This window comes from Pseudoxanthomonas sp. z9 (genome assembly GCF_006542425.1).
Taxonomy (GTDB): Bacteria; Pseudomonadota; Gammaproteobacteria; order Xanthomonadales; family Xanthomonadaceae; genus Pseudoxanthomonas_A.
The window spans coordinates 1-113292 of sequence record NZ_VFID01000002.1 but is presented as its reverse complement, the minus strand read 5'-3'; the positions used below and the strand labels follow the sequence as shown (position 1 = coordinate 113292).

Annotated in this window: 110 protein-coding genes, 1 tRNA gene and 2 pseudogenes; 88 read left to right on the top strand and 25 right to left on the bottom strand. The window is 67.8% G+C overall.

Translation table 11 applies throughout. From position 1 onward, the window contains the following. Positions 1–50 precede the first annotated feature (50 nt). On the bottom strand, positions 51–719 hold the full coding sequence (cmk, locus tag FG323_RS01500; protein WP_141452668.1) for a (d)CMP kinase: 669 nt from the start codon (positions 717–719) through the stop codon (positions 51–53). 160 nt (positions 720–879) lie between these two features. On the opposite strand from cmk, the gene ykgO reads away from it, so the two are divergent. The 16 genes from ykgO (at position 880) to FG323_RS01420 (ending at position 15186) form a co-directional block, all read left to right on the top strand. Further along, entirely contained in the window at positions 880–1005 is a 126-nt protein-coding gene (gene ykgO / locus FG323_RS01495; RefSeq protein ID WP_010342887.1) for a type B 50S ribosomal protein L36, read from the top strand. Between the two features lie 124 nt (positions 1006–1129). Beyond that, on the top strand, positions 1130–1462 hold the full coding sequence (locus FG323_RS01490; protein ID WP_141452667.1) for a hypothetical protein: 333 nt from the start codon (positions 1130–1132) through the stop codon (positions 1460–1462). A 19-nt stretch (positions 1463–1481) separates the two neighbouring features. Next, on the top strand, positions 1482–2519 hold the full coding sequence (locus tag FG323_RS01485; RefSeq protein WP_141452666.1) for an agmatine deiminase family protein: 1038 nt from the start codon (positions 1482–1484) through the stop codon (positions 2517–2519). Between the two features lie 180 nt (positions 2520–2699). After that, a complete protein-coding gene (locus FG323_RS01480) occupies positions 2700–3671 on the top strand; it encodes an aldo/keto reductase (protein ID WP_141452665.1) in 972 nt (323 codons plus the stop codon). A 7-nt stretch (positions 3672–3678) separates the two neighbouring features. After that, positions 3679–4968, top strand: coding sequence for an MFS transporter (locus FG323_RS01475; RefSeq protein WP_141452664.1), 1290 nt, complete (start codon positions 3679–3681; stop codon positions 4966–4968). Between the two features lie 87 nt (positions 4969–5055). After that, positions 5056–5943 (top strand): carbon-nitrogen hydrolase, encoded by an 888-nt coding sequence (locus FG323_RS01470; RefSeq protein ID WP_141452663.1) that lies wholly within the window; start codon positions 5056–5058, stop codon positions 5941–5943. Between the two features lie 12 nt (positions 5944–5955). After that, positions 5956–6486, top strand: a complete 531-nt coding sequence (locus tag FG323_RS01465; protein ID WP_141452662.1) for a GNAT family N-acetyltransferase — start codon at positions 5956–5958, stop codon at positions 6484–6486. Continuing rightward, positions 6479–7735, top strand: a complete 1257-nt coding sequence (locus FG323_RS01460; RefSeq protein ID WP_141452661.1) for a TraB/GumN family protein — start codon at positions 6479–6481, stop codon at positions 7733–7735. Before FG323_RS01465 ends, FG323_RS01460 begins: the two co-directional genes overlap by 8 nt. Positions 7736–7786: 51 nt before the next feature. Beyond that, the gene (locus FG323_RS01455; protein ID WP_141452660.1) at positions 7787–8602 is read left to right on the top strand and encodes a hypothetical protein; all 816 of its coding nucleotides are present in this window, start codon (positions 7787–7789) and stop codon (positions 8600–8602) included. Between the two features lie 86 nt (positions 8603–8688). Then, complete coding sequence (locus FG323_RS01450; RefSeq protein ID WP_141452659.1) at positions 8689–9216, top strand: sigma-70 family RNA polymerase sigma factor; 528 nt, start codon at positions 8689–8691, stop codon at positions 9214–9216. A 31-nt stretch (positions 9217–9247) separates the two neighbouring features. Beyond that, positions 9248–9565 carry a DUF4880 domain-containing protein gene (locus FG323_RS01445; protein ID WP_141452658.1) on the top strand — a complete coding sequence of 106 codons (318 nt, stop codon included), beginning with the start codon at positions 9248–9250 and terminating at the stop codon, positions 9563–9565. A 96-nt stretch (positions 9566–9661) separates the two neighbouring features. Continuing rightward, positions 9662–11908, top strand: a complete 2247-nt coding sequence (locus FG323_RS01440) for a TonB-dependent siderophore receptor (RefSeq protein WP_141452657.1) — start codon at positions 9662–9664, stop codon at positions 11906–11908. A gap of 169 nt (positions 11909–12077) precedes the next feature. Further along, a complete protein-coding gene (locus FG323_RS01435; RefSeq protein ID WP_249887965.1) occupies positions 12078–12398 on the top strand; it encodes a DUF3649 domain-containing protein in 321 nt (106 codons plus the stop codon). Continuing rightward, a complete protein-coding gene (locus FG323_RS01430; RefSeq protein ID WP_141452655.1) occupies positions 12395–14020 on the top strand; it encodes a PepSY-associated TM helix domain-containing protein in 1626 nt (541 codons plus the stop codon). Before FG323_RS01435 ends, FG323_RS01430 begins: the two co-directional genes overlap by 4 nt. Beyond that, the gene (locus tag FG323_RS01425) at positions 14017–14370 is read left to right on the top strand and encodes a DUF3325 domain-containing protein (RefSeq protein ID WP_141452654.1); all 354 of its coding nucleotides are present in this window, start codon (positions 14017–14019) and stop codon (positions 14368–14370) included. The genes FG323_RS01430 and FG323_RS01425 overlap by 4 nt, the downstream gene beginning before the upstream one ends. A 39-nt stretch (positions 14371–14409) precedes the next feature. Beyond that, on the top strand, positions 14410–15186 hold the full coding sequence (locus FG323_RS01420) for a ferredoxin--NADP reductase (RefSeq protein ID WP_141452653.1): 777 nt from the start codon (positions 14410–14412) through the stop codon (positions 15184–15186). Between the two features lie 126 nt (positions 15187–15312). On the opposite strand, the gene FG323_RS01415 is transcribed toward FG323_RS01420, so the two are convergent. The 3 genes from FG323_RS01415 to FG323_RS01405 are packed head-to-tail and all read right to left on the bottom strand — an operon-like array spanning position 15313 to position 22999. Continuing rightward, the gene (locus tag FG323_RS01415) at positions 15313–18420 is read right to left on the bottom strand and encodes an efflux RND transporter permease subunit (RefSeq protein WP_141452652.1); all 3108 of its coding nucleotides are present in this window, start codon (positions 18418–18420) and stop codon (positions 15313–15315) included. Next, positions 18417–21932 (bottom strand): efflux RND transporter permease subunit, encoded by a 3516-nt coding sequence (locus tag FG323_RS01410; protein ID WP_141452651.1) that lies wholly within the window; start codon positions 21930–21932, stop codon positions 18417–18419. Before FG323_RS01410 ends, FG323_RS01415 begins: the two co-directional genes overlap by 4 nt. Then, positions 21929–22999 (bottom strand): efflux RND transporter periplasmic adaptor subunit, encoded by a 1071-nt coding sequence (locus FG323_RS01405; RefSeq protein WP_255469984.1) that lies wholly within the window; start codon positions 22997–22999, stop codon positions 21929–21931. The genes FG323_RS01410 and FG323_RS01405 overlap by 4 nt, the downstream gene beginning before the upstream one ends. 360 nt (positions 23000–23359) lie before the next feature. Here FG323_RS01405 and FG323_RS01400 point away from each other — a divergent pair, with 360 nt between their 5' ends. Both FG323_RS01400 and FG323_RS01395 read left to right on the top strand, forming a co-directional pair. Continuing rightward, a complete protein-coding gene (locus FG323_RS01400; protein ID WP_141452865.1) occupies positions 23360–23770 on the top strand; it encodes a cytochrome c in 411 nt (136 codons plus the stop codon). A gap of 5 nt (positions 23771–23775) precedes the next feature. Beyond that, the gene (locus FG323_RS01395) at positions 23776–24231 is read left to right on the top strand and encodes a cytochrome c (protein WP_141452650.1); all 456 of its coding nucleotides are present in this window, start codon (positions 23776–23778) and stop codon (positions 24229–24231) included. A gap of 240 nt (positions 24232–24471) precedes the next feature. Here the strand turns inward: FG323_RS01395 and FG323_RS01390 are convergent, their stop codons facing one another. Both FG323_RS01390 and FG323_RS01385 read right to left on the bottom strand, forming a co-directional pair. Then, the gene (locus tag FG323_RS01390) at positions 24472–26124 is read right to left on the bottom strand and encodes a hypothetical protein (protein ID WP_141452649.1); all 1653 of its coding nucleotides are present in this window, start codon (positions 26122–26124) and stop codon (positions 24472–24474) included. Between the two features lie 15 nt (positions 26125–26139). After that, a complete protein-coding gene (locus FG323_RS01385; RefSeq protein ID WP_141452648.1) occupies positions 26140–26736 on the bottom strand; it encodes an NfuA family Fe-S biogenesis protein in 597 nt (198 codons plus the stop codon). Between the two features lie 91 nt (positions 26737–26827). Between FG323_RS01385 and FG323_RS01380 the strand changes: the two genes are divergently transcribed. After that, complete coding sequence (locus FG323_RS01380) at positions 26828–27178, top strand: 4a-hydroxytetrahydrobiopterin dehydratase (RefSeq protein ID WP_141452647.1); 351 nt, start codon at positions 26828–26830, stop codon at positions 27176–27178. Between the two features lie 44 nt (positions 27179–27222). Continuing rightward, positions 27223–27591 carry an energy transducer TonB gene (locus tag FG323_RS01375; protein ID WP_255469983.1) on the top strand — a complete coding sequence of 123 codons (369 nt, stop codon included), beginning with the start codon at positions 27223–27225 and terminating at the stop codon, positions 27589–27591. Positions 27592–27660: 69 nt separating this feature from the next. On the opposite strand, the gene FG323_RS01370 is transcribed toward FG323_RS01375, so the two are convergent. After that, on the bottom strand, positions 27661–28650 hold the full coding sequence (locus FG323_RS01370) for an RluA family pseudouridine synthase (RefSeq protein WP_141452645.1): 990 nt from the start codon (positions 28648–28650) through the stop codon (positions 27661–27663). Positions 28651–29072: 422 nt separating this feature from the next. Between FG323_RS01370 and FG323_RS01365 the strand changes: the two genes are divergently transcribed. Then, complete coding sequence (locus tag FG323_RS01365) at positions 29073–32234, top strand: Rne/Rng family ribonuclease (protein WP_141452864.1); 3162 nt, start codon at positions 29073–29075, stop codon at positions 32232–32234. 105 nt (positions 32235–32339) lie between these two features. On the opposite strand, the gene FG323_RS01360 is transcribed toward FG323_RS01365, so the two are convergent. Then, on the bottom strand, positions 32340–32987 hold the full coding sequence (locus FG323_RS01360; protein ID WP_141452644.1) for a response regulator: 648 nt from the start codon (positions 32985–32987) through the stop codon (positions 32340–32342). A 173-nt stretch (positions 32988–33160) separates the two neighbouring features. Here FG323_RS01360 and FG323_RS01355 point away from each other — a divergent pair, with 173 nt between their 5' ends. From FG323_RS01355 to FG323_RS01345, 3 genes are all read left to right on the top strand, one after another. Continuing rightward, the gene (locus tag FG323_RS01355; RefSeq protein ID WP_141452643.1) at positions 33161–34033 is read left to right on the top strand and encodes a M28 family metallopeptidase; all 873 of its coding nucleotides are present in this window, start codon (positions 33161–33163) and stop codon (positions 34031–34033) included. A gap of 347 nt (positions 34034–34380) precedes the next feature. Then, entirely contained in the window at positions 34381–34602 is a 222-nt protein-coding gene (locus tag FG323_RS01350) for a hypothetical protein (protein ID WP_141452642.1), read from the top strand. A gap of 313 nt (positions 34603–34915) precedes the next feature. After that, positions 34916–35731, top strand: a complete 816-nt coding sequence (locus FG323_RS01345; RefSeq protein WP_141452641.1) for an isocitrate lyase/phosphoenolpyruvate mutase family protein — start codon at positions 34916–34918, stop codon at positions 35729–35731. 43 nt (positions 35732–35774) lie between these two features. Here FG323_RS01345 and FG323_RS01340 read toward each other — a convergent pair whose 3' ends face one another. Further along, positions 35775–36671: a LysR substrate-binding domain-containing protein gene (locus FG323_RS01340; RefSeq protein ID WP_141452640.1), complete on the bottom strand. Its 897-nt coding sequence runs from the start codon at positions 36669–36671 to the stop codon at positions 35775–35777. 119 nt (positions 36672–36790) lie between these two features. Between FG323_RS01340 and FG323_RS01335 the strand changes: the two genes are divergently transcribed. From FG323_RS01335 to FG323_RS01325, 3 genes are all read left to right on the top strand, one after another. Then, complete coding sequence (locus FG323_RS01335; RefSeq protein ID WP_141452639.1) at positions 36791–37507, top strand: glutathione S-transferase family protein; 717 nt, start codon at positions 36791–36793, stop codon at positions 37505–37507. A gap of 114 nt (positions 37508–37621) precedes the next feature. After that, positions 37622–38386: an SDR family oxidoreductase gene (locus FG323_RS01330; protein ID WP_141452638.1), complete on the top strand. Its 765-nt coding sequence runs from the start codon at positions 37622–37624 to the stop codon at positions 38384–38386. Positions 38387–38506: 120 nt separating this feature from the next. Beyond that, entirely contained in the window at positions 38507–39028 is a 522-nt protein-coding gene (locus tag FG323_RS01325) for a hypothetical protein (protein ID WP_141452637.1), read from the top strand. Here FG323_RS01325 and FG323_RS01320 read toward each other — a convergent pair. From FG323_RS01320 to FG323_RS01310, 3 genes are read right to left on the bottom strand one after another with little or no spacing between them, the layout of a single operon-like run. Then, complete coding sequence (locus FG323_RS01320; RefSeq protein WP_141452636.1) at positions 39025–39513, bottom strand: SRPBCC family protein; 489 nt, start codon at positions 39511–39513, stop codon at positions 39025–39027. The two genes, FG323_RS01325 and FG323_RS01320, sit on opposite strands and share 4 nt — an antisense overlap. A 20-nt stretch (positions 39514–39533) precedes the next feature. Further along, positions 39534–39887, bottom strand: a complete 354-nt coding sequence (locus tag FG323_RS01315) for a metalloregulator ArsR/SmtB family transcription factor (RefSeq protein ID WP_141452635.1) — start codon at positions 39885–39887, stop codon at positions 39534–39536. A 2-nt stretch (positions 39888–39889) separates the two neighbouring features. Next, positions 39890–40582, bottom strand: coding sequence for a glutathione S-transferase family protein (locus FG323_RS01310; protein WP_141452634.1), 693 nt, complete (start codon positions 40580–40582; stop codon positions 39890–39892). 210 nt (positions 40583–40792) lie between these two features. Here FG323_RS01310 and FG323_RS01305 point away from each other — a divergent pair, with 210 nt between their 5' ends. Next, on the top strand, positions 40793–41278 hold the full coding sequence (locus FG323_RS01305) for a DoxX family protein (RefSeq protein ID WP_141452633.1): 486 nt from the start codon (positions 40793–40795) through the stop codon (positions 41276–41278). 17 nt (positions 41279–41295) lie between these two features. Here FG323_RS01305 and FG323_RS01300 read toward each other — a convergent pair whose 3' ends face one another. Both FG323_RS01300 and FG323_RS01295 read right to left on the bottom strand, forming a co-directional pair. Then, positions 41296–42048 (bottom strand): LytTR family DNA-binding domain-containing protein, encoded by a 753-nt coding sequence (locus tag FG323_RS01300; RefSeq protein WP_141452632.1) that lies wholly within the window; start codon positions 42046–42048, stop codon positions 41296–41298. Next, positions 42045–43154, bottom strand: a complete 1110-nt coding sequence (locus FG323_RS01295) for a histidine kinase (protein WP_141452631.1) — start codon at positions 43152–43154, stop codon at positions 42045–42047. The genes FG323_RS01300 and FG323_RS01295 overlap by 4 nt, the downstream gene beginning before the upstream one ends. A 249-nt stretch (positions 43155–43403) precedes the next feature. On the opposite strand from FG323_RS01295, the gene FG323_RS01290 reads away from it, so the two are divergent. Beyond that, the gene (locus FG323_RS01290; RefSeq protein WP_141452630.1) at positions 43404–44228 is read left to right on the top strand and encodes a hypothetical protein; all 825 of its coding nucleotides are present in this window, start codon (positions 43404–43406) and stop codon (positions 44226–44228) included. Between the two features lie 92 nt (positions 44229–44320). Here the strand turns inward: FG323_RS01290 and FG323_RS01285 are convergent. Next, positions 44321–44410: transfer RNA gene (locus FG323_RS01285), tRNA-Ser, on the bottom strand. 79 nt (positions 44411–44489) lie between these two features. Then, positions 44490–45497: a LysR family transcriptional regulator gene (locus tag FG323_RS01280; protein WP_141452629.1), complete on the bottom strand. Its 1008-nt coding sequence runs from the start codon at positions 45495–45497 to the stop codon at positions 44490–44492. A gap of 116 nt (positions 45498–45613) precedes the next feature. Between FG323_RS01280 and FG323_RS01275 the strand changes: the two genes are divergently transcribed. Both FG323_RS01275 and FG323_RS01270 read left to right on the top strand, forming a co-directional pair. After that, positions 45614–46192 (top strand): NAD(P)H-dependent oxidoreductase, encoded by a 579-nt coding sequence (locus tag FG323_RS01275; protein WP_141452628.1) that lies wholly within the window; start codon positions 45614–45616, stop codon positions 46190–46192. A 138-nt stretch (positions 46193–46330) separates the two neighbouring features. Next, positions 46331–47071 (top strand): DNA alkylation repair protein, encoded by a 741-nt coding sequence (locus tag FG323_RS01270; protein ID WP_141452627.1) that lies wholly within the window; start codon positions 46331–46333, stop codon positions 47069–47071. 115 nt (positions 47072–47186) lie between these two features. On the opposite strand, the gene serS is transcribed toward FG323_RS01270, so the two are convergent. After that, positions 47187–48467 carry a serine--tRNA ligase gene (gene serS, locus FG323_RS01265; protein ID WP_141452626.1) on the bottom strand — a complete coding sequence of 427 codons (1281 nt, stop codon included), beginning with the start codon at positions 48465–48467 and terminating at the stop codon, positions 47187–47189. 115 nt (positions 48468–48582) lie between these two features. Here serS and FG323_RS01260 point away from each other — a divergent pair, with 115 nt between their 5' ends. Then, on the top strand, positions 48583–49242 hold the full coding sequence (locus tag FG323_RS01260; protein WP_141452625.1) for an energy transducer TonB: 660 nt from the start codon (positions 48583–48585) through the stop codon (positions 49240–49242). 154 nt (positions 49243–49396) lie between these two features. Then, on the top strand, positions 49397–49972 hold the full coding sequence (locus tag FG323_RS01255) for an energy transducer TonB (protein ID WP_249887988.1): 576 nt from the start codon (positions 49397–49399) through the stop codon (positions 49970–49972). A gap of 156 nt (positions 49973–50128) precedes the next feature. Here FG323_RS01255 and aroA read toward each other — a convergent pair whose 3' ends face one another. The 3 genes from aroA to serC form a co-directional block, all read right to left on the bottom strand. Next, a complete protein-coding gene (aroA, locus tag FG323_RS01250; RefSeq protein ID WP_141452623.1) occupies positions 50129–51430 on the bottom strand; it encodes a 3-phosphoshikimate 1-carboxyvinyltransferase in 1302 nt (433 codons plus the stop codon). 125 nt (positions 51431–51555) lie between these two features. Continuing rightward, a complete protein-coding gene (pheA, locus tag FG323_RS01245; protein ID WP_141452622.1) occupies positions 51556–52716 on the bottom strand; it encodes a prephenate dehydratase in 1161 nt (386 codons plus the stop codon). Positions 52717–52810: 94 nt separating this feature from the next. After that, entirely contained in the window at positions 52811–53896 is a 1086-nt protein-coding gene (gene serC, locus FG323_RS01240) for a phosphoserine transaminase (RefSeq protein WP_141452621.1), read from the bottom strand. A 209-nt stretch (positions 53897–54105) separates the two neighbouring features. On the opposite strand from serC, the gene msrP reads away from it, so the two are divergent. Both msrP and msrQ read left to right on the top strand, forming a co-directional pair. Next, a complete protein-coding gene (gene msrP / locus FG323_RS01235; RefSeq protein WP_141452620.1) occupies positions 54106–55074 on the top strand; it encodes a protein-methionine-sulfoxide reductase catalytic subunit MsrP in 969 nt (322 codons plus the stop codon). A gap of 86 nt (positions 55075–55160) precedes the next feature. Next, on the top strand, positions 55161–55763 hold the full coding sequence (gene msrQ / locus FG323_RS01230) for a protein-methionine-sulfoxide reductase heme-binding subunit MsrQ (protein WP_141452863.1): 603 nt from the start codon (positions 55161–55163) through the stop codon (positions 55761–55763). On the opposite strand, the gene FG323_RS01225 is transcribed toward msrQ, so the two are convergent. Next, a complete protein-coding gene (locus FG323_RS01225; protein ID WP_141452619.1) occupies positions 55732–56532 on the bottom strand; it encodes an FHA domain-containing protein in 801 nt (266 codons plus the stop codon). The two genes, msrQ and FG323_RS01225, sit on opposite strands and share 32 nt — an antisense overlap. 96 nt (positions 56533–56628) lie before the next feature. Between FG323_RS01225 and FG323_RS01220 the strand changes: the two genes are divergently transcribed. Beyond that, complete coding sequence (locus tag FG323_RS01220; RefSeq protein ID WP_141452618.1) at positions 56629–56904, top strand: polyhydroxyalkanoic acid system family protein; 276 nt, start codon at positions 56629–56631, stop codon at positions 56902–56904. A gap of 128 nt (positions 56905–57032) precedes the next feature. Here the strand turns inward: FG323_RS01220 and FG323_RS01215 are convergent, their stop codons facing one another. Beyond that, entirely contained in the window at positions 57033–57746 is a 714-nt protein-coding gene (locus FG323_RS01215; RefSeq protein ID WP_141452617.1) for a hypothetical protein, read from the bottom strand. An 87-nt stretch (positions 57747–57833) separates the two neighbouring features. Between FG323_RS01215 and FG323_RS01210 the strand changes: the two genes are divergently transcribed. From FG323_RS01210 to FG323_RS01195, 4 genes are all read left to right on the top strand, one after another. Further along, positions 57834–59075 carry a patatin-like phospholipase family protein gene (locus FG323_RS01210; protein WP_141452616.1) on the top strand — a complete coding sequence of 414 codons (1242 nt, stop codon included), beginning with the start codon at positions 57834–57836 and terminating at the stop codon, positions 59073–59075. Between the two features lie 84 nt (positions 59076–59159). Then, the gene (locus FG323_RS01205; protein ID WP_141452615.1) at positions 59160–59747 is read left to right on the top strand and encodes a phasin family protein; all 588 of its coding nucleotides are present in this window, start codon (positions 59160–59162) and stop codon (positions 59745–59747) included. Between the two features lie 291 nt (positions 59748–60038). After that, complete coding sequence (locus tag FG323_RS01200) at positions 60039–60980, top strand: restriction endonuclease (protein ID WP_141452614.1); 942 nt, start codon at positions 60039–60041, stop codon at positions 60978–60980. Beyond that, positions 60965–61378: a group II truncated hemoglobin gene (locus tag FG323_RS01195; protein ID WP_141452613.1), complete on the top strand. Its 414-nt coding sequence runs from the start codon at positions 60965–60967 to the stop codon at positions 61376–61378. The genes FG323_RS01200 and FG323_RS01195 overlap by 16 nt, the downstream gene beginning before the upstream one ends. Before the next feature lie 131 nt (positions 61379–61509). Here FG323_RS01195 and FG323_RS01190 read toward each other — a convergent pair whose 3' ends face one another. Next, a complete protein-coding gene (locus tag FG323_RS01190) occupies positions 61510–63498 on the bottom strand; it encodes an SDR family oxidoreductase (RefSeq protein ID WP_141452612.1) in 1989 nt (662 codons plus the stop codon). 145 nt (positions 63499–63643) lie between these two features. On the opposite strand from FG323_RS01190, the gene FG323_RS01185 reads away from it, so the two are divergent. Together FG323_RS01185 and FG323_RS01180 are read left to right on the top strand one after the other, a co-directional pair. After that, a complete protein-coding gene (locus FG323_RS01185) occupies positions 63644–63901 on the top strand; it encodes an acyl-CoA-binding protein (protein WP_141452611.1) in 258 nt (85 codons plus the stop codon). 4 nt (positions 63902–63905) lie between these two features. Continuing rightward, positions 63906–64532, top strand: coding sequence for a TetR/AcrR family transcriptional regulator (locus FG323_RS01180; protein WP_141452610.1), 627 nt, complete (start codon positions 63906–63908; stop codon positions 64530–64532). A gap of 99 nt (positions 64533–64631) precedes the next feature. Here the strand turns inward: FG323_RS01180 and FG323_RS01175 are convergent, their stop codons facing one another. Next, positions 64632–65018: a hypothetical protein gene (locus FG323_RS01175; RefSeq protein ID WP_141452609.1), complete on the bottom strand. Its 387-nt coding sequence runs from the start codon at positions 65016–65018 to the stop codon at positions 64632–64634. Positions 65019–65166: 148 nt separating this feature from the next. Between FG323_RS01175 and FG323_RS01170 the strand changes: the two genes are divergently transcribed. The 27 genes and pseudogenes from FG323_RS01170 to fliR all read left to right on the top strand — a co-directional run bounded on the left by FG323_RS01170 (position 65167) and on the right by fliR (position 89966). After that, on the top strand, positions 65167–66021 hold the full coding sequence (locus FG323_RS01170) for a hypothetical protein (protein WP_141452608.1): 855 nt from the start codon (positions 65167–65169) through the stop codon (positions 66019–66021). Then, on the top strand, positions 66014–66622 hold the full coding sequence (locus FG323_RS01165; RefSeq protein ID WP_141452607.1) for a hypothetical protein: 609 nt from the start codon (positions 66014–66016) through the stop codon (positions 66620–66622). The genes FG323_RS01170 and FG323_RS01165 overlap by 8 nt, the downstream gene beginning before the upstream one ends. Before the next feature lie 335 nt (positions 66623–66957). After that, the gene (locus tag FG323_RS01160) at positions 66958–68199 is read left to right on the top strand and encodes a flagellin (protein ID WP_141452606.1); all 1242 of its coding nucleotides are present in this window, start codon (positions 66958–66960) and stop codon (positions 68197–68199) included. 79 nt (positions 68200–68278) lie between these two features. Then, the gene (locus FG323_RS01155) at positions 68279–69496 is read left to right on the top strand and encodes a flagellin (RefSeq protein ID WP_141452605.1); all 1218 of its coding nucleotides are present in this window, start codon (positions 68279–68281) and stop codon (positions 69494–69496) included. Positions 69497–69589: 93 nt separating this feature from the next. After that, positions 69590–70795: a flagellin gene (locus tag FG323_RS01150; RefSeq protein ID WP_141452604.1), complete on the top strand. Its 1206-nt coding sequence runs from the start codon at positions 69590–69592 to the stop codon at positions 70793–70795. Positions 70796–71185: 390 nt separating this feature from the next. After that, on the top strand, positions 71186–72544 hold the full coding sequence (fliD, locus tag FG323_RS01145; protein WP_141452603.1) for a flagellar filament capping protein FliD: 1359 nt from the start codon (positions 71186–71188) through the stop codon (positions 72542–72544). A 44-nt stretch (positions 72545–72588) separates the two neighbouring features. Beyond that, on the top strand, positions 72589–73005 hold the full coding sequence (gene fliS / locus FG323_RS01140; protein WP_141452602.1) for a flagellar export chaperone FliS: 417 nt from the start codon (positions 72589–72591) through the stop codon (positions 73003–73005). 1 nt (position 73006) lies between these two features. Then, positions 73007–73309, top strand: coding sequence for a hypothetical protein (locus FG323_RS01135; RefSeq protein WP_141452601.1), 303 nt, complete (start codon positions 73007–73009; stop codon positions 73307–73309). A 3-nt stretch (positions 73310–73312) separates the two neighbouring features. Further along, the gene (locus FG323_RS01130; RefSeq protein ID WP_141452600.1) at positions 73313–73903 is read left to right on the top strand and encodes a PilZ domain-containing protein; all 591 of its coding nucleotides are present in this window, start codon (positions 73313–73315) and stop codon (positions 73901–73903) included. 199 nt (positions 73904–74102) lie between these two features. Next, positions 74103–74735, top strand: a complete 633-nt coding sequence (locus tag FG323_RS01125) for a response regulator transcription factor (protein ID WP_141452599.1) — start codon at positions 74103–74105, stop codon at positions 74733–74735. Between the two features lie 304 nt (positions 74736–75039). After that, the gene (gene rpoN, locus FG323_RS01120) at positions 75040–76461 is read left to right on the top strand and encodes an RNA polymerase factor sigma-54 (protein ID WP_141452598.1); all 1422 of its coding nucleotides are present in this window, start codon (positions 75040–75042) and stop codon (positions 76459–76461) included. 12 nt (positions 76462–76473) lie between these two features. Beyond that, the gene (locus FG323_RS01115) at positions 76474–76854 is read left to right on the top strand and encodes a response regulator transcription factor (protein WP_141452597.1); all 381 of its coding nucleotides are present in this window, start codon (positions 76474–76476) and stop codon (positions 76852–76854) included. Further along, a complete protein-coding gene (locus FG323_RS01110) occupies positions 76847–78310 on the top strand; it encodes a sigma-54 dependent transcriptional regulator (protein WP_141452596.1) in 1464 nt (487 codons plus the stop codon). The genes FG323_RS01115 and FG323_RS01110 overlap by 8 nt, the downstream gene beginning before the upstream one ends. 70 nt (positions 78311–78380) lie before the next feature. Beyond that, positions 78381–78728: a flagellar hook-basal body complex protein FliE gene (gene fliE / locus FG323_RS01105; RefSeq protein WP_141452595.1), complete on the top strand. Its 348-nt coding sequence runs from the start codon at positions 78381–78383 to the stop codon at positions 78726–78728. 44 nt (positions 78729–78772) lie between these two features. Continuing rightward, positions 78773–80442, top strand: a pseudogene (gene fliF, locus FG323_RS01100) (flagellar basal-body MS-ring/collar protein FliF). Positions 80443–80458: 16 nt separating this feature from the next. Beyond that, positions 80459–81445 carry a flagellar motor switch protein FliG gene (fliG, locus tag FG323_RS01095; RefSeq protein ID WP_141452862.1) on the top strand — a complete coding sequence of 329 codons (987 nt, stop codon included), beginning with the start codon at positions 80459–80461 and terminating at the stop codon, positions 81443–81445. Further along, positions 81442–82053, top strand: coding sequence for a FliH/SctL family protein (locus tag FG323_RS01090; RefSeq protein WP_141452594.1), 612 nt, complete (start codon positions 81442–81444; stop codon positions 82051–82053). The genes fliG and FG323_RS01090 overlap by 4 nt, the downstream gene beginning before the upstream one ends. Next, positions 82050–83432, top strand: coding sequence for a flagellar protein export ATPase FliI (gene fliI / locus FG323_RS01085; protein ID WP_141452593.1), 1383 nt, complete (start codon positions 82050–82052; stop codon positions 83430–83432). The genes FG323_RS01090 and fliI overlap by 4 nt, the downstream gene beginning before the upstream one ends. A gap of 3 nt (positions 83433–83435) precedes the next feature. Next, positions 83436–83897, top strand: coding sequence for a flagellar export protein FliJ (fliJ, locus tag FG323_RS01080; RefSeq protein ID WP_141452592.1), 462 nt, complete (start codon positions 83436–83438; stop codon positions 83895–83897). Then, a complete protein-coding gene (locus FG323_RS01075) occupies positions 83894–85207 on the top strand; it encodes a flagellar hook-length control protein FliK (protein ID WP_141452591.1) in 1314 nt (437 codons plus the stop codon). Before fliJ ends, FG323_RS01075 begins: the two co-directional genes overlap by 4 nt. Before the next feature lie 297 nt (positions 85208–85504). Next, on the top strand, positions 85505–86023 hold the full coding sequence (locus FG323_RS01070; RefSeq protein ID WP_141452590.1) for a flagellar basal body-associated FliL family protein: 519 nt from the start codon (positions 85505–85507) through the stop codon (positions 86021–86023). A gap of 16 nt (positions 86024–86039) precedes the next feature. Continuing rightward, entirely contained in the window at positions 86040–87086 is a 1047-nt protein-coding gene (gene fliM / locus FG323_RS01065; RefSeq protein ID WP_141452589.1) for a flagellar motor switch protein FliM, read from the top strand. Continuing rightward, positions 87083–87421: a flagellar motor switch protein FliN gene (fliN, locus tag FG323_RS01060; protein WP_141452588.1), complete on the top strand. Its 339-nt coding sequence runs from the start codon at positions 87083–87085 to the stop codon at positions 87419–87421. The genes fliM and fliN overlap by 4 nt, the downstream gene beginning before the upstream one ends. Before the next feature lie 9 nt (positions 87422–87430). Then, positions 87431–87835 carry a flagellar biosynthetic protein FliO gene (gene fliO, locus FG323_RS01055; RefSeq protein ID WP_141452587.1) on the top strand — a complete coding sequence of 135 codons (405 nt, stop codon included), beginning with the start codon at positions 87431–87433 and terminating at the stop codon, positions 87833–87835. Between the two features lie 2 nt (positions 87836–87837). Next, entirely contained in the window at positions 87838–88656 is an 819-nt protein-coding gene (gene fliP / locus FG323_RS01050) for a flagellar type III secretion system pore protein FliP (RefSeq protein ID WP_255469966.1), read from the top strand. Between the two features lie 104 nt (positions 88657–88760). Continuing rightward, on the top strand, positions 88761–89030 hold the full coding sequence (locus FG323_RS01045) for a flagellar biosynthetic protein FliQ (RefSeq protein ID WP_141452585.1): 270 nt from the start codon (positions 88761–88763) through the stop codon (positions 89028–89030). A 144-nt stretch (positions 89031–89174) separates the two neighbouring features. After that, positions 89175–89966: a flagellar biosynthetic protein FliR gene (gene fliR / locus FG323_RS01040; RefSeq protein ID WP_141452584.1), complete on the top strand. Its 792-nt coding sequence runs from the start codon at positions 89175–89177 to the stop codon at positions 89964–89966. Positions 89967–90171: 205 nt separating this feature from the next. Here the strand turns inward: fliR and FG323_RS01035 are convergent, their stop codons facing one another. Continuing rightward, on the bottom strand, positions 90172–91026 hold the full coding sequence (locus tag FG323_RS01035) for a LysR family transcriptional regulator (protein WP_181444048.1): 855 nt from the start codon (positions 91024–91026) through the stop codon (positions 90172–90174). A gap of 150 nt (positions 91027–91176) precedes the next feature. Here FG323_RS01035 and FG323_RS01030 point away from each other — a divergent pair, with 150 nt between their 5' ends. From FG323_RS01030 to FG323_RS00940, 19 genes and pseudogenes are all read left to right on the top strand, one after another. Next, on the top strand, positions 91177–91944 hold the full coding sequence (locus FG323_RS01030; RefSeq protein WP_181444047.1) for a hypothetical protein: 768 nt from the start codon (positions 91177–91179) through the stop codon (positions 91942–91944). 288 nt (positions 91945–92232) lie between these two features. Then, on the top strand, positions 92233–93213 hold the full coding sequence (locus tag FG323_RS01025) for a GGDEF domain-containing protein (RefSeq protein WP_141452581.1): 981 nt from the start codon (positions 92233–92235) through the stop codon (positions 93211–93213). 123 nt (positions 93214–93336) lie between these two features. Then, the gene (flhB, locus tag FG323_RS01020; RefSeq protein WP_141452580.1) at positions 93337–94467 is read left to right on the top strand and encodes a flagellar biosynthesis protein FlhB; all 1131 of its coding nucleotides are present in this window, start codon (positions 93337–93339) and stop codon (positions 94465–94467) included. Next, positions 94464–96545 carry a flagellar biosynthesis protein FlhA gene (gene flhA / locus FG323_RS01015; protein WP_141452579.1) on the top strand — a complete coding sequence of 694 codons (2082 nt, stop codon included), beginning with the start codon at positions 94464–94466 and terminating at the stop codon, positions 96543–96545. Before flhB ends, flhA begins: the two co-directional genes overlap by 4 nt. 165 nt (positions 96546–96710) lie before the next feature. After that, positions 96711–98228, top strand: coding sequence for a flagellar biosynthesis protein FlhF (gene flhF, locus FG323_RS01010; protein ID WP_141452578.1), 1518 nt, complete (start codon positions 96711–96713; stop codon positions 98226–98228). Positions 98229–98283: 55 nt separating this feature from the next. Continuing rightward, positions 98284–99096, top strand: a pseudogene (locus tag FG323_RS01005) (MinD/ParA family protein); the annotation flags it as partial. Further along, positions 99093–99839, top strand: coding sequence for an RNA polymerase sigma factor FliA (locus FG323_RS01000; RefSeq protein ID WP_141452576.1), 747 nt, complete (start codon positions 99093–99095; stop codon positions 99837–99839). The pseudogene FG323_RS01005 and the gene FG323_RS01000, both read left to right, overlap by 4 nt. Before the next feature lie 326 nt (positions 99840–100165). Next, positions 100166–100546, top strand: coding sequence for a chemotaxis response regulator CheY (cheY, locus tag FG323_RS00995; protein WP_141452861.1), 381 nt, complete (start codon positions 100166–100168; stop codon positions 100544–100546). Beyond that, complete coding sequence (locus FG323_RS00990) at positions 100546–101160, top strand: protein phosphatase CheZ (protein ID WP_181444046.1); 615 nt, start codon at positions 100546–100548, stop codon at positions 101158–101160. Before cheY ends, FG323_RS00990 begins: the two co-directional genes overlap by 1 nt. A 38-nt stretch (positions 101161–101198) precedes the next feature. Continuing rightward, positions 101199–103043, top strand: coding sequence for a chemotaxis protein CheA (locus tag FG323_RS00985; protein WP_141452575.1), 1845 nt, complete (start codon positions 101199–101201; stop codon positions 103041–103043). Positions 103044–103180: 137 nt separating this feature from the next. Beyond that, positions 103181–103921 (top strand): flagellar motor protein, encoded by a 741-nt coding sequence (locus FG323_RS00980; RefSeq protein WP_141452574.1) that lies wholly within the window; start codon positions 103181–103183, stop codon positions 103919–103921. A gap of 12 nt (positions 103922–103933) precedes the next feature. Beyond that, the gene (motD, locus tag FG323_RS00975) at positions 103934–104902 is read left to right on the top strand and encodes a flagellar motor protein MotD (protein ID WP_141452573.1); all 969 of its coding nucleotides are present in this window, start codon (positions 103934–103936) and stop codon (positions 104900–104902) included. Next, a complete protein-coding gene (locus tag FG323_RS00970) occupies positions 104902–105684 on the top strand; it encodes a ParA family protein (protein WP_141452572.1) in 783 nt (260 codons plus the stop codon). Before motD ends, FG323_RS00970 begins: the two co-directional genes overlap by 1 nt. Next, positions 105681–106970: a chemotaxis protein CheW gene (locus FG323_RS00965; RefSeq protein WP_255469965.1), complete on the top strand. Its 1290-nt coding sequence runs from the start codon at positions 105681–105683 to the stop codon at positions 106968–106970. The genes FG323_RS00970 and FG323_RS00965 overlap by 4 nt, the downstream gene beginning before the upstream one ends. 269 nt (positions 106971–107239) lie before the next feature. After that, positions 107240–107551, top strand: coding sequence for an STAS domain-containing protein (locus FG323_RS00960; protein WP_141452571.1), 312 nt, complete (start codon positions 107240–107242; stop codon positions 107549–107551). After that, positions 107548–107913 (top strand): response regulator, encoded by a 366-nt coding sequence (locus FG323_RS00955; RefSeq protein WP_141452570.1) that lies wholly within the window; start codon positions 107548–107550, stop codon positions 107911–107913. The genes FG323_RS00960 and FG323_RS00955 overlap by 4 nt, the downstream gene beginning before the upstream one ends. 55 nt (positions 107914–107968) lie before the next feature. After that, a complete protein-coding gene (locus tag FG323_RS00950; protein WP_141452569.1) occupies positions 107969–109942 on the top strand; it encodes a chemotaxis protein CheA in 1974 nt (657 codons plus the stop codon). Positions 109943–110034: 92 nt separating this feature from the next. After that, entirely contained in the window at positions 110035–111255 is a 1221-nt protein-coding gene (locus FG323_RS00945; RefSeq protein WP_141452568.1) for a porin, read from the top strand. 193 nt (positions 111256–111448) lie between these two features. After that, on the top strand, positions 111449–113292 hold a 1844-nt coding region (locus FG323_RS00940), incomplete at its 3' end, for a methyl-accepting chemotaxis protein (RefSeq protein ID WP_141452567.1).

The window sequence follows — 113292 nt, the reverse complement described above, 5'->3', positions numbered from 1 at the left end:
ACGGATTCCGCGGCGTGCCGTGAACCGGAAGTCGCCGCGATGAATTGCGATCAACGACTCACGATGGCCAGCACACGCCCCACGACTTCGTCGATGCCCAGGCCGGTGGTGTCGATGTGGACGGCGTCGTCGGCCGGCCGCAGGGGCGCCACCGTGCGCTGCGCGTCACGGGCATCGCGGGCGAGAATCTCGCGTAGCAGACCGTCTAAGGTAACCGAAACCCCTTTGTCTTTCAACTGCTTATAGCGCCTTTCCGCCCTTTCCTCGGCGCTGGCGGTCAGGAACACCTTGTAGGAGGCATCCGGGAAGATGACCGTACCCATGTCGCGCCCGTCGGCAACCAGCCCCGGAAGCTGCCGGAAGGCCCGCTGGCGCTCCTTCAGGGCCGAGCGGACCTCGGGAATCGCGGCGATGGCCGAGGCCAGCGCGCCGGTGGTTTCCAGTCGCAGCTCCTCGGTGGCGTCCACATCGTCGACGATGACCCGCAGGCCCTGCGGGCCGTCCTGGAAGCGGACCTGCGTATCGAAGGTGCAGCGGACCAGCGCCGCGGGGTCGGAAATGTCGAGATCCGCCCAGCTCGCCGCCACCCCGACCGCCCGGTACAGCGCGCCGGAATCCAGGTAATGCCAGCCCAGGCGGTCGGCGACGATGCGGCTGACCGTGCCCTTGCCGGCCCCGGACGGGCCATCGATGGTGAGGACGGGAATGGTCTCGGGCATGGGGAATCCTGTGGTTTTCACACTATTATGCCGCCCCGCCCGCACCGCGGGCGCCGGCGTTTCCCGCCACTTCCGGCAACCACTTGATACGGCTGGGGAAATACCTTTAGAATAGCGGGCTTCGTTTCGCCCCATATTCTTTTTACGCCGAGGTTTCATCATGAAGGTCCTGTCCTCCCTGAAGTCGGCGAAGGCCCGTCACCGCGACTGCAAGGTGGTCCGCCGCCGCGGTAAGGTCTTCGTGATCTGCAAGTCCAATCCGCGTTTCAAGGCGCGCCAGCGCTGAGTTTCCGCGCCGCGGGCGACCTTCCGGTCCCACCCGCGCGGAGCTCCCGGAAAACCGCCTTCGGGCGGTTTTTTGTTGCGGCGCATTTGCTATAAATGCCGCTTCTTTCCGGGGGAGTCTCGCCATGAACCGCCGCATCCTCGCTGTTCCGATGTCAATGCTGCTGGGCATGAGCGCCAGCGCCTTCGCCGCAGACACCCTGCTCGTCGATCGCGTGCAGGAAACCGCCGCCCAGGCCGCGCCGGTGCGCGGCTGGACCAGCACCCAGGTGCAGGCGCGCTTCGGCGAACCGCAGCAGAAGCTGGAACCGCGCGGCGGCCAGAAGCGGCAATGGCCCACGATCCATCGCTGGGTCTATCCCGCATTCACCGTGTATTTCGAGCGCGACCGCGTGATCGACGTGGTCGCCAACCAGGCCGGTCCGGACGAAATCGGACCCAAGCCGCCCATCCGTTGACCGCACACCGATTGGTACGATGACCGACGCTTTCCGTTTTCCCGCCGAGTGGGAACCCCAGTCCGCGATCCTGATTGCCTGGCCGCATGCCGACACCGACTGGGCCGAACGCCTGGGCGAGGTCGAGGAAACCTACGTGGCGCTGGTAGCGGCCATCACCCGCTTCCAGGACGTGGTGATCTGCGTCGCCGACGATGATCTGCAGATCTATGCGGAAGCCCGGCTGCGCTCGGCGCGGGTGGACATGGACCGGGTTCGCTTCGTGCCGGCCGAGTACGACGACACCTGGCTGCGTGACTCCGGTCCGATCAGCCTGCGCGACGGCGGTCGCTTCAAGCTGCTCGATTTCCGCTTCACCGGCTGGGGCGGCAAGTTCGAGGCCAGCCGCGACGATCGCCTGGTGGGCGAGCTGTCCGGCATGAACCTGTTTCATAACTATTTCGTTCAAAGCATTGATTTTGCATTGGAAGGTGGCGCCATCGAAACCGACGGCGAAGGCACGTTGCTGACCACCTGGCAATGCCTGCACGAGCGCCATCCGCAGGCCAGCCGCGAGGAGCTGACCGCCCGGCTGGGCGGCTGGCTGAAACAGGATCGGGTGCTGTGGCTGGACCACGGCTACCTGGAAGGTGACGACACCGACGCCCATATCGACACCCTCGCCCGCTTCGCGCCGGACAACGCCATCGTGTTCCAGGCCTGCGACGATCCGGCCGACTCGCACTTCGCCGAACTCCAGGCGATGGCGGCCGACATTGCCGCCCTGCGCACCCGCACCGGCGAACCCTACCGCCCGTTCCCGCTGCCCTGGGCGCAACCGGTCCTGGACGACGGTCGCCGCCTGGCCGCCTCGTACGCGAACTATCTGATCCTCAATGGCGCGGTGCTGATGCCGGCCTACGGCGACCCGGCCGACGCCAAGGCGGCGGAAGTTCTGGCGGCGGCCTATCCCGGCCGCGAAATCGTGCAGGTGCCGTGCCGGGCGCTGATCTGGCAGAACGGCAGCCTCCATTGCATCACCATGCAACTGCCGCAGGGCTTGCTCTCCGCGGTCTGAGTGGCGGACTCGGCAATTCGAAACAAACGGGGTGGATTCGCATGAATCCGCCCCGTTTCACATTTCGGGTCGAAACATCGCGACTAGGTCTTTGGTTGGGGCGGCATTGAACGCTTCGTTTACACATGAGTGATACCAATCACTGATAACGCTCTCTTGCCCCGCGCGAAGGAGTCCACGATGTACACACGTCGCCAGTTCCTTGCTTCCACCGCCGCGGCTGCCGCCGGTCTTGGCCTCGCAGCCTGCCGGGATACCGCCGAGGCCGGCATGACCCAGAGCGCGCCTGGCAAGACGCCCCCCGCGGCCGACGCCGCGCCGCCAGGACCGCTCAACACCCGGCTGATTCCGCGCACGCAGGAGCGCATTCCCGTCATCGGGATGGGCACCTCCGGTAGTTTCGAAGTGGGAAGCAGCGCGGCGGAACAGGATCCGTTGCGCGAGGTGTTGAAACGTTTCTTCGCCGCGGGCGCCAGCGTCATCGATACCGCGCCGACCTACAGCACCGCCGAGGACGTGCTCGGTCCCCTGCTGGCCGAGCAGAGCCTGCGATCCAAGGCCTGGCTGGCGACCAAGCTCTCCGGCGTCACCGGGCGCGAGGAAGGCCTGGCCCAGTTCAACGACAGCCTGCGCCGCCTGCGGACCGACAAGGTCGAACTGCTGCAGGTCCACAACCTCGGGGATCTGAAGGCGCAACTGGCGCTCGCGCGCGAACTCAAGCAGCAGGGCAAGGTGCGCTACGTCGGCGTCACCCACTACGTCGAGCGCGCGCAGGACGAACTCGCCGACATCGTCCAGGCGGAGAAACCCGACTTCCTGCAGATCAACTATTCGGTCGTTTCGCGCGGTGCGGAGAAACGGGTGCTGCCGCTGGCGCAGGACCTTGGCGTGGGCGTGATGATCAACCGCGCGTTCGAGGATGGCCGCTTGTTCGCGCAGGTGAAGGACAAGCCGCTCCCCGGCTGGGCGGCCGAGGCCGGCATCACCAGTTGGGCGCAGGCGTTCCTGAAGTTCGCCTTGAGCCATCCGGCGGTGACGGTGGTGATTCCCGCCACCGGCAAGCCGGAGCGGCAGAGCGACAACCTGCGCGCCGGCGTCGGACCGGATCTCGATGCCACCCAGCGCCAGTCGCTGATCGCCCAATTCGCCTGAGTACCCGATGAGCGACGCCTCGCCGCGCCCCAACCTGATCGCCCGCCTGTTCAACGTCGAACCCCGCGAGACCGCCGCGGTCGTCGCGGGACTGGCGCTGTTCTTCCTGCTGTTCACCGGCTACTTCATGCTGCGTCCCGTGCGCGAGACGATGGGCGTGGCCGGCGGCGTGGACAACCTGCAATGGCTGTTCACCGGCACCTTCGTGGCGACCCTGGCGGCGATGCCGCTGTTCGGCTGGGTGGCGGCGCGGGTGCGGCGGCGGCACATCCTGCCATGGACCTTCGGCTTCTTCGTGCTGAACCTGCTGGTTTTCGCCGCGCTGTTTGCCTGGCAGCCGGAGAACGTCTGGATCGCACGCACGTTCTACATCTGGCTGTCGGTGTTCAACCTGCTCACCATCTCGTTGGCCTGGAGCGTGCTAGCGGACCTGTTCGTGGTGGCGCAGGCCAAGCGGCTGTTCGCGTTGATGGCCGGCGGTGCGAGCCTCGGCGGTTTATGCGGCCCCATCCTCGGCACCCTGCTGGTCGAGCCGTTGGGGCATGCGGGGCTGGTACTGCTGTCCGCGCTGTTCCTGGCCGGCAGCATCGCCGCCGCCAACTGGCTGCAGCGCTGGCGCGACGCGCATCCGCTTCCGGTCCAGGACGCCGCCGCCCGCAGCCGCCCGCTGGGCGGGAACCCGTTCGCGGGCGCGACGGCGGTGTTCCGCTCGCCGTACCTGCTCGGCATTGCCCTGTTCGTGCTGTTGCTCGCCAGCGTCAGCACCTTCCTGTACTTCGAACAAGCGCGGCTGGTCGCCGAAACCTTCCCGGACCGTACCCGCCAGACCCAGGTGTTCGGCCTGATCGACACCATCGTGCAGAGCCTGGCGATCCTCACCCAGATCTTCATCACCGGTCAGATCGCGCGCCGGCTTGGCGTCGGCATCCTGCTGGTACTGGTGCCGCTGGTAACCGCTGCCGGTTTCCTGTGGCTGGCGCTGGCGCCGACCTTCGCGGTGTTCGCGGTGGTGATGGTGGTGCGCCGCGCCGGCGAATACGCGTTGGTGCGGCCGGGCCGCGAAATGCTCTACACCGTGGTCGGCGCCGAGGACAAGTACAAGGCGAAGAACTTCATCGACACCGTGGTCTACCGCGGCGCCGACGCCCTCAGCGGCTGGGTGAAGCGGATGCTGGACCTGGTCGCCGAGCATCCCGCGCTGGCGATGTTCATCGGCGCCGGCATCGCCTTGGTCTGGGCCGGCAATGGCGCCTGGCTGGGACGTGCCCAGCGGCGTCGCGAGCAGGCCGGCGGCTGACGCCGGCGCATCCGCCGTTCACCCGCGGTCGGCCCGGGACCGGGCCATCCGCGTTACCATGCGCGTCCGCTCAACACCGCTCCTGCCATGACCCGCAAGACCTCCCTGCCCGTCGCCCTGATCCAGGAAAAGAACCACGGCGATGCCGACGCCAACCTGTCGGTCATCGAGGAACGCGTGGCCGAGGCCGCCTGCCGCGGCGCACGCTTGGTGCTGCTGCAGGAACTGCACAACGGTCCGTACTTCTGCCAGCACGAGTCGGTCGGCGAATTCGACCTGGCCGAGCCGATTCCCGGCCCCAGCACCGAACGCCTGGGCCGCCTGGCGAAACAACACAACGTCGTGCTGGTGAGCTCGCTGTTCGAACGCCGCGCCACCGGGCTGTACCACAACACCGCGGTGGTGTTCGAGAAGGACGGCAGCATCGCGGGCAAGTACCGCAAGATGCACATCCCGGATGATCCGGGCTTCTACGAGAAGTTCTATTTCACTCCCGGCGACATCGGCTTCAAGCCGATCGACACTTCGGTCGGTCGCCTGGGCGTGCTGGTGTGCTGGGACCAGTGGTATCCGGAAGCCGCGCGCCTGATGGCGCTGGCCGGCGCCGAGCTGTTGCTGTACCCGACCGCGATTGGCTGGGATCCTGACGACGCGCAGGAAGAAAAGAATCGCCAGCGCGATGCGTGGGTGCTGAGCCATCGCGGCCATGCCGTCGCCAACGGCCTGCCGGTGCTCAGTTGCAACCGCGTCGGCCACGAACCCTCGCCGCTGGGCACGTCCGGCATCCAGTTCTGGGGCAACAGCCACGTGCTGGGTCCGCAGGGCGAGTTCCTCGCCGAGGCCGGCACCGACGCCACCCTCCTGAGCGTGGAAGTGGACATGGAACGCAGCGAGCACGTGCGCCGGATCTGGCCGTTCCTGCGTGACCGCCGCATCGACGCCTATGGCGATCTGCTCAAGCGCTACATCGACTGAGGCATCACCCGCTTGCCCCTGCACATCCGCGACGCCACCGAGGCCGACATCCCGGCCATCGCCGCCCTGTACGCCGACGAAGTCCGCGAGCGCGTGGCGACCTACGAGTACGACGTGCCCGACGAGGCCGAGATGGCGTCACGCCTGCGCGCGGTGCAGGCGGCGGGCTATCCCTATTTCGTCGCCGAGCGCGACGGCCGCTTCGCCGGCTACGCCTACGCCAGCAGCTACCGCGGCCGCATCGGCTACCGCTGGACCGTGGAGGACACGGTCTATATCGTTCCCGAGCAACAGGGCCAGGGCGTCGGCAGGGCGCTGCTGCAACGCCTGATCGACGCCTGCGAAGCCAGCGGCTTCCGGCAGATGATCGCGGTGATTGGCGAACCCGCCAACGGCGCCTCCGTCGCCCTGCACGAAAAGCTGGGCTTCCGCATCGTCGGCGTCTTCCCCGGCCTGGGCCGCAAGCATGGCCGCTGGCTCGATACCGTGCAGATGCAGCGCGCGCTCGGCGCGGGCGATGGCGCGGCCCCTTCCGATGAATGACACCATGAACGACCCCACGCCGTCCCCTCTTCCCGCCGCGCACGATCCGCTGGCCGGCCAGCCGCACCAGATCGTCGAACGCGACGGCATCCGCTACACCCTGCTTGGCACCGCGCACGTCTCGCGCAGCAGCGTGGACGCCGTGCGCGCGGCGGTCGCCAGCGGCACCTACGACAGCGTGGCGGTCGAGCTCGACGCCGGCCGGTTGCAATCGCTCACCGATCCCGATGCCCTGGCGAAGCTGGATCTGGTCAAGGTGCTGCGCGAGGGCAAGACCCACCTGTTCGCCGCCAACCTGGCCCTGGCCGCGTACCAGCGCCGACTGGCCGAGCAGTTGGACGTGGAACCGGGCGCGGAGCTCAAGGCCGGCGCGCTCGATGCGCGCGAGCGTGGCCTGCCGGTGCACCTGATCGATCGCGAGGTCGGCCTGACTTTCAAGCGTGCCCTGCACCGGTTGAGCTGGTGGGGCCGGGCCAAGATCAGCGCCGGCATCCTGGCCGGCATGTTCGCCGACGAGGAAGTCGGCGATGCGGAAATCGAGAAGCTGAAACAGGGCGACATGCTCGAATCGAGCTTCGGCGAATTCGCCCAGGACAACCCGGCGCTGTACGAGGCCGTGATCGCCGAGCGGGATCGCTACATGGCCACGCGCCTGCGCCAGGCCGGCGGCCAGCAGGCTGCGGGCGACAAGCCGCATGAAATGCTGGCGGTGGTCGGCGCCGGCCACCTGCACGGGCTGGCCCGGCACCTGCGCGAGGACAATGACGAACCGGCCGCCACGCTCGCCGAACTGGAACACATTCCGGAAAAGAGCAGCATTCCCTGGTTCACCATTGTGCTGACCACGTTCGTCCTTGGTGGCTTCGCCTGGGGTTTCTACCGGGGCGGCGTGGACGTCGGTTCGGATCTCATCGTGCAGTGGGTACTCGCGACCGGCGCTCTCGGTGCGTTGGGTTGCGCCATCGCAGGGGGACATCCCCTGAGCATCATCGCCGCGTTCATCGCATCCCCGCTCACCCCGCTGCATCCAGCACTGGCGTCCGGCACCGTGAGCGCCCTGGTCGAGGCGACCCTGCGCAAACCGACCTATGCGGATTTCATGGCGCTGCGCGACGACGTGCAGACCCTGCGTGGCTGGTGGCGAAACCGGGTGGCACGGGTGCTGCTCAACTTCTTCCTGACCAGCCTGGGCACGGCCATCGGTGTATGGACCGGCGGCCTGCGCATGCTGGGCAAACTGTTCGGCTGATCCGGCTGCCGATTGTCCGCTCCGGATCCGCTCGCTCGATTGCGGCAACAGGTGCGGCACTGGACGGCCGACGCCGTCCTGCGCGCGCCGGATCAATGGCGTCGGCGTGGTGATGTGCTGGATCGCCTGGAAGCCTCCGGTTTCCAGGCAGAGGCCGGGCTGTCCCGGCAGGCGGCCGCGCTACGCGAGGAGTTGGAAGCGATCCATCGCGATTTCTGCGCGACACTGCGTGGCGCCATCCGCCAGGGCCGGGGCGCGGAGGCGCTCATTGGATTGGCGGCGGCAGATGAAGGCGGAGCGCCCGATGACAATGGCGATGGCTATGACGCACTGGATGCGTTGCTGGCCGAGGTGCTCGCGCCGGATGCGCCCTCGGCGGACATCGGCGAGCTGCTTCCGGACATGGTGTTCTACCAGCCCACGCCTGCGCGACACTTGCTGGCGCTGCTGCGCCGGCTGGATCTGCGCGAATCCGATGTCCTGATCGATCTTGGCTCGGGGCTGGGCCATCTCCCGTTGCTGACCGCCATCCTCACCCCCGCGCGTGCCATTGGCATCGAAGTGGAAGCCGCCTACGTTGCCAACGCACGCCGCAGCGCCGACACGCTCGCGCTGGATCGGATCCGGTTTCTCGCCGGCGATGTCCGTACCGCCGATCTGTCTACCGGCACGGTGTTCTACCTGTACTCGCCTTTCGGCGGCGCGATGCTCGGCGAGGTCTTGGCCCTCCTTGAGCAGATGGCGCGTGCAAGACCGTTGCGGCTGGCCACGCTGGGCCCCTGCACCCGGGATATGGCGGCCGTTGGCTGGCTGCACACCCGCGATGCCGTGCGTGGCGACGTCCCCGTCCTGTTCCACAGCCGCTGACTCCGCCACACACGTCATTCCGGCAATCTTGTCGACACAAATGATAATGACTATCATTTACATGTTTTGTCACAAAAGCAGACGGCATGGATGGGTTTACCCGCGTTTTCGTCCGCGAGCGCCAGCGCATCGTTCACCTCGCCCGACGGATCGTCGGCTGCGACAGCACGGCCGAGGACATCGTGCAGGACACCTACCTGCGGCTGAAGGATCGCCATCTGGGTGAAGCGGATCTCAGCCTGGTGTTCCGCACCGCGCAGAACCTGGCGCTGGATCATCTGCGATCCCGGCGCGTGCGCCACGAGCATGCACGCCAAGCCAGCCACGATACCGACGTTTCCTCCGCATCCCCGGAACAGATGGCGGACAGCCGCGCGCGTCTGGAAGGACTGCTGCAAACCCTGCGCGAACTGCCGCCGCGCACGCGCCGGGTGTTCCTCATGCAACGCATCGATGGCTGGACCTACCCGCAAATCGGCCAGGCGCTCGGCGTATCGACCAGCACGGTCGAAAAGGAGATGATGCTGGCCATGCATCGCTGCCGCGATTTCCTGCGCCGGCAGGCACAGGCCGAGTCAACCGCGGTCGCCGGTGAACGTTACACGTTGACCTGATCCACATACTGGCCACCGCTCCCAGGCACCCATGTCGGCACCCCACGAGAGCCCAACTCCTTCCCCCTCCGACCAGGCCATTGCCTGGCACGTGCGCCTGCATTCGGGTGTGCCGATGGAGGAGGCCGAGCAGGAACGATTCCTGGCATGGCTGGGTGAACCCGCACACCAGACCGCGTGGGAAGAGACGCTGCAGTTGTCCGAGCAACTGGAACAACCCGCGCGCATGCTCGCGAGCGAGTTTAGTCATATTACTTCCACGCCCCCGTCCCGCGCCGGGCAACCCACGTGGATGGCGGTCGCGGCGTTGTTGCTGTGTTGCGTGGTGATCTACTGCCTGTTGCGTTGAGACGGCGTTCTGCCCGTTGAGTGATTCCCATTGCTGGCGCGTTGTACGTGCGCACCCCACCCGGGGCGAACACCACGCCATTTCAGGAATCACATCATGTCCCCCACCCCCGTTCCCACGCTTCCTTTCCGCCATCCCCTGGCCCAGGCCATCGCCCTGGCGTGCGCGCTGCTGCCTGGACTCGCCCGCGCGCAGGCCGCCTCGGACGGACCGACGACGCTGGATGCGATCGAAGTCCACGGTGAAAAGGAAAACAAGAACTCCTATACGATCCGCGAAACCGGCAGCGCGACCAAGTTGAATCTGTCCCTGCGCGAAACCCCGCAGTCGGTCACCGTCATCACCCGCCAGCGCCTGGACGACATGGGATTGTTCAGCCTGTCCGGCGTGATGCAGCAGGTCACCGGCGTGTTCGTCCAGTACACCGACAGCGAACGCGTCAACTACAACTCGCGCGGCTACGCCATCAGCAATATCCAGGTCGACGGCATGCTCAACACCGGCGGCTATGTGAAGGCCGACGGTGATTCGGCGGTGTACGAACGCATCGAAGTGGTCCGCGGCGCCACCGGCCTGACCACCGGCGCCGGTGACCCCTCCGGCACGATCAACCTCATCCGCAAGCGACCGACCTCCGAGTTCGCGATGACCACCGGCCTCACCGTGGGTCGCTGGAGCAACCACCGCTTCGAAACCGACATCAGCGGGCCGCTGGGATGGAACGGACGGTTGCGCGGCCGGCTGGTGGCCGCCAAACAGCAGAGCGATTCGTGGCGTGACTTCTACACGCTCGACAAGAATGTGCTGTACGGCGTGATCGAAGCCGACCTGACGGCACGCACGTTGTTGACCGCCGGCTACGACTACCAGTCGCCGGAAACCCAGGGCGCCACCTGGGGCACGGTGCCCTACTGGAACGCCGACGGCAGCCTGGCGCGGTTGCCACGCCGCACCAACCTGTCGGCCCGGTGGAGTTCCTGGCCCCGCGAAGATCGCCAGGCCTTCGCCCGCCTGGAACAGTCCTTCGCCAATGGCTGGCTGGCCAGGCTCGCCTACACCCGCGCGGACAGCGGAACCGACGGCTACATGTTCTACGGCGGCAACGGTTTCCCGCGTGCCGACGGCAGCGGCATCACCGTCTGGAACTCCTATTTCCTCGGCAGCACGCGCAGCGACGCGCTGGAGTTCAACGCCAGCGGTCCGCTGCGTCTGTTCGGCCGCGAGCACACACTGCTGTTCGGTTACAGCACGCTGACCCAGCGCGAATACACGCCCTACACCGAGAACGTGCTGCCCGCCGGCTACGCCAGTTGGGACGATTACCTGCGCATTCCCGACTGGCGGACCTGGGACGGTAACGTGCCCCGCTTCGACAGCATCCGCTACGGCCACGACAGCTACCGCTCCCGGGTCAAGCAGACCGCAGGCTTCTTCGCCGCGCGCCTGAACTTCACCGACGCCCTCAAGGCCGTGGTCGGCGCACGCTACAGCAGTTGGGAAACCGCCAGCGAGGAACGCTACAACCCCGCCGGGATCCTGGAAGCGCGCAATGGCTACAAGGTCGATGACGTGCTGACGCCCTACGCCGGCATGCTGTACGACATCAACGACACCCTCACCGTGTACGGCAGCTACACCAACATCTTCAAGCCGCAGGAATACCGCGACAGGAACAACCGCTACCTGGATCCGAACGAGGGCGACAGCTACGAGCTGGGCCTGAAGGGCGAGTTCTTCAATGGCGGCCTGAACGCCAGCGCCGCGGTATTCCGCAGCGAGCAGGACAACCTGGCCGAGATCGACGACTCGGTGCCGCCGCGGATCATCAACGGTTCGCCGACCTATGCCTACAAGTCCACCGGCAAGGGCAACAAGGTGGAAGGCTGGGAACTGGAGGTGCAGGGCCAGATCAATGAAGACTGGAACATCGCCGGCGGTTTCACCCACGCCAAGGCGGAGAACGCGGCCGGCGTGCGTATCAACACCATGCAGCCGGTGGATCTGTTCCGGCTTAACACCTACTACCGCCTGCCCGGTCGCTGGAACCGGCTGAGCGTGGGCGGCGGCGTCACCTGGCAGGGCAAGCTCACCGGCACCGGCAATCGCCCGACGGGTGCATACAATCCGGACGGCACCCCAATCACCCAGCGTGCGCCGCTGGAGCAACCGTCCTTCCACCTGCTCAACCTGTCGGCCAGCTATCGCTTCAGCGACAACATCACCGCCAGCCTCAACGTCAACAACCTGCTGGACAAGGCGTATTACAGCCGGATGGGTTTCTACAACGGCGTGCATTGGGGCGAGCCGCGCAACATCACCCTGAACCTGCGCATCCACCTCTGAACCCGGCATCGACCGCCCCCCCCTGGCAATCCTTGAGGGATGCGGTGGCCTGGCCCGTTGTAGAGGGATGGACACCGGCGCCCGATGGCGTCGGCCGCCGCCAGGGAAGGCGGCTCCCGGGCAGGTGGCGAAGCCGCCTGCCTTTCCTGCTTCAAGCCTGGATGCGTTCGTGAAACCTCTTTTCTCCCCTCGTCCCCGACGCCTTGCCGGCGTGTTCAGGCACCCGCGCGTCGGCATCGCCTCGCGCAGCCTCGCGGCCATCCTTGGTGGCTACGCGCTGGCCGCCACCACCTCGTCCTGCCTCGCCCTGGCGTTGCCGATGGATCGCGCCCAGGCCGTGCTGACAGGCATGCTGGTCGCGATCGTCGTCTGCGCCTGCGCCGCGCTGTGGGCGTTCGCGGTACGCACCGCCCTGCGCGCCTGGATCGGCATCGCCCTGCCCGCGCTGCTGATGGGCGTGGGCACGACCTGGCTGGGACCTGCGGCATGAAGCAGGGTTTCCGCCAGTCGATGGCCTGGCTGCATACCTGGACAGGCTTGCTGGTCGGCTGGCTGCTGCTGCTGATTTTCATGGCCGGTACCGCCAGCTATTACCGCGAGGAAATCAGCCGCTGGATGCGTCCGGAGGTGCCCAGCACCCTCGCGCGGGGGCCGGAAGCGGCCGAGCGTGCGCTTCAATACCTGCAACGGCACGCGGCGCGGGCCGAAAGCTGGACCGTCACCCTGCCAGATGAACGCACCGGCACCTTGCGGATGTTCTGGCGCAATCCCGAGTCCGCCACGCCCACGGACGACGGCAAACGGCGGGGCCGCCGCGGTGGCCGCTTCGGCGACGCCACGGTCAACCCCGACACCGGCGAAGCAATCGCCGCGCGCGAAACCCGTGGCGGCGATTTCTTCTACCGCCTGCATTTCGACCTGCACTACATCCCGGTGGTGTGGGCGCGTTACCTGGTCGGTTTCTGCGCGATGTTCATGCTGGTAGCGATCATCACCGGCGTGATCACCCACAAGAAGATCTTCAAGGACTTCTTCACTTTCCGGCCCGGCAAGGGCCAGCGTTCCTGGCTGGATTTCCACAATGTCAGCGCGGTGATGGCGCTGCCGTACCACGCGATGATTACCTACACCGGCATCGTCACCCTGATGTTCATGTACCTGCCCTGGGGCGTGAAGGCGGCCTACCCGGCCGACGAGGATGCGTTCTTCAGCGCCGCGTTCGCCCAGTTCGGCGAACCGCGCACGGCGGCGGGAACGCCCACGGCCGGCGCGGACATCGCGCACCTTCTCGAGGCTTCCCGCCTGCATTGGCAGGGCGACGAGCCGGGCGGGTTCACCATCCACCATCCTGGCGACGCCCATGCGATCGTCGAAGTGTTCCAGCGCACCGGCAAACGCCTGTCAATCGACACGCCGTCGGTGCGTTTCGATGGCGTCACCGGACAGCTGCTGGACGCCACGCCCGCGCCGGGCGGCGCCACCCGGACCCGCGGCGTGATGTACGGCCTGCACTTGGCCCGCTTTGCCGACCCGCTGTTGCGCCTGCTGTTCTTCCTGTCCGGACTCGCTGGCTGCCTGATGGTCGCCAGCGGCGTGATCCTGTGGGCCATCAAGGAGCGTCCCAAACACCTGAAGGCGGGGCGCATCGGTTTCGGCCTGCGCCTGGTGGATGCGCTCAACATCGGCACGGTCGCGGGCCTACCGATCGCGTTCGCGGCTTACTTCTGGGGCAATCGGCTGCTGCCGCTGGCGATCGCCGAGCGTGCGTCCGCCGAGGCGAACGTGTTTTTCGCGGTCTGGGCAGTGGCGCTGCTGGCCGCGTTCGCCTGGCCGAAACGCGCCATGTGGGCCTGGCAGCTCTATGCCGGCGCACTGCTGTTCCTGCTTCTGCCGGTGCTCAACGCGCTGACCACCTCGACGCACCTGGGTGTCTCGCTCGCGCAGCGCGACTGGGTGATGGCCGGTTTTGATCTCGCCATGTTCGCACTCGGCGCCGGTCTGGCCTGTGCCGGCCGGCGGATGCAGCGCTGGCAACCGCCTGCAAGCGCGGCGGCGCGGCGGCGGCAGAGCGCCAACGTCGTGGACACCGGGCCGGCCGGAGCAGGCGCATGAGCACGCTCCTGTTCCTACTGCTGACGGCCCTCGCCTACGCCGGTTTCGCGGCGCTGTGCCTGTCGATGGAAAAGCATCAGATGGATCTGCATGGCACCGCACGGGCCGGTGCCGGCCGGATGCGCCAGTGGCGCTGGCTAGGCTGGGGCCTGCTGGCGCTGGCCCTGCTGGTGGCCGGCCAGGCCGAAGACTGGGCGCGCGGCCCGGTGATCTGGCTGGGTGCGATGACTGCCGCCGGTTTGTCGCTGACGCTGGGTGTCCTGCCCTATCGGCCACGCTGGCTGGCTGGCGTTGCCGGGTCCCTGGCCGGTCTCGTCGTGCTGATGGCGATCCACAGATGGCTGGCGTGATCGCCGGTCCCTCCCCTTACCCCTCGTCGGAGCCGATTGATGAGCCTGCACGCGATTGAGCGCGTCACCCACGTCCACCACTGGAACGACAGCCTGTTCTCGTTCCGCACCACCCGCGATCCGGGCCTGCGCTTCGAGAGCGGACACTTCGTCATGATCGGCCTCGAGGTCGAAGGTCGCCCCCTGATGCGGGCCTACAGCATTGCCAGCCCGCATTGGGAAGAACATCTCGAATTCTTCAGCATCAAGGTCCAGGACGGCCAGTTGACGTCCCGGCTGCAGCATCTTCAGGTAGGCGATCCGGTACTAGTCAGCCGCAAGCCGACGGGTACGCTGGTTCTGCATGACCTGCATCCGGGGCGCCATCTCTACCTGCTCGGCACGGGTACGGGCCTGGCGCCCTTCATGAGCATCATCCAGGATCCGGAAACCTACGAACGCTACGAGAAAGTCATCGTGGCACATGGCGTCCGCCACATCAGCGACCTGGCCTACTCGGATTTCATCGAGCGGGACCTGCCGGCGCATCCATTCCTGGGCGATCAGATCCGGCGGAAACTGATCTACCACCCGACGGTAACCCGCGAAGCTTTCCGCAACCATGGCCGGCTTACCGCTCAGATCGCCGATGGTCGCCTCGCGGAAACATCCGGATTGCACGCGCTGCATCCGGCCCGCGATCGCTTCATGATCTGCGGCAGCCCGTCGATGCTCGCGGAAATCCGCGCCCTGCTGGATCAGCGCGGGTTCCAGTGCTCGCCCCGCACCGGTCATCCCGGCGATTACGTGTTCGAACGCGCCTTCGTGGAGAAGTAGACGCGCGCCGCGTGGGTGCCTGCCCCTGCGGAAAGATGCCGGGAAGACTCGCCTTCGCCAACTGCTTCATTCTTCAAACAGAAAAGCCGGCTTGCGCCGGCTTTTCCGTCAACCACGCTGTCCGCGCTATTCCGTATGCAACGCGGTCAGGCTGGCGGCCGCCGGCGCATCGCCCTTGCCACGCGCACGCCGGAGCGCCCGGACCGTACCGCTGCGCAGATCGTCGAGAAGCGCGTAGATGGTCGGCAGGAACAACAGGCTGGCCACTGTGGAGAACGCCAGGCCGCCAGCGATGGCACGCGCCATCGGGAAGTAAGGCGGACCGTCGCCGGCCAGTTGGGTGTTGCTGATCGCAATCGGCACCATCGCCAGGATCGCCGTGCCCATCGTCATCATGATCGGGCGCAGCCGCTCACGGCTGCCTTCTACCAGCGCATCGGTGCGGGACATGCCGCGCCGTCGCAGGTTGTTGATGTGCTCGATCATCACGATGCCGTTGTTAACCACCACGCCCATCAGCACCAGGATGCCGATGAAGGCCATGATGTTGAACTCGGTGCCGGTCAGCCAGAACAGCCAGAACACGCCCAGCACCGAGAACAGCACGCCGCTCATGATCGCGGAGGGGAACAGCAGCGACTCGAACACCGCCGCCATCACCACGTAGATCATGATCAGGGCGAGCAGCACGTTGAACATCATCTGCTGCATGGCTTCCTGATCCTCCTGGAAGCCGCCACCATCGAAGCTGTAGGCGTAACCCGGCGGATAGGCCAACGGCTTGAGGGTATCCTCCATCGCCTTGCGCGCTTCCGGCATCGAGACCTTGTCGGCCAGGTTGGCCTGGATGGTCAGCGTGGTCTGGCGATTGGAACGCTGTACCTCGTTCGCCGAAGGCTTGATGACCACGTCGACCATTGCCAGCAACGGCACGCTGCGACCGTCGGGGGCGCGCACGGTGAACGATTCGAGGTCCTCGGAGCCGTAGTGCTCGGCGCCGGAGAAACGCACCCACACCGGCACCTCGTTCTCGCCGCGGCGGAACTCGCGCAGCGGCGCGCCGCGCAGGGCCAGTTCCACAAAACGCCCCACTTCCTGCGCACTGAAACCAAACGCCAGCGCACGCTCGCGATCCACCCGCACGGCCAGTTCACTGTTGCGATCGCCGCTGTTCACGCGTACGTCGGTCAGCTCCTTGCGCTTGGCCAGGATCGGCACGACCTCGTTGGCCAGTTCGGTCAGGGTCTGGGTGGAGTCGCCCACCAGTTGCACCGACACGCTCTGCGCCTGCTGGCCGCCACCGCCGCCCGGCCCGCCCTGGTCGCCGATGCCGACGTTGGCCCGCGCCGACTTCGGCAGATCCTTGCGGATGGCATCGATCAGCTGCTTGCTCTCGGTGATGTCCTTGGTGTCGAGCTTGATGTTGGTGCCGCCCCAGCCCTGCTCGCTGAAGAACGAGTAGATCTGGGTGATTTTGAAGCGCTTGCGGTTGGCTTCCAGATAGGCCTCGATCTTGCCGACTTCCTGCGACATCTGCTCCTTGGTGTAGGCGCCCTTCCACTGGTAGAAGATGCGGGTCTCGCCGGCATCCTCGCCACCGAACATGTTGGTCTTCATCTGGGTCATCGGCACTACGCTGGCCGCGATGATCAGCAGGATGCCCAGCACGCTCCAGCCGCGATGGACCAGGGTCCAGCGCAGCAGGCCGGCATAGCGGCGCTGCATGCGCGGGATCAGGCCGTCTGGCTTGCTGACCGCCGGTGGCGTCTTGAGCCGCGCGGAAATCATGGGAATCAGGCTCACCGCCACCAGCCACGACGCCAGCAGCGACACCGAGATGGTGATCGCGATCTGGGTCAGGAAGATGCTCAGCATGTTGCGGTCGCCGAACATCGTCGGCAAAAACACGATGCAGTGGCAGAGCGTGCCCGCCGACAGCGCGATGGCGACGTGGCGGGTGCCAATGATCGAGGCCAGTACCGGTTGTCCCGGTATCCGCTCGCGTTCCTGGTAGATGCTCTCCACCACGACCACCGCGTTGTCCACCAGCATGCCCACCGCCAGCAGCAGGCCCATCATGCTGAGGATATTCAGGGTGACCCCGGCGAAGTACATGAAACCCAGGGTCATCACGAAACAGATCGGAATCGCCAGGGTCACCATCAGCGTCGACGGCCAATGACGCAGGAAGAAGAACAGCACCGCGATAGACAGCACCAGGCCGATACCGCCGGCCTCGGCCAGGCTCAGCAGTGAGGAGGTGACGTTGTCACCCTGGTTGTCCATTACCAGCACCTGCACGTCGTTCAGTGCCGGGCTTTCGCGAATCGCCTCCACTTCCTTCAGCGCCGCGCTGGAGACTTCCACCAGATTGGCGTTGCGCTCCTTGAAGATGTCCAGGCCCACCGCCGCGCGCCCATCCAGGCGCCGGCCATAGTCCATGCGCGCCGGCTTGAGCCGGACCTCGGCGATGTCGCCCAGGCGCAGGCCGTTGTTGTTCAGCACCAACGCGCGCAGCTGCTCGAGATCGGCCAGCTCGCCGACCGGCTGCACGCGCAGGCGACGGCCACCGTCGGTGATCTGCCCGGCCGACACCGAGAAGTTGACCGCCTGCAGGCGAGTGGTCAGCTCGTTGAGGCTGAGATTATGCGCGGTCAGGCGATCCGGCTCGATCGCGATTTCCACTTCGTTGGCCGGCGCGCCGGAGACTTCCACCCGCGCCACGCCGGGAATGCGTTCCAGCCGACGCTTGAACTCGCGATCGATCATGTCGTACGCGCCGGTCAGGTCGGTGGCGCTGGCCAGGCGTACCCGCAGGATTGGCTCGTCGGTGGTGGAGAACTTGAAGACGAAGTAGCGCTGGAGGTCATCCGGCAGATCGTCGCGGATGGCGTCGATGCGCTCGCGCGCCTCCGAGGCGGCGATGGCCACGTCGCGATCCCAGTCTGAGAACTGGATGAAGATGTTGGCCCCGTCCGAGCGCGCGGAGCTGTCCATCCGCTTGATGCCGGTCATGGTCGAGAGGGTTTCCTCGACCGGCCGCAACACCGTGCGCTCGACCTCTTCCGGGGTCGAGCCGGTGTACGGCAACTGCACCATGATGAACGGCGGCGACACGTCCGGGAACGCTTCCAGCGGCAGCCGGATCGCCGCGATCATGCCGATCACGAACAAGGACACGAAGAACATGACCGTCGTGACCGGCCGCTTGATGCTGAACTCGGCGACGCTCATGCATGCTCCGCGGCGGCTTGGCCACCTTCACCATCGATGCCTTCGGCCGAGGCGCGGTTGCGACGGCCGCGCTCCAGGTAGTAGTCATCGGCGCGGCGGTCCAGCAGGTTGTAGACCACCGGGATGACCAGCAGGGTCAGCAGGGTCGACACCAGCAGGCCACCGATCACGGTGATGGCCATCGGCGAACGTACCTCGGCGCCCGGGCTGCCGAACAGCGGCGCCACCGCGAGCGGCAGGAAGCCGAACAAGGTGCACAGCGTGGTCATCACGATCGGCCGCAGGCGGGAACGCGCACCTTCGATCAGCGCCTCGCGCTTGGCCACGCCGGCCTCGCGCAACTGGTTCACCTTGTCGATCAGGATGATCGCGTTCTTCACCACCAGGCCAACCAACAGGATCAGACCGATGAAGACCACCACCGACACCGGCGAGCGCGTCATCAGCAGCGCCAGCACCGCGCCGACCAGGGCCAGCGGGATGGTGAACAGGATGACGAACGGATGCAGCAGCGACTCGAACTGCGAGGCCATCACCAGGTAGACCAGGAACACCGCCAGGGCGAACGCGAACAGCAGCGAGCGCACCGACTCGGCGAGTTCCTCGCCCTGTCCGCCGATGTGCATGCCGATGGCCGCGCCCAGCGGTTCCTTGGCGACCATGTCGCGCACCTCGGCGACGGCGCCGCCCAGGTCGATGTCGCGCAGGTTGGCCGACACGATCGCCACCCGGATCTGGTCGGTGCGATGAATCTCGCTGGGACCGGTGGTGGACACCACGTCGGCGACCGCGTCCAGGGTTACCGGCCGGCTGCTGCCGGGATTGACGATCAGGCGGCGGATGCTCTCCACGCTGGCGCGGTCGGTTTCCTGCGCGCGCACCAGCACGTCGATCTTGCGATCGCGGAAGCTGTAGCGCGTGGCCACTTCACCGCGGACCTTCTTCACCACCACGTCGGCAATCTGGCGGGTAGTCAGGCCCAGCGCACCGGCGCGCTCCTGATCGAAGCGGATCTGGATCTCCGGGAAGCCCTCCTCCACCGTCGACTTGACGTCGGCGTAATGCGGATTGTTGCGCAGCATCGCCGCCAGCTTGCGGCCGGCCTGCTCGATCGACACCAGATCCTGGCCGCGCAGTTCCACTTCCAGCGGGGTGGAGAAACTGAACAGTTCGGGACGGGCGAAGTCCACCTGCACGCCGGCGTGTGACTGCATGGTCGCGCGCAGGCGCTCGGTCTCGGCGGCCTCGATCTTCTCGCTGCCACCACCGGCCATCACCACCGTCAGCTTGCCGATGTTCTCGCCGCTCTCGGTCGGGCTGGCATCCAGGCGGGTACCGCTGCCACTGACGCCGTATAGGGCCTGTACGCCGTCATCCTTGGCGTGCCTTTCCTGCAACTCGCGGACCAGCGCATCGGTTTCCTTCAGCGGCGTGCCCGGCGGCAGCTTGACCGTCATCTCGAAGCGATCCTGGGCCAACTGCGGAATCAGATCCGCACCCAGCATCGGTACCGTCAGCAGGGTCAGGCCAAATGCCGTGGCGGCGAAGCCCAGCACCAGCCAGGGCCGCGCCAGCGAGGCCGGCAACAGGCGCAGGTAGGCACGCTCGGCGCCGTTGTACGGCATCATCACCAGGTCGCTGAGCTTGCGCATGATCGGACCGACCACCGCGACCACGCCGCGCCACGCCTTGACCACGAACCAGGCGATGCCGAAGAACACCGAGCGGAACACCAGCCCGATCAGGTGGCTGACGAAGGCGAACGGACGCTGCCAGGCCGACTTCGGCTGCCAGCGCGGATGCGGCGCTTCCTCCGGGAACGCCAGCGGCGGGCGCCCCTTGAGCGAGCTCAGCATCGGGATCAGGGTCATCGCCACCACCAGCGAAATCGCGATGGCGATCGCCACGGTCAGCGCCTGATCGCGGAACAACTGGCCGGCGATGCCTTCCACGAACACCAGCGGCAGGAACACCGCCACCGTGGTCAGGGTCGACGCCACCACCGCCATGCTCACCTCGCGGGTGCCGGCGATCGCCGCCTGCAATATGCCCAGCCCACGCTCGCGCGCCTTGGCGATGCTCTCCAGCACCACGATCGAATCGTCCACCACCAGGCCGGTCGCCAGCGCCAGGCCACCAAGCGACATGACGTTGAGGCTCAGGTCCAACTGGTCCATGAAGAAGAACGTGGTGACGATCGACACCGGCAGCGACAGGCTGATGACGAACGTGCTCCAGCCGTCTCGCAGGAACATGAAGATGATCAGGATCGCCAGGATGCCGCCGATGACCGCGTCCTTCTTGACGTCGGCAATCGCGTGTTCGATGAACAGCGACTGGTCCTCGATGGTGGTCAGCTCGACGTCCGGCGGAATCTGGCTCTTGAGTTCCTCCAGCTTCTTCTTGACCGCGTCGGCGGTGGACACGGTGTTGGCATCACCTTCCTTGTAGATGGCCAGTTCCACCGCTTCCTTGCCTGCCAGGCGGATGATCGCCTCGCGCTCCTTGTAGCCCTGGCGGACATCCGCGACGTCCTTCAGCCGCACCGCCATGCCGCCGGCGATGGCGCTGGTGTCGCTCGAAGACGCGCTCTGCACCGAAGCCGCCGCGGCCATCGCCGCCGCCGAACCCGTGGACGCGGCGATCGCCGCCATCTGCGCGGCCGCCGATTGCGCGGCGCTGCTGCCACCGTTGGTCTGCGCGGTGATCAGCATTTCGCGGATTTCGTTGACCGTGGCGAACTGGTTGACCGTGCGCACCAGGTATCGCTGCGAACCCTCTTCCAGGCGGCCGCCGGAGATGTTGATGTTCTCCTGCTGCAGGCGCTGGATGACGTTGTCGATCGGCAGGTTGAGCTGGGCCAGCTTCTGCTGATCGATGTCGACCTGGATCTCGTCTTCCAGGCCGCCGCCGACCTTGACCGCGGCCACACCCTCGACGGGCTCGAGCTTCTTCTTCAGATCGTCGTCGGCGTAGCGGCGCAGCTCGGTGAGCAGGCGCACTGCGTCGGCGTCATTGGCCGGGGCGTTCTTGTTGGACAGCGCCAGGCGGACGATCGGCTCGGTCGACGGGTTGAAGCGCAGCAGCACCGGGGCCTTGGCCTCCAGCGGCAATTGCAGCACTTCCATCTTGTCGCGGACTTCCAGGCTGGCCTGGTCCATGTCCGTGCCCCAGGCGAATTCCAGCACCACGTCGCTCTGGCCGGTGCGCGAGACCGACTTGAGCTTGCGCAGGTTCTTGACCACGCCCAGCGCTTCCTCGACCGGCTCGGAAATCAGGGTCTCGATTTCCGACGGCGCCGCACCGGTGTACTCGGTGCGCACGGTCAGGGTGGGATAGCTCAGATCCGGCAGCAGGTTGACCTTCAGGCTGCCGAGGGCGATGACGCCGAACAGCAGCATGGTGACCGTGATCATTGCGATGGTCACCCGGCGGCGGGTGGAGAATTCCACCAGGCCGCCGCCCAGCCGCCCCTGCGGCTGGGTCTCATGGGGATCCGGATGGCCGCTCATTGCTTGCTACCAGCCTCGACGGCCTGATCCTTCGCAGCCACCGCCTTCGGGGCGGGATCACCGATCACCTGCACGGCGCTGCCATCGCGCAGGGCAACCTTGCCGGCGGTAACCACGCGATCGCCCGCCTTCAGGCCTTCCCGGACTTCCAGCCATTCGCCATCGGCATAGCCCAGCTTCACCGGTACCCGCGCGGCCTTGCCGTCGCGGACCACGAACACCGCCGGATCGCCATCGTCCAGCAGCGCGATGCGCGGCACCACCAGCGCATCGGCACGCTGGTCGTAGTCGATGCGGATGCGGCTGAACATGCCCGGCTGCAGGGTCTTGTCGGCGAACGCGCAGACCACCCGGAAGGTGCCGCTGCCGGCATCCACCACGCTGGCGACGCGATCGACCACGCCTTCGAAGGTCTTGCCGGGCAACGCGTCGGCCTGCAACAGGACCGGCAGGCCGGCTTTCAGGGTCGCCAGTTCGCGTTCGGGCACGTTGAGCGTGGCTTCCAGCTTCGAGTTGTCGACGATGCGGAAGATCGGCGTGTTGATCTGGACGAAGTTGCCGGTCTTGATCGAGCGCGACGCGATCGTGCCGGAAATCGGGGCTACCACCGTCGTGTAGGACAGTTCCAGCTTGGTCAGGTTGTACTGCGCGCGCGCGTTCTCCAGGTCGAACTTGATCTGGTCCACGTCGTTGGCGCTGATCATCTGCTGATCGACCAGTTGGCGGGCGCGGTGGTAGTTGTTCTCCAGCTTGCGCATCTGCGCCTCGGCCTGGGCCACGGCCAGGCGCGCGCGATCCGGATCCAGCCGCACCAGCGCCTGCCCGGCACTGATCTGCTGGCCTTCCTCGACCATCACCGCCAGCGCCACGCCGGAGGTCTTGGCGACCACCTGCGACTCGGCACGCGGTTCCAGGGTGGTGGTGCCGGTGTAGCTGGCGGCCACGGCGCGGCGGCTGGCCGTCACCGCTTCCACCGGCACCGCGTCGGCGGCCTTGGCCTCGGCCCCGTTCTTGGCCTGGGCTTCGGGCGCGGGGCCGCCGCCCTTGCAGGCTGACAACACGAGCATGCCGCAGAGGACAGGCAGCATGGCCAGGCGCAGGTGGGAGCGGCCGGATTGGGGGTGGGCTCGGGACATGGGGTGGACCGTGGTGGTGTTGTTTAGGTGTTGTATGAAGGTATATCACCCATTCAGCCGGAATCATGCGCCGAAGGTCATGGTGACCAGCTTCCGTAATGGCCGCTTTTGCGGCGACGATGTGCGCGGCGTGACCGGATCCGGTTGCCGCCAAGGGTGCATCGACCGTGCGGCACCGGCGTGACCGTCCGGCGGATGGCGGCATTCGTGACGTTAACGTTATACTTCGCGAAGCCAAGCGCTGCGGTTGGACGCGGCGCGCGCAAATGAGAGTCCCGGATTAACGACATGATGCGACCGCTTCCGCTCGCCGCTTGCCTTGCCTTGGCCGCCGCCCTGCCGATGGCCGCCCTGACCGCCCAGACCCCCACCAGCGACGCCGCGCCCGCGCCGACGCCTGCTGCTGCGGCTCCGGCGGCTGCTCCCGCCGCCCCCGCCGCCGCGCCGATCACCGGCAACGCCGACAAGGGCCGGACCCTGACCTACACCTGTCAGGGCTGCCACGGCATCACCGGCTACAAGAACGCCTACCCGAACTACCACGTGCCGCGCATCGGCGGCCAGTCGGCCGAATATCTGGTCAATGCGCTGACCGAATACAAGAAGGGGGCCCGCAAGCACCCGACCATGCAGGCGCAGTCCGAAAGCTTCTCGGATCAGGACATCGCCGACATCGCCGCCTTCCTTTCCACGGTCAAGTAATCGCCATGCCCAACGCCAAGCACGCCCAGCGTCTAGCCATCGCCCTGCTCGCCGCCTTCGCCCTGGCGGCATGCTCCAAGGTGGAAACCAACGAGACCGCCGCCGCCGATCCCGGCCACGCCAGCGGCGAGCACGGTTCCAGTTCCTCCGCCGGCCTCCCGGCGGGTCGTATCGCCGCCGGCGAGCAGTTGGCCAATGCCAAGGGCAAGGCCACCGGTCAGAGCTGCATCGACTGCCACGGTGCGGACGGCAATGCGCCCATCGACGGCACCTACCCGAAGCTGGGTGGCCAGTACGCCGACTACATCGCGCATGCGCTGCAGGCGTACCGCGCCGGCGATCGCCAGCACGCGCTGATGTCGCCGCAGGCCGCCGGCCTGAGCGACCAGGACATCTCGGATCTGGCCGCCTACTTCGGTTCGCGCGAGTCCAAGCTGCGCGACCTGCACGGCGTGCACTGAAGCGCGACAGCAGGAAAACATCCTCGTTGGAGACGGAGCCGCAAGGCTCCGTTTCTTTTTGCGTCGGCGATATCCGCAACGCCCGGCCCCCCTCATCGGGCCTGGATTCGGGCCGGGTGCCGCATGCCATGCGGTCTTGCATCATTGTGATGCCATCGCTGGATGGTTGGTCCGAAAACGCCAGATGTTTCTCCAAGTCGTATACCGCGCCACGAACGGCTACACCCGTGGCGCCCGGCATCAGGAATCGGTGGGAATCGGCGTCCGCTTGGTGGGGATTTCCGGTGGCGGTCGCGCCGAAGCCGGTTGTTCGTTGAGGTTGGGATCGAACAGCCCGCAGCCGCCGCCCAGTTGCAGCACGGACACCACGCAGCGGATTTTCTTGCGGGTGCCGGGAATTGGAATCACCGCTTCGCGGATGTTGCGCCGGACCCATTCGGCCAGCAGCGATTCGTTCGGGACCCAGTATTTGTCGAAGCTGGTCGGTTCGTAGTCGTAGGGTGGACGCTGGAGCCAGGTGCCGGAGCTGTCGATCTTCTCGCGCGTCCACTGGTCGTTTCCGCCGCCAGGCGCGCCGCGCTCGCTGGCGGTTGCCGGCCCCTCACCGGCACCGGCGCCGGTCGGCACCCGCACGCTGCCATCGGCGTTGAACAGGCCCGGCTTCTGCCCGGCATTGGCGCCGCTGTCGCCAGCGACATTGCGCCGCGAAGCCCCCCAATCATCGCCGCGCTGCGGTGTGGCCCAGCCGCCGCTGCGATCGGCCTGCGCCGGTCCCGATCGTGTCGCCCCGGGCTGCAGGCCTTTCGACGCCGAAGGCGTGGCCGCCTGCGAACCTGTGCCGGTATCGCGGGCGGTGGCCGGGGCCGGCGTGCTCGCCGCACTGGCATTGCCCTGCGTCGTGGCCGGGCGCGGCGCCGGAATCTCGCGTTCGCGCACGCCCGGGGCCGGCTGTTGCAGATCGCGCACCGGCGCCACCCGCGTCGGCACCTGCGCCGTGCGCACCTGTGGCAACGGCGCGGCGACCTCGCGCTCCTGCACCTGCGGCACCGGTCGGTTGATTTGCGGTGCGGAGATCCCGCGCTGCGTCTCCACGCGCGGTACCGCCGGGGTTTCCAGCACGGTGACCTCGCGCTGCGGCACGCTCAGTTCGCGCGGGGTGATCGTCGGCGCGGTGACCGCGTCGCGACGCAGGTTGGGCGGCGGCAACACGTACTCGGTGGTTGGCGCCGGCACTTCGGTCACCTGCACCGGCTGCGGCGCCTGCGGTGCCGGCTCGGCAACCTCGCGTTCGCGCACCTGCGGTGTTTCGGTCGCCAGCGTCGGCGACGGCGGCACGAACTCGGGCATCCGCCGGGGCGTGGCCACCGTACTGGCATCCTGGCTCGCGGCCTCGCCACCGGAAGCGGCCGGCGCCGGCGAAGCGGTTGCCTGCGGCGCGCCGCCACCGGTTTCCTCCGGCGTGCCGCGACCGACGAATTCGACCTGCACGCGGCTGCTGTCGCCGGCTTCCGCCGGCGAGGGCGGCAGGCGCACCACCGCGACCCAGACCAGCAGCAGCACGAACAACAGGTGCATCAGCAGACTGGTGAAACCGGCCAGCCAGCGGATGCCGCGTTCCTCGCGCGGCGGTGGATCCCAGTCCTGGTAGAACAGCGAACGCAGACCGCCCCAGAACCCCAGCGCCGGCGCAATCGCGCCGGGTGGCGGCGGCGGTCGCAGCATCAGATCCGTGACGATGGCTTCGGACCTTTCGCGGGTGATGATGCCGAGCCGTTCCGGCAGCGCGCGCAGCCAGAGTCCCCAGCCATACGGCAGGCCGGTGTGACGCTCGAGTATGGGAGCCGCCTTGCGCGGCAACAGCGCCTGGATGATGAGTTCGGCGGCTCGCGTCACCGGCGCGGGGCTGCGTCAGGCCGCGTTGCCGCGGGGAATGTAGGGAGCCGCGCCGGTATCGTGATCGGTCGCATCGCGCACCGCCGTCACGCCGGGCACGCGCGCGAGCAGGGTCTTCTCGATGCCCTGCTTCAGGGTCACGTCGGCCATGCCGCAACCATGGCAACCGCCGCCGAAGCGCAGGTACACCACGCCTTCGCCGGTCACCTGCTCCACCGCCACCTTGCCCTTGTGCTGGGCCAGCTGCGGATTGATCTCGTTCTCCACCACCCAGCGCACGCGCTCGACCAGCGAGGCGGACTCGGCGGGCACCTCGCCCTTGATCTTGGGTGCCTTGATGGTCAGCTGGGTGCTGGCGCCCTGGTAGACGTAGTCGATCTCGGCCCCATCCAGCCAGGCCACGCTGTCGGCCTGCACGTACAGGGTGAATCCGTCGCAGTCCACCGCCCACTCGTCGCCGGCCAGATCGCGCGGTTCGGCGAACTCCAGACGCGCATCGGCGCGCGGAGTGCCCGCATGCACCGCGCTGAGCCGCACACCGAGACCGGGCAGCGACTCGCGCTCGATCAGTTTGCGGAAATGGGCCTGTGCGCTGTCGGAAATCTGGATCATGCGGGGTATTCTAGCGTTCCGGTCGGGGCTTGCCCGTCCGGACCATCGTAACGTGTGCCGGCGTTCAGCGGACCGGCCTTTCGGAGGACCCATGACCGACCTGATCCCCCTCGCCCAGGCCCATTGCGTGCCCCTGCGCGGCGGCGAGCACAAGCTGGGCCAGGCCCGCATCGCCGAACTGATGCCGGAACTGCCCGGCTGGGAGCTGGTCGAGGACGGCCATGCGCTGTGCAAGACCTTCGCGTTCGCCAACTACCACGAGACCATGGCGTTCGTGAACGCGCTGGCCTACGTCGCCCACCGCGAGGACCATCACCCGGATTTGGGCGTACATTACAACCGCGCGGTGGTCCGCTATTCGACCCACGATGTTGGCGGACTCAGCGAAAACGACTTCATCTGCGCGGCCAAGGCCGAGGCACTGGTCACCGGAGCTCCCTGATGAGAATTCTTCCCCAGTTGGCGACTTGCACCGTGCTGGCGGCAATGCTGTCCGCCTGCGGAGGTTCCGGTACCCCGACCGCGCCGGTGGCGGCACCGACCGAGCTTGCGGCGGTCGATACTCCCCCGCCCGAGTATCCGATTGAACTGGCCTGTGCCGGCATCGGCGGCGTATCGACCCTGAAGGTCGTTGTCGGCATCGAAGGCATCCCGACCGAAGTCGGCGTGTTCAAGAGCAGCGGCCAACCGGCGCTGGACGAGGCGGCGCAGAAGGCGGTGCATGGCTGGCAGTTCAAGGCCGCAACCCGCAATGGCCAGGCGGTCAGCCAGACGATCCAGGTGCCGGTGACCTTCACCCCGCCCGCGGAACGGCCGAACCAGTGCTTCGCGCTGGATTCGCAACGCCAGGGGTGAACCCGCGCCGCCGGGATGGTTGCTGGCATGGACGCCGGCGCGAGCCCAGCCCGCTCATTGGCCGGCGGCTCACCCCAGCCGGTTCAGCACTTCCGCCAATTCCGGTGCCAGCGGCGCGTTGAGCAGATAGGGCGTCTTGCCGCCGTCGAGCGCGAATTCCAGCGAGGCGGCGTGCAGGAACAGCCGCTTCAGACCGGCTTGATCGCGCAGGCGCTTGTTGACCGCCGGATCGCCGTACTTGTCGTCCCCGGCCACCGGGTGCCCGAGGTGTTGCGCATGCACGCGGATCTGGTGGGTGCGGCCGGTCTCGATGACGACCTCGCAATAGGAGTGCCCGCCGCGCCGCTCCAGTACACGGAAATGGCTCAGCGACGCCTTGCCGGCGGGATTGACCTGCACATGCCGCTCGCCGCCCTGGCGCAGGCCGACATGCAAGGGCGCGTCCACGCTCATCACGCCGTCCGGCATCCGCCCCACCAACAGGGTCAGATAGCGCTTCTCGATGCCGCGCCCCTCGTCGCTGTCGTTCTCGCGCATCAGCGCCTGCAGTTCGGACAGCGCGGAACGCTTCTTGGCCATGATCAGCAGGCCGGAGGTATCCCGGTCCAGGCGGTGGACCAGCTCCAGTGTCTGTCCCGGGCGCAGGGCGCGCATGGTCTCGATGGCGCCATGGCTGATCCCGCTGCCACCGTGACTGGCCACTCCGGACGGCTTGTTGATGACCAGCAGGCGGGCGTCCTCGAACACGATTGCCGCCTCCATCCGTTGCAGGAACCCGGTCGGCGGCGGTGCCTTGTCTCCAACTTCGGTGAGATTGACGGGGGGAATCCGGACCTCATCGCCCGCCTCCAGTTTCCGTTCCGCCTTGGCCCGGCCACCGTTGACCCGGACCTGCCCGCTTCGGACCAGCTTGTAGACCAGGCTGCGCGGCGCCCCCTTCAGCTGGCCCAGCAGGAAGTTGTCCAGCCGCTGGCCGCCGCGATCCTCGGGCACCCTGACCAGGCGGACGGCGGCTTTGGTTCCGGCGGGGGGCGATGAGGCGGGGGGCGGAGCGGTCATGGTCACTATTATTCTGTTACACTCGGCGGGCGAGATAAGGGTTTGATTTCGCAGGGAGTTGTCGGCTTGGAAGCAAGCCGTGGGCCAGAAGCCCGGCTTCCCGCGATTCCGGCAGGCGCGCGGCCACCGCCCCAGGGGCGGCCATGTTAGCGGCTTGCCGGCGAACCCGGATACCGCCGGACGCGTGACGGCGCCCGTAGCTGAACATGTCCCGCGCGGCGCCACCACTGGTTGGGAAGCTGCCGCCGGCCCGTAACACACTTTGAAAAAAAAGCGCTCCCGCGGCCTGCCGTGGTGTCGTAGCGCTGGAAACCCAACCCGCCCCGCTGCGCCTGCGCAAGGGGCGGAGCACCGTTCCAGAGGCGAAACGCCATGGCGTTCCGCGCGGTAGTAGCGCGCGAGGAACGCAAACAATGAAACGCATGCTGATCAATGCGACGCAGGCTGAAGAACTGCGCGTCGCCATCGTGGACGGCCAGACCCTTTACGACATCGATATCGAACAGCCGTCGAAAGAGCAGAAGAAGTCCAATATCTACAAGGGCCGCATCACCCGGCTCGAACCCTCCCTCGAAGCCGCCTTCGTCGACTACGGTGCCGACCGGCATGGCTTCCTGCCGCTGAAGGAAATCTCCCGCGATTACTTCCAGGCCGGGGTCGACCACAACAAGGCCGGCCTGCGCGAACTGCTGCGCGAAGGCCAGGAAGTCGTCGTCCAGGTGGACAAGGACGAGCGTGGCAATAAGGGCGCCGCCCTGACCACGTTCATCTCCCTGGCCGGCCGCTACATGGTGCTGATGCCCAACTCGCCCACCGCCGGTGGCGTGTCGCGCCGCATCGAGGGCGATGACCGTGCCGAGCTGAAGCGGGCCATGGACTCGCTGGCCATCCCCGACGACATGGGCGTCATCATCCGCACCGCCGGCGTCGGCCGCGATGCCGAGGAACTGCAGTGGGACCTGGATTACCTGCTGCAGGTCTGGAAGGCGATTGCCGAGGCCGCGCTGACCAAGCCGGCACCGTTCCTGATCTACCAGGAGTCGCGCCTGATCGTGCGCGCCCTGCGCGACTACCTGCGCGCGGACATCGGCGAAATCCTCGTCGACACCGAGGAACTGCACGAGACCGCGCGCGAGTTCATGCAGCAGGTCATGCCGCAGAGCCTGCGCAAGCTCAAGCACTACAAGGACGACATCCCGCTGTTCAACCGCTTCCAGATCGAATCCCAGATCGAAGGCGCGTATGAACGCAATGTCCGCCTGCCCTCCGGCGGCTCCATCGTGGTCGACCAGACCGAGGCGCTGACCGCCATCGACGTCAACTCGGCGCGCGCCACCAAGGGCGGCGACATCGAGGAGACCGCGTTCCACACCAACCTGGAGGCGGCCGAGGAAGTGGCCCGCCAGCTGCGCCTGCGCGATCTGGGCGGCCTGGTGGTGATCGACTTCATCGACATGTCGAGCAACAAGCACCAGCGCGAGGTCGAGAACCGCCTGCAAAACGCGCTGAAGTACGATCGCGCCCGCGTGCAGCTGGGCCGCATCTCGCGCTTCGGCCTGATGGAAATGAGCCGCCAGCGCCTGCGTCCGTCGCTGGGCGAATCCAGCCAGATCGTCTGCCCGCGCTGCGACGGCCACGGCCGCATGCGCAGCGTGGAGTCGCTGTCGCTGTCCATCATCCGCGTCGCCGAGGAGCACGCGATGAAGGAAAACACCGGACAGGTCCTGGTCCAGGCGCCGGTGGAAATCGCCAATTTCCTGCTCAACGAGAAGCGCAGCGCGCTGCGCGAAATCGAGACCCGCCACGACGCGCCGATCATCATCGTTGCCGACGAGGCGCTGCACACCCCGCACTACGAAGTCACGCGCGTCCGCGAGAACGAACTGGGCGAGGAAACCACCAAGCCCAGCTACCAGCGCGGCACCCCGCGCAAGTTGCCGGTGCATGCGCTGACCAAGGCACAGCTGAACATCCCGGCCGCCCCGGCGGTGACCCATGTGAAGCACTCTCAGCCCGCGCCGGTGCGCGAGGAACGCGAAACCCCGGCGCCCGCTCCGGTCGCACCCACGCCTGCCCCGGCGCCGGTCGCCGCGCCGGCTTCCGGCGGCCTGTTCGGCTGGCTCAAGCGACTGGTCGGCGCCGAAAGTGCGCCGGCACCCGCGCCGCAGCCGCGTCAGCAGGACAACCGCCAGCCGCGCAACGAGCGCAATGATCGCGGCCAGCGCCGCGACGGCCGCCAGCAGCAGGGCCAGGGGCGCGGCGGCAATGGCCAGCAGCGCCGCGAGGAAGGCCGCGGCAAGGGCCAGCAGAACAACGCCGGCGGCCAGAACCCGCAGAACGCGCAGCAGAAGCCGCGCAACGAACAGCAGCCCAAGCAGCAGGGACAGCAGCAGCCCAAGCAGAGGCAGCAATCGCAGCCGCAGGCGCCCCGCCAGCAGGGCCAGGGTCAACAAGGCCAGACCCAGCAGCAGGCACCGAAGCCGCCGCGCGGCGAACAGGCCCAGCCGGCGCAAAAACCGCAGGCCGCCCCGGCCTCGAAGCCTGAAACCGCTTCGCCGGTTGCGGTTGCTCCCGCCGAAGCCGAGGTGAGCAAGGTCGCAGCCGTGACCGCGGTCGCCCCGGCGGAAGTCCCGCGTCCGCAGCCGCATGTTCCGTCCGAGACCATCGCCGAACCCGCGGTGGACGCAAGCAATCAGGACGGTGTGACGACCGCGTCCGATGAAGGCGCCGCCGGTGATGCCGCGCAGGGCGAAGGTGGCGGACGTCGTCGCCGTGGCCGCCGCGGTGGCCGTCGTCGTCGTCGTGGCAATGCCGAGGGCGCGACGCTGGCCGACGATCAAGCCGGCGACGATCTTTCGGATCTGGGGCCGGACGAACAGGATGCGGTCGCCAGCCGTTCGCAACCGGAGTTCGATTTCGACGACGAGGAACCGACGGCCGCGCCGTCCCGTCCCGCCGCTGTCGCGCCGGTGACGCCCGCTTCGGCCGCGCCGAACCAGGACAAGCCCGCGACGGCTGCCGTGACGCAGACCACTCCCACGGTCGTCCCGACGGCACCGGTCGAAGTCGTTGCCGAAGCGCGTGCCGAAGTCGCCGCGGTCGCGGACAACGGCGATGTGCGTGCCGTCATCGCCGAAACCGTGGAGGTCGAAGCGCAGGCCGGCAACGAGATCGTCCAGGCGGTCCAGCAGGACATCGCGACGGAGTCTCCTCCGGTTGCGTCCACGGCCCCCGCGCCCGAAGCCCCGGCCGCCACGCCCGCTCCGATCGAGGTGGCCTCCACTCCGGTGGCGACCAGCACTGAAGTCGTGGCCGAGCCGGCCAGCGAGCAGGCACGCGCCGAACGAGCGGAGCCGGCTCCGGCCGCCCAGCCGGCGACGCCTTCCGCGCCACCGCGCGGCACCACCGGCTCGCTGTTCTTCGCGCTGGATGCGGACACTCCACCGTCGGTGACGCGCGGCCTGTTCGAACCCGTCGCCACGCCCAAGCCGACCGCGCCGGAGACCTCGACCGGCATCGCCCATAACGACGATGAAGAGCAGCCGGTGGATCCGGATCATCCGGAGAACGAGCGCAGCGCCTGACATCTCCAGATGCATCGGCACGACGAAAACCGGCTGGCGACAGCCGGTTTTCTTTTGTCCGCAGGAAAGACCCGATGCGCACCCGGCACCGGATAAAACGCCTCGCTAGAGCGATTTTGCCGGGTCCAGCAATCCGTACTGGGCGGCCAGCCTCGCCAAGGCGATGTTATCGGTGACGCCCGCCTTCTCGAATAGGCGCGTCTTGTGCGTGTTGACGGTCTTGGCGCTCAGGCTCAGGCGCTTGGCGATTTCTTCCTGGCGCAAACCCTGGATCAGCAGCATGGCGACTTCCAGCTCACGGGGCGAGAGTGCGTCGAAAGGAGAACCATCCCCGGCCACGTTGAGCAACGCCAGGTTCTGGGCCACGCTGCTGCCCAGGTAACGTTTGCCGCGCGCGACGTCGCGCACCGCGCGGATCAGCTCCTGGGCGTCGCCGCCCTTGCCCAGATAGCCGGAGGCGCCAGCTTCCAGCAGGCGCTTGGGCAACGGCCCGTCTTCCAGCACCGACACGATGATCACCCGCGTTTCCTGATCGCCGCGCACGATGCGCTCGGTCACTTCCAGCCCGCTGTAACCGGGCAGGTGCAGATCGCACAGCACCACGTCGGGCTTCAGCTTGCGGATGACCGGCAGGGCCTCCTCGCCGCTCTCGGCTTCGCCCACCACCTCGAAATCGGTTTCCTGCGCAAGGATCATCCGCATGCCGGTTCGCACCAGCGCGTGATCATCAATCAGGAACACTCGAATCGTCATGCCACATCCCCTTCCGAGCCTCGGCTCAACACCGAGCGTATTCCCGGAATGCGGCCATCGCAACTCACATTCTAGCCGTCCATGCGCGACGCGATGACCTCCCACTGGTCATGCATCGTCCTGGTTCCCGGCTCATGCATACTCGCCGTTCACGCCTTCGGAAGGAGCCTTGAATGACATCGAAAACATCGGCACGCCCGTTCTGGGCCGGCCTGTTGCTGCTGGTTGCCCTGCCCGTCTGCGCCGCCGACGGCGGCGATGCGGCGGAATGGAAAGGCCAGGTCGCCCGCATCAGCGCGGGCGCCGATACCGCCGCCCGCGGACAGGCCATCACCAATCGCCTGGACGCCATGGGCGTGACCTGGCGCGAAGAGGCCTTCGAACAGAAGAACAAGCACGGTCGCAATCTGCTCGCCGACCTGGGCGGAAAAGCCGATGCACCGCTGCTGCTGATCGGCGCGCACTACGATCGCGTCGCGGTCGGCCACGGCGCGACCGACAACGCATCCGGTTCCGCCGCGGTGCTGGAACTGGCCGCGCGCCTGAAGGCACGGCCACTGGCCAACCATCGCGTGCAGATCGCGTTCTGGGATCTGGAGGAAGCCGGCCTGCTCGGTTCGCACGCCTACGTCACCACGCCGGGACGCGAGAAACCCGCGCTGTATGTCAACTTCGACGTGTTCGGCTGGGGCGATACCCTGTGGATGATGTCACCGCAGGCCGATTCCCCGCTGATCGCCGCGCTGCGCGGGGCGAGCACGGGGCGCAAGCTGGGATTCCAGCCGGGTGAACACTACCCGCCCACCGACCATCTCGCCTTCCTCAAGCAGGAATGGCCGGCGGTTTCCTTCTCACTGGTGGGACGCGACGAAATCGACCCCATCCTGGCGGTCTTCGGCGGCAAGCAACCTGCCACCGCGCCGAAGGTCATGCAGGTCATTCACAGCCCGCGTGACACCGTCGCCGAACTCGACGACGGACGCGTGGACGATGCCCTGGATGTCATCGAGCAGGGATTGCGCGAATGGGACGCCGCCGCGCGCTAGGACACACCGGGAAAGGAGAACCTTGCCGGGGCGGCTTGCGAGAACCGCCCCGGCTTTCCGGACGGCGACGGTGTCGGGCTCGCGACTGACCGCCGGGCATCCGCGCCTGTGCGCGGACGTTGGGCTCTCTGGCGGCTCCCGGGTCATCGGCCGGTCCGGGAAGTGGGCCGGGGTGATCGGCACCTGCCACTTCCGGGATTTATACGTGCTCCGGCGCGAAGAACCCGTGTAGAGAAAACGTATCCCGCACACGTGCGGGTCATACCAAAGGCGCAGGCGTTCTTTGCACGGAGATGACATCCCTGTCGCTAGCCTGTCGGCAACCGATGCTGCCTTGCCGCGCCATGATGACGCTCGATCTCCCCCATTCGCCCGGCCACGATGGCAGCTTCCTGCTGTCGATCAACGAATCCGAACCCCTGCATTTTCCGTCGCGCATTTCAGCGCTCGCCTACGCCAGCAAGCTTGCCTGGCAACGCGAACAGCAAGGCCTCGACTACGCGATCAATGTAGAGGGAGGCGACGGCAAATGGCGCCTGTTCCGTGGCGTGCGCCGGCTGCGTGCCTGACCTGGGTCCCGGGACATCGGATTTTTCCTACAGCAGGTCGGGCATTGCACCGACTGACTGGTCGCGTGCGCCGCGGCATTCTGGACGCGTTCCCGGAAGCACGCCCTGCGACGGTCAGGATGACCGCTCTGCAATGGAAAACGGGCGCCGCCTTTGAGCAAGCGGAAGCGGCCCGGGAACCTCCCCCTTCAAGGTCCGGCCTGGATGGTGCCGGACCTTTCTTTTTTTGCGATGGCCCGATGACGGCCGAAAACGGTGAGTCCATGCATGCCGGCTGTGGCAGCATCGCGGCATTCCCCTCAGGACCACCAGCATGCCAACCACCGCCGAACACACCGCCCTCTTTCGCCAGTTGCACGCCGATGGGCTGCTGCTGCTCGCCAACGCCTGGGACGCGGGCAGCGCGCGCCTGATTGAATCGCTGGGCGCACGCGCCAGCGCCACCACCAGCGCGGGCCTGGCATGGTCGCAGGGCTATCCGGACGGCGACCATCTGCCGGTCGCGCGGCTGCTGGACAGCGTCGACAGCATCGTCCGTGTCCTGTCGACGCCGTTGACCGTCGATATCGAAGGCGGCTACTCGGATGATCCCGACACCGTCGCCGACACCGTGCTGCTACTGGTCCGGCGGGGCGTGTCGGGCATCAACCTCGAGGACGGCGAAGACGATCCCGCCGTGCTGTGCGCCAAGATCGCGCGCATCCGCGAGCGTTGCCGGGACGCGGGCAGCGACGTGTTCGTCAACGTGCGCACCGACGTCTATCTGCGCCGGCTCGCTCCGGTGGGTGCGGCCAGCGTGCAGGAAACCCTGGCGCGCGCAGCGCTCTACCGCGAGGCTGGCGCCGATGGGCTGTTCGTGCCGGGCGTGGTCGAGGAACCCGAGATCACCGCCATCGCCCAGGGTGCGGGCCTGCCCTTGAATGTCCTGTGGCGCACGGCCTTGCCGGATCCCGAACGACTTCGCCAGTGCGGCGTGCGTCGCCTCAGCGCCGGCTCGGATCTCGCCGAATCGGTCGCCGGTCATCTGCAACGGCGTGCGCAGTCGTTCCTCACCGGGGGAGCCGGTATGCCGGCGGATCCGCAGGCGATGGGCTATGGCCAGCTCAATGCGCTGTTCGCGCCCGCCTGATCGGCTTGTCCATCGCGCGCCGCGCCGTTCCCGGTGTGGCGCCTCAGTCGCGGCCCAATGATTCGACCAGGAAATCCACGACCGCGCGCACGCCGGGCAGTTGCCCGCGCCGGTGCGGCATCACCAGCGTGGTGCTCACCCGCCCAGCATGCCACCCCGGTAAAACACGGGACAACGCGCCTCCATCCAGATCCGGCCGGCACAAGGATTCCGGCAGGCAGGCGATACCCAAGCCGGCGCCGGCAGCCGCCCGCAGCACCTGCGATTCATTGGCAATCATGCGCGGCCGTGGCGTCACCTGCACCGTTCGCGCGTCCGCATCCTCCCGCATGAGCGTCCAGCGCATCGCGCCGGCACCACTCAACAGGCCATCGTGCCCCTCGAGTGCTCCCGGCTCCGCCGGCATTCCGTGGGCGTCCAGATAGCCGGGCGAAGCCACCAGTACGATGCTTTCCTGGACGATCCGTCGCTGCACCAGTCCCGAATCGGGCAACGGTGCGAAATGGCTGCGCACGGCGATGTCATAACCTTCCTGGACCACGTCCACGAAGCGATCGGTCACGTCCAGTTGCAGACGCAGGCGCGGGAACCGTTGCGCCAGCCGCGGCAGGTGCGCCGCCAGTTGTCCCTGCGCCACCGGCACGGACGCGGTCATGCGCACGGTGCCGCTGGGCTCGGCCACCCGCTGGCGCACGATGTCCTGCGCGGCCTCGGCCTCGATGATCGAGGCACGGGCATGCTCGTAGAAGTCCCGCCCGATGTCGGTCAGGGTGAAGCTGCGCGAGGTGCGATGGATCAAGCGCACTTGCAGCGCTTCTTCCAGTTCGGCCACGCGCTTGCTCAGGGTCGACTTGGGCAGACCCAGCCGGCGCGATGCCGGCGCGAAACCGCCGTGTTCGACGGCGGCGACGAAGAACAGCAGGTCATTGAGGTTCAGCACCGGAAGTCCATGGATGTGGACGATAAGTCGCCATTTTGCGTACTACACGGGCAAAGTCCACGACTTTATCGTTTCTTCACCGGCCGGGACTTCCCTCTCCACTCCAAGGATCTTCTTCCATGACCACCACCACTACCACCCTGCTGTATGGCGTGCCCTCGGGCTGCTCCTTCGGTTCCATCGTCGCGCTGGAATGGCTTGGCCTGCCCTATCGGCTCAGTCGGATTGCCATGCCCGAGGAAGTCACCGGCGATGACTACCGGCGTCTGAATCCGGCCGGTGAAACCCCCACCCTGATCACCAAGGACGGCGAGATCGTCAGCGAAAGCATGGCCATCCTCAGCCATCTCGGCGCACGCGGCCTGGACACCGGGCTGGCATTCGCCCAAGGCACTCCGGGCTTCGATCGGCTCAACCAGATGCTGGCGTTCCTCAACACCACGTTCTTCAACGCCTTCAGCCCGCTGTGGCATGCGCTGGAGCACGGCAGCGAAGGCGCGGAGAAACAGGTACTGCGCGAGTATGGTCGCGGCAAGGTCGTACGCGCGCATGCCTTGCTGGAACAGCTGCTGGGCGACCGTCCCTGGTTGCTCGGTGATCGGCGCACGTTGGCCGATGCCTACTTCGTCGGCATCGCCCGCTGGACGAAGTACCACGACCTGATCGACCGTCGCGACTACCCGAACCTGCAGCGCCTGTTCGACAAGCTGGAATCCGATCCGGCGGTGATCTTCGCGCATGCGATCGAAGCCGGGCGCCCGGCGGTGTCCGCGGGTGGATTCCAGGGACATGTGCCGCTGCATGGCGTGCTCGGAGAGTTCCGCCGGGCGGCCTGATCCCCGGGCAATGAATGGCCTCCGGCGGCATCCCGTCGCCGGAGGCGCAAGAACCGGAGAGTCGCCGGAAGGCATCGCCGACACACTGGCGCCTCTTCTCCACGAGGATTCTCCATGAAGGTTCTGCAAGGCAAGGTCGCCATCGTCACCGGCGCGAGTTCCGGCATCGGCGAAGCCAGTGCCCGGTTGTTCGCGCGCGAAGGCGCCCGCATCGTCGCGGTCGCACGCGGCGAGGAGGGCCTGCGCCGGCTGGTCTCCGCCATCGTCGACGAGGGCGGTGAAGCGTTCGCGGTCGCCGGCGACGTGCGTGACGAAAGCTGCACCCAGGCCGCGGTACGCGCGGCGACCGAACATTTCGGCGGACTCGACATCGCGTTCAACAACGCCGGCACGCTTGGCGAGATGGGACCGACGCTGGACGTCTCCGTACAGGGCTGGCGCGACACCCTGGACATCAACCTGACGAGCGCGTTCCTGGCCGCGAAACACCAATTGCCGGCGATGCAGGCACGCGGTGGCGGCTCGCTGATTTTCACGTCGACCTTCGTCGGCCACACGGTCGGCCTGCCCGGCGCGGCCGCCTACGCGGCGAGCAAGGCCGGCCTGCTCGGCCTGACCCGCGCCCTGGCGGCGGAGTTCGGCGCCGAAGGCATCCGTGTCAACGCGCTGCTGCCTGGTGGCACCGACACGCCGATGGCACGGGCGATGAACGGCACCGCGGAATCCTGGGCCTTCGTCGAGAACCTGCACGCGCTCAAGCGCACCGCCACGCCGGAGGAACAGGCGCGCTCGGCGTTGTATCTGGCGTCCGACGCCTCCTCCTTCACCACCGGCACCGCGCTGCTGGTCGATGGCGGCGTTTCGATCACCCGCATGTAGAGGCGGCGCGCCCGGAACTTTCCCGCTTTCCCTCCTCGCCTGTCCCCGCGCGCCACGCTAGAGTGGCGGCGGGGAATCGGCTCAACGGCGGTCCACAGCGGCCGCCATGGGGGAACATCGATGAAGACGAACACCATGGGATGGGTCGGCGCGGCGCTGTGCCTGGCAACGGCTACCGCATCGGCGCAGGAAGCGCCGTTGTCGGAGGAACAGCAGATCCTGCTGCGCGCGGCGCAGAACGTCACCACCCGCACCGAAACGGTCAGCAGGATTCTCGACTATTGCACCCGCCAGGACGCCGGCTTCGCCGCCACCGGGCTGGACAGCATCCGCGCCTGGCGGCAACGCAACCAGGCCTACGTGGATCTGGGCCCTGCCCTGCGCGAGGAGACCTACGCGATGGGCGTGCGCCAGTTCGGCGTCACCCGCGAAGAAGCCGAAGCCGCGCTCATGGCTGCGGTCGAAGAGGTCGCCGGCACCTTCGCCGAGGAGATGGAACAGGTCGATGAACCCGCCCGCCGGCGCCACGCCTGCGACGCCTATGCGCGCAAGATCAGCGACGGCGAACTGGACATCGGCTTCGAACGTCCCGAGGTGAAAGCGATGCTCGACGCCCGCCTCGATGGAACGCGCAAACGCTAGCCGGCGATGGCGTCGGAGTTCCCGGCGAGCCAGGCCGCCAGTTTCTCCAGTCCGACTTCGGTCCCCTCGCGGCGTTCGCCATGATCGGTATAGCCGTCCAGGAACACGACCTGTTCGGTGAACGACATCAGCGTGCCGCCGGCATCGGGCCGCAGCGACACCGTCACCAGCGATACCGAGATGCGCCGCTCGCCCAGCAGCAGGTCGTAGGCGTAGATGATGCGCCGCTCGGGCACGATGTCGAGGAAATGCGCACGGAACACGTGCGCGAGTCCATCGCTGTCATGGACCTGGTTGTATTCGCTGCCGCCGATGCGGAAATCCAGCGCGTAGCCGGCGTTGTTCCAGTCGTCGTGGCAGGAGAACCACGCCTGCTTGGCCTCGGCCTGCGACCACGCCGCGAACACCCGCGCCGGCGTTGCCGGCAGCTTGCGATCGATGCGGAAGTGGGTGTGTGCCTCGGACAGTTCAGAAAGGGGCGGCATGCGATGCTCCTTGGGCAGTTTCAGCGGGAGGAATCCGCGTCATCGGATCCGGTGCGGGCGAGGAAGGCTTCCAGCCGGTCGAAGCGACGCCGCCAGCTACGCTCGCGTTGAGCCGCCCACGCTTCGACCTGGGCCAGCGCGCCCGGTATCAACCGGAACGTGCGCACGCGCCCCTGCTTCTCCGAGGCCACCAGTCCGCCCCGCTCCAATACGGCCAGGTGCTTGACCACCGACGGCATCGCCAGGTCCAGTGGGCGCGCCAGCTCCGATACCGAAGCCGGTCCCTGGCTGAGTTGATCGACCATCCGCCGCCGGCTGTCGTCGGCCAGCGCATGGAACAGCGCGTCCAGGCGTTCGGAAGCCTGCGCCGCCATGGTCAGTCCGTCTCCAGCGGTTGCAGGAAGCGTGCGGGTATCCGCTCGCGATAGGGAAAAAGATCGAAGTAAGGCCGCGCCTCGTCATAGGTGCGGCGCACCGAGGGCCGCGCCATCAGGCGTTCGAAATAGGCCGCCAGCGCGCCGAGTCCGGGCGGAAACGGGTGCACGATGCCGGCATAGAACAGCGCCGGCGACGCGGAGCAGTCGGCCAGGCTGAAAGTGTCGCCGGTGATCCATTCGCGTCCGGCCAGTTGCTTTTCCAGCATGGCATAGGCGCTATCGAGCGTGGCCAGCGCTTCGGCCACGCCGCGTGCGTCGTGCTCACCGTCGCCGCGGAGGCGGTCGATGACGACTTTCTGTACCGGCTGATGGACGTAGTGGTCGAAGAACCGATCCCATAGCCGCACCTGCAATGCGGCTTCCGGCTCCGTCGGCAACATGGGGCGCAGCCCGGGATAGTGCTGGTCCAGGTACTCCACCACGATGCTGGATTCCGGAATCACCGCGTCGCGGCGCACATCGCGCAGCACCGGCATCTTACCCACCGGCCAGACCTCCAGGAACGCATCCAGCGAATCGGCGTTGTCGTGCCGGACGATGACGCCCTCGAAGGGCGTGCCGTGCTCGTACAGCGCGATGAGCACCTTGTGGCAGAACGAGGCGAGCGGATGGTAGTAGAGCACCAGGTCCATCGATGTCCTCCGGGGGAGGCGTGCCGGGATGGCGCGCCAAATAGTTTCCATGTTGGCTAAGTATTAGCCCGGCAAGGGACCGGGCGCAAGTGCCCGCGCCGGCTTCCGCTTGGTCACCCCGGCCGTGCCCTTTGTCCCAGCCGCGTTGTCCCGCGACGCGCGGATGTTCATCGTGGCCGCTCCCCGCGCCCGCCATCCGGAACATCGCCCATGCATTCCCTGTTCAACGGCTATCCCTGGATCCGTGCCGGAACCAGCCTGCAGCTCCTGCGCATCGTCACCGCGGTCCTGTTCATGGCCCATGCTGCGGTCCGCATCTTCAACGGCACGATTCCCCGTTTCGCCGAATTCATGGAGGCGCAGGGATTCCCGCACGGCTCGGCCTGGGTCTGGGCAATCACTTTGTACGAACTCACCGCCGGCACGCTGCTCGTACTCAACCTCGGCGTGCGCTGGGCGGCGTCGGGCCTGGCGGTGATTGCCGGCGTCGGCATCCTGCTCATCCACTGGAAGAACGGTTGGTTCGTCGGCGAGCACGGCGTCGGCGGCAGCGAGTACAGCATCGCGCTGCTCGCCATGCTGCTGGTGATCGCCGCGCATGACGCCAATCGACACGCGCAGGCCGTCGCCGCCCTCACGCCGCAGGTGAAGGACAAGGCGCCACCACCGCTGGTGCGGTTGACCGGAACGGATTGATGCGGTCGCTGGGAGCGCTACGCCGGTGACGGCACCGGAATGCCACGGCGGATCAAGCCGTGGATCTGATCGCGGTAGTTGCGGCCACTGACCAACCGGCGTCCGGTATGCAGGTCGATCCGGTAGCGGCCCGACCCCATCGGCATGATTTCCCGGATCGCGCCCGCGCGGACAATGGTCGAGCGGTGCACGCGCAGGAACGCCAGCGCGTCCAGTTCCGCCTCGAACGACGCCAGCGTGCGACGCAGGGTGTAGCGTCCCTGCTGGCAGTCGATGTCCAGGTAGTTGCCCTGCGCCTCGACGACGTTGATCTGGCTCTCCGGCACCAGTTGCACGCGCTGCCCGACTTGCAGCGGAATCCGGCGCACACCGTCGTCGACCGTCGCCACCTGCAGGCCCTGCAATGCCAGGCGCTCGCGCAGGCGCTCCACCGTCTGTTGCAGGCGCTCGGCCGACAGCGGCTTCAACAGATAGTCCACCGCGCGGGCATCGAAGGCGCGCGCGCCGTGTTCGTGATAGGCGGTGACGAACACCACCAGCGGCTGCGGTCCACGCCATTGCGTGAGCGCGGAAAATCCATCGCCGCCGGGCATCTCGATGTCCAGGAACAGCACGTCGATGGCGGTCCTGCGGGCCGCCTCCAGCAGTTCCTCCACGTCCACGCACTCGGCCACCACCGCGATGCTGCCGCCGGCGACCTTTTCCAGCAGCCGGCGCAGGCGCGCGCGCGACAGCGGTTCGTCATCGACGATGGCGGCTTTCAGGCTCATGCCACCCGCTCCAGCGGACGGGTGCCCAGCGTCGTCGCGTCGGCCGCAGGCAACGGGATTTCCAACTCGACCAGATACCGGTCGGGGGAGGTATCCGGCCTCGACAGGCGCGCCCGATCGCCATACAGCAGTTGCAGGCGTCCGGCGACGCCGCGCAGGCCCACGCCGTTGCCGGCGACGGTAGCGGTGCCGGGTTCGGCGCTGTTCTCCACGGCAAGATGAAGGGCGCGATGGATCACCCTCGCCCGGATCAGCAACCCGCCGGGAGACTTGCGCCGTGCGATGCCGTGGACGATGGCGTTCTCGACCAGCGGCTGCAGTATCAGTACCGGCACCGGCACGTCCAGGCAGTCGGCATCGATTTCCCGGCGCACCTGCAAACGGCTGGTCAAGCGGATCTTTTCGATCATCAGGTAGTGATCCACCACCGCCAGTTCGTCGCGCAGCGGCCGCTCCTGCATTTCGTCCTGCTTGAGCCCGTCGCGCAGCAGCGCCGACAGCGAAACCAGCATGCGATCGGCCAGATCCCGATCCACATGCACCATCTCCGCCACCGAATTCAACGCATTGAACAGGAAGTGCGGGTTGACCTGCGCGCGCAGTGCTTCGAGCCGGGTGGAAACCAGGCTTTTCTCGATGTCGGCGATGCGCTTTTCGCGCTCGCGCGAACGCTCGTAGTACACGAACGCGTGCGCCACGCCAATTACCGTCCATGCCGTCATCAGGTTGTTGCGGATGCTGGTGACCACCACTTCGCCAAAATGCGGCAGGACGTCGTACCACTGGAAGATCGGGTCGGTCACGTAGACGTAGGCGGCCTTCAGCACGATGATGGCCGCCACGCCCAGCGACTGGACACCCAGCGCCCGCATGACCGACCCGCGCTCGATGGGAAAGCGCCTGACCAGCCAGAGGATGCCCAGGCTGAAGGGCACCCAGGTCATCCAGCCACCGAAGCTGAAATGCAGCGCGCGCGACCAGGCGATCGGCTTGCCATCGGTGTCGCCCATTGCCACCACCTGGCTGGCGAACATCAACGAGTAGGCGGTCCACCACAGCAGGACCATCCAGACGATCAGGGGAATCTTGAAGGGGCGCTTGTCCACGGGCGTCACCCTACCGCTCCGCCGCGGCGCCGTACAGGCGTCCGGCGGGCCTTTTTTCGGGGCGGTCGGCACGCATGGCGTTCGTCACGCGTCCGGTGCCGTTCGTCACAGCCCGATGGCGGCCCTGTCCCCTCGACGCGAAAGATGCTCCCACTCCCGCCGGGCGGACAACGCCAGGAAGCCACGGCTTCCGCGCAAGGACGACGGCTTCCACCACGAGAGGATCCCATGGCACACCGACTTCTTTTCTTGCTTCCCCTGGCCCTGGCGGGCGCGACCCCGGTCGCGTGGGCCGGCGAATGCGAGGACAATTTCAGCAAATCCGGCAGCGTGTTTTCCGGCGCCGACTTCTCCAGCAAGGTGACGGTGTCGGATCTGTCCGTGGCCGACGCGATGGGCCAGATCCGCGGCATCATGATCGCCGAGAAGATGGACGTGATCACCGAGGACGCGGGCACCGGCACGATGCTGGTGGAACAGCGCTCGACCAATTTCACCCGCGCCGTCCCCACGCTGATCAATGTCAGCCAGGAGGGCAACGCGGCGGTGGTGGAGATGACGGTCAAGACCGAGAAGGGCCAGTTCGCCAAGGCCGATTCGATGCGTCCGTACATGTGCCAGCTGATGGCGAAGATCAAGGGCGGCAAGGAAGGCAGGACCGCCGGCGCGCAGGGCGCGCGCACCCAGAATGTGGCGGACACCACGTTCAAGGATGTGTACGTGTTCTCCCGCGAGATCGCGCGCGAGGCCAAGGGCAACGCGCTGGTGGTCAACGCCCGCCACAAGGGACGCAAGTACAGCCTGAAGGGACGCGTGGACTACATCCAGGAGGATGGCGCCGAGTACAACGTCTCCTTCGACATTCCCGACGAGAGCGAGGTACTGATCAAGGTGCCCGGCGACGACCAGCCCCGCGTGGGCGTGGCCTGCCTGTTCAACGCCAACCAGCTCGCCAACGTGCTGACTTTCCGCAAGGGTGACTATGCGACCTTCACCGGCAGCTTCCACCGCTACGACGATTTCAAGCGGATGCTGTGGCTGGAGAACTGCGTGCAGACGAAGAAGAAAAAGTGACGCTGTGCAGGCGCCGTGGGTTACAGGCGACTGCCACGTCAATCCATGGACGGGTATGAAAACGCCCCCGCAGGGGGCGTTCTGCAAGGGTTTGGCGGAGAGAGTGGGATTCGAACCCACGGAAGGTTTGACCCTTCGCCGGTTTTCAAGACCGGTGCCTTAAACCGCTCGGCCATCTCTCCGTTGTAGTTTCAACGCCGCGCTAAAACATGGGCGCCGGTTTCGCTGGCGCGCATTTTCGCATGAAGCCGGCACGCATGCTTACGAGGCCTTCTTGACCTTGCCGGCCCGGGCGTTGTCCAGGGCCAGTTCCAGCGCCTTTTCCGCGGCCTCTGAACACTTGCCACCGCAGTCCAGGCGCGAGGCCTCGATCTGCTGGGGTAGGTGTTCGGCCAGGAAGTCGATGAACACCCGCACCGCCGGCAGCAGGCCGCGGCGGGAGGCGAACACGGCATGGCAGATGCCCTGCGGCAGCGACCATTCCGGCAGCACCACTTCCAGTTCGCCCTTGCGCACGGCCTCGGCGCAGACGGTTTCCGGCAACAGGGTGATGCCGTAGCCGTCCTTCGCCATCGCCTGCAGCAGCGGGAAGTCGAAACCGGCCAGGCGTGGCTGCAGTTCAACCCGGCGCACCTCGCCATCCGGACCGTGCAGTTCCCAGCGCTGGCGCGCCTCGTCCTCGCTGATGCTCAGGGTGACGTGGCTGGTCAGATCTTCCGGCGCCTGAGGGCGTCCGGCGCGATTGAGGTACTTCGGGCTGGCCACCAGCAGTTCCTGGATCTGGCCGAAGCTGCGCATCACCAGGCTGCCATCGTCGTCGAGCTTGGCGCGCACGCGCAGCGCCACGTCGTAGCCTTCGTTGATGATGTCCACGCGTCGGTTGTTGACGTGCAGCTGCAGCCGCACCTTCGGATACTTGTCGAGGAACTTGGGCAGGATCTTCGGCAATTGCATCTGCGCCACCGCCACCGGCACGCTGACCCGCACCACGCCGCGCGGCTCGGCGCTGAGCCGATCGACCACCTCGCGCGCGGCCTGGGCTTCGGCCAGCATCGTCTGCGCGTGCCGGTGCACGCTCATGCCCACGTCGGTCACCGCGAAGCGGCGGGTGGAACGCTGCAGCAGGCGCACGCCCAGATCGGTCTCCAGCTGGCTGATACGCCGGCTCAACCGCGACTTGGGAATGCCCAGAGCGCGCTCGGCCGCGGCGAAGCCGCCGTGGTCAACCACCATGGCGAAGTAATAAAGGTCGTTGAGGTCGTGCTGCATGACTATAGTTCCATTATCAGAACAATCAGTGATATTAGACCAGCTTTATCCTGTTTTCGCAACAACCCAAGATGGCGTCCAACGCGGCGCGGCCGCATCCACCCGACAAAGCCATCATGAAACTATTGCACATCGACAGCAGCGCGCTGGCCGGCAACTCGGTCACCCGCCAACTCACCGCCGCCATCGTAGCCCGTTGGCAGGACCAGGTGCCTGGTCTGAAGGTCACCTACCGCGATCTGGACGCCGATCCCCTGCCCCACCTGACCGGTCCGGTGCTGGCCAAGGTCGATCCGGCGGTGGCCGCCGCCAGCGAGGAGACGCTCAAGCAGTTCCTGGACGCCGACGTCGTGGTCATCGGGGCGCCGATGTACAACTTCGGCATTCCCTCGACCCTGAAAGCCTGGATTGACCGCGTCGCCGTGGCTGGGCGCACCTTCCGCTACACCGAGAAGGGGCCGGAAGGGCTGGCTGGCAACAAGAAGGTGATCATCGCCAGCGGTCGTGGCGGCATCCACAGCGGCGCCGCCAGCGACTTCCAGGAGCCCTACCTGAAGTTCGTACTGGGTTTCATGGGCATCACCGACGTGGAATTCGTCCGCGCAGAGGGCGTGAACTATTCGCCGCAACATCGCGTCGACGCGCTTGCCAGCGCGCTGGCTTCGATTCCGCTGCCGCAGCGCCTGGCTGCCTGATCGCCCGGCATCCCCGTTCTGCAGTTCCTCTCTCCGGGCCCGCGCAAGCGGGCCCTTTCTTTTGTCCGCGTTCTCGGGCCGGGCACGAACGCCAACACATGACTATGCTGGCGCGCATCGGATAGCCATATCTTCCCCATGCCCGCCACCACGAAGCCCGCACGCGCCGCTTACCGCAAGGCCGCCGTCCTGGAGCCGGTGGGCGCCGATCAGGCGCTGGCGATGCTGAAGCAACAAGCGAGTGCATCCCATCGCGATGGACTCGCCCGTTTCGGCATTCCCGACGAGCACGCCCTGGGCGTGCCGATGGCGAAGATCCAGGCCATTGGCAAGCGCATCGGCCGCCAGCCCGCGCTTGCGCCGGCCCTGTGGGACACCGGCGTGTACGAGGCGCGCCTGCTGGTCGCCTTCGTGGTCGACCCCGCGCGATTGAGCGCCGCGCAGATGGACCGCTGGTGCCGCGATTTCGACAATTGGGCGGTCTGCGACACCCTCTGCTTCCATCTGTTCGATCGCAGCCCGCATGCCTGGCGCAAGGTGGCGCAATGGAGTGGCCGGCGCGGCGAGTTCGAGAAACGCGCCGCGTTCGCCCTGCTCGCCGGCCTGGCAGTGCACGACAAGGCGACGGCCGATGACGGATTCGCCGAAGGACTGCGGTTGATCGAGGCCGCTGCCGCCGATCCGCGCAACTTCGTCAGGAAAGCGGTCAGCTGGGCCTTGCGGGCCATCGGCCAGCGTCGCGCCGGGTTGCACGCGACCGCCATTGCGCTGGCGCGCCGGCTGGCGGCGTCGGAGGACGCCGCCGAGCGCTGGATCGGCAAGGATGCGCTTCGCGATCTCACCCGCCCGCAGATCGCGCAGCGGCTGGCGCGGCGGTAAATGGTGGATGCGGGTTGCCAGCGAACAGTAAATCCCCCTCGGTCCCCCTTCTCCGAAGGGGGAGGCGTGGAGCCGGTGGCGGAGCAAGCTCCGCTCTATGGGGTTCGCGTGCGGATCAGGCGATGCGGTCGGCGCCGCCCATGTAGGGGCGCAGCACTTCGGGCACGGTAATCGAGCCGTCGGCGTTCTGGTAGTTCTCCATCACCGCGATCAGCGCACGCCCCACCGCGGTGCCGGACCCGTTGAGGGTATGCACCGGCTCGGGCTTGCCCGTGGCCGGGTTGCGCCAGCGCGCCTGCATGCGGCGGGCCTGGAAATCCTCGCAGTTGGAGCACGAGGAAATTTCGCGGTAGGTCTGCTGCGACGGCAGCCAGACTTCCAGATCGTAGGTCTTGGTGGCGGAAAAACCCATGTCGCCCGAGCACAGCAGCATGCGGCGGTATGGCAGGCCCAGTTTCTCCAGCACCACTTCGGCGCTGCGGGTCATGCGCTCGTGCTCGTCGTAGCTTTCCGCGGGGCGCGCGATCGAGACCAGTTCCACCTTCTCGAACTGATGCTGGCGGATGAAGCCGCGCACGTCGCGGCCGCTGCTGCCGGCCTCGGAACGGAAGCACAGCGAATGCGCGGTCATGCGCAGCGGCAGGCGCGCGTCGTCGACGATTTCGTCGCGGACAATGTTGGTCAGCGAGATCTCGGAGGTGGAGATCAGATAGCGCTTGTGCTCGCCCAGCTGGGTGCTGAACATGTCTTCTTCGAACTTGGGCAACTGGCCGGTGCCGTACAGGCTCTCGGCGTTGACGATCAGCGGCACGTTGGTTTCCTCGTAGCCGTGTTCGCCGGTATGCAGGTCCAGCATGAACTGCGCCAGCGCGCGGTGCAGGCGGGCCAGTTGGCCGCGCAGCACGGTGAAGCGCGCGCCGGAGATCTTGGCGGCGGTGTCACCGTCCAGCCAGCCGTGGCGGGCGCCGAGCTCGACGTGGTCCTTGACCGGGAAGTCGAACACCGGCGGAGTGCCCCAGCGATGCTGTTCGACGTTCTGGCTCTCGTCGCTGCCGTTCGGGACGCTGGCGTGCGGAAGGTTGGGAATGCCCAGCGCGATCGCCTCGATCTCGCCGCGGATTTCGTCCAGCTTCACTTCCGAGGCCTTGAGCTCGTCGCCGAAACCGGCCACCTCGGCCATCAGTGCGGCCACGTCCTCACCCTTGGCCTTGGCCTGGCCAATCGCCTTGGAACGGGTGTTGCGCAGGTTCTGCAATTCCTCGGTGCGCTTCTGGATCTGCTTGCGCGCCGACTCCAGTTCGGCCAGCCGGGACACGTCCAGGTCGAAACCCCGGCTGTCCTTCAGGCGTTGGGCGAGTTCGGCGGTCTGGGTGCGAAGCAGGGCGGGATCGAGCATGGGATTCGGAGCGAATATGCGGCAGGACGCCGATTATCGCCTTTTATGCGCCGTCATGCCTCGCAGCGTTCACCCCGGGCGTGTCAGAATCGGCGCAGTCACCACGGTGCCTTCCATGTCCGCTTCCCGCGAATCCCCGGATTCCGAACTCGTGTTCCGCCTGCCCCGCCGCACCCTGCGCATCGCCGGCATCGCCTTCGGCGCCGGGCTGCTGCTGTTCGTGATTGTCTGGCTGGTCGGCCGCGGCGACGACGGCTTCTACCAGCCCGAGGCCACGGTCGAGGGCACCAAGCCGGTGGTCGAGGCCCTGCCCGAGCCACTGCCCGCGCGCGGTGGCGCCAGCGGCCTGGAGGAACCCCGCCAGGAAGGCAACGAGCGTCCGCAACTGGTCGAACAGGCGCCGATGCCGGCACCGATCGAGGAAGCTCCCGCACCGGCCGCGCCCGCGGTACCGGATGCGCCCGCGGCGCCGGCCGCCGGCGTGGTGCTGGCGCCAGGCGATCAGCCGGTGCCGATGGCGGGCCAGACGCCTCCGCCCGCCTACCCCTCCGCCGCGCTGCGGCGGGGCGATGCCGGCACGGTGATGGTGCGGGTGGAAGTCGGCGCCGACGGCGTGCCCACCGACGTCTCGGTCGAGGCCCGCAGCGGCTCGCGCGATCTGGATCGCGCCGCGCTCGACGCGGTCCGTCGCTGGCGCTTCAATCCGGCCCAGCGCGACGGCCAGCCGGTGGCATCCAGCGTGGTCGTTCCGATCGACTTCAACTTGCAGCAATGAGCCGGGAACTGGCGCGCAGCTGAACCGTCGGCGCGCCAGCTGAATCGCGACTTTCCCGATCCGGGCGACTTTACCGGCCGCTCACGCGATGCCAACAAACCTCCATGCAAGACTCGATGCCAACGCAGCAACGCGTGGACGAGGAGGTTTTTCCATGGCCCATACGCATCCCCAGCCCGAATGGAGTCCTTCCGAAACGGCTGATACGACGCCGCCACGGGAGAAGAACGCATCCCTGGTGTTGTTGTGGGTGATTGCCCTGCTTGCCGTCGTGGCAGCTGGACTGGCGTGGTACAAGCAGCGCCAGCCGGCATCATTGCCGCTGGAAAGCGCGACGCCCCCGGTAACCGCGCCGGCGATTACGCCTGACGGCGAAGCAGCGGCCGCGGCCGCGCGCACCGACAAGCCGCGCACCGAAGCACGCCGCAGCGTCGCTTCCGCCGAACGTACCGCGCGTTCGCAGGGACCGCGGTTGATGACCGGCAATCCTTCGCCGCAATACCCCGCCGCCGCGCTTCGCGCCGGCATCGGAGGCACGGTGATGGTACGGGCCGAACTGGACGCCAGTGGCCAGCCGGTCGATGTCGATGTGGTTCGCCGCAGCGGCAATCGTGATCTGGATCGCGCCGCCGTGCAGGCCGTGCGCAAGTGGCGCTTCGAGCCGGCCCTGCGCAACGGCAAGGCGGTCGCCAGTACGGTGCAGGTTCCGGTGGATTTCAAGCCGATTTGAAGCCTGGCCTGAAACGCAAAATTGAAAAAGGGAAGCCGGCGACGGCTTCCCTTTTTCTTTGGTGCTTGTCTGTAGGAGCGACGTAAGTCGCGACCTGCCAAGCAAGAAGAGGACATCGGGTCGCGACTTACGTCGCTCCTACAGGGATTGTGGGACTCACGCAGGCCGCAAGGCGAAGCCGGCGCCGGTGGCCAGGGTGTCGAAGCCGGGGAACGAGGTCGCCACATTGGCGATGTCACCGACCCGCACTTCGCCGCCGCTGCGCTGACCGGCCACCGCGAACGACATGGCGATGCGGTGGTCGCCGTGGCTGTCGATGTGGCCGCCCTGCAGGGCGCCCGGATGGATGGTGCCACCGTCCGGGGTTTCGTCCACCTGCAGGCCCAGCGTGCGCAGGCCGGCGGCCATCGTCGCCAGCCGATCGGATTCCTTGACCCGCAACTCGGCCGCGCCACGCACCACGGTCGGGCCTTCGGCGCAAGCCGCGGCGACGAACAGCGCGGGGAATTCGTCGATCATGTCCGGCACCAGCGTCTCGGGCACTTCGATGCCGCGCAACGGCGCGTGCCGCACGACCAGATCGGCGACCGGTTCTCCACCCTGCTCCGCCCGGTTTTCCTCGCGGATGTCCGCGCCCATCAGACGCAGCGCGGTCAGCAGGCCGGTCCGGCGCGGATTGAGGCCGACCGCGCGCAGGCGCAGTTCCGAACCGGGCACGATGCTGGCGGCGACCAGGAAGAACGCCGAAGAGGAAAAGTCGGCCGGCACCACGACATCGGTCGCGCGCAGGCGCTGGCCGCCGCGCAGGCGCGCGTGACCGGGCGAGAATTCGATGTCGGCGCCGAACGCGGCCAGCATGCGCTCGGTGTAGTCGCGGGTGGGATGCGGTTCGTGGACGATGGTCTCGCCCTGCGCATACAGGCCCGCCAGCAGCACCGCCGATTTCACCTGCGCGCTGGCGACTTCCAGGGTGTAGTCGATGCCGTGCAGCGGCTGGCCTCCGTGGATGCGCAGCGGCGGCAGGCCGCCCTCTTCCGTGTCGATGCGCGCGCCCATCCGTGCCAGCGGCGCGGTGATGCGGCGCATCGGTCGGCGCGACAGCGACTCGTCGCCGACCAGTACGCTGTCGAACGGCTGCGCCGCCAGCAGACCGGCCAACAGGCGCATGCCGGTGCCGGCATTGCCGCAGTCAAGCTCACTGCCCGCCGCCTTCAAGCCATCCACGCCGACGCCATGCACGATGCGGCGCGACGGCGACGGGGTTTCGATGCGCACGCCGAGCTTCTGGAAAATCGCTGCGGTCGCGCGGGTGTCCTCGCCCTCCAGGAAGCCGTCGATCTGCGAGACGCCATCGGCCAGCGCGGCGAACATCACCGCGCGATGCGACACCGACTTGTCGCCGGGAATGGTCAGTTCGCCGCGCAGCGGCTGTCCGGGAGAAGCAATCCAGTCGTTCATTTGCAGGGAATCGGGAATGGGAAATGGAGAATCGAAACAGTGGCGTCACGTGGAACGGGGAACATCCGGTAAAGGTGAATCTGCCTGCCTGGACGATTCCCTATTCCCGATTCCCCATTCCCGTATCAGGGCACCGCCACCGGGTAGGAACCGAGGACCTTGATCTGGGCGGAGTGCGCCTCGAGTTCGGCCAGGGCCTGCTTCATGCCTTCGTCGTCGACGTGGCCGGCCAGATCGATGAAGAAGCCGTATTCCCACTTCGCGTGGTGCGACGGCCGCGATTCGATCCGGTTCATGCTGATGCCGTGGCGTGCGAACGGGCTGAGCACGTCGAACAACGCGCCGGGCTTGTCGTGGATGAAGACCAGCACCGAGGTGCGATCGTGGCCCGACGGCGGGAAGATGCTGCGGCCGATGACCAGGAAGCGGGTGGTGTTGTCCTTGTCGTCCTGGATGGGGCTCATCACCACCTTCTTCAGGCCGTAGACGTGGCCGGCGCTTTCACCGGCGATGCAGGCGGCATCATCGGAATTGCGCGCGCGGCGTGCGCCCTCGGCGTTGCTGGACACCGGAATCTTCTCGACCTTGGGCAGGTTGGCGCGCAGCCAGCCGGCGGTCTGGGCGAAGGATTGCGGATGGCCGTAGATGCGTTCGATGTCGTCGATGCGGCCGGTGCGCGAGAGCAGGAACTGGTGCACGCGCAGCTCGACTTCGCCGCAGATCTTCAGGTTGGAGGTGAGGAACATGTCCAGGGTGACCTGGATGGTGCCCTGCCCCGAGTTCTCCACCGGCACCACGCCGAAATCGGCGTTGCCGCTCTCCACTTCCTGGAACACTTCCTCGATGCTCGCCAGCGGCAGGCCATGCGCCGAACGGCCGAAGTGCTTGAGCACGGCCTGCTGGCTGAAGGTGCCTTCCGGTCCGAGGAAGCCGATCTTCAGCGGCTCCTGCTGGGCCAGGCAGGCCGACATGATTTCGCGGAACACGTGCACCAGCACTTCATCGCTGAGCGGGCCCTCGTTGCGGTCCACCACCATTCGCAGCACCTGCGCCTCGCGCTCGGGGCGGTAGTAGTCCACCGCCGCGGCCAGCTTGCCCTTGGCCTTGCCGACCTGGTGGGCGAAGCGCGCGCGCTCGGCGATCAGTGCCTGGATCTCGCGATCGATGCCGTCAATCTTGGCGCGCACGTCGGCCAGCACCGGTGCGGCGACGGCGGGTGCGGCGGCCTTGCCGCGGGCGGGCGGCTTGGCGTTCTTGCCGGTGGTTTTCCTGGGCTTTGCGGCCATGTGTCTGTTCTCTGATGCTTCTTGTGGGAGCGACGTCAGTCGCGACCGGAAACCTTGCAGTCGCGACTGACGCCGCTCCTACATTGGATGTCGTTCAACCATTGCGCTGCTGGAAGTCGCGCATGAAATCCGCCAGCGCCTGCGCGCCGGCCAGCGGCATGGCGTTGTACAGCGAGGCGCGGATGCCGCCGACCGCCTTGTGGCCCTTCAGTGCCAGCAGGCCGGCCTGCTTCGACTCGCTGACGAAGCGCGCGGTCAGATCCTCGTCCGGCAGGAAGAACGGGATGTTCATCCGCGAACGCACCGCCTTGGCCACCTCGTTGCGGTAGAAGCCCCCGGAGCCATCGATGGCCTGGTAGACCAGCGCCGACTTGGCCGCGTTGCGGCGGGCGAACTCGGCGACGCCGCCTTCGTCCAGCATCCATTTCACGGTCAGGCCCAGCAGGTACCAGTTCCAGGTCGGCGGCGTGTTGAGCATCGAATCGCGCGCGGCGTGCGAGCGGTAGTCGAAGATGTCGGCGCGTGGCTGGCCGGCGCGTTCCAGCAGGTCGCGGCGGACGATGACCACCGAGATGCCGACCGGGCCGAGGTTCTTCTGCGCACCGGCGTAGATCAGCCCGAACTTCGAAACGTCCAATGGTTCGGAGGCGATGTTCGAGCTGAAGTCGGCGAACAGCGGTGCCGCGCCCACGTCCGGCACGTCGCGGAACTCGAGGCCGTGGATGGTTTCGTTGGCGGTGATATGCACGTAGGCCGCGTCGTCGCTCAACCGCCAGTCGGCGCGCGCGGGAATGTCGTGGAAACCGCCCGGTTCGCCGTCGGCGGCCACGTTGACGGCCACGTACGGCTTGGCCTGCTTGACCGCGGTCTTGCCCCAGTGGCCGCTGACCACGTAGTCGACAGCCTGCCCCGGAGCGGCGAAGTTCAGCGGCAGCAGCGCCTGCTGGGTGGTGGCGCCACCGGACAGGAACAGCACCGCGTAGTCGTCGGGGATGGCGAGCAGGCTCCGCAGATCCGCTTCGGCCTGGGCGGCCACCGCGATGAAATCCGCGCTGCGATGGCTGATTTCGACGATGGAGGCGCCGACGCCGTTCCATTCCAGCATTTCGGCCTGCGCCTGCCGCAGTACCGGTTCGGGAAGGGTGGCGGGACCGGCACTGAAGTTGTACGCGCGCGTCATAAGGCACCTGAACGGGGACACCGTAGTATGCCGCAGTGCATCAGTTGCAGGGGCAACCTTTGCCGTCGGGTCCGTTTTTTTCGCGCGCTGCAGGCTGTCCGGCGTATAAACGGAATACGGCCGGAGCGAAGCGGCGCGGTTTCCGGCGAAACCTTCCGGGTGATTGGTGCCTCTGTTTTCCTGTCCACGACCGTCGTTTGGAGTCTCCCATGTCCCTCCGGGATGCCCTCAGGATTCCCGCTTCCGAAATCACCGATGAAGCGGTCTACCGCCAGCGCCGCGATTTGCTGCGGGCGATGGCGTTCGCCCCCGTCCTGGCCCTGGCCGGCTGCGCCGACGCCGAGCCGCCGGCGCCGCCCCGGGCCGCCATCACCCCCGAGCAGGCCCGGTCCGGTTTCCGCACCGACGAGGCGCTGACCCGCTACGAGGACGTCACCAGCTACAACAACTTCTACGAATTCGGCACCGGCAAGGCCGACCCGTCCACCGCCCGCAAGACCCTGCGCACCTCGCCGTGGTCGGTGGTGGTCGGCGGCGAGTGCGAGCATCCGGGCAAACTGGCGCTGGAGGATCTGATCAAGGGCCTGACCCCGGAAGAGCGGGTCTACCGGCTGCGCTGCGTGGAAGGCTGGTCGATGGTGATTCCCTGGCTGGGCGTGCCGCTGGGCGCGGTGCTGAAGAAGTTCGCACCCACCTCCAAGGCCCGCTACGTTGCCTTCACCACCCTGGCCGATCCGGTGCAGATGCCGGGCATCCGCTACCGCTCGATCGAATGGCCGTACAAGGAGGGCCTGCGCATCGACGAGGCGATGCACCCGCTGACCCTGCTCGCCACCGGCCTGTACGGCAAGCCGCTGCCGCAGCAGAACGGCGCGCCGCTGCGGCTGGTGGTGCCGTGGAAATACGGCTTCAAGAGCATCAAGTCGATCGTGGCGATCACGTTCGTGGAGAAGATGCCGGAGACCGCCTGGCACGAGCTGCAACCGTCGGAGTACGGCTTCTTCTCCAACGTCAATCCGGCTGTCGATCATCCGCGCTGGAGCCAGAAGACCGAACGCCGCATCGCCGGCACCACCAACCGGGTGTTCGCCGAGCGCATTCCGACCCGCCTGTTCAACGGTTATGGCCCGCAGGTCGCCTCGATGTACGCGGGGCTGGATCTGAAGAAGTGGTATTGAAGTGATATGCAGCTGACCAGGGACGCCAGCCGGACTGGCGAGGGCTCCGCGGCGTGAACCGGGCCAGGCCATCTTCCCGTCCATGGCTGGCCAAGACGCTGGTGCACGCGCTGGCGCTGACGCCGCTGGCGATCCTGGCCTGGCAGTTCTGGTCGGTGCTGAATACCGGCAGCGACGCGCTCGGCGCGGATCCGGTCGCCGAGGTCGAACATCGCACCGGACTGTGGGCGCTGCGGATGCTGATGATCGCCCTGGCCATCACGCCGCTGCGGCAGCTGACCGGCCAGGCGGTGCTGATCCGGTTCCGTCGCATGCTGGGCCTGTACGCCTTCTTCTACGCCACCTTGCACCTGACCAGCTACCTGGTACTGGACCTGCAGGGCTACTGGACGCAGATCTTCGAGGAAATCGCCAAGCGGCCGTACATCACGGTGGGCTTCACCGCCTGGCTGCTGCTGGTTCCGCTCGCGATCACCTCCACCCAGGGCTGGATCCGGCGCCTGGGCCGACGTTGGGGCCAGTTGCACAAGGCGGTCTATGCGGTCGGCGTGCTGGCCGTCCTGCATTTCTGGTGGCTGGTGAAATCGGATATCCGCGAACCCCTGCTCTACGCCGGCATCCTGGCGGTGCTGCTGGGCTGGCGGCTGGGCAAGCGCCTCAGCCGGAGCCGAACAACAGCAGCGCGCTGAGCGCGGCGGCCAACAGCAGTGCCGCCAACAGCAGCCAGGGCCAGCGACGCACCGTACCGGCGCGCCTGGGGGGCGGCGCTTCGGTTTCCGCCGCCCCGATCGGCTCGCGTTCGCCTTCGCCCAAGGGAGCATCCGTGCGGGTCCAGGGCACTTCCACCACGAATCGGTGCTGGGGATCGAACACCAGTTGGTCGCCGGCGACCAGCAGCGCCTCGCGTGTCCCCACCCCGTTCACCAGGCTGCCGTCAGCGGATCCCAGATCCCGCAGCAGCACCCGGTCACCCTGCACTTCCAGTTGCGCGTGGCGCTCGGCGAATACCGGATCGTCCACCCGGATAACCGCCTCGCGGGCACGGCCGACCAGCACCGGTCGCAGCAGCGGGATGCTGCGGCCGTGGTACTTGCCGCCCACGCCACGCAGGATGATGCGGGGATCCGGCGCGGCGGGTGTCGGCTCGGACACGGGCTCCGGCGGCAGGTGCGATGCCTGCACCAGCAGTTCGACGCCGTCCACGTAGATGGTGTCGCCGGCACGCAGCAGCGCCATCCGCTGGACCGGACGTCCGTTCACGTGCACCCCGCGCATGCCGGTGGGGACCTGCAGCCACAGGCCGCGGCGATCCACGCAGATGCGCACCAGCAAGGCGCCCTGGAGATGATCACCGACACCGACGTGACCGGAGGCTTCGCGCACGATCCGGTGCACGCCCATCGACAGCGGGCGATCCGGTTGCGCGCGGTTGGAGAAATGAAGTCGCAGTTGTTCCACCGGCGGCAGCCTAGCGCACGCGGGGGCACCACATCCAGCCTGCTTGCGAATGTGAACGGCTTGCGGACAATAGGCGGCCAATCCGGAGAGAACGCCATGGCCACCATCGACATCGTCCACGAGCACAGCAAGACCCCGGCGCAGGCGAGGAAGGCGGTGGAAGACGTGGCGCGCAAACTCGCCGAACGCTTCGACATGGATTACGGCTGGGACGGCGATACCCTGAACTTCCGCCGCTCCGGCGTCGACGGCCGCATCGCACTGCTGCCGAGCCAGTTGCGGGTCACCGCCGACCTGGGCTTCCTGCTCTCGGCGATGAAAGGCCCGATCGAATCGGAGATCCGGCGCGTGCTGGGCGAGAAGTTCGTCTGAGGCGGGCAAACCCTGCTCCTGTGGGAGCGACGTGAGTCGCGAGCTTTTGCCGTTTCGCGCGGTAATGAATCGCGCTTTCGCGACTTACGTCGCTCCCACATCTGTCGCTCCCGCAATTGAAGAGGGCGTCACCCGAACGGCGCCGGATCGCCGGCGAACAGCCGCCGCGAGGCTTCGCGTTCGGCCTGTTCGATGTCGCGGACGAACGCCTTGCCGTCGCCCAATGCCGAAAACGCGGCGAAGCCGCGTTCCAGGAACCCCTGCAGTTCGCCCAGACCGGTTGCCTTGGCCGGGCCGCGCGAGAGCTTGAGCAGGGTCAGCACCCCGCGCATCTTCACGGCCTTCGCCAGCCCCACCCCCAAGCGCGCGATCAGGTCGATCTGGTGGGCGCGCAGGCGCGGTCGCCCGACCCGACGATAGGCCTGCGCGTACAGCGCCTCGTCCAGCCGCTTGCGGCGCGGTGCCAACGTTTCCAGCGCCTCGGCCATGCGCAGGTCCAGGGCATGGGTCAGCGCGCCCAGTTCAATCGCGTCGGCGACCGTTTCCAATACCGCCGCCGGCAACAGCCGCTGCATCATCGGCACGACCTTGGCGACGCTGGCGTCGCGGCGACTGAAGTCCTGGTCACCGTAGACATCGGTGAGGAAGAACATCGCCGCGCCCCGACGCTGCGGATCGGCGAGGAAATGGCGGAAACTGCGCTCCAGCCGCTCGGCTTGCCAACGCCGGAGCTCGGGCAGCCAGGCCAGCCGGTTGCGCGGCTCGCGTCGGGGATCGTGCAGGGCCTGGTGGCAGGCCAGGCGGCGGCCGAGCCGCTCGCCGACGGAAGAAGGACGGGCCATGAACCGGATGATCCGGCCCCGCCGCGCCGGCCGCAAGCCGCCCCGCCGGTCGGCTACACTCGCCGCATCCTCCTGTGCGGGAACCGCATGCTCTCCATCCACAGTGCCCGCAAGCGTGGCGACGGCGGCCGGATCGGCCTGGCCATCGCCGGTGGCGGTCCCATCGGCGGCATGTACGAGCTGGGCGCCCTGCGCGCGATGGACGAGGCCCTGGACGGACTGGACCTGACCCGGCTGGATTGCTACGTGGGCGTCAGTTCCGGCGCGTTCCTGGCCGCCGGGCTGGCCAACCGGATAAGCACGGCGGAGATCTGCCGGATCTTCATCACCGGCACCAGCGACGACGCCGAGTTCCGGCCCGAGACCTTCCTGCGTCCCAACGTCAACGAATACCTGCGCCGGCTGGCCAGCCTGCCTGGCCTGTACGCGCAGTGGGCGCAGCGGCTGCTGCGCAATCCGGGCAAGGCGGTGCGCTGGTCGGATCTGATTCTGCGCTTCGGTGGACTGGTGCCCACCGGCCTGTTCGACAACGCAGGCGTGGAGGATTTCCTCCGTGACGTGTTCAGCCGGCGCGGCCGCAGCAATGATTTCCGCACCCTGGGCGCGGATCTGTTCGTGGTGGCGGTGGATCTGGATACCGGCGAGGCGGTCCGGTTCGGCGAACGCGGCTGGGACGACGTGCCGATCTCGCAGGCCGTGCAGGCCAGCGCGGCCCTGCCGGGGCTGTATCCGCCGGTGGAAATCCGCGGCCGCCATTTCCTGGACGGCGCGCTGCGCCGGACCATGCATGCCTCCACCGTGCTGGATCGCGACATCGACCTGATGATTGGCATCAACCCGCTGGTGCCGTTCGACGCCACCCGCGCGGCGCCACAGGCGGACGAGGCCGAACAGGTCGGTCTGGCCAGCGGCGGACTGCCGGCGGTGCTCTCGCAGACGCTGCGCACGCTGCTGCAGTCGCGCATGCAGATCGGCCTGGAAAAATATCCGCTGCGCTATCCCGACATCGATCAGCTGGTGTTCGAACCCAACGCCGGCGACAGCGAACTGTTCTTCACCAACCTGTTCAGTTTTTCCTCGCGCCATCGCGTCTGCCAGTTGGCCTACCGCAACACCCTGGCCGACCTGCGCCGGCGCGCGCCGGTGCTGGAACCGATGCTGGCCGCGCATGGCATCCGCCTGCGCCGTGACATCATCGACGACCCGCAGCGCTCGATCCTGGACGGCCTGGACATCACTCCGCGCATGACCGACGCCACTGCACGGCTGCGTCGCGCCCTGGACGACGTGGACCAATGGATCGCCACGCATCGCGCCGCGCGCATCTGAACCCTGCCGCCGTGCTGGTGTGAAAACTCTAGACGTGGCCGCGATTCTGGACCACGTTCCCTACACCTCCATCGACGGAATCCCATGGCCACCCTGAAGAAATCCGCCCGCAAGAAGTCCGCCTCGTCCGCCCAGCAGGACAACCTGCAGGCGCAAGCGCAGCGCCTTTCCAAGAACCTCAGCGAATCGGCGCAGCAGGTCTGGCTGGCCGGGGTCGGCGCGTTCGGCCGTGCCCAGGCCGAAGGCAGCAAGCTGTTCGAAACCCTGGTCAAGGAAGGGCTGTCGCTGGAGCAGACCACCCGCAAGCTGGCGGGCGGACGGGTCGATGCGGTTCGCGATGCGGTCGAAAGCACGGTCGGCCAGGCCCGCGAGCGCGCCTCCGACACCTGGGATCGGCTGGAAAAGGTGTTCGAGGATCGCGTGCAGCGCGCACTGCGCCGGCTGGAAGTACCCAGCCGCGAGGATCTCGGTGCCCTGCTCGATCGCGTCGATGCGCTCAATGCTGAACTGCGTCGCCTGGGTGGCGCTCCATCGGCGCGAAAGCCGGCCCGCAAGGCCGCGCCCGCCGTGAAGAAGGCTGCCGCGACGAAGAAGGCGACGGCCGCCAAGCGCGCCCCCGCCGGCGCAAAACGCACCAGCACGAAGCGTGCCGCCAAGAAAAACGCGGGCTGAACGCACCCTGCCGGTGCAACCTGGAATCGGTCGAATTTCTTGTTGCAAGGCAACATGGATCGCGCAACAATCAATCCGGGCCCGCCAGTCCACACGAAGTACGTATGCTCCCCTCCCCTTACGACTTCGGACTGGCGGGCCTTCTTGTTTCCGGCGTTCGCCCGGCTCCCTGAGTTCCGCCGCTGCCCACGCGTTCCGCGCGGTCCTGGCCGTGTACTGGTTTTCCTGACAGCGGTTTGCCCACCGCTTGGTTAGAATCCGCCGACTCTTCAAACAACCCCCGCGGTATTCATGCTCTTCTGGCTGTCTGGACTGGCCGTTGCCCTGCTGACCGGTGTGGCCGTCAGCGTTTATCTGTGGTGGGTACGCCGCCGCAAGGATGAAATCGCGGCGGGCCTGCATGCGCTCTCCGGCCTGCGCTGGCGCGAATTCTCCCGCTTGGTGCTGACCGCGCTGGAACGGCGCGGCATGGCCGTGGTCGCCGCCGGCCCGGACGAGACCCGCGACCCGCGCGGGATCTTTCCGCTCACCTTGCGCGGACAGCGCTGGCTGCTGTCGTGCAAGCACGGCTCGGCCTATCGCATCGGCGCCGCCTCGGTGGAGGAACTGGCCTCCAGCGTCCGCCTGGGCAATGCCGCCGGCGGCATCCTGGCCACCGAGGGACAACTCGAGCAGGAAGGCCGCGTCGCCGCCCAGAGCCACAACATCGAAGTGCTGGACGGCCCGCGCCTGTGGGACGAACTCGCGCCGCTGGTCGAAGTCGACCTGCGCCAGCAGATCGTCGGCCAGGCCGCCGCCCGCGCGAAGCGCCACATCGCCATCGGCTGGCTGGGCAGCGTGGCGGTGGGCGCGCTGGTGGCCACGACGCTGGCAAATTCGGGGCTGGACGTCGAAGGCGCCGCCGTGCCCAAGACACCGATCCCCGCCCCCGCGTCCACGGCGGCGCCCGCCACAAACGCGATGACGGTCTATCGTGAACCGACCGAAGCGGAACTCGAAGACCAGCGGATGGCGGTGTCTCGCGCCTTGTCGGGCACGCCCGGCGTGGTTCGCGGTGTATGGCAGACCCGGCTGACACTGGTGGTGGATTACCAGGGCGACGAAACCGGGATCTGGCCCAAGATCTGCCAGCAGGTGGAGCTCTACCCGGCGCTGCGCACGGTCCGTGTCCAGCTCAATCCCCCCGCCGGCAGCAAGGAGCCGGTACGCTGGCGCCAATGCAAGACGATCTGACGCCTTACCAGCGCATCGGCGGCGAAGCCGGTGTGCGCGAGCTGACCCGGCGGATGTACGCCCTGATGGACACGTTGCCCGAGGCGGCCGCGGTCCGTGCGATCCATCCGCCGGATCTGGCGGACAGCGAGCAGAAGCTGTTCGAGTTCCTGAGCGGCTGGCTGGGCGGCCCGCCGCTGTTCACCGAGCGCCGGGGCGCGCCGATGCTGCGCGCCCGCCATCTGCCGTTCGCGATCGGGATGGACGAGGCCAGCGGCTGGCTGGCGTGCTTCCACCAGGCCATGCAGGAAACGGTGGCCGACGCGGCGCTGCGCGAATTCCTGTGGAGCCGAATCGAACCCCTGGCGCTGCACATGCGCAACCAGCAGGCGCTGCCTACGGGATGGACGGGCGCCTGACCACGGCGCTTAGAGCGGAGCTTGCTCCGCTATCCTGGCTTTTTCTCCGCGCCCATTCCCGCGTGATGCACGGGCGGCCCTGATCCGCCGGGATCCCAAGAGAGTCCCGGCGCGGCGGAGCAAGCTCCCCGCTACCAGTGCACGCCCCGCATCAGCGCCGCAAACGCGATCTGCTCCTGGCTCGGCGCGGCCTCCTTGAGCGCCTGCCGATCCCCCTTGGCCGCCGCCGAATCCGGGAACAGCTCGAACGCCGTGCTCATGATCACCTCATAGGCCTTCGGCGCCACCGCATTGACCAGCGCGGCGAAAATGCCCAGTCGGGTCGCGATGCGGCTGGGCTTCTCGATGATGCCCTTCACCACCAGATCCGCCGCCTCGTCCGGGGTCAGCGTCGGCACGCTGTCGTACATCTTGGTCGGGGCGATCATCGGGGTCTTCACCAGCGGCATGTTGATGGTGGTGAAGCTGATGCCCTTGCCCGACAGTTCGCCCTGCGCGCAGCGGCTGAATGCATCCAGCGCCGCCTTCGACGCCACGTAGGCGGAGAAACGCGGCGAGTTGGCCAGCACGCCGATCGAGCTGATGTTGATGATGTGGCCCTTGCGGCGGTGGGTCATGCTTGGCAGGAAGCCCATGATCAGGCGCAGGCTGCCGAAATAGTTCAGCTGCATGGTGCGCTCGAAATCGTGGAAACGGTCATAGCTGAGCTCGATCGAGCGACGGATGGAGCGGCCGGCGTTGTTGATCAGCACGTCGACGTGGCCGTGCTCATCCAGCACTTGCCGGATCAGGCGATCGCAATCGGCCATGTCCGCCAGATCCGCGGTATAGGCGAACACCTTGCCGCCCTTGGCTTTCATCTCGTCGCGGGCCTTGAACAGTTCCTCCTCGCCACGCGCCACGATCACCGTGACCGCGCCGGCCTCGGCCACGCGCTGGGCGGTGGACAGGCCGATGCCGGAGGAACCGCCGGTGATGACCACGACCTTGTTGCGCACCTTGCCCTTGAGCGAACGGTCCACAAAAAGATCCGGATCCAGGTGCCGCTCCCAGTAGTCCCACAGGCGCCAGGCGTACCCGTCCAGGCGTGGCACCGCGATGTTCGTGCCCTTGAGCGCGCGCTCGGTCTCGCGGCTGTCGAAACGGGTTGGATAGGTGATGAACTTGAGCACTTCCTTCGGGATCTTGAAGTCGCGCAGCAGCATGCCGATGAAGCGGCGCACCGGCGGCAGGTTGCCGACCGCCGCGCGGATGCCGCTGGGCACGAAGGCGAACATGCGCGCGTCCAGCCGCATGGTCATTTCCGGCGCGTGGCCGGCGCGGCAGAAGGTGTTGAGCACCTCGCCCACCCGCATCGGCTCCGGGTCGGTCAGGTGGAAGGTGTGGCCATCCAGCTTGGGCTTGTGGGCGATGTGGTCCATCGCGTCGGCCACGAAATCCACCGGCACGATGTTGATGCGGCCGCCCTCTATGCCGAGCACCGGCACCCATTGCGGCAGCAGCTCGCGCAGCTTCTTGATCAGGGTGAAGAAGTAGTACGGGCCGTCGATCTTGTCGATTTCGCCGGTCTTCGAGTGCCCGACCACCATGCCGGGGCGATATATGCGCCACTTGAAACGGGTTTCCCGGCGTACCATCGCCTCGGAATCGTGCTTGGTGCGCAGGTAGGGATCATCCAGGCCTTCGGCCTCCTCGAACATGTCCTCGCGGAAGATGCCCGGATACAGGCCGGCGGCGGCGATCGAACTGGTGTGATGGAACAGCGGCACCTTCAGCGCGGCCGCCAGGTCCAGCGCGTGGCGGGTGCCGTCGATGTTGGCGGCCTGCTGAGACTCCACGCTGGCGGTCAGATCGTAGACTGCGGCCAAATGGAAGAAATGCTTGACCTTGCCGGTCAGGTTGCGCAGTTGTGCGGGGGTCAACCCGCAACGGGGCTTGGTCATGTCACCCGCCACCGCGACTACCCGTTTCGGGTCCCAGCCGGATTTCCTGGCGATGGCGTCGAACTTCTTCTGCGAATCCTTGCGTACCAGCACGTACACCGTGCCGCTTCGCTTGAGCAGGTTGGAGACCAGGTAGCGGCCGATGAATCCGGTGGCGCCGGTGACGAAGTAGCTCATGGATACCGTCCCGAGTAGACGGGCAGGCCCTCCGCCTGCCCTGCGCGGTTAACTTGCCAGAGCCGTTTGGGTTCCACAATCCCGCCCCGATTGACCGGTCATGCCCCGCGTGGTGTGATGCCGGCACTATTGGGAGGTAGTCCTCATGTCTGATCTGAATTCCGCTTTCGAACAGGCTTCCCGTGACATCCAGGGCCTGGCCGAACGCCCCGACAACGAAACCCTGCTGCGCCTGTACGCGCTGTACAAGCAGGGTTCGGAGGGTGATGTGAAGGGCGACAAGCCCGGTTTCTTCGATTTCGTGGGCACCGCCAAGTACGAGGCCTGGGCCAAGCTCAAGGGCACCGCTCCCGGGGACGCGCAGAAGAAGTACGTGGACCTGGTGAAGAAGCTGACCGCCTGAGGCCGTGGCGCGCGATACCCGCCAGCGCATCCTCGATGCCTCGCTCGCGATGTTCAATGCGCAGGGCGAGCCACACGTCACCACCAACCACATCGCCGACGAGCTGGAGATCAGCCCCGGCAACCTGTACTACCACTTCCGCAACAAGGACGACATCATCGAACAGCTGTTCGCCCGCTACGAGGAGCGGATGGACGTCGCCCTCACCGCGCCGGTGGACCGCTTGCCGGGGCTCGAGGACATCTGGCTGCAACTGCACCTGGTGTTCGAGTGCATCTGGGACTATCGCTTCCTGTACCGGGATCTGGTGGAGATCCTCAGCCGCAACCGTCGCCTGCGGATCCGATTCGCCCGCCTGCTCAAGCGCGCCGACGACAGCGCGCATGCGGTGATGCGCGGACTGGGCCAGGCCGGGGTGATGCGCGCCTCGGCCGCGGAGCTGGCCGCGACCGCGACCAACATCCTGGTGGTGGCCACGTTCTGGCTGAACTACGCGGCCGCGCGTGGGGACAAGGACGAGCAGATCGCCATTCGCCATGGCATCGTGCAGGTGATGATGCTGGTGGCGCCGTTCCTGCGCGATGCGGAACGGGTGCATTTGAATACCTTGACGACGGCCTACGTCGATTGAACATGGAGAGCGGAGCCGTTCCCGGGCACGGCGCGCGTCAGCGCCAAAAGGCGCAGAGGCAAAGACCGCAAGCGGCGTAGCAACGTCCGCTCCGCCCAATCAAGCGCGCTTGCGCCCCGTACCCTTGCGCGCGGCGGCCGCCCGCTTGCGCGGCGCCGGTCGAGCGGACTTCGCGGCCGCTGGCTTGCGACGTCCCTTCGGCGCCGGCTTCGACGAGCCCAGGCCCAGTTTCTCCAGCACCGGTGCCAACCGCGTCTCCACGTCCGCGCTGAACCGGCCCACCGATGCCTCGCCCTGCATCCGCACCTGCCGCAGCGTGGCCTGTGCCTGCCGCGCGATGCGTTTAATGTCCTGCTTCGCCGACGTCAGGCGCCGGGCGCCGCGGCGGCGCGCGATCGCGACCGCGCCGAGGCCGGCAAGCCAGACATGGCGGAGGTTGGGTTCCGGGGCCTTGGCCCGCGGGGTGGTCTTGTTCCTGGCAGTCATGGGGGACTCCTCGACACCGGCCACGGTGGCAGGCTTCCGGATTCGATGCTGAAGCCGCGGCATCGAGCAAACACACTAGCGGCGCGGGGCTTGTCAGCGGCAAGGGCTGCGGCCATGCTCATTCGAACCATCAAGGGAGGGAGTCGGCATGGCGGGCAAGCAGGCGAAATGGGCACCGTTTCCATTGGATGCCAAGGCGTTCAGCTACGCGGGCGACGCCCTGAAGAAGGCCTGGCCGGCGCTGCATGCGGGCGATGCCGAGCCCTACCCCGACGCCAAGCGTGCGCAGGCCCTGATCGACGCCGCCGGCAAGGCCGCCAAGGGCCAGGATGCCGCCGGCGTGGCGAGTGCGTTGCAGGAGGCCTGGCGAGCCTTCCATCGCGGCGACTTCCAGACTGCCTTCGAGGCCGGCCAGGCGCTCGGCCCGCTCGGCGCCTCGGTCGCGGTCAAGGCGCTGGGCATCCATGCGACCTATCTGGTCGATGACGAGGACGAAAAACTCAAGCGCTTCGAGCAGGCCGCCAAGCTGGCCGAGGCCGCGGTCAAGGCATTGCCGGAGGAAGCCAACAGCCACTATCGCCATGCATTCGCGCTGGGGCGATACAGCCAGGGGCTGAGCATCGTCAAGGCGCTCAAGCAGGGCATCGCGGGCAAGGTGCGCGAAGCGCTGGACGCCACCCTTGAACGGGCACCCAAGCATGCCGAGGCGCATACCGCGCTGGCGCTGTACCACGCGGAGATCATCGACAAGATCGGCGCCATGATCGGCGGCCTGACCTACGGTGCGAAAGCCGCCGAGGCCGAATCGCACATCAAGGCCGCGCTGAAGCTGACGCCCGACTCGCCCATCGCCCACGTCGAGCATGCCAACGTGCTGCTGCTGTTGTACGGCGACAAGAAGGAAGATGCGGCGGCGGCAGCTTTCGAGAAAGCCGGCAAGCTGAAGCCGCGCGACGCCATGGAGGCCCTCGATGCCCGGCATGCGAACGAGCAGCTTGAATAAACGCTGCGCGGTGGCGTTGCTGCTGGCGTGCATTGGAACCGCGCAGGCGCAGCAGCGCCCGGTCCCGCCCCCGCCGATAGCGCCTTCGTCGGTGCCGGCCGCTCCGGCATCGGCGAACGCGCCCGTGCCCGTGCCCGCGCAGGATTCCGTCGAGGGAACCGGCGACCCGCTGTTCGATGCCCTCACCTGTCGCAGCGGTCCGGACATCGGCCGCCTGCTGCCGCGCCTGCGCCGGGAACGCCCCGATGATTTCGTGCAGGCCGAGCGGCAGTATTCGGATCCACCGATGGACCTGTACCGGCTGGAGACGCCGGTACAGGCCTGGGGCCATGAAAGCGATGCGGTGGTCATCACCGCCAACCGGGTACTGATGGTGGTGGGCGGCAGCGCCGACGACGTCGCCCGCGTCCTTGAAGCCAGTCTCGCCGACAGCCAGGCGCCGTTGTCCGGTGCGCTCGACGACCTGCATGCACTGGTCCTGTATACGGAGGATCGCCCGGGCCTGCGGCAGCGCGTGCTGATCGGTTGCGAGTATCGCTTCCCGGATCTTGCGCTGCTGGACGACCCGGACGACGCCTGGCGCAAGACGCCAACGCCCTGAGTCCACGCAGCGGGGCAATCTCCGCTCCTCGCCTTTGTCTTGCAGGGCCAGACTTGCCCTGCTGCGGGAGTCCGATGTCGCGAAAAAGCGACGAAGCGGGCTCCGTCCCACCGGTTCTCCCCGGCCCTAAAGTTCCGCCGCGCCCTGCCGAATAAGGCGCGCGCGGCGTACCGCACCTGCGCGTCTTCCGCACGAAATTCTCATCCCGGGCCTAAAGGTTTTCCGGGCAACGCCGTTATCCCTTTCGCAAGCAGAGGGCGACTAGCCAACAAACCAACAAACCGGCAGCACCCTCTTTCCATCAACGCCGGGACCCAAATAAGAGGAGACGACCCATGGCACAGGTAATCAACACCAATACGATGTCGTTGAACGCTCAGCGCAACCTGAGCACCAGCGGCACTTCACTGGCCACCACCATCCAGCGCCTGTCCTCCGGACTGCGCATCAACAGCGCCAAGGACGATGCCGCCGGATTGGCCATCTCCGAGCGCTTCAGCACCCAGATCCGGGGCCTGGACGTGGCCGTGCGCAATGCCAACGACGGCATCTCGCTGGCCCAGGTCGCCGAAGGTTCGCTGAGCGAAATCGGCAACAACCTGCAGCGCATCCGCGAACTGGCCGTGCAGTCGGCCAACGCCTCCAACTCCTCGACCGACCGCGCCGCACTGAACGCGGAAGTCAAGCAGCTGAGCGCGGAAATCGATCGCGTCGCCAAGCAGGCCGACTTCAATGGCACCAAGCTGCTGGACGGCACCTTCACCAGCCAGCTGTTCCAGGTCGGCGCCAACGCCGGCCAGGCCATCGCCATCGACAAGGTGGTCGACGCCCGCTCGCAGACCCTGGGCGGCGTGCAGTTCGCCAACGTCTACGTGGGCACCGCGCTGGACAACGCCGGCACCGCGGGAGTCAACGAGGATCTGGCCACCGTCGACACCGTGTTCTCGCAGTTGCAGTTGACGGTGACCCCGCCGGGCGGCGGCGCCGCCAGCACGGTCAACATCGGCGCGTTCGAAGTGAAGGCCGGCCAGTCCATCTCCCAGGCGACGGCCGCGGCCGTCAACGCCAAGCTGGGCGAGACCGGCGTCTACGCCGAGGTGAAGTCCGGCGTGCTGAACCTGACCTCGGTCGAGGCCGGCCAGACCTTCGCGCTGGCCTTCGCCGGCCCGACGGTGACCGGCGCCACGCCGGCGACCCTGGCCAACATCGGCCTGACCCAGACCAGCACCAACGGCGGCGCCCTGACCGGCGTCACCGGCAGCTTCGTCAAGGATCTGGACATCACTTCCTTCGCCGGCGCCCAGCAGGCGCTGGAAATCGTCGACAAGGCACTGACCGCGGTGAACGGCGCGCGCGCCGACCTGGGTGCCATCCAGAACCGCTTCACCTCGGTGGTCGCCAACCTGCAGACCAGCTCGGAAAACCTGGCCGCCTCGCGCAGCCGCATCCGCGACACCGACTTCGCCAAGGAAACCGCCGAACTGACCCGCACCCAGATCCTGCAGCAGGCCGGCACGGCCATGCTCGCCCAGGCCAACCAGGTGCCGCAGAACGTCCTGAGCCTGTTGCAACGTTAACCCTCGCGTCCCCGATGGCACGGCGGGGAATCGTTGAAAACTCGTTCCCCGTGCAGAGAACGCCCAAGGAGTCGAACTCATGGCACAAGTGATCAACACCAACACGATTTCGCTGAACGCCCAGCGCAACCTGGGCACCAGCGGATCCTCGTTGGCCACCACCATCCAGCGGCTGTCTTCCGGCCTGCGCATCAACAGCGCCAAGGACGACGCCGCCGGCCTGGCCATCTCGGAACGCTTCAGCACCCAGATCCGGGGCCTGGACGTGGCCGTGCGCAATGCCAACGACGGCATCTCGCTGGCCCAGGTCGCGGAAGGCTCGCTGACCGAAATCGGCAACAACCTGCAGCGCATCCGCGAGCTGGCCGTGCAGTCCGCCAACGCGACCAACTCGTCGTCGGATCGCGCCGCGCTGAACGCCGAAGTCAAGCAGCTGACCTCGGAAATCGACCGCGTCGCCAAGCAGGCTGATTTCAACGGCAGCAAGCTGCTGGACGGTTCGTTCTCCAGCCAGCTGTTCCAGGTCGGCGCCAATGCCGGCCAGGCCATCGCCATCGACAAGGTCGTCAACGCCAAGGCCGAAGCACTGGGTGGTTCGATGTTCGCCCAAGCCAGCTTCACCGCCAACGCCAGCACCACCGCCGGCGCCGGCCCGTACAGCTATGACGCCGGCACCATCGCCGCGTTCACGGTCACCAACGGTGGCACCACCACCAGCTTCGCGGCCATCGACATCGCCGCGTCCGGCGCCACCTACGCGACCGCGGCCGAAGCGGCCACGGCCAGCCAGGTCGCCAAGGGCACGGCGATCGCCGCGGCCGTGAACGCCAAGACCGGCGATACCGGCATCACCGCGGAAGTGAACACCACCACCGGTGCGGTCTCGTTCTCGTCCTGGAAGGAAGGCAAGGTCGGCGACCAGATCACCAGCACGCTGGCCGGCGGCACCCTGACCAACACCGCCATCGCCGCCACCGACGCCAAGTTCGTGGACGACCTGGACATCTCCACCTTCTCCGGCGCGCAGAAGGCGCTGCAGATCGTCGACAAGGCGCTGACCTCGGTCAACAGCGCGCGCGCCGACCTGGGTGCCATCCAGAACCGCTTCACCTCGGTGGTCGCCAACCTGCAGACCAGCTCGGAAAACCTGGCCGCCTCGCGCAGCCGCATCCGCGACACCGACTTCGCCAAGGAAACCGCCGAACTGACCCGCACCCAGATCCTGCAGCAGGCCGGCACGGCCATGCTGGCCCAGGCCAACCAGGTGCCGCAGAACGTCCTCAGCCTGCTCCGCTAATCACGGAGAACAAAGCCGGGGCGGACTCTTTCCCCGTCCGCCCCGGCCAGGCACCACTTTCGCCCTTCGCATCAACGCCAAAGGAAACCTCTCATGGCACAAGTCATCAACACCAATACGATCTCGTTGAACGCCCAGCGCAACCTGGGCACCAGCGGGTCCTCGCTGGCCACCACCATCCAGCGGCTGTCTTCCGGCCTGCGCATCAACAGCGCCCGCGACGACGCCGCCGGCCTGGCCATCTCCGAGCGCTTCAGCACCCAGATCCGCGGCCTGGACGTGGCCGTGCGCAACGCCAACGACGGCATCTCGCTGGCCCAGGTCGCGGAAGGTTCGCTGACCGAAATCGGCAACAACCTGCAGCGCATCCGCGAACTGGCCGTGCAGTCGGCCAACGCGTCGAACTCCGGTTCCGACCGCGCCGCGCTGAACGCCGAAGTCAAGCAGCTGGCCGCGGAAATCGATCGCGTCGCCAAGCAGGCCGACTTCAACGGCACCAAGCTGCTGGACGGCTCGTTCTCCAGCCAGTTGTTCCAGGTCGGCGCCAATGCCGGCCAGGCCATCGCCATCGACAAGGTCGTCAACGCCAAGGCCGACGCGCTGGGCGGCGCCAAGTTCGACTCCAACGCCCTGACCCTGGCCGACCTGACCACCAACGCGGCGGTCAAGGTCACCGGCCTGAAGGTCAACGGCGTGAGCATCGACGAGGTCAACGTGGCCCAGGGCGCCACCGGCGCGGAAACCGCCGCCGCCGCGCGCAGCGCGCTGGTCACCGCGATCAACGCCAAGATGGGCGAGACCGGCGTCTACGCCGAGGTCAACGGCACCACCGGCGTCACCCTGACCTCGGTCAAGGACAGCACCAACACCGACGGTTCGTTCAAGGCGATCACCGCCACGGTCGGCACCTGGACCGGCGTGAACGCGGCCGACTCCGGCCAGACCTACACGGCCAAGACCGCCGCCACCACCACCGCCACCAACACCTTCGTGTCGGCCCTGGACATCTCGGGCTTCAAGGGTGCGCAGCAGGCGCTGGAAATCGTCGACAAGGCGCTGACCTCGGTCAACAGCGCGCGCGCCGACCTGGGTGCCATCCAGAACCGCTTCACCTCGGTGGTCGCCAACCTGCAGACCAGCTCGGAAAATCTGGCCGCCTCGCGCAGCCGCATCCGCGACACCGACTTCGCCAAGGAAACCGCCGAACTGACCCGCACCCAGATCCTGCAGCAGGCCGGTACGGCCATGCTGGCCCAGGCCAACCAGGTGCCGCAGAACGTGCTCAGCCTGCTGCGCTGATCGGTTCCCACCGCTCCACTGTTTCAGCTTCCTGTCGCATACGGACGGATTCGTCTCCCTCCGTCTTGGCAGTACCCAAACCCCTTCCGGAAACGGGAGGGGTTTCTTTTTTTGGGGATTCGAGATAGGGGATTCGGGATTGGCAAAAGCACTGATCGCCAATCCCGAATCACGAATCCCGGCTCCACTGGCACAAATCCTGCATCAGACCGGTCGTCCCGCATTTCTCGCCGACCGGGGCTCAAGCGCCGGCGGCGGGAGACGGAGAAATGCGGGCTAAAGATCGGCCTCCGGAGGCCGCTACCACTACACGGGCGACACCGCCATCCATCAGGGATGCCAGGGTCGCCCCGACGCCCGTTCCGGAACGGGCACGACAGGAGATCCTCGATGGCAGACTACTCGCTCGGTTATGGTGGTGTCGGCTCCGGCCTGGACATCACCGGCATGGTGGAGAAGCTGGTGGCAGCGGACCGCAAGCCCGCCGACGCCCGCCTCAACCGCATCGAGTCGAGCGCCAAGTTCAAGGTCTCCGCGCTGGGCACGGTCAGCTCGGCCTTCAGCACGCTGGAAACCGCGCTGAAGGCGCTCAAGGCGGCTGATGCCTTCGACAGCCGCACCAGCAAGGTCGGCACCGAAACCGTGCTGGGCGCGATCGCCGGCAAGGGCACGCCCAGCGGCGAGTACCGGATCGAAGTGCTGGACCTGGCCACCGCCAACAAGTGGACCGCCGACCAGCCCGTTTCGGCCGAACAGACCTTCGGTGCCGGCAAACTGACGCTGACGGTGGGCGGCGAGACGCTCGACATCGACATCGCCGAAGGTGCCCGCCTGGTCGACGTGCGCAGCGCGATCAACGACGCCGCGCGCAGCAAGGGCGTGCAGGCCAGCGTGATCACCTCCAACGACGGCCTGTTCCTGTCGGTGGCCTCGGACAAGCCCGGCGTCGCCAACGGCATCTCGCTGGCCTTCGGCGAAGGCGGCGCGGACCTGCAGAACCTGGTCAACAGCATGGTCGAACGAACTCCCGCCGCGGATGCGCGGGTCTCCATCGACGGCCTGACCGTGACCGCCAGCAGCAACAAGATCACCGATGCCGTGCCCGGACTGACCCTGGATCTGAAGACCAAGGGCACCAGCACCGTCTCCATCTCCAGCGACGTGGCCGCCAGCCGCAAGCTGGTGCAGGACTTCGTGACCGCGTACAACGCCGCGATCACCGCCATCAACAGCTCGACCAAGTACGACGCCGGCACGGACACGCCGTCGGCGCTGACCGGCGACGCGCAGATGCGCGGCATCGCCGGCCAACTGCGCGGCGTACTGGGTGATCTGCTGGGCAACCTCGCCCAGCAGGGCCTGGATGCCAAGACCCTGGGCCTGCAGACCAAGGGCTATCCGGCTTCGGACGGCACCTTGACCCTGGATGCGACCAAGTTCGACGCGCTGATGACATCGAATCCGGAAAAGGTGCGCGCCGCCTTCACCGGCGACAACGGGTTCGCCGGCAAGCTGCAGGCGACCGTGGCCACCTACATCGGCAAGGAAGGCTCGCTCACCCGCCGCACCGATGGCCTGAACGCCCAGATCAAGGACATCGGCAACCAGCGCAAGGCGCTGGATGCGCGCATGGAATCGGTCGGCAATCGCTACAAGGCGCAGTTCGTGGCGCTGGACAACATGATGTCGCGCATGAACAGCACCAGTTCGTACCTTTCGCAGCAGCTTGCCGCACTGGCCTCGCAGTAAGGCCACATCCGCGGGGGTTCCGCGGGAGACAGGAGAGAGAAGGAATGTCAGCCCATTCTTACGCCGCGCAGTACCGCAACACGGGCATCAGCAGCGCCGTGATGGAAGCCGATCCGCACCGCCTGGTCGCCTTGTTGCTGGCCGGTGCCTGCGATCGCATCCGGCTGGCGGAGGCCTGCGTGGAGCACGGCGACCTGGCTCGCAAGGGCAAGGCCATCGGCGAGGTCTGCGCGATCATCGGCCATCTCAATGGTTCGCTGGATCACGAGGCCGGCGGCGAAATCGCCGGCAGCCTGTCGGCGCTGTACGACTACCTGCAGGGCCGCCTGATCGAGGCCAACCTGCACAACGACGCGGCCGCATTGCGCGAATCGCTGGAACTGCTCGGCGAAATCGAGTCGGCCTGGAACGCCATTCCCGCCGAGCAGCGGCAGCGCCCGGCCGTGGTCCAGGGGGCCTGAGATGACCGCGGTGTCGATGGACGCCCTGTTCGCGCAATTGCAGGCCATGCACGACGGCCTGCAGAACGGCGACCTGGACACCGTGCAGGGCCTGCTGGACCAGCATGACCGCGATGTCCGCGATTTCATGCAGGCCGCGCAGGGCCGCGATACCGGCACCGACGCGCTGTCCAACCTGCTGTATGCGCAGTTGCAGTTGCAGGACCGCCTGCGCGACGCCCGCGACGCGGCCGCGCGCAAGCTGCGCGAGTCGCAGCAGGCCGAGCGCGCCGCGCGTGCCTACCTGTCGACACCGGGAGCCTGAGCCATGCCCACGCGCGTGCCCCTGCTGAGCCATCCGGCGGAAACCGAACTGTTTGGCGACGCCCTGACCTGCGAAGCCTGGCTGCCGGCGGGATTCCGCGCCGGCGAGGCGCGCCAGCCGCCGGCCGCGGCCGAATCGCTGCTGCACGCACTGGCGATCGCCGAGGACGCGCGCGGAGACGACACCGACGATCGCAAGGGCGAGCCGTCGATCTCGTTCCAGCGCCTGGAAGCCAAGGTCGACCTGCTGATGAACCTGGTCGGCAAGCTGGCGCGCCAGCGCGACGACGCCCTGCCCCTGCGCGGGCTGCGCTGGTCGCACCTGGGCTTGCGCCTGGACGCCGCCGAGCCTTTCGCGATCGGCCAGGGCGAAGCTGCGACGGCGCTGATCGAACCGGCCAGTTGGCTGAGCGATTACATCGAACTGCCGGCACGGGTGCTGGCGACATCCACCACCGCCGACGGCCAGCATCACCTGTGGCTGCGCTTCGCACCGCTCGGCGCCGGCCTGGCCGACGCCCTGGAGCGGCACCTGTTCCGGCTGCACCGCCGCCAGATCGCCGAAGCGCGGCTGATGGCGCGCCAGGCCGACTGAGGTTCATCACCCTCGCTCTCGTCTGCGAACGACTGCCGGCCGCACGGACAACGGGCGCGCTGACGGAAACCCGTCGCGCGGGGACAAGCTTGTGTGACGAACTTCAAGCTTTGACGGCTTCGACACTTAAGTAACATTGGCGGGATCCCGACGTGCCGCTATCGTGGCCCGACTTCCCCTCCGAGCCCTGCCCCCTCCTGTGCGTGTCCTGATCGTTGATGACCATACCCTGGTGCGTGCCGGCATCGGCCGCCTGCTCCAGTCGATCGCGGACGTGGACGTGGTGGCGGAGGCTTCGGACGCGCAGCAGGCGCTGGACATGGCCGCGATCCACCGGCCCGATGTCATCCTGCTGGACCTGTCGCTGCCCGATCGCAGCGGACTGGATCTGCTCAAGCCGCTGAAGGAATCGCTGCCGCAGACCAAGGTCGTGATCATGTCGATGCACAACGATCCCGGCCAGGTGCGCAGCGCGCTGGATCGCGGCTGCGCCGGCTTCGTGGTCAAGGAGGCCGCGCCGATGGAACTGGAACTGGCCCTGCGCGCGGCCGCCGCCGGCCAGGTGTTCCTAAGTCCGCAGGTGTCGTCGAAGATGCTGGCGCCGATGCTCGGCCAGGCGCGGCCGACCGGCATCGACGCGCTGTCGCCGCGCCAGCGCCAGATCCTGCGCAAGCTGGGCGGCGGCATGAGCAGCAAGGAAATCGCCGCGCACCTGGGCATCAGCGTCAAGACCGTGGAAACCCACCGTGCGCGGATGATGGAGTCGCTGGGCTGCCGGCGCGCCAACGATCTGCTGCTGCTGGCCGCGCGCCACCAGAACGATCTGGCCTGAGGTTTCTGGCCCGGGCCTTGCAAGACAAGGGGGCGTCCGCCGTTCCCGCGGCGGCGCACCGTCGCCAGGTCTTCCCAAGGCCCCCGACGGCGCTCTCCCCGCCATTCACCCGACACCCCATCGCGTCCAAAGTCCGGCGATGTCAGGAAATCCCTGACAGCGCCCTCGGGCATACCCCCACCATAACCAGAAACGCCCTGATTCTTTTTCCGCCGCGCGCGGCGCAAAGTTCCCCCACGACGTGAAATCCACGTGAACGTCGAATCGGGGCAACGATGCAAACGCGGCGAATGGGGATTAGGGGATGAAGACGGGACTCACCACGCAGCTCGGCCAGCAACTGCACCTCACGCCGCAGCTGCTGCAATCGATCCGGCTGCTGCAACTGGACGGCCTGCAACTGGAAATGGAAGTCCGCCGCGCGCTGGACGCCAATCCGCTGCTGGAACTGGAAGAGGAGCCCGTCGCCGTCGGCGAGCAGGGCGATGCCGCCAGCGCCCCGCTGGAAACCGCCGCCTTCGACGAACTGCCCGAAACCTCGATGTGGGACGTGCACGGCGGCGGCTGGCAGGACGGCGACGAGGACCGCCTGCAAGGCCTGGAAGACGGTGGCAGCACCGACCCGCAAGTGCGCGCGCTGCAGTCGCTGGCGCTGGAACTGGATGCGCCCGCGCTGGCCGTGGCCGCGTTCTGGCTCGAACACACCGACGAGGCCGGCTACCTGGATGCCGACGCAGACGCGCTGGCCGCCCAGGCCGCCGAACGCTTCGCCATCACCGCCGCCGCGGCCGAAGTCGTCCGCCAGCGCATCCTGCACGGCGAATGCGCCGGCCTGGCCGCGCGCGACTTGCGCGAATGCCTGCGGGTGCAGTTGGCCACCCTGCCCGGCCGCGTGCCGGCCCGCCACATCGCCGCCCGCATTCTCGACGAAGCACTGGACCTGCTGGCCGCGCACGATGAAAACGCACTCGCCGCCCGCCTGCACCTGGATCCGGAACAGATCCGCGAAGGCATCCGCCTGATCCTGTCGCTGCAGCCGCGTCCGGCCGAAACCCTGCTGCCCGCCGTTACCGGCCACGTCGTGCCGGACGTGGTCGCCTGGCATGCCGACTGCGCCTGGCGGGTCGCGCTGAACCCGGCCACCACCCCGCGCCTGTCGGTGTCGCCGCTGCACGAGCGCGCGCTGGACCAGTTGGATCCGAAGGCCGAACAGGGCGACGGCGCACGCCGCCTGCGCGAGTTGCTGCAGGAAGCGCGCTGGCTGACCCGCGGCCTGTCGATGCGCTACGAGACCTTGCTGCGCACCGCCCGCGCCATCGTCGAACGCCAGGCCGGCTTCCTCGCCCATGGCGACGAGGCGATGGCGCCGCTGACCCTGAAGGAAATCGCCGACGAAATCGGCATGCACGAATCCACCGTCTCGCGCATCACCACCGGCAAGTACATGCAGACCCCGCGCGGCACCTTCGAGCTGAAGCATTTCTTCGCCGTCCGCCTGGAGGGCGCGAGCGTGTCCGGCCCGGCGGTGCGCGCGATGGTTCGCCGCCTGATCGAGAACGAACCCGCGCACAAACCGCTGGCCGACGAGGCCATTGCCGGCCTGCTGGCCCGCCAGGGCATCCACATCGCCCGCCGCACGGTCGCCAAGTATCGGGAACAGCTGGACATCGCCTCCGCACGCGACCGCCGGCGCGGTAACGTGTCGGCCTTGGCCAGGGCCGGATAAGGAAGCACGCGCATGAACAAGATCACCGTACTGCTGGTGGACGACCACGAGGGTTTCATCAACGCGGCCATCCGCCACCTGCGCAAGCTGGACTGGCTGGACATCGTCGGCCGCGCCAGCAACGGCCTGGAGGCGATCGAGCGTTCCGAATCGCTGCGCCCGGACGTGGTGCTGATGGACCTGGCCATGCCCGAAATGGGCGGCCTGCAGGCCACCCGCCTGATCAAGACCCAGGACCAGCCGCCGTTCGTGGTCATCGCCAGCCACTTCGACGACGCCGAACACCGCGAGCACGCCAGCCGCGCCGGCGCCGACGAATTCGTCAGCAAGCTTTCCTACATCCAGGAAGTCCTGCCCATCCTGGAAAAGTTCCGAGACAACCGCCATGAGTGAATCCCGAATCCTTGTCCTCGACGCCGATGCCGCCCGCGCGGTGCGGGTGACCGACCTGCTGGAGTTCATGGACCTGACCCCGCGCTGGGCCGCGGAGGCCGGCGACGTGGACATCCGCCGGCACCGCCCGCACGACTTCATGGCGGTGATCGTCGGCCGGATCGAGGATGGCCCGTCCACCCGCGCGCTGTTCGCCTGGCTGGGCGACGCGCCATTGCCGCCGCCGGTGCTGCTGCTGGAGGGCGAACCGGCTGCGTTCGCCACCGCCCACGGCCTGCACGAGGCCGGAGTGTGGCCGCTGGACACGCCGATCCGCCACAGCCAGCTGGAAAGCTGCCTGCGCCGGGCCAGCCTCAAGCGCCTGGACACCGAGCACCAGGCGCAGACCGCGCAGGGCAACGGCCCGACCGGCAACAGCCCGGCGGTGGTGCGCCTGCGCCGGCTGATCGACCAGGTCGCCGCGTTCGACACCACCGTGCTGGTGCTGGGCGAATCCGGCACCGGCAAGGAAGTGGTGGCGCGTGCCATCCACGAGCATTCGCCGCGCCGCGACGGTCCGTTCGTGGCCATCAACTGCGGCGCGATTCCGCCGGACCTGCTGGAAAGCGAGCTGTTCGGCCACGAGAAAGGCGCCTTCACCGGCGCGCTGAGCGCGCGCAAGGGCCGCTTCGAGATGGCCGAGGGCGGCACCCTGCTGCTGGACGAAATCGGCGACATGAGCCTGCCGATGCAGGTCAAGCTGCTGCGCGTGCTGCAGGAGCGCAGCTTCGAGCGCGTGGGCGGCAACCAGACCATCCGCTGCAACGTGCGGGTGATCGCCGCGACCCACCGCAACCTGGAGGATCGCATCGCCGAAGGCCACTTCCGCGAGGATCTGTTCTACCGCCTCAACGTGTTCCCGATCGAGATGCCCGCGCTGCGCGAGCGCCTCGACGATCTGCCGGCACTGGTCACCACCCTGGCGATGCAACTGGCCCGCACCGGCCGCGGCGAAGTGCGGTTCGCCGACGAGACCCTGCAGGCACTGCGCTTCTATCCCTGGCCGGGCAACGTGCGCGAGCTGACCAACCTGGTCGAGCGCATGGCGGTGCTGCATCCCGGCGGCCTGGTGCGGGTGCAGGATCTGCCGCGCCGCTACCTGCCAGAAGACAGCCTGCTGCCTGCGCCGGTGGCCGAGGTGCCGCCCGCGCCTGCGCCCCGCGCCGCCGGCCTCGACGCGGCCTCCGTGGAGGTACAGGTCGCCGCCGCCGCGTCCGATCGCCTGCCCGAGGATGGCATCGACCTGCGCGAGCACATCGCCCGCATCGAACTCAACCTGATTCGCGACGCCCTGGATCGCGCCGGCGGCGTGGTCGCCCACGCGGCCCAGCTGCTCGGCCTGCGTCGCACCACCCTGGTGGAAAAGCTGCGCAAGTACGGCGTGGAACGCGAGGACGCGCTGGCGACGGAAAACTGACAGGCCCGGCGCGGCGGTTGCGGCACGCATCTTGCACCGTTAACCCCAGACACTCCGCCGAACCGCGCCCATGTCCGATTCCGTCGCTTCCATCCTGTCGCAGATCCGCAGCTACCAGCACCAGCTGGGCACGCGCGCGCTGGAACCGGTGCAGAACCCGAACGCGGTCCAGTTCGGCCAGCCCGCGGTCAAGGCGCCCAGCTTCGGCGAAACCCTGCAGAACGCACTGCAAGGCGTCAACGACGCACAGAAGACCGCCGGTGCGCTGTCGCAGGCGTTCGAACTGGGCGACCCGCGCGCCGACCTGGCGCGGGTGATGGTCGCCGCCCAGCAGTCGCAGGTCGCGTTCCGCGCCACCGTCGAAGTCCGCAACCGTCTCGTCCAGGCCTACCAGGACGTGATGAACATGCCCCTGTAAACCATCGCCTCGCCTGAGCCCGAACGCACCGGAACCGCACGCCCATGGCCCTGACCCTGTCCAAGGAATCGTTGAAGGAATCGCTGAACGCCGAGAAGGCGGGCGCGGCGCTGTCGAAAATCCAGGACTTCCCGGTGTTCCGCCAGCTCGGCACGCTGCTGATGATCGCCGGCGCGGTCGCGGTCGGCCTGATGGTGTTCTTCTGGTCGCAGAAGCCCGACTTCACCCCGCTCTACACCGGGCTGGATGCCAAGGCCACCGCCGAAGCCGCCGACCTGCTGCGCGCCGCGCAGATTCCGTTCAAGCTCGACCAGGCCAGCGGCGCCATCTCGGTGCCGGCGGAAAACCTGCACGACGCCCGCCTGAAGCTGGCGAGTTCCGGCCTTGCCGAGAACGGCCGGCTGGGCTTTGAACTGATGGAACGCGATCCCGGTTTCGGCGTCAGCCAGTTCGTCGAGAACGCCCGCTACCAGCACGCGCTGGAAACCGAGCTGGTGCGCACCATCACCACCCTGCGCCCGGTCCGTGACGCGCGGGTGCACCTGGCCATTCCCAAGCCCAGCGCGTTCACCCGCCAGCGCGAGGTCGCCAGCGCCTCGGTAGTGCTGGAACTGCGTTCGGGCGCGATGCTGGAACGCAATCAGGTCGATGCCATCGTGCACCTGGTGTCCTCGAGCATTCCGGACCTGGCGCCGGAACGCGTCACCGTGGTCGACCAGAGCGGCCGCATGCTGACCATCAGCGATCCCAACAGCGAGGCCGCGCTCAACGCCGCCCAGTTCGAGCGCGTGCGCAAGCTGGAAACCTCGCTCAACCAGCGCGTCAAGGAACTGCTGGAACCGCTGACCGGCCCGGGCCGGGTCAACGCCGAAGTCGCGGTGGACATGGACTTCTCGGTGGTCGAGGAAGCGCGCGAGACCTTCGCCAACGATCCGGCCAAGGTACGCAGCGAACAGGTCAGCCAGAACACGGTCGCCAAGCCGGGACCGGAGGGCGTGCCCGGCGCGACCAGTAACACGCCGCCCGGTCCCAACGCGGCCGCCGCGCCCAATCCCGAGGCGCCGGTGGAAACCGCCAGCAGCGCGACCCGCAATTTCGAGATGGATCGCACCCTGCAGCACCCCGCCAGCCCGCCGGACGGGTGCGCCGGGTCACCGCCGCGGTGCTGGTCGATCACGTGCCGCGCGCCGGCGCCAACGGCAAGACCACGATGGTGCCGCTGGACGCGGCCACCCTCGCCCGGGTCGAGGCGCTGGTGAAGGAAGCGGTCGGATTCGATGCCGCGCGCGGCGACTCCGTGTCGGTGATGAACGCGCCGTTCGTGCGCGAGCCGGCGCCGGCGGAGGAGGTGTCGTTCTGGGAAAGCCCGTGGCTGCAGAATCCGATGGTGCGGGACGTCGCCCGCTACGGCCTGGGCGCGATCGTGGTGCTGGCGCTGCTGTTCGGCGTGTTGCGCCCGGCGATGCGCCAGATCATCCAGCCACGGGCGAAAAGGGCCGCCCCCGACGCGGTGGACGTGAGCCTGGTCGACGAAGGCGACGAGGATGCCCGCATCGTCGCCGCGCTGCGCCAGGACCGTGCCGAGATCAGCGTGCCGCGCGCGCTGGCCTCCGATGCCTACGAGGACCGGCTGCGCCACGCCCGCGAGGCGGTCAAGAACGATTCCAAGCAGGTCGCGCAGGTGGTGAAGGACTGGGTGGCCAGCGATGATTAATCCCAACGACACCGAGCTGACCGGCGTGCAGCGCGCCGCCGTCCTGCTGCTCTCGCTGGGTGAGCAGGATGCCGCCGAAGTGCTCAAGCACATGAACGCCAAGGAGGTGCAGAAGCTCGGCATCGCCATGGCCACCATCAGCGGCATCAGCCGCGAGCAGGTGCTGCAGGTGATGGACAGCTTCAACCACTCGCTGGACAAGCAGACCTCGCTGGGCATGGGCGCCGACGACTACGTGCGCAAGGTGCTGGTGCAGGCGCTGGGCGAGGACAAGGCCGGCAGCCTGATCGACCGCATCCTGCTGGGCCGCAACACCACCGGCCTGGACACCCTGAAGTGGATGGACCCGCGCGCGATCGCCGATCTGGTGCGCAACGAGCACCCGCAGATCATCGCCATCGTGCTGTCCCACCTGGACGGTGATCAGGCCGCCGAGACCCTCAAGATGCTGCCCGAGCGCGCGCGTTCGGACGTGCTGCTGCGCATCGCCACCCTCGACGGCATCCCGCCCAACGCGCTCAACGAACTCAACGAGATCATGGAACGCCAGTTCTCCGGCAACCAGAACCTGAAGTCGTCCAGCATCGGCGGCATCAAGGTGGCGGCGAACATCCTCAATTTCATGGACAGCGGCCAGGACCAGACCATCCTGGGCGCCATCAACCACATCGACGCCGATCTGGGCGCGCGCATCCAGGACCTGATGTTCGTGTTCGACAACCTCATCGATCTGGACGACCGCGAACTGCAGGCGATGCTGCGCGAAGTGCCCAACGACCGCCTGGGCCTGGCCCTGCGCGGCGCCGACGCCAGGGTGCGCGAGAAGATCACCCGCAACATGTCCCAGCGCGCCGCGCAGATCCTGATGGAGGACATGGAGGCGCGCGGCCCGGTGCGGCTGTCCGACGTGGAAGGCGCGCAGAAGGAAATCCTCGCCATCGTCCGCCGCCTGGCCGACCAGGGCGTCATCTCGCTCAACGCCAGCAGTGAGGAGATGGTATGAACGATCCGGTGCGCTGGATGGCCCCGCCGCTGGATTTTATGGCCCGCCGCGACGCCGCGGCCGAAGTGCCGATGCTGCGTCCGCCCAGCCTGGAGGAAATCCAGGCCATCGAGGAAGCGGCCTACCGCGAAGGCCTGGAGCGTGGTCGCGCCGAAGGGCATGCCGAGGGCTTCGCCCAGGGCCAGAACGAGGTGCGCCGGCTGACCGCGCAGATCGAGGGCATCCTGGACAACTTCTCGCGCCCGCTGGATCGACTGGAAAACGAAGTGATGGGCGCGCTGTCGGAGCTGGCGGTGCGGATCGCCGGCAGCCTGGTCGGACGCGCCTACCAGGCCGATCCAATGCTGCTGTCGGAATTGGCCAGCGCCGCGCTCGACGCGGTCGGCGGCACCAGCCGCGAGGTCGAACTGCGCCTGCATCCGGACGATATCGCCGCGTTGACGCCGGTGCTGTCGATGATGCCGACCACCCGCCTGACCGCGGACACCTCGCTCAGCCGTGGCGACCTGCGCGTGCACGCCGAGAGCGTGCGCATCGACGGTACCCTGGAAGCGCGCCTGCGCGGCGCGCTGGAGAACGTATTGCAACGCGGAGGCGCCCTCGGATGAGCGCGCAACCGCTGGAATGGCTGAACGCGCGCGACCTGAGGCTGGCCGCGCGGCTGTCGCAGATCCGTCCCAACCTGGGTAGCCACGGCCTGATCCGCGAAGGCATCCTGCGTCGCGCGGTCGGCCTGACCCTGGAGGCGATCGGCTGCGAGGCGCCGCTGGGCGCCACCTGCAAGGTCGAAGTGGTCGATGGCGGCTGGGTCGACGCGGAAGTGGTCGGCTTCGCCGGCGAACGCACCTACCTGATGCCCAGCGCCGAACTGCACGGCCTGCTGCCGAACGCGCGGGTGGTGCCGCTGCGCCGCCGTGGCGGCGTGGAAGTCGGCGAAGGCCTGCTGGGCCGGGTCATCGACTCGGACGGCGTGCCGCTGGACGGGCGCGGCCCGATCCGCGCCGAGTCCACGGTGAGCCTGTCGGGCGTGGCGATCAATCCGCTCTCGCGCGAACCCATCACCCAGCCGCTGGACGTGGGCGTGCGCGCGATCAACGCGCTGCTGCCGATCGGCCGCGGCCAGCGCGTGGGCCTGTTCGCCGGCTCGGGCGTCGGCAAGTCGACCCTGCTGGGCATGATGACCCGCTACACCGCCGCCGACGTGATCGTGGTCGGCCTGATCGGCGAACGCGGCCGCGAAGTGCGCGATTTCGTCGAGAGCACGCTCGGCCCGGCGGGACTGGCGCGCGCGGTGGTGGTCGCCAGTCCGGCCGATCGCCCGCCGCTGGCGCGCCTGCAGGGCGCCTATCGCGCCACCGCGATCGCCGAGTGGTTCCGCGACCAGGGCCTGAATGTCCTGTTGCTGATGGATTCGCTGACCCGTTTCGCCCAGGCCCAGCGCGAAATCGGCCTGTCGGTGGGCGAACCGCCGACCACCCGTGGTTACCCGCCGTCGGTGTTCGCGCGCCTGCCCGCGCTGGTCGAACGCGCCGGCAACGGCTCGGCCGGGCGCGGTTCCATCACCGCCTTCTACACCGTGCTGACCGAAGGCGACGATCCCCAGGATCCAATCGCCGACGCCGCCCGCGCCATCCTCGACGGCCACATCCTGCTCTCGCGCCGGGTCGCCGACAGCGGCCTGTATCCAGCCATCGACGTCGAATCCTCGGTCAGCCGCGTGGTTACCGAGATTGCCGACGAGACCTGGCGCGATCGCATCCGCAAGCTCAAGCGGCTGCTGTCGGCCTACACCAGCAACCGCGACCTGATCGCCATCGGCGCCTACCAGCGCGGCAGCGACCCGACCGTGGACGAAGCGCTGGAACGCTGGCCGGAGATCGTCGAATTCCTCGGCCAGGACGTGGCCCGCTCGGCGGATCTGCGCAACAGCCGCGACGCGCTGGAACAACTGGTCGAACGCAACGCGCAAGCCCGCAAGGAATCCTAAGCCATGATGCAATCCCGTCGAATCGACCCGCTGCTGCGCCGCGCCCAGGAGAAGGAAGACGCGGTCGCCCGCGATCTGGCCGAGCGCCAGCGCACGCTGGCGATGCACGAATCGCGGCTGGAGGAACTGCGTCGCTACGCCGACGAATACGCCGGCAGCCAGATGGCCGCGACCAGCCCGGCCCAGCTGGCCAACCGGCGGGCCTTCCTGGATCGCCTGGACAGCGCGGTGCAGCAGCAGGCGCAGACCGTGGACCGCAGCCGCGCCAGCGTGGACATCGAGCGCGACCGGCTGCTGCTGGCCAGTCGCGACAAGCAGGTGCTGGAACAACTGGCCGCCAGCTACCGGGTGCAGGAGCACCAGGTGGTCGAGCGCCGCAACCAGCGCGAGATGGATGACCTGGGCGCGCGCCGCGCGCGCCTGGCGGCGACCGCCGCCGCCGAGGAAACCGAGGAAAGCAAGTGAAGGCCGATGCTTCCGGCTGGCTCGGCGGCATGGGCGCGAACGCCGGTACCGGCATCGCCGGCGCGAACGGTCCGCGCACGGCCGAACCCTCGGCGAAGAAACCCGCCTTCGAGCAGTTGCTGCGCCGCGATGCGCCCGGCGCCCGTTCCGAATCCACCGTGCCGGCCGGCAAGCGCCAGCGCGATGCCACTCCGGCGCGCGAATCCGCGCGGGATGCGCGCACGGACGAACCCGCCCGCGCGCAGGCGGATGAGGCGAACGCTTCCGCCGACGACGCCGCATCCGCGTCAGCCGCCACCGCGCAGGCGGAACGCGACACGCGAAAGGACCGCCACGAAAGCGCCAACGAGGACGCCGCCTGGCCCCCCGCCGGACTGATCCTGGCGGTGTTCCCGCCTCCCCTGGACAGCCTTGCCGGCACGCCGGAAAGCGTCCCGCCGGGAACCCCGGGGCACGGCACATCCGCGTTGTCGACCGGTTTCCCGGCCGGACTGCGCCTGGCCGCGAACGCGATGCCGATGGCAAGCACCATGCTCGCCGAAGGTGGACTGGCCACGCCAACCACCAGCACGGAGGCCGCGCCAGCGGATCCGCTCGCCTTTACCAGCGCGATGGCGAACGCCGCCCGGCCCTCCGACGCTCCTCCGGTATCCGCATCCACCGGCACCGCTCCGGCCGCGATTCCGCTCGCCGACCTCGCCGCCGGCGAATCCGTGCCCCTGCCCGCCACGCTCGCCGCCGGACTGGCCGCGCTCAAGGACATGGCCGGCGATGCCGGCGGCGCCGACGCGGACGCGCCCGTGCCGATCGCCGCTCCCCTGGCCGGCATGCCCGCGCCCGCCTCCGATTACGGTCTTGCCCGCACCGCCACCGTCAATCCGCTGGCGTCGATGACGCCGGACCTGCGCGGTGACCGTTTCGGCGACACCCTCGGCACCCAGATGACCTGGATGGCCGAACAGAAAATCGGCCATGCCCACATTCGGGTCAGCCCCGGCGATCTGGGCGCGATCGAAGTCAGCCTGCGCCTGGACGGCGATCGCGTGCACGCCGATTTCAGCAGCGCGCAGCCGGAAGTCCGGCAGGCGTTGCAGGACAGCCTGCCGCGCCTGCGCGAGATGCTGGGCCAGCAGGGTTTCCAGCTGGCGCAGGCCGACGTCGGCCACCGCCAGCAGCCGCAATCCTCGCCGGCCCAGACCAACACCTCACGTGGAGGCGGCGACGGCACGACCTCGACGACGGACACCGACACCGCCCCCCGCGGCGCGCCGGTTCGCATCGCCCGCGGATTGCTGGACGCCTACGCCTGATCCGCGACGCCACGTGGAGCGGAGCTTGCTCCGCTGCTTGGGCATTTGCTCTGGCCTGAATGGTTCGTTCGTCATCGGTATCGCGCGCCAGCACCCGGTAACCCTTCCTGATGAAGGCCGGACGGAATGGCAAAGCCGGAGTAGCGGAGCAAGCTCCGCTCTACGTCGGTGTCCCGGCCGGGCTGTCGGCGGCTCCGCACGACGGCGTGTGCCCCCGCCGGATTTCCGGCACCGCCTCGCCAGTTCCACGGCACGCCACTTGCATCTTCTCCCGCGTCCACCCAGGAGAACGCCCGCGTGCCCCCCGCCGAGAAACCCGACCCCAAGCTGCTCAAACCGACGCCCAAGGCGGGCAAGCCCTGGCTGATCATCGGCCTGGTCGCGCTGGTCGCCGCCGGTGCGGCCGGCGGCGGCGCGTGGTTCTTCGCGTCGCGCAACGCCGCGCCCGCCAAGCCCGAAGCCAAGGCCGCGCCTGACGCCGGCAAGGTACCCGCCCCGGCGCAGTACTTCGCCCTAGAGCCGCCCTTCGTGGTCAACCTGATCGGCTCGGCCGGCGGCGCGCGCTACCTGCAGGTCGAAGTGCAACTGATGACCCGCGACCCGGAATCGCTCAAGGCCATCGAACTGCATGCCCCGGCGCTGCGCGCCAAGCTGCTGATGCTGTTCGCCCAGCAGAACGCCGAGGAGCTGATCACCCGTGCCGGCAAGGAAAAGCTGCAGGCACAGGCACTGGCCGAAGTGCGCAAGCTGATGAAGGCGGAAACCGGCAAGCCGGGGGCCGAGCAACTGCTGTTCACCAGTTTCGTGATGCAGTAAGGGGAAGCCCGCGATGATGAGCGACCTGCTTTCGCAAGACGAAATCGACGCCCTGCTCCATGGCGTCGATTCCGGTGCGATCGAGACCGACGAGCCGCCGCAGGACCCCGGCGTCGCACGCCTGTACGACTTCGCCAGCCAGGACCGCATCGTCCGCGGCCGCCTGCCCACGCTGGAGATGATCAACGAGCGCTTCACCCGCACCTGGCGCATCGGCCTGTTCAACCTGCTGCGCCGCTCGGCCGATTTGTCGGTGCGTGGCATCGAGATGATCAAGTTCGGCGAATACCTGCATTCGCTGTACGTGCCGACCAACCTCAACCTGATCCGGCTCAAGCCACTGCGCGGGGTCGGCCTGATGGTGTTCGAGCCCAAGCTCGTCTACACGGTGGTGGACAACTTCTTCGGCGGCGACGGGCGCTATCCGGCCAAGATCGAGGGCCGCGAGTTCACCGCCACCGAGATGCGGGTGATCCACCTGCTGCTCAAGCAGACCTTCACCGATCTGGTCGACGCCTGGGCGCCGGTGATGCCGGTGGAATTCGAGTACATCAACTCGGAAGTCAATCCGCACTTCGCCAACATCGTCAGCCCGCGCGAGTACGTGGTGGTCAGCCGCTTCCACGTCGAACTGGACGGCGGCGGCGGCGATCTGCACATCACCTTGCCCTATTCCATGCTGGAGCCGATCCGCGAACTGCTCGACGCCGGCATCCAGTCCGACCGCGTGCACGACGATGACAGCTTCCGCGACAGCGTCAACGAACTGCTGCGCGGCGCCGAGGTCACCCTGTCCAGCGTGCTCGCCGAGAAGCGCATCAGCCTGCGCGATCTCACCCGCCTCAAGGTGGGCGACATCCTGCCCATCGACCTGCCGCGCACGGTGCCGGTGTGCGTCGAACAGGTACCGGTGTTCACCGGCGAGTTCGGCACCTCCAACGGCAACAACGCGGTGAAGATCCTCGCCCACCGTCCGCCCGGCGCGCTGGTCACGCCGCCACCCGCGGCGCCCTCGCTCGCATCGACCGCTTCCGACATCGCCACCCAGGATTCCCTGCCATGAACCAACCCCTCACCGAAGAAGCCGCCGCCGCGCAATTCGAGGCCCTGCAGGCCGACGCCGGACGCAGCCTCAGCGACATGAGCCTGGACGTCATCCTGGACGTGCCGGTGGTGCTGTCGCTGGAAGTCGGCCGCACCCGCATCCCGATCCGCAACCTGCTGCAGCTCAACCAGGGCTCGGTGGTGGAACTGGAGCGCGGCGCGGGCGAGCCGCTGGACGTGTTCGTCAACGGCACCCTGATCGCGCATGGCGAAGTGGTGGTCGTCAACGAACGCTTCGGCGTGCGCCTGACCGACGTGGTCAGCCCCAGCGAACGCATCCGCCGCCTGCGCTGAGCCGTCCTCATGTCGTTTCCGCTTCCCCTGATCGCCGCCGCGGCCACGGCCGCCACGCCCGCGCAGAAGATTGGCCACGCCGCGCCGGCCACGCCCGGCATCGGCGGCGCGCTGGTCGGCCTGGTCCTGGTGCTGGGCCTGATCCTCGGCCTGGCCTGGCTGCTCAAGCGCCTGCCCGGCGCCGGCCTGGGCCTGCGCCCGAACGATCAGCTGCGGATCGTCACCAGCCTGTCGGTCGGCACCAAGGAGCGCCTGCTGGTGGTCGAGATCGGCGGCGAACAACTTCTGCTGGGCGTGAGCCCGGGCGGCATCGCCCACCTGCATCGCCTGCCCGAACCGCTGCCGCCGGTGCCGGTGCAGCCCCTGCCCAACTTCGCCGAACTGCTGGCCAAGCGCCTGCGCAAAGAGAAATGACGATGCGTCGCCTGTTGCCCTTCCTGTTGTGCCTGTGGCTGCTGGCCGCGCCGGTGCTGGCCTTCGCGCAGAACGCGCAGGCCGCGGCGGCACCCGCGACGCCCGTCGCCGCGAATACCGCCGCGCCCACGCCGCCGGGCAAGCCGACCCTGCCCACGCTGCCAGACGTCAACGTCGGCCAGATTGGCGATCGCAACGTCAGCCTGCCGCTGCAGACGCTGCTGCTGATGACGGCGATCACCCTGATCCCGTCGATCCTGTTGGCGATGACCGCGTTCACCCGCATCATCATCGTGCTCGGCCTGCTGCGGCAGGCGCTGGGCACCGGCCAGACCCCGTCCAACCAGGTGCTGGTGGGCCTGGCCCTGTTCCTGACCATGCTGGTGATGATGCCGGTGGGCGAGAAGGCCTGGGCGCAGGGCATGGCGCCCTATCTGGACGGCCAGATCGACTTCGGCACCGCCTGGACCCTGACCACCGGCCCGCTGCGCGACTTCATGCTCGCGCAGGTGCGTGAAACCGACCTGATGACCTTCGCCGGCATGGCCGGCCACGCCAGCTACGCGAGTCCGGCCGATGTGCCGTTCCCGATCGTGGTCGCCTCCTTCATGACCAGCGAACTGAAGACCGCGTTCGAAATCGGCTTCCTGATCTTCATCCCCTTCGTGATCATCGACCTGGTCGTGGCCAGCGTGCTGATGTCGATGGGCATGATGATGCTCTCGCCGATGCTCGTCTCGGCGCCCTTCAAGATCCTGCTGTTCGTGCTGGTCGACGGCTGGGTCCTGATCGTCGGCTCGCTGGCGGCGAGCTTCAACTAGCCGGAAATGGGGAATCGGGAATGGAGAATCGCAAGAGCGACTTCCCGACAGCCTGATTTCTCGCACACCGATTCCCTATTCCCCATTCCCGATTCCCGTAGACAATGACTCCCGAAACCGCATTGACCGAACTGCGTGGTGGCCTTGAAATCGCGCTGTGGGTGGGTGGGCCGCTGCTGCTGGTGGTGCTGATCGTCGGCGTGGTGATTGGCGTGATCCAGGCGGCGACGCAGTTGAACGAGCCGACCATCGCGTTCGTCGCCAAGGCCATCGCGCTGACCGCGGCGCTGTTCGCCACCGGCAGCTATCTGATGGGGACGCTGGTGGAGTACACCACGGCGCTGTTCCAGCGCTTGCCGCATCTGATTGGGTGAGGCGGTGGTGACGGTGGGCCAGGCATCGCGGGGGAATCCCCCCCTGCCCCCCCTTTTTCAAAGGGGGGAATGTCCGGGTGCCGTTCTGGTTTTTCCACGGTGGCGGCCTGCCGAATGTGTTGACAACCCGGCGGGGATGCGCGGATGAATGCCGCCACCCAGATGGTCATCGATGGGCAGCAGGCGTTCGGCCTGATCACCACGCTGCTGTGGGTGATGCTGCGCACCGGCGCGATGCTGATGGCGATGCCGCTGGTCGGTACCCGCGCGGTGCCGGTACGGGTGCGGGTGATCCTCGCCGGCGCGCTGTCGCTGGCGCTGGCGCCGATGCTGCCGTCGCCGCCCACCCAGATCGCCTTCGATTCGGCCAACGTGTTGACGGCCGCGCGCGAGCTGGCGGTTGGCGCCTGCATCGGCTTCCTGCTGCGGCTGGCGTTCGAAGCCGGTGCGCTGGCCGGTGAATTGATCTCGCAGGGCACCGGCCTGGCCTTCGCGCAGATGTCGGACCCGCTGCGCGGTGTCAATTCCGGCGTGGTCGGCCAGTGGTTCTACCTGGCCTTCGGGTTGGTGTTCTTCACCCTCAACGGGCACCTCGCACTGGTGGCGCTGCTGGTCGACAGCTATCACTCGCTGCCGATCGGCACCGCGTTGCCGGATCCCCAGGCGGTGCTGCAGGTCGCACCGGCGTTCTTCATGCAGATCCTGCGCGCGGCCCTGAGCCTGGCGTTGCCGGTGATGGTGGCGATGCTGGCGGTGAATCTGGCATTCGGCGTGCTGGGCCGCGCGGCACCGGCGCTCAATCCGATCCAGTTGGGCCTGCCGACCGCGTTGCTGTTGGGACTATTCCTGCTGGCGCTGTTGTCGGGGGAACTGGGACCGCCGGTACAGCGCATCTTCGACCAGACCTTCGATGCGGCGCGGCAGCTGACGCCGTAGAGCGGAGCTCGCTCCGCTGCCCTGGCCTTTGCTTTTGCCTTCTTTCAAGCGTCATCGATATCGGGTGCCGCCGCGCGTGATTGCCAGGGGCGCTTCACCTTGGCGCGCTTGCGTCGGGGTTCGGGAACCCAAGCAAAAAACAGAGCAGGAGCCGCGGAGGAACGCCGTCGATGTCCAACGGGCAACACGATGGCGAAAGCCCCGTCTACGCCGCCGCCCTGCGCAGCAAGGCGGCGTCCTCGCTGCGCAAATCCCGCTCCCGTCCGATCAGGTGCACCTCGTTCAAGCACGGCTTCGAGAGCCGATGCACGCGCACCCGCGAGCGATAGGCAGTGCCGAGCGCCGAATCCAGCGGGACGATCGACCATCCGCGGCCCTGTGCCACGCTCTCCAGTGCTTCCTCCAGTTCGTCGAAATGATCGCTGCGGTGCCAGCGTGCCGGCAGCGGCAACTGCTGGCTTTCGAACCAGCGGAAGAACACGTAGTCGAACTCCTCGTAGGTCACGAACGGCAACGAGGCGATCTGCGCAGCACCGGGCGTGGCGCGTCGCGCCTTGGGGCCGACCAGCGCCAATTCCTCCTCGCCCAACGGCACCGAGGCGATGCCGGCGGTCACCAGCGGGCGATAGCTCACGCCCAGCGCCACCCGTCCGGTTTCCAGCAAGGCCAGCACCTGGCTGGCGGTGCGGAACAGCACTTCCAGCGGGCGCTCGGGCGGCAGCAGCGACAGCAGGCGCGGCACCAGCCGGTACCGGCCGAAGCCGGACACGCAGGCCACCCGCAGTGGTTCGGCGGCGACATCCTCGCGCACGTTCTGCCAGGCCTGGCCCAGATCCAGATAGGCGCGCTCGATCGAGGCGGCCAGCACCCGCCCGCGCGGGGTCAGCACCAACCGGCTGCCGCTGCGCCGGAACAGCGGCGTGCCGAGTTGGCGCTCGAGCTGCTGCAGATCGTAGGTCACGGCCGAGGGCGACTTGTGCAGACTGCGCGCGGCGGCGTTGACGCCGCCCTCGGCGACCACGGTGCGGAACACGGCGAGACGACGGAAATCGGGAAGCATCGGCCGGAGGAAAGCGGAAGGAACGCCGATGGTAAGCCGGGCGCGATCATTCCATGTCATTGAATGGCGACGCCGGGATTTGAAATGGCCGGGGGCGCGCGTCCGGCCTAGGCTGTCGCCCTTCCCCTTCCCCTTCGCCGGATGCCCGCCATGCGATTGCTGTCCGCCTGCCTGCTGCTGGCTGCGCTGTTGCCCACCGCCCACGCCGCTTCCGCCGCCAGTCCGGCGGTGTCCACCCGCGACAGTGGCGATGCTGCCCATCTGTTCGGTTACTGGCCCAAGGCCGGCCAGCGTGAAGCCTTCGACGAGGGTTATCGCCGCCATCTGGCGTGGCACCGGCAGGCGGGAGATCCGCTGGTGTGGTACGGCTGGTATGTCAGCGACGGCAAGCGCGCCGGGATGTTCGTCGACGGCAGCTTCGGCGCCCCGTTCGCGGCGTTCGACCGGCGCGTCGATCCGGCCGGCGACGGCGCCGACGCCGCGCGCAACGTCACCCCGTTCGTGGAACCGGCGCTGCGCGCCAGCTACCGGTTGCGGCGGGATCTGAGCAGCGGCTTCCCGCTGGAACGCTGGCAGCCTTCGCCCCGTCTGCTGGTCACCCGCTACGCGGTCCGGCCCGGTGCGCGCGCGGGGTTCGAACAAGCGGTCCGGATCGCCCGCGCGGCGCTGCCAGCCGATGCGCCGGCACACAGCTGGTACGAGCCCGTCAGTGGCGATGCGCCCGGTTATCTGCATCTGGTCGCGCTGCGCGACTGGCAGGACCATGACCGAGGCGACGGCAGCCTGGACGCCCTGCTCGCCGGGTCCCGCGATCCACGGGCAGCGGACGCGGCCGCCGCGCTGGCCACCGCGGTGCTGTCGGCGGAAACCGAGACCTGGGACTACCGCGCCGACCTGAGCCTGATTCCTGCCCGCTGAACCGCCCCCTCTCTTGAGGTGTGGGAGCGACGTCAGTCGCGATTCGGGATGCCGGCCGCCCTTCGCGACTGACGTCGCTCCCACAAGGGCGGCGCATCCTGGGGTGGCGGTTCCGTGATGCCGGGGTTCCGGTCGCGACTGACGTCGCTCCTACGAGGGCTATCCGGCGGGCCGGCAACGATTCCTTGACGGGCTTCACCCGAAGTCGGAATTCCGGCACTAGACTTGCTTCGGGAAAGACGACGAAATCACGATGCGGGCGCCACCGGGCGCCAGACCCTGACCGGGATGACCTCAAAGAACCGCGACATCCGCCTGGAACTGATCACCCTGCTGGGCGTGACCACGACCGTGGTGATCGCCGCCTTCGCGATCTACCGCTGGCTGCACGGCAATTTCCTGGCGCTGGCGGTGGACGGGGTGATCGCGGCGGCCATTTTCAGCGTGGTGGTCTATGCCCGGAACAGCGGCAACAGCGCCCGCGCCGGCAATCTGCTGTGCCTGCTCAACTCCAGCGCCTGCCTGCTGGCGGTCTGGCTGATCGGCCCGATCGCCATCACCTGGCTCTACCTGGTCCTGCTGACCAACTTCTTCCTCGCCGACCGCCGGCTGGCGCTGGGCGCCGGCCTGGTGATGCTGGTGGTGCTGTGCCTGCTGCCGGGGGTGTTCCCGGACGTGTTCCATGCGGTGTCCACCCTGGTGACCGCGGCCTTGACCGCGCTGTTCTCCTACATCTTCGCCACCCGCAGCCAGGACGACCGGGTCGAGCTGCAGGAACTGGCCTCGCTGGACGCGCTGACCAACGTGCCCAACCGGCGGATGATGGAGCGCGCGCTCACCCACGCCCTGGAGCAGCAGACGCTGGGCCGCGGGCGGTACGGACTGATCGTGCTGGACCTGGATCACTTCAAGGAGGTCAACGACCTCTATGGCCACGCCGCCGGCGACGAGGCCATCGCCGACCTGGCCTCGATCCTGCGTTTCGAGATGCGCAAGGACGACCAAGTCTACCGGTTCGGCGGCGAGGAATTCGTGGTGCTGCTGAAGGTCTCCAGCCGCGATGAACTGGAGTCGGCCACCGAACGCCTGCGCAAGGCGGTGCGCGCGTCCCTGCGCGGGCCGGGCGGACGCATCACCATCTCGCTGGGCGGTGCCCTGCTTGGCCACGAACGCGACTGGCACGACTGGTTCTCGCGCGCCGACGCCGCCCTGTACCGGGCCAAGTCCAACGGCCGCGACAGCTACGTGATCGCCGAAGACCTGTTCTGATCCTCGCCCAGGCCGCTCCCCCGATCTTCGGAAGTGGCACGGTGACCGGGGCGAGGTCCGTTTCCCGTCGCCGGACTGGAACGGGACTTGCAGCGTGGTGGTCGGTTTTCCCGACGCAGCGCCATGGCCGAACAGGACGAAAGCGGCGAACGCACAGAACAGCCCAGTGAAAAACGCCTGCGCGAGGCCCGCGAACAGGGCAACATCCCGCGTTCGCGCGAGCTGGCGACGGCGGCGGTGTTCGGCGCCGGCGTGATCGCGCTGCTGACCATGGCCATGCCGCTGGCGCGCGGCTCGCTGGGCTGGATGAAGATCGCGCTCAGCCCGGATCCCCAGCTGTTCAAGCATCCGGACCAGTTGTTCGGCCACGTCGGCAGCCTGCTGCTGCAACTGCTGTGGGTGATGCTGCCGATGATCGGGCTGTGCCTGCTGGCCGGCTTCCTCGGCCCGGTGCTGATGGGTGGATTGCAGTTCTCCGGCAAGGCGTTGACACCGGATCTGAAGCGGCTCAGCCCGATGGCCGGGCTCAAGCGCCTGTATGGCGCCGAGAGCGTGGCCGAACTGCTGAAGTCGCTGCTGCGCGTGGTCTTCATCGGCCTGGCCGCTGGCCTGAGCCTGAAGCTGGGCCTGAATTCCCTGCGCGAGCTGCTGACCATGCCGCTGGAGCAGGCCGTGCGCACCGGCATGGGATTCGCCGGCGGCCTGCTGCTGGCCTGCGCCGGCGCGTTGGCGCTGCTGGCCGCCATCGACGCCCCGTACCAGAAATGGAACTGGATGCGGAAGCTGAAGATGACCCGCCAGGAATTGCGCGAGGAACTGAAGGAAAGCGAGGGACGGCCGGAAGTGAAGGGCCGGATCCGGCAGATGCAGCACCAGCTGTCGCAGCGCCGGATGATCGAGGAAGTGCCGACCGCCGACGTCATCGTGGTCAACCCGACCCACTACGCGGTGGCGCTGAAGTACGAGGCCGGCCAAATGGGCGCGCCGCGGATGGTCGCCAAGGGCGTGGACGAAATCGCCCTGCGCATCCGCGAAGTCGCCGAGGCGCACCGGGTCGCCATCGTGTCGGCGCCGCCACTGGCACGCGCCTTGTATCGCGAAGGGCAACTCGGCCGGGAGATCCCCGTGAGACTGTATACCGCCGTCGCCCAGATCCTGTCCTACGTCTACCAGTTGCGCGCCTGGCGCGACGGTACCCTGGCCGAGCATCCGGACCTGCCGGCGGTGGACGTGGATGAGGGCAAGCCCGCATGAGCGCGGTGCCCAGCCCCACCTCCCGGATGATGGACATGCTGCGCCACGGCCTGGGCGCGCCGCTGGTCGTGCTGGCGATGCTGGCGATGGTGATCGTCCCGCTGGCGCCGCCGGTGCTGGACGCGCTCTTCAGTTTCAACATCGCCATCTCGCTGGTGGTGCTGCTGGCGGTGGTCTACGTGCGCCGGCCGCTCGACTTCACCATCTTCCCGATCGTGCTGCTGATGACCACGATGCTGCGGCTGGCACTCAACGTGGCTTCCACCCGGGTGGTGTTGCTGCACGGCCAGGACGGCCACGGTGCCGCCGGCAAGGTCATCGAGGCGTTCGGCGAGTTCGTGGTCGGCGGCAACTTCGCGGTCGGCCTGGTGGTGTTCGCGATCCTGACCATCATCAACTTCGTGGTCATCACCAAGGGTGCCGGGCGCATCTCGGAAGTGTCGGCGCGCTTCATCCTGGACGCGATGCCCGGCAAGCAGATGGCGATCGACGCCGACCTCAACGCCGGCCTGCTGACCCGCGAGGAAGCCAAGGCCCGGCGCGAGGAAGTGCGCGAGGAAGCCGACTTCTACGGCGCGATGGACGGCGCCAGCAAGTTCATCCGCGGCGACGCCATCGCCGGCATCCTGATCCTCTTCATCAACCTGGTCGGCGGCCTGGCGATTGGCGTGCTCCAGCACGGCCTGCCGGTCGGCGAGGCGGCCAAGATCTATACCCTGCTGTCGATCGGCGACGGCCTGGTGGCGCAGTTGCCGGCGCTGCTGGTGTCCTCGGCGGTGGCGATGCTGGTCACCCGCGCCTCGCGCGCGCAGGACATGGGCAACGCGATGGTGGGCCAGGTGTTCGGCCAGCACAAGGCGCTGGCGGTGGCCGCCAGCCTGATCGGCGTGGTCGGGCTGGTCCCGGGCATGCCCAATGTCGTGTTTTTGACGCTGGCCGCGGTGCTGGGCTACATCGCCTGGAAACTGTGGAAGAAGCAACAACCCGGCGCCGGCGGCGAAAGCGCCGCGGGCGCCGATCCCGCGCTGCCCGCGCCGTCCAACCCGCAGGCCGAACTGACCTGGGATGAAGTGCGTCCGGTGGACCCGCTGGGCCTGGAGGTCGGCTACCGGCTGATTCCGCTGGTGGACAAGGCCCAGGGCGGCGAACTGATGTCGCGGATCAAGGCGGTGCGCCGCAAGCTCACCCAGGATCTGGGTTTCCTGATTCCACCGGTGCACATCCGCGACAACCTGGAACTGCCTTCCAATGGTTATCGCCTGCTGGTGCACGGCGTGCCGGTGGCCACCGCCGAGATTCATCCGGATCGCGAACTGGCGCTGGACCCCGGCGGCGCGTTCGGCACCCTCGACGGCATCCCCGGGCGGGATCCCGCGTTCGGCCTGGACGCCACCTGGATCACCCCGGGCCAGCACGCGATGGCCGAATCACTGGGCTACACCGTGGTCGATGCCTCGACCGTGGTCGCCACCCACCTGTCACACCTGGTCCGCGAGCACGCGCCGGAACTGCTGGGCCACGAGGAGGTGCAGCAACTGCTCGCCAACCTCGGCAAGACCGCGCCCAAGCTGGTCGAGGATCTGACACCCAAGACGCTCACCCTGTCGACGGTGGTGCGGGTGCTGCAGAACCTGCTGATCGAGCGCGTGCCGATCCGCCAGTTGCGCCGGATCGTCGAGGCGCTGGTCGAATTCGGCCCGCAGAACCCGGATCCGGCCGCGCTCACCGCCGCCGTGCGCACGTCGCTGGGCCGTTTCATCGTCCAGGAAATCTCCGGCATGGCCCCGGAGCTTCCCGTCTACACCCTGGCGCCGCAACTGGAACGTGTCTTGCAGGACAGCGTGCAGGGCACCGGCGCCGCGCTGGAACCCGGCCTGGCCGAACGGCTCCACCAGAGCCTGGCCGACTGCGTCGCCCAGCAGGACGCGCGCAGCGAGCCGGCGGTGGTGCTGGTCCCCGGCGGCGTCCGCGCCGCGCTGGCCCGGCTGGTTCGCCACAGCGTCCCCACGCTGTCGGTCCTGTCCTACAGCGAAGTGCCGGAGGACAAGCGGTTGAAGCTGGTGGGGACGATTAGTTGATTGGATCGGGAATGGGGAATCGGGAATGGGGAATCGCAAAAGCGGACTCCCGTTGCGGAGACAGACGATGAAACGAATACGACACAACGATGAGAAACCCGGCCGCGTCAGCGCCATGAATTCTTCGATTCCCCATTCCCGATTCCCGATTCCCGGCCTCATCCCATGAAAATCAAACGTTTCGTCGCTCCCGACATGCGCTCCGCCTTCGCGCTGGTCCGGCAGGAACAGGGGCCGGATGCGGTGATCCTTTCCAATCGCATGACCGACGACGGCGTCGAGATCGTGGCGGCCTCCAACTACGACGAGACGCTGGTGCAGCGCACGCTGGAAGCAATGCGTCCGGCCGAACCGGCGCCTTCGTTCGCGCGCGCCGCGCCGTCCGTGTCCGCCGAATCACGCGCCGCCGCCAACCGCCAGGCGACGGAGATGTCGCCGGCCGAAGCGGCTGCGGCCTACTTCAACCGGGTCGCCGCCGCGGCGCCCATCGAATCGCGCGTGGCCGAGGAGTCGCGCGCCCCGGTCGAGCCGCCGTCGGCGTTCATCGCGCCGGTGCCCTCGTTCGCGCGGGAAATCCCGGCCGAGCCGTCCGCGCCCGCCGCCTTCGCGCTGGATCCGATGTCGTTCGCCGCGCGCCTGGCCGCGAGCCTGCCGGCGGTGCCGGCGGAACTGTCCACGATGGCGTCGGCCCCCGCCACGCCCGTCGCCGCGTCGCAGCCGGAAGCCGTCGCACCGGTGCTGAGCGTGGTCGCCGACAACGGCGCGCGTGCGCGCGCCGAGGACGAGCAGTTGGTGCAGATGCGCGCCGAACTGGCGGCGATGCGCGAAATGATCGAGGGCGAGATGCACCGCCTTACCGACGAGCGCCTGCGCGGTTCGCCGGTGCGCGCGCAGGCGATGGAACTGATGGACGATTACGGCTTCGACGCCGGCATCACCCGCGACGTCGCCCTGCAGATTCCCGCCGACACCGAACTGCATCGCGGACGCGGCCTGATGCTGGGCCTGCTCTCGCGCAGGCTGCCAATCCTGCCGGTGGACCCGCTGGAACAGGGCGGCGTGATCGCCCTGGTCGGCCCGACCGGCGCCGGCAAGACCACCACCATCGCCAAGCTGGCCGCGGCCTACGCCGATCGCCACAACCCGCGCGACGTGGCCCTGGTCACCACCGACACCGTGCGCGTGGGCGGCCGCGAACAGTTGCACAGCTACGGCCGCCAGCTCGGCATCGCCGTGCACGAGGCCGACAGCGACGTGCGCCTGGCCCAGACCCTGGAACGCCTGCGCGACTACAAGCTGGTGCTGATCGACACTGCCGGCATGGGCCAGCGCGACCGCAACCTGGTCGGCCAGCTCAACTGGCTGCGTGCCGCCGGGCAGGTGCACACGCTGCTGGTGCTGCCGGCCAACTCGCATTTCGGCGATCTGGACGAGGTGGTCCGCCGCTTCAGCGGCGCCCAGCCGCACGGCGTGGTGCTGACCAAGGTCGACGAGACCGGCCGGCTCGGCAGCGCGCTGTCGGTGATCGTCGATCACCAGTTGCCGATGGCCTGGATCACCGACGGCCAGCGCGTGCCGGAAGACCTGCATCGCGCCAGCGCGCCCAACCTGGTGCTGCGCCTGGACCAGTTGCGCCGCGAAGCCGACGAACCCAGCCACGCGGAGGCCATCCATGTCGCATGAACACCTGCTGCAGACCAATCCGCGCAGCACGCCGCCGCTGACCGGCGCCTTCCATCCGGTCCGCGTGATCGCGGTGACCGGCGGCAAGGGCGGCGTCGGCAAGACCAACGTGTCGGTCAACTTGGCCGCATCGCTGGCCGAGATGGGCAAGCGCACCCTGCTGATGGACGCCGACCTGGGCCTGGCCAACGTCGACGTGCTGCTTGGCCTGGCGCCGAAATACACCCTGGCGGATCTGGTCGCGGAGCGTTGCCAGTTGGAGGACGTGCTGCTGGAAGGGCCGGACGGCCTGCTGATCGTGCCGGCCTCGTCGGGTTTCCGGCACATGGCCGAACTCTCGCCGGCCGAACACGTCGGCCTGGTCAACGTGTTCTCGGAACTGCAACGCGCCCTGGACGTGATGGTGGTGGACACCGCCGCCGGCATCACCGACAGCGTGCTGACCTTCTGCCAGGCCGCGCAGGACACGGTGGTGGTGGTGTGTGACGAGCCGGCCTCGATCACCGACGCCTACGCCCTGATCAAGGTGCTCTCGCGCGAACGCGGCGTGGACCGCGTGCACGTCATCGCCAACATGGTCCGCGACCCCAACGAGGGCCGCAAGCTGTACGAGAAACTGGCCCGCGTGTGCGAGCGCTTCCTCGGCGACGTCGCCCTGCACTACCTGGGCGCGGTGCCGCAGGACGACTGGCTGCGCCGCGCGGTGCAGCGCCAGCAGGCGGTGGTGAAGGCGTATCCGGGCAGCCCGTCGGCGCGCGCCATCAACGAAATCGCCCGGGTCACCGCACGCTGGCAGCCGCCGTCCGGCGCCCGCGGCAATGTCGAGTTCTTCGTCGAACGCATGATCAACCGGAGCGTGCCAGCATGAACACCGGCGCCGCCCAATACCGTGCCGTCCAGAAAGCGGCGGCCACCGACTTCGTCACGATGCACGCGGACCTGGTCCGCCGCATCGCCCACCATCTGGCCGCGCGCCTGCCCGCCAGCGTGGAGATCGACGACCTGATCCAGGCCGGCATGATTGGCCTGCTGGAAGCCTCGCGCAGCTACGACGCCGAACAGGGCGCCTCGTTCGAGACCTTCGCCTCGATCCGCATCCGCGGCTCGATGATCGACGAAATCCGCCGCGGCGACTGGGTACCGCGCTCGGTACACCGGCGCGCCCGCCAGGCCGCCGCCACCGTGCGCGAGATCGAGCAGCGCACGGGTCGCGCCGCCATCGCCACCGAAGTCGCCTCGGCGATGGAAATGCCGCTGCCCGAATACCTGCGCCTGCTCGAAGATGCCGCCCGCGGCCAGGTGCTGAGCCTGGAATCGCACATCGAGGACCACGGCGAACCGCAGACCGCGGTCACCGGCGGCCCCAACCCGCAGCAACAGCTCGAGCGCGGCGAGTTCCGCCAGTCGCTGATCAAGGCCATTGGCCAGTTGCCCGAGCGCGAACAGTTGGTCCTGTCCATGTATTACGAGCAGGAACTCAACCTCAAGGAAATCGGCGCCGTCCTCGGCGTCAGCGAGTCCCGCGTCTGCCAGATCCACGGCCAGGCCATGCTGCGCCTGCGTGGTCGGCTGAACGTGTTCGAGAGCGTGGACGCCGGGTTGGAGGATTGAGCGGGGATTGGGGAGTCGGGATTGGGGATTGGGGATTCGCAAGAGCCTTTGCTTTTGCCTCCCCCTTTGAAAAAGGGGGATTGAGGGGATTTGCTTTGGGCGCCAACAGCAAGCGCTTCTCAACAGCCGAATGGCTGGTCAATCCCCCGTCGCCCGCTCCGCGGGCGCCCGCCCCCTTTTTCAAGGGAGGCTCTTTGAATCCCCAATCCCCAATCCCTGCCCCAGCCCAATCCCGGCCCAAAAGTTTCCCCGCCACCTGCCGATAAGGCTCTCGAGCCCCCTCTACCCTGCTGCACCCGGAGCCCTTCGTGACAGCCAACAAGAACATGCGGATCCTGATCGTGGACGACTTCTCGACGATGCGTCGCATCATCAAGAACCTCCTCAACGATCTGGGCTATACGAATACCGCCGAGGCCGACGACGGCTCCAGCGCGCTGACCGCGCTGGCCCAGGGCAGTTTCGACTTCGTGGTGACCGACTGGAACATGCCGGGCATGACCGGTATCGAACTGCTCAAGGCGATCCGCGCCGACGACCGCTTCAAGACCCTGCCGGTGCTGATGGTCACCGCCGAGGCCAAGCGCGAGCAGATCATCGAAGCGGCGCAGAACGGCGTGAACGGCTACATCATCAAGCCGTTCACCGCGCAGACGCTGGAAGAGAAACTCGGCAAGATCTTCGAGCGGCTCGGGGCCGCCGCCTGATGGCTGCGGTCATGGAAGCCGGCAGCGCCCGCGCCGCGCTGGTCGAACGCCTGCAACACGCGCTGGATGCGCTGGAACAGGGCGACGAGGCCGGCTGGCGGCGCGAGCTGGACACCATCGCGGCCTGGCGTACGCAACCGATGATGCAGGGCTTGGGCCGGTTGGCCCGCGAACTGGCGCAGACGCTGGGCGAGCTGCCGCCGACCCACGGCGCCGGCGATCTCGACGACGCCTGCGCGCGCCTGGATCACGTGGTGGCGATGACCGAACAGGCCAGCCACAAGACCCTGGACCTGGCCGAACAATGCCGCGGCCTGGCCGACCAGCTCAAGACGACGGCGCTCAGCGGCGAACAGACCCAGGTGGTGGACCAGATCCGCGCCGGCCTGTCGGAAATGGCATTGGCGCAGAGCTACCAGGACCTGACCGGCCAGATCATCCGTCGCGTCGCCGGCATCGTCCGCCGCGTGCACGAAGGCTTCGGCGAACTGGGCCTGCCGCCGCCGGAAAGGAAGAAGGACGACGGCCTGGCCGGTCCCGCGGTGGCGGGCCTGGACAAGGCGGCGTTCTCGCAGGACGACGCCGACGATCTGCTGTCGGGGCTCGGGCTCTAACCGTCCGCCCACGCATCCCGCCGAACCCGAGCCGAACCATGTCCGCCGTCACGCCCGAAATCGCCGCCGACTTTCTCATCGAGGCCCAGGAAATCCTGGATCGCCTCGGCGAGCAGTTGGTGACGCTGGAACAGGATCCCGGCGACAGCGAACAGCTCAACGCCGTGTTCCGCGGTTTCCATACGCTCAAGGGCGGCGCCGGTTTCCTCGGCATCCAGGCGATGGTGAACCTGTGCCATGCCGCCGAGGAAGCGCTGGGCATGGTCCGCGCCGGCAAGGCGACCCTGGAAGCGGATCATTTCGACGCCGCCCAGCAATCGCTGGACTGGCTGCAACGCATGCTCGACGCGGTCGCCGCCGGCGAGGAGCCGCCACATGCGCCGGCCGCGCTGATCGCCCAGTTCAACGTCGATGCCTCGCCCGCGCCGGCCCGCGCGCCGGTGGCCGCGCCCGCCGCCGGCGGGAGTGATCTGATCAGCGACGACGAGTTCGAGGCCCTGCTCGATCAACTGCATGGCGGCGCCGCACCCGCCGCCACGACCGTCGCGCCGATGGGCGGGGATCTGATCGGCGAGGACGAATTCGAGGCCCTGCTGGATCAACTGCACGGCGGCGCCGCGCCCGGCGCGGCGACGGCGCGTCCGGCGGCCGCATCCCCACCCCAACCCGCTCCGGCTCGCCCGGCGGCGCCCGCCCCCGCCGCGCCGGCCCGTCCGTCCCGCGCGAGCGAGGCCGAGCAGACCATCCGCGTGGACACCAAGCGGCTCGACGCGATCGTCAATCTGGTCGGCGAGCTGGTGCTGTCGCGCAACCGCCTGAAGACCCTGCGTGCGCGCCTGCGCGACGAGGAACTGGATCGCGCGGTCAGTGGCCTGGACATCGCCACCGCACGCCTGCAGAACGCGGTCATGCGTACCCGCATGCAACCGGTGGGCAAGGTGTTCTCGCGCTTTCCCAAGGTCGCGCGCGACGTGGCCCGTTCGCTGAAGAAGGAAGTGGATCTGGAGCTGGTCGGCGCCGACACCGAACTGGATCGCAACCTCGTCGAGGCGCTGTCCGACCCGCTGGTGCATCTGGTCCGCAACGCCATCGACCACGGCATCGAGCTGCCGGATCTGCGCGAGGCCACCGGCAAGCCGCGCAGCGGCCAGGTCCGACTGGCGGCCCAGCAGGAAGGCGACTACGTCACCATCGAAATCCGCGACGACGGCGCCGGCATCGATCCGGAGCGCCTGCGCGACAAGGCGCTGGAAAAGGGCCTGATCGAACCGGAGGCCGCCGCCCGCCTGTCGCACGACGAATGCCTGCAGCTGATCTTCCTGCCGGGCTTTTCGACCAAGACCGAGATCACCGACATCTCCGGCCGCGGCGTCGGCATGGACGTGGTGCAATCGCGCATCCGCGAACTCAGCGGACAGATCCAGATCCATTCGCAGCTGGGCCGCGGCAGCCGCTTCCTGATCCGGGTACCACTGACCCTGGCGATCCTGCCGACCCTGCTGGTGCAGGCCGGCGATCCGGTCTACGCGCTCCCGTTGGCGCGGGTGATGGAAGTGCTGCACGCGCCAGCCTCCAGCCTGCGCTGGTTCGACGGCCAGGCCGTGCTGGATCGGCAGTCCACGACCCTGCCGCTGGTGGATCTGCGTCGCTGGCTGGGCGTGGAGGCGGTCAAGGCACCGCTGCTGACCATCGTCGTGCTGCAGATGGGCGACCAGCGCTTCGGCCTGGTCGTGGACCAGGTGCGCGGGCGCGAGGAGGTGGTGATCAAGCCGCTGCCGCGCGCGGTGCGCGGCCTGCGCGGCTACGCCGGCGCGACCCTGATCGGCGACGGCCGCATGGCGTTGATCCTGGACGTCGACGGCCTGCGCGAAGCGGCCGCGTGATTCGCCATCGGCGGCGCCGCGGACACCATCCACGCACCACGATGACCGTTGCATGACCCTGTGACGACGGTCGCGGCCCCCACCTCCGGCACACCCGCCAACTCAAGTCCAGACCGCCAGCGCCGATACCACTGCATATGGACATCTTCAGCCTCATCGGTCTCATCCTCGCCCTGGTCGCCCTGGTCGGCGGCAGCATCCTCAAGGGTGCGGGCGTGTCGTCGCTGTGGTCCTCGGCGGCCTTCGTCATCGTCATCCTCGGCACCGTCGCCGCCATCCTCGTGCATACGCCGCCAGCGGTGTTCAAGCGCGCGGTGTCGATCGCGCGGTGGGTGATCCGCCCGCCGGGCGCCGATCACGACGGGCTGGTCGCGCAGATCGTCGAGTGGAGCAACATCGCCCGCAAGCAGGGCCTGCTGGGGCTGGAACCGCTGGTCAACGAACAGAGCGATCCCTTCCTGAAAAAGGGCCTGCAGATGCTGGTTGATGGCCTGGAGCCGGAAGCCATCCGGCACATGCTGGAAATCGATCTCAACAGCCAGGAGCACCAGGACCTGGCCGCGGCCAAGGTGTTCGAGGCGATGGGCATCTACGCGCCCACGCTCGGCATCATCGGCGCGGTGTTCGGCCTGATCGCGGTGATGAAGAACCTGGCCGATCCGAGCAAGCTGGGCCACGGCATCGCCGCCGCGTTCACCGCCACCATCTACGGCATCGCCTCGGCCAACCTGTTCTTCCTGCCGGTCGCCAGCAAGCTCAAGAGCGTGATCGGCGGACAGAGCCGCGAGCGCGAGATGATCATCGAGGGCCTGATCGCAATCGCCCAGGGCGAGAACCCGCGCAACATCGAATCCAAGCTGGCCGGCTTCCTGCACTGATCGGGCACCCGCATGGCACGCCGGAAATCCCACGAGGAACATGTCAACCACGAGGCCTGGGCCATTCCCTATGCCGACCTGATGACGCTGCTGCTGGCCTTCTTCGTGGTCATGTATGCCATCTCCACCCTCAACGAGGGCAAGTACCGGGTGATGGCCGATGCGCTCACCGCCGCGTTCGGCGGCGCGCCGCGCACGATCAATCCGGTCCAGGTCGGCAACCATCAGCTGCAGGGCGCCGATTTCGATCGGCCCTCGCCGATCAAGTCCGGCGCCAAGCAGGGGCCGTCCGCGCCCTCGCCCGCGCCCAACGTCACCCTGCTGGCGGCAATGGCCTCGCAGATGAACATGAGCGTGGATGCCAAGGGCATGCAGAACGCCCACCAGCAACTGGACACCATCGCCGACAACATCGAGAAGGCGCTGGCGCCACTGGTCGACCAGAAGCTGGTGGTGGTGCGCCGCGCCGAACTCTGGCTGGAAGTGCAGATCAACAGCGACATCCTGTTCGCCACCGGTTCGGCCGCGCTGGAACCGGCCGCGCAGAGCACCGTCTCCAGCCTCGCCGACGTGCTGGCCGGCGTGCCCAATGGCGTGCGCGTGGAAGGCTATACCGACGACCGCCCGATCCGGACCTACCAGTTCCCGTCCAACTGGGAACTGTCCGCGGCGCGCGCGGCCAGCGTGGTGCACCTGTTCGTGCGCGACGGCATTCCGCCGGAACGACTGGCGATGATCGGCTACGGCGAGTTCCGTCCGATCGGCGACAACGCCACCGTGGAAGGCCGCAACAGCAACCGCCGGGTACTGCTGGTGATCCTGGCCAGCGAGGGCGAACACGCACCGGGCGGATCGCTGCCGGCGATTGCCGCCGCGCCCGCGCTGCCGGCGGTCGCGCCGGCGCAGGCCGAAACACTGACGCCCGCGACGGCCGCCGACGCCGACGCGATGGCGCCCACCCTTGAAGGAGGATCCAACTGATGCGCGTGTGGGCAATCGCCAACCAGAAGGGCGGCGTGGGCAAGACCACCACCACCCTGGCGCTGGGCCGCGGCCTGGCGATGCGCGGCCAGCGCGTCCTGCTGATGGATCTGGATCCGCACTCCTCGCTGACCCGCGCCTTCGGCCTGCTCGCCGAACCGGCCCCGGCCGGCGTGCTGGATCTGTTCGACCAGCCGACCGCGGAGCTGGGCCCGCTGGTGCGCGAGACGGGCATCGACAACCTGTCCTTCGTCGCCGCGCAGACCGCACTGGCCACGCTGGAACGCCGCAGCGCCACCCAGCCCGGGCTGGGCATGGCGCTGGCCAACGCGCTGGCGCGCGGCGGCCAGGACTACGACTACGTGCTGTTCGACTGCCCGCCCACGCTAGGCCTGCTGATGGTCAACGCGCTGGCGGCGGCCGATCGCGTGATCATCCCGACCCAGACCGAACCGCTGGCGCTGCATGGCCTCAACGGCATGTGCCGGACCGTGGACATGATCGAACGCTCGCGTCGGCGCCCGCTGCCGGCCTCGGTCCTGCCGACCCTGCACGACAAGCGCACCCGCACCGGCAACGACACCCTGCGGCAGATGCAGGAAACCCACGGCGATCGCGTGTGGGACGACGCCATTCCCAACGACACCCGCATCTGCAGCGTCGACGAACTGGTCAAGCCGCTGTCGGCCGGCCAGTACCCCGGCCGCGGCCTGTCCGCGTATCGCCGCGCGCTCGATTGGCTGCTGGCCAGCGACCGCGTGCAGATGGAGCAGGCCGCGTGAACGCGCAGCCGGCGCTGGACGATTACCTGCGGGACCTGCTGGGCGGCGATGTCGCGCCCGCGATCACCCCGGCCGTCGCCACGCCGCCATCGCCGCCACCTTTGCTGGCGGTGGTGAATCCGGTCGCCCCGCCGCAGGCGGACGCCCCAGCGCCGGAAATACCCGCGGTCCTGGCCCTGGCCGCCGGAACGGAATCTTCCCTGTCGCACGCGCACGACGGCGCCGAGCCATTCGATCCGTTGCACGAGGAAGTCCTGGAACGCCTGCTCGCCACCACGCGCGGCATCGCGGTGGCCGACGATCCCGATGCCGTCCTCGCGCTCCAGCAGGTCGAGGCCGCGCCAACGGCCGTCGCGCAGGCGCCCGCCATCGGCATCGCGCCCGTGGCCGTCGAAGTCGTGGTCGTGGAAACCAGTGCCGCCGAATCCGTGTCCGTGGAATCCATGTCCCCCGAATCCGTATCCATCGAACAAGGACCGCTCGAAATCCCGCCGGCCGAGCGCGCGCCGGCGGCAGCGCCCGCGATGGCGCCGATGGCCGCGGCGGATCTGATCACCGACGACGAATTCGAGGCGCTGCTGGACCAGTTGCACGGCGGCGCGGCGCCCGGCGCACAGGCGCCCGCCGTTGCCGCGACGGCGCAGGCCGAGCCGACTCCGCCCGCGCCAATGTCCGTCGCCGCGGCACCCGCGCCGGCCACCGTTCCGTCCCGACCGGCGCCACCGCCCCCCGCGCGTCCCGCATCCTCGTCGCCCGCCATTCCCGCCTACGCCAAGCCGGTGTTCGACATGCTGCAGAGACAACGCGACGACGAGGACGACGCCCCGGCCAGCTCACCGCACGGCGAGCGCCGGCGCGCCAGCGACCGCACCACCCGCTGGCTGCGGATGCGCTGCGACGACCAGCACTACGCACTGGAACTGCTGAAGGTGCAGGAAGTCGTCCTGCCGGCCACCCTGCTGCCGCTGCGCGGCGCGGCCACGCACATGCTGGGTGTGATGAACCTGCGCGGCCAGGTGGTGCCGGTGATCGACCTGGGCCTGTACCTGGGCCGCGCCGAAATCGCCCCTGACAGCCAGGTGCGCATCGTGGTGCTGGAGGAAAACGGCGAAATCCTCGGCCTGCGCGTCTCCGCGGTGGAGGACGTCACCCGCCTCACCGAGCAGCAGATCGAACCGCCGGACAATACCCGCATGTGCCGCATCACCCATCCATTGTTTCGCGGCGTCGCCCGGCTTTCCGGGCGGACGGTGATTTTGCTGGATGCTTCGGAGTTGTTGGGCTGAGAGCGGGGATTGGGGATTCGGGATTCGGGAAAGCCGAGCTTTTCCTCCCCCTTTGAAAAAGGGGGACCGAGGGGGATTTGCTCTTGGCGCCAAGCAAATCCCCCGTCGACCGCTACGCGCTCGCCCGCCCCCTTTTGCAAAGGGGGCTATCCATGTTCGTTCCCACGGCACATCCCAAGTCGCGACGCACTTCCCACTTTTTCATGCACCCGCTCAAGACCGGCCCGGTCCGGCCGATACCACGCAGGAACCGACCCATCGGAGCGATGATGAGCGCAGTACCCCTGGGCGCGGACCTCGGCATCGAGGCCGCCAGCGATCTCAAGCAGCAACTGGTGCCGCACCTGGCCCAGCCGCAGCCCCTGCTGCTGGATGCCGGGACCGTGCAGCGCGTGCACACCGCCAGCCTGCAGGTGTTGTGCACCTTCTTCCGCGAACGCGAGCAGGCCGGCCGCGCCACCGCCTTCGCCGGCAGCAGCCCCGCCTTCCGCGACGCCGCCCGCCTGCTGGGCCTGGCCGACCGGCTGGGTCTTTCCTCTTCCGACAACAACGATTCGAAAACTGTGGAGAACGCCGCATGAGCGCACGTATTTTGGTGGTGGACGATTCGGCCTCGATGCGCCAGATGGTCGCCTTCGCCCTGAGCTCCGCCGGATACGCCGTGGACGAGGCCGAGGACGGCCAGGTCGCCCTGGGACGCGCGCAGGGACAGCGCTTCAACGCGGTGGTCACCGACGTCAACATGCCGAACATGGACGGCATCGCGCTGATCCGCGCCCTGCGCGGGCTGCCCGACTACAAGTTCACCCCGCTGCTGATGCTCACCACCGAATCGGCCGCCGACAAGAAGGCCGAGGGCAAGGCGGCAGGCGCGACCGGCTGGCTGGTCAAGCCGTTCAATCCGGAACAACTGGTCGCCACCATCCAGAAAGTCCTGGGCTGATCCGCCCGCTTCCACGACTTCCGCACTTTCCTGACGCCGCCCGGGTTCCGCACCGATGAACATGGACATGCAACGCTTCCACGCCACCTTCTTCGAGGAAAGCCGCGAAGGGCTGGAGGCAATGGAAGCGGGCCTGCTGCAACTGGAGCAGGGCAACCGCGACGGCGAGCTGATCAATTCGATCTTCCGCGCCGCGCATTCCATCAAGGGTGGCGCGGCCACCTTCGGCTTCGATGCGGTCGCCGGCCTGACCCACGTGCTGGAAACGCTGTTGGACGAGCTGCGCGCCGGCAAGCGCGAGGTCGCCACCCCGGCGATTGACGCGATGCTGGCGTCGGTGGACGTGCTGCGCAGCCTGCTGGCCGAGGCCGAGCACGGCCATCCCGCCGATCCCGCCGCGGTGAAGGACGTGCACGCGCGCCTGACCGCGGTGCTGTCCGGCGACGGCGCGTCCGCCACCAGCGCCGCCCCGGTGGCCAAGGACGCCGCGCCGGAAGGTTGGCGCATCGGCTTCACCCCGGCACCCTCGCTGTTCATGACCGGCAACGATCCGCTGCGGATCCTGCGCGAACTGGAGCACCTGGCGCCGCTGGAAGTCGCCTGCCGGATCGATCGCCTGCCCGGCTTCGAGCAGATGGATCCGCTGGAAGCCTATCTGGCCTGGGATCTCGGCCTGCTCGGTCCGGTGCCGCGCACCGCCGTCGAGGAAGCCTTCGCCTGGGTCGTCGATGACTGCGAACTGGACATCCAGCCGATCCCCGCCGCGATCGCCGCGCCGCCCGCTCCGATCGAGGCCATCGCCCTCGCCGCCTCCGGAAACGCCGGTGCCGCCACGCCCGCGGCCGCCGGCAACGACGCCGCCGAGAGTTCGATCCGCGTCAGCGTCGACAAGATCGATGGCCTGATCAACCTGGTCGGCGAACTGGTGATCACCCAGGCGATGCTCAAGCAGGTGTCCGGCCTGCTGGATCCTGCGCAGTGCGAACGCCTGTTCGCCGGCCTGGATCTGCTGGAACGCAATACCCGCGATCTGCAGGAAGCGGTGATTGGCGTACGCATGCTGCCCGTGGACGCGGTGTTCCGCCGCTTCCCGCGCCTCGTCCGCGACCTGTCCTCGCGCCTGGGCAAGCAGGTCCGCCTGCGCACGATTGGCGAGGGCACCGAACTGGACAAGGGCCTGATCGAGCGCATCGCCGATCCGCTGGTGCACCTGGTCCGCAACGCGATCGATCACGGCCTGGAAATGCCCGACACCCGCCGCGACGCGGGCAAGGACGAAACCGGCACCATCACCCTGGCCGCTTCGCACCAGGGCGGCCACATCGTCATCGAGGTCAGCGATGATGGCCGCGGCCTCAACCGCGAGCGGATCCTGGCCAAGGCCGCCGAGCGTGGCCTGCATGTGCCGGAGAATCCTTCCGACACGCAGGTCTGGGATCTGATCTTCCAACCCGGCTTCTCCACCGCCGACGCGGTCACTGATCTGTCCGGCCGCGGCGTCGGCATGGACGTGGTGCGCCGGAACATCCAGGCGCTGGGCGGCGAAGTGCAACTGGAAAGCAGCGCCGGCCACGGCACCCGGGTGGTGATCCGGCTGCCGCTGACCCTGGCCATCCTCGACGGCATGACCGTCGCGGTGGGCGAGGAAACCCTGATCCTGCCGCTGGGCTACGTGCTGGAAGCGCTGCAGCCACAGGCCGAGGACGTGCGCACGCTGGCCGGCGAAGGCCGCGTGCTGCGCGTGCGCGGCGAATACCTGCCGCTGCTGTCGCTCAACGAGTTCTATCGCTACGGCCACGCCCGCACCGCGCAGCCGCTGGTGGTGGTGGTCGAGGGCGATGGCCAGAAGCTGGCGCTGGAAGTGGACGAACTGCTCGGCCAGCAGCAGGTCGTGGTCAAGAACCTCGAGAACAACTACCGGCGCGTGGACGGGATTTCCGGCGCCACCATCCTGGGCGACGGCCGCGTCGCCCTCATCGTCGACGTGGGTGGACTGGTGCGCTCGCTGCGCATGCCGCAAGCGGCCTGATCGTCCCGCCACCTCTCCTCTCCACCACAGCCTGCATGCGTGGCCGCCTCCGGGTGGCCGCGCAAGGCGCGCGCTTGCCAGATCCTTCCATCATGAAATCCGCCGTCGTTTCCCGCCTTTTCCTTGCCCTGATCCCGCTGTTGGCCTTTTCCATCCCGCCCGCGTCCGCCGCCGAAGGCGACACCACCGGCGCGCAGCTCAAACCGTGGCCCCCGCGCATCGCATTCGCCAACGGCACCGAACTGGCGGCCACCGGCAACTACGCCTATGACCTCGTCCGTTTCGATGGCGACGGTTATGGCGCCGCCACCGCGCTGGAGGACGACGAGGACTTCCGCCGCAAGGAATTCGGCTTCACCCTCAAGCGCAAGGGCTTCTACGACGTCGCGGTCAGCTACGACTTCCATGCCGACACCTGGATGGACGTGGCGTTGCGGGTGGAAACCAAGGCGCTGTTCGGCCACGATGCCGGCAAGCTGCGCATCGGCCAGTTCAAGCTGCCGGTGGGTTTCGAGGGCTATACCTCCACCCGCGCCGGCAGCTTCCTGGAGAACGCGCTGCCGACCCAGGCGTTCTATGAAAGCCGTCGCGTCGGCGCGGAATGGGCGTTCGAGCGCCCCGCCTATCTGTGGAACCTCGGCTACTTCTTCGGCAACGACCTGCAGGGCAACAATCCCGGCACCACCCTCGCCGCGCGCGCCGCGTGGACGCCGCGCAAGCAGGCCGGCCATGTGCTGCACCTGGGGCTGTCGGCATCGGAGGAGCATCCGCACAGCGAAGTGAATGGACGCGGCCAGACCGTGCTGCCGAGCGTGCGCTGGCGCGCGCGTCCGGAGACCGCGCTCACCGATACGCGGCTGGTCGATTCGGGCAGCCTGAGCCGGGTGGACCGCATCCGCCGCGAAGGCGTGGAAGCGCTGTGGATCGAAGGCCCCTGGTCCCTGCAGGGCGAGTACCTGCGCCAGCGGACCACCCGCGACGCGGGCCTGCGCGGCTACTCCGCCGATGGCTGGTATGTCACGGGCAGTTGGCTGATCACCGGCGAATCGCGCACCTACAACGCCGGCAACGTCGCCAATCCGGTGCCCGCGCATGCCTACGGCGCCTGGGAACTGCTGCTGCGCCACAGCCGCATCGATCTGGACAACGACGGCATCCGCGGCGGCCGCGAAAACAACTGGACGCTGGGCGTGAACGCCTATCTCAACCGCTACTTCCGCCTGCAGGCCAACCTGACCCGGGTGGACGCCCAGCGGGCCGGACGTCGTGCGGATCCGCGCCTCCTGCAACTGCGCGCGCAGTTCTATTTCTGATTCACCCCGCCCGGCCGCACGCCGCGCAGGGGCGCGGCGCCGACGTTTCGACGTCGGGCGCGCCCTTACGACCAACGCACCGTCAAGTTTCAGGCGGTGCCGCCGCTAGTAGCGGCATGACATTCCGTCACCGACGCGCCCGGCCACACGGGGAGGCTCCGCGCGCCGTTCCTCCTGGAGAGAGAAGCAAGCAATGAACTGGTTCCGCAACCTGCCGATCGCCCGCAAGCTGGCGGTGGCCTTCACCGTCACCGTGATCCTCACCGTCCTGCTGGGCGCCCTGTCGCTGTGGCGGCTGTCGGTGGCCAACGCGCAGATGCTCGCCGTCAACGAGAACTGGATGCCCGCGGTCCAGCACCTGGGCGAAATGCGCGCCCAGCTCGGCGAGTACCGCACCTACGAGCAGTCGCAGCTGACCAAGCAGGGCCAGCCGGAAGAAATCGCCGACTACGAGAAGAAGCTGGCCGACACCCGCAAGCTGATCGATACCGAGGAGGCGGCGTACAACGCCATTCCCACCGAATCCACCGCCAAGGAGAAGGCGATCTACGAGAAGGTGAAGAAGGCGCGCGCCGCCTATTTCGAAGCGCACGACCGCATCTCGGCGGCGGTGGCGGCCGATGACTTCGAGGCCGCGAAAGCCATCTCCACCAACGAGTCGCGCTTCCTGCGCCGCGAACTGTTCAACCAGCTCAAGGCGCTGTCGCAGTACAACGTGGACAACCTGGCGGCGGAAGTCGCCGCTTCCGAGCGCGCCTACTCGCGCACCGTGCTGGCGATGTGCGTCGGCCTGGGCGTGGCGGTGCTGCTGGCGGTGTTCCTGGCCATCGCCATCACCCGCTCCATCACCGGCCCGCTGGGCCAGGTCGTGCGCGCGGTGAACGCGGTGTCCCGTGGCGATCTGTCGGTCAAGGTCGAACGCGGACACCGCGACGAACTGGGCCAGATGCTCGCCTCCACCGACGAGATGATGAAGATGCTGCGCCGGTTTTCCGACGAGACCCAGCACATGGTCCACATGCACGCCGGCGAGAACATCTCCCAGCGCGTGTCGGAGGATTTCCCCGGCGTATACGGCGACCTGGCGCGCGGCATCAACACGATGATGTTCGAGCACCTGGATGCCATCGTCGACGCCATCGCCATCCTCAACCGCTACGCGGCGGGCGATCTCTCGCAGGACGCGCGCCGCCTGCCCGGCCAGCGGGCGATGCTGCACGAGTCGATGGATCGCGCCAAGGCCAGCCTGTCGGCCATCAATGGCGAGATCAAGCGCCTGGCGGCCGCCGCGGCCGTGGGCGATTTCAGCCAGCGCGGCGATGCGCAGCGCTTCGAGCACGATTTCCGGGTGATGATCGACGGCCTGAACGCGATGATGGCGGTCAGCGACACCAACCTCGGCCAGCTGTCGCAGCTGTTGCAGGCCATCGCCCGCGGCGATTTGACCACCCGCATGGACGGCGACTTCCACGGCGTGTTCGCCCGCATGCGCGACGACGCCAACGCCACCGTCGCCCAGCTCACCGACATCGTCAGCCGGATTCAGGACGCCTCCACCGCCATCAACACCGCCGCCGGCGAGATTGCTTCGGGCAACGCCGACCTGTCCCGCCGCACCGAGCAGCAGGCCGCCAACCTGGAAGAAACCGCTGCCTCCATGGAGGAACTGACCTCCACCGTGCGCCAGAACGCCGACTCGGCCCGCCAGGCCAACCAGTTGGCCATCGGCGCGGCTTCCGTCGCCTCCCAGGGCGGCAACGTCGTCGGCCAGGTCGTCACCACCATGCGCGACATCGAAGCGGCCTCGCGCAAGATTGCCGAAATCATCGCCGTCATCGACGGCATCGCCTTCCAGACCAACATCCTGGCCCTCAATGCAGCGGTGGAAGCCGCCCGTGCCGGCGAACAGGGCCGCGGCTTCGCGGTGGTGGCCTCGGAGGTGCGCACCCTGGCCCAGCGCAGCGCCAACGCCGCCAAGGAAATCAAGGGCCTGATTGAGGCCTCGGTGGACCAGGTGGCCACCGGCTCTTCGCTGGT

Coding starts and splice junctions, on each gene's coding strand:
- flhB (WP_141452580.1), top strand. CDS start 93,337: ATGGCCGAACAGGACGAAAGCGGCGAACGCACAGAACAGCCCAGTGAA.
- FG323_RS01420 (WP_141452653.1), top strand. CDS start 14,410: ATGAGCCTGCACGCGATTGAGCGCGTCACCCACGTCCACCACTGGAAC.
- FG323_RS01410 (WP_141452651.1), bottom strand. CDS start 21,932: ATGAGCGGCCATCCGGATCCCCATGAGACCCAGCCGCAGGGGCGGCTG.
- FG323_RS01315 (WP_141452635.1), bottom strand. CDS start 39,887: ATGGCGGCGCAGGCTTCCGAACGCCTGGACGCGCTGTTCCATGCGCTG.
- FG323_RS00950 (WP_141452569.1), top strand. CDS start 107,969: ATGAACATGGACATGCAACGCTTCCACGCCACCTTCTTCGAGGAAAGC.
- FG323_RS01090 (WP_141452594.1), top strand. CDS start 81,442: ATGAACGATCCGGTGCGCTGGATGGCCCCGCCGCTGGATTTTATGGCC.
- FG323_RS01460 (WP_141452661.1), top strand. CDS start 6,479: ATGAATGACACCATGAACGACCCCACGCCGTCCCCTCTTCCCGCCGCG.
- FG323_RS01110 (WP_141452596.1), top strand. CDS start 76,847: ATGAGTGAATCCCGAATCCTTGTCCTCGACGCCGATGCCGCCCGCGCG.
- FG323_RS01045 (WP_141452585.1), top strand. CDS start 88,761: ATGACTCCCGAAACCGCATTGACCGAACTGCGTGGTGGCCTTGAAATC.
- motD (WP_141452573.1), top strand. CDS start 103,934: ATGGCACGCCGGAAATCCCACGAGGAACATGTCAACCACGAGGCCTGG.
- FG323_RS01310 (WP_141452634.1), bottom strand. CDS start 40,582: ATGGACCTGGTGCTCTACTACCATCCGCTCGCCTCGTTCTGCCACAAG.
- FG323_RS01035 (WP_181444048.1), bottom strand. CDS start 91,026: ATGCTTCCCGATTTCCGTCGTCTCGCCGTGTTCCGCACCGTGGTCGCC.
- fliO (WP_141452587.1), top strand. CDS start 87,431: ATGTCGTTTCCGCTTCCCCTGATCGCCGCCGCGGCCACGGCCGCCACG.
- fliD (WP_141452603.1), top strand. CDS start 71,186: ATGGCAGACTACTCGCTCGGTTATGGTGGTGTCGGCTCCGGCCTGGAC.
- FG323_RS01025 (WP_141452581.1), top strand. CDS start 92,233: ATGACCTCAAAGAACCGCGACATCCGCCTGGAACTGATCACCCTGCTG.
- FG323_RS01115 (WP_141452597.1), top strand. CDS start 76,474: ATGAACAAGATCACCGTACTGCTGGTGGACGACCACGAGGGTTTCATC.
- FG323_RS00985 (WP_141452575.1), top strand. CDS start 101,199: ATGTCCGCCGTCACGCCCGAAATCGCCGCCGACTTTCTCATCGAGGCC.
- FG323_RS00945 (WP_141452568.1), top strand. CDS start 110,035: ATGAAATCCGCCGTCGTTTCCCGCCTTTTCCTTGCCCTGATCCCGCTG.
- FG323_RS01325 (WP_141452637.1), top strand. CDS start 38,507: ATGAAGACGAACACCATGGGATGGGTCGGCGCGGCGCTGTGCCTGGCA.
- FG323_RS01275 (WP_141452628.1), top strand. CDS start 45,614: ATGAAACTATTGCACATCGACAGCAGCGCGCTGGCCGGCAACTCGGTC.
- FG323_RS01195 (WP_141452613.1), top strand. CDS start 60,965: ATGCAAGACGATCTGACGCCTTACCAGCGCATCGGCGGCGAAGCCGGT.
- FG323_RS01185 (WP_141452611.1), top strand. CDS start 63,644: ATGTCTGATCTGAATTCCGCTTTCGAACAGGCTTCCCGTGACATCCAG.
- FG323_RS01215 (WP_141452617.1), bottom strand. CDS start 57,746: ATGGCCCGTCCTTCTTCCGTCGGCGAGCGGCTCGGCCGCCGCCTGGCC.
- fliM (WP_141452589.1), top strand. CDS start 86,040: ATGAGCGACCTGCTTTCGCAAGACGAAATCGACGCCCTGCTCCATGGC.
- cmk (WP_141452668.1), bottom strand. CDS start 719: ATGCCCGAGACCATTCCCGTCCTCACCATCGATGGCCCGTCCGGGGCC.
- FG323_RS01160 (WP_141452606.1), top strand. CDS start 66,958: ATGGCACAGGTAATCAACACCAATACGATGTCGTTGAACGCTCAGCGC.
- FG323_RS01370 (WP_141452645.1), bottom strand. CDS start 28,650: ATGACCGCTCCGCCCCCCGCCTCATCGCCCCCCGCCGGAACCAAAGCC.
- FG323_RS01490 (WP_141452667.1), top strand. CDS start 1,130: ATGAACCGCCGCATCCTCGCTGTTCCGATGTCAATGCTGCTGGGCATG.
- FG323_RS01440 (WP_141452657.1), top strand. CDS start 9,662: ATGTCCCCCACCCCCGTTCCCACGCTTCCTTTCCGCCATCCCCTGGCC.
- FG323_RS01210 (WP_141452616.1), top strand. CDS start 57,834: ATGCTCTCCATCCACAGTGCCCGCAAGCGTGGCGACGGCGGCCGGATC.
- FG323_RS01280 (WP_141452629.1), bottom strand. CDS start 45,497: ATGCAGCACGACCTCAACGACCTTTATTACTTCGCCATGGTGGTTGAC.
- msrP (WP_141452620.1), top strand. CDS start 54,106: ATGTCCCTCCGGGATGCCCTCAGGATTCCCGCTTCCGAAATCACCGAT.
- FG323_RS01400 (WP_141452865.1), top strand. CDS start 23,360: ATGCGACCGCTTCCGCTCGCCGCTTGCCTTGCCTTGGCCGCCGCCCTG.
- fliI (WP_141452593.1), top strand. CDS start 82,050: ATGAGCGCGCAACCGCTGGAATGGCTGAACGCGCGCGACCTGAGGCTG.
- fliN (WP_141452588.1), top strand. CDS start 87,083: ATGAACCAACCCCTCACCGAAGAAGCCGCCGCCGCGCAATTCGAGGCC.
- FG323_RS01030 (WP_181444047.1), top strand. CDS start 91,177: ATGCGATTGCTGTCCGCCTGCCTGCTGCTGGCTGCGCTGTTGCCCACC.
- serS (WP_141452626.1), bottom strand. CDS start 48,467: ATGCTCGATCCCGCCCTGCTTCGCACCCAGACCGCCGAACTCGCCCAA.
- FG323_RS01355 (WP_141452643.1), top strand. CDS start 33,161: ATGACATCGAAAACATCGGCACGCCCGTTCTGGGCCGGCCTGTTGCTG.
- rpoN (WP_141452598.1), top strand. CDS start 75,040: ATGAAGACGGGACTCACCACGCAGCTCGGCCAGCAACTGCACCTCACG.
- ykgO (WP_010342887.1), top strand. CDS start 880: ATGAAGGTCCTGTCCTCCCTGAAGTCGGCGAAGGCCCGTCACCGCGAC.
- FG323_RS01475 (WP_141452664.1), top strand. CDS start 3,679: ATGAGCGACGCCTCGCCGCGCCCCAACCTGATCGCCCGCCTGTTCAAC.
- FG323_RS01270 (WP_141452627.1), top strand. CDS start 46,331: ATGCCCGCCACCACGAAGCCCGCACGCGCCGCTTACCGCAAGGCCGCC.
- cheY (WP_141452861.1), top strand. CDS start 100,166: ATGCGGATCCTGATCGTGGACGACTTCTCGACGATGCGTCGCATCATC.
- FG323_RS01395 (WP_141452650.1), top strand. CDS start 23,776: ATGCCCAACGCCAAGCACGCCCAGCGTCTAGCCATCGCCCTGCTCGCC.
- FG323_RS01255 (WP_249887988.1), top strand. CDS start 49,397: ATGGCCCATACGCATCCCCAGCCCGAATGGAGTCCTTCCGAAACGGCT.
- FG323_RS01335 (WP_141452639.1), top strand. CDS start 36,791: ATGACCACCACCACTACCACCCTGCTGTATGGCGTGCCCTCGGGCTGC.
- FG323_RS01260 (WP_141452625.1), top strand. CDS start 48,583: ATGTCCGCTTCCCGCGAATCCCCGGATTCCGAACTCGTGTTCCGCCTG.
- FG323_RS01205 (WP_141452615.1), top strand. CDS start 59,160: ATGGCCACCCTGAAGAAATCCGCCCGCAAGAAGTCCGCCTCGTCCGCC.
- FG323_RS01190 (WP_141452612.1), bottom strand. CDS start 63,498: ATGAGCTACTTCGTCACCGGCGCCACCGGATTCATCGGCCGCTACCTG.
- aroA (WP_141452623.1), bottom strand. CDS start 51,430: ATGAACGACTGGATTGCTTCTCCCGGACAGCCGCTGCGCGGCGAACTG.
- FG323_RS01170 (WP_141452608.1), top strand. CDS start 65,167: ATGGCGGGCAAGCAGGCGAAATGGGCACCGTTTCCATTGGATGCCAAG.
- FG323_RS00970 (WP_141452572.1), top strand. CDS start 104,902: ATGCGCGTGTGGGCAATCGCCAACCAGAAGGGCGGCGTGGGCAAGACC.
- FG323_RS00990 (WP_181444046.1), top strand. CDS start 100,546: ATGGCTGCGGTCATGGAAGCCGGCAGCGCCCGCGCCGCGCTGGTCGAA.
- FG323_RS01155 (WP_141452605.1), top strand. CDS start 68,279: ATGGCACAAGTGATCAACACCAACACGATTTCGCTGAACGCCCAGCGC.
- FG323_RS01135 (WP_141452601.1), top strand. CDS start 73,007: ATGACCGCGGTGTCGATGGACGCCCTGTTCGCGCAATTGCAGGCCATG.
- FG323_RS01305 (WP_141452633.1), top strand. CDS start 40,793: ATGCATTCCCTGTTCAACGGCTATCCCTGGATCCGTGCCGGAACCAGC.
- FG323_RS01450 (WP_141452659.1), top strand. CDS start 8,689: ATGGATGGGTTTACCCGCGTTTTCGTCCGCGAGCGCCAGCGCATCGTT.
- FG323_RS01175 (WP_141452609.1), bottom strand. CDS start 65,018: ATGACTGCCAGGAACAAGACCACCCCGCGGGCCAAGGCCCCGGAACCC.
- FG323_RS00955 (WP_141452570.1), top strand. CDS start 107,548: ATGAGCGCACGTATTTTGGTGGTGGACGATTCGGCCTCGATGCGCCAG.
- FG323_RS01130 (WP_141452600.1), top strand. CDS start 73,313: ATGCCCACGCGCGTGCCCCTGCTGAGCCATCCGGCGGAAACCGAACTG.
- FG323_RS01430 (WP_141452655.1), top strand. CDS start 12,395: ATGAAGCAGGGTTTCCGCCAGTCGATGGCCTGGCTGCATACCTGGACA.
- FG323_RS01320 (WP_141452636.1), bottom strand. CDS start 39,513: ATGCCGCCCCTTTCTGAACTGTCCGAGGCACACACCCACTTCCGCATC.
- FG323_RS01350 (WP_141452642.1), top strand. CDS start 34,381: ATGACGCTCGATCTCCCCCATTCGCCCGGCCACGATGGCAGCTTCCTG.
- flhF (WP_141452578.1), top strand. CDS start 96,711: ATGAAAATCAAACGTTTCGTCGCTCCCGACATGCGCTCCGCCTTCGCG.
- FG323_RS01300 (WP_141452632.1), bottom strand. CDS start 42,048: ATGAGCCTGAAAGCCGCCATCGTCGATGACGAACCGCTGTCGCGCGCG.
- fliJ (WP_141452592.1), top strand. CDS start 83,436: ATGATGCAATCCCGTCGAATCGACCCGCTGCTGCGCCGCGCCCAGGAG.
- fliE (WP_141452595.1), top strand. CDS start 78,381: ATGTCCGATTCCGTCGCTTCCATCCTGTCGCAGATCCGCAGCTACCAG.
- FG323_RS01380 (WP_141452647.1), top strand. CDS start 26,828: ATGACCGACCTGATCCCCCTCGCCCAGGCCCATTGCGTGCCCCTGCGC.
- FG323_RS01470 (WP_141452663.1), top strand. CDS start 5,056: ATGACCCGCAAGACCTCCCTGCCCGTCGCCCTGATCCAGGAAAAGAAC.
- FG323_RS01375 (WP_255469983.1), top strand. CDS start 27,223: ATGCTGTCCGCCTGCGGAGGTTCCGGTACCCCGACCGCGCCGGTGGCG.
- FG323_RS01365 (WP_141452864.1), top strand. CDS start 29,073: ATGCTGATCAATGCGACGCAGGCTGAAGAACTGCGCGTCGCCATCGTG.
- fliP (WP_255469966.1), top strand. CDS start 87,838: ATGCGTCGCCTGTTGCCCTTCCTGTTGTGCCTGTGGCTGCTGGCCGCG.
- FG323_RS01445 (WP_141452658.1), top strand. CDS start 9,248: ATGTCGGCACCCCACGAGAGCCCAACTCCTTCCCCCTCCGACCAGGCC.
- FG323_RS00980 (WP_141452574.1), top strand. CDS start 103,181: ATGGACATCTTCAGCCTCATCGGTCTCATCCTCGCCCTGGTCGCCCTG.
- FG323_RS01330 (WP_141452638.1), top strand. CDS start 37,622: ATGAAGGTTCTGCAAGGCAAGGTCGCCATCGTCACCGGCGCGAGTTCC.
- fliS (WP_141452602.1), top strand. CDS start 72,589: ATGTCAGCCCATTCTTACGCCGCGCAGTACCGCAACACGGGCATCAGC.
- FG323_RS01415 (WP_141452652.1), bottom strand. CDS start 18,420: ATGAGCGTCGCCGAGTTCAGCATCAAGCGGCCGGTCACGACGGTCATG.
- serC (WP_141452621.1), bottom strand. CDS start 53,896: ATGACGCGCGCGTACAACTTCAGTGCCGGTCCCGCCACCCTTCCCGAA.
- fliR (WP_141452584.1), top strand. CDS start 89,175: ATGAATGCCGCCACCCAGATGGTCATCGATGGGCAGCAGGCGTTCGGC.
- FG323_RS01385 (WP_141452648.1), bottom strand. CDS start 26,736: ATGATCCAGATTTCCGACAGCGCACAGGCCCATTTCCGCAAACTGATC.
- FG323_RS01000 (WP_141452576.1), top strand. CDS start 99,093: ATGAACACCGGCGCCGCCCAATACCGTGCCGTCCAGAAAGCGGCGGCC.
- FG323_RS01480 (WP_141452665.1), top strand. CDS start 2,700: ATGTACACACGTCGCCAGTTCCTTGCTTCCACCGCCGCGGCTGCCGCC.
- pheA (WP_141452622.1), bottom strand. CDS start 52,716: ATGGCCGCAAAGCCCAGGAAAACCACCGGCAAGAACGCCAAGCCGCCC.
- FG323_RS01150 (WP_141452604.1), top strand. CDS start 69,590: ATGGCACAAGTCATCAACACCAATACGATCTCGTTGAACGCCCAGCGC.
- FG323_RS00960 (WP_141452571.1), top strand. CDS start 107,240: ATGAGCGCAGTACCCCTGGGCGCGGACCTCGGCATCGAGGCCGCCAGC.
- FG323_RS01405 (WP_255469984.1), bottom strand. CDS start 22,999: ATGCTCGTGTTGTCAGCCTGCAAGGGCGGCGGCCCCGCGCCCGAAGCC.
- FG323_RS01485 (WP_141452666.1), top strand. CDS start 1,482: ATGACCGACGCTTTCCGTTTTCCCGCCGAGTGGGAACCCCAGTCCGCG.
- FG323_RS01220 (WP_141452618.1), top strand. CDS start 56,629: ATGGCCACCATCGACATCGTCCACGAGCACAGCAAGACCCCGGCGCAG.
- FG323_RS01345 (WP_141452641.1), top strand. CDS start 34,916: ATGCCAACCACCGCCGAACACACCGCCCTCTTTCGCCAGTTGCACGCC.
- FG323_RS01360 (WP_141452644.1), bottom strand. CDS start 32,987: ATGACGATTCGAGTGTTCCTGATTGATGATCACGCGCTGGTGCGAACC.
- FG323_RS01425 (WP_141452654.1), top strand. CDS start 14,017: ATGAGCACGCTCCTGTTCCTACTGCTGACGGCCCTCGCCTACGCCGGT.
- FG323_RS01200 (WP_141452614.1), top strand. CDS start 60,039: ATGCTCTTCTGGCTGTCTGGACTGGCCGTTGCCCTGCTGACCGGTGTG.
- flhA (WP_141452579.1), top strand. CDS start 94,464: ATGAGCGCGGTGCCCAGCCCCACCTCCCGGATGATGGACATGCTGCGC.